The organism is Komagataeibacter medellinensis NBRC 3288 (assembly GCF_000182745.2).
In the GTDB taxonomy this organism is placed as follows: Bacteria; Pseudomonadota; Alphaproteobacteria; order Acetobacterales; family Acetobacteraceae; genus Komagataeibacter; species Komagataeibacter medellinensis.
This window is the reverse complement of the sequence record NC_016027.1, coordinates 2175212-2290554: the sequence shown is the minus strand read 5'-3', so window position 1 is coordinate 2290554 and position 115343 is coordinate 2175212. Positions and strand designations below refer to the sequence as shown.

Annotated in this window: 105 protein-coding genes, 1 tRNA gene, 1 other RNA gene and 1 riboswitch (2 of these 108 running past the window's edge); of the genes, 46 read left to right on the top strand and 61 right to left on the bottom strand. The window is 63.5% G+C overall.

The window, feature by feature from the left end; translation table 11 throughout:
- Window positions 1–1048: the 3' portion of an Mrp/NBP35 family ATP-binding protein gene (locus GLX_RS10695; protein WP_014105984.1), read on the top strand. 128 nt of this gene lie to the left of the window's left edge; 1048 of the gene's 1176 nt are visible here — the last part of the coding sequence; its start codon lies off the left edge, out of view; its stop codon occupies window positions 1046–1048.
- A gap of 92 nt (window positions 1049–1140) precedes the next feature.
- On the opposite strand, the gene GLX_RS10690 is transcribed toward GLX_RS10695, so the two are convergent.
- Genes GLX_RS10690 through queA form a run of 5 tightly spaced genes read right to left on the bottom strand, consistent with a single transcriptional unit; the run spans window position 1141 to window position 5564 of the window.
- Complete coding sequence (locus tag GLX_RS10690) at window positions 1141–1956, bottom strand: TerB family tellurite resistance protein (RefSeq protein WP_014105983.1); 816 nt, start codon at window positions 1954–1956, stop codon at window positions 1141–1143.
- 26 nt (window positions 1957–1982) lie between these two features.
- Window positions 1983–2282: a ribbon-helix-helix domain-containing protein gene (locus GLX_RS10685; RefSeq protein WP_014105982.1), complete on the bottom strand. Its 300-nt coding sequence runs from the start codon at window positions 2280–2282 to the stop codon at window positions 1983–1985.
- Window positions 2279–3349, bottom strand: a complete 1071-nt coding sequence (queG, locus tag GLX_RS10680) for a tRNA epoxyqueuosine(34) reductase QueG (RefSeq protein WP_014105981.1) — start codon at window positions 3347–3349, stop codon at window positions 2279–2281. The genes GLX_RS10685 and queG overlap by 4 nt, the downstream gene beginning before the upstream one ends.
- The gene (tgt, locus tag GLX_RS10675) at window positions 3349–4509 is read right to left on the bottom strand and encodes a tRNA guanosine(34) transglycosylase Tgt (protein WP_014105980.1); all 1161 of its coding nucleotides are present in this window, start codon (window positions 4507–4509) and stop codon (window positions 3349–3351) included. Before tgt ends, queG begins: the two co-directional genes overlap by 1 nt.
- Window positions 4506–5564, bottom strand: a complete 1059-nt coding sequence (gene queA, locus GLX_RS10670) for a tRNA preQ1(34) S-adenosylmethionine ribosyltransferase-isomerase QueA (protein ID WP_014105979.1) — start codon at window positions 5562–5564, stop codon at window positions 4506–4508. Before queA ends, tgt begins: the two co-directional genes overlap by 4 nt.
- Window positions 5565–5741: 177 nt before the next feature.
- Between queA and GLX_RS10665 the strand changes: the two genes are divergently transcribed.
- Together GLX_RS10665 and GLX_RS10660 are read left to right on the top strand one after the other, a co-directional pair.
- Window positions 5742–5969, top strand: a complete 228-nt coding sequence (locus GLX_RS10665; RefSeq protein WP_014105978.1) for a hypothetical protein — start codon at window positions 5742–5744, stop codon at window positions 5967–5969.
- Between the two features lie 71 nt (window positions 5970–6040).
- Complete coding sequence (locus GLX_RS10660; RefSeq protein WP_014105977.1) at window positions 6041–6535, top strand: kinase inhibitor; 495 nt, start codon at window positions 6041–6043, stop codon at window positions 6533–6535.
- 225 nt (window positions 6536–6760) lie between these two features.
- On the opposite strand, the gene GLX_RS10655 is transcribed toward GLX_RS10660, so the two are convergent.
- The 5 genes from GLX_RS10655 to ssrA form a co-directional block, all read right to left on the bottom strand.
- The gene (locus tag GLX_RS10655; protein ID WP_014105976.1) at window positions 6761–7243 is read right to left on the bottom strand and encodes a TM2 domain-containing protein; all 483 of its coding nucleotides are present in this window, start codon (window positions 7241–7243) and stop codon (window positions 6761–6763) included.
- A gap of 183 nt (window positions 7244–7426) precedes the next feature.
- Entirely contained in the window at window positions 7427–7819 is a 393-nt protein-coding gene (locus tag GLX_RS10650; RefSeq protein WP_014105975.1) for a VOC family protein, read from the bottom strand.
- Window positions 7820–7881: 62 nt separating this feature from the next.
- The gene (locus tag GLX_RS10645; RefSeq protein WP_014105974.1) at window positions 7882–9534 is read right to left on the bottom strand and encodes a fumarate hydratase; all 1653 of its coding nucleotides are present in this window, start codon (window positions 9532–9534) and stop codon (window positions 7882–7884) included.
- Window positions 9535–9634: 100 nt separating this feature from the next.
- Window positions 9635–10213, bottom strand: coding sequence for an SspB family protein (locus GLX_RS10640; protein ID WP_014105973.1), 579 nt, complete (start codon window positions 10211–10213; stop codon window positions 9635–9637).
- 195 nt (window positions 10214–10408) lie between these two features.
- Window positions 10409–10731: a transfer-messenger RNA gene (gene ssrA, locus GLX_RS16410) on the bottom strand.
- Window positions 10732–11097: 366 nt separating this feature from the next.
- Here ssrA and thyX point away from each other — a divergent pair.
- From thyX to GLX_RS10625, 3 genes are all read left to right on the top strand, one after another.
- Entirely contained in the window at window positions 11098–12048 is a 951-nt protein-coding gene (gene thyX / locus GLX_RS10635; RefSeq protein WP_041247810.1) for an FAD-dependent thymidylate synthase, read from the top strand.
- Window positions 12049–12467: 419 nt separating this feature from the next.
- Window positions 12468–13205 carry an MlaA family lipoprotein gene (locus GLX_RS10630; protein ID WP_041247360.1) on the top strand — a complete coding sequence of 246 codons (738 nt, stop codon included), beginning with the start codon at window positions 12468–12470 and terminating at the stop codon, window positions 13203–13205.
- A gap of 17 nt (window positions 13206–13222) precedes the next feature.
- Entirely contained in the window at window positions 13223–13840 is a 618-nt protein-coding gene (locus GLX_RS10625; protein ID WP_014105970.1) for an MlaC/ttg2D family ABC transporter substrate-binding protein, read from the top strand.
- Between the two features lie 179 nt (window positions 13841–14019).
- Here the strand turns inward: GLX_RS10625 and GLX_RS10620 are convergent, their stop codons facing one another.
- The 3 genes from GLX_RS10620 to GLX_RS10610 all read right to left on the bottom strand — a co-directional run bounded on the left by GLX_RS10620 (window position 14020) and on the right by GLX_RS10610 (window position 16464).
- Window positions 14020–14544: a GNAT family N-acetyltransferase gene (locus tag GLX_RS10620; RefSeq protein WP_231850329.1), complete on the bottom strand. Its 525-nt coding sequence runs from the start codon at window positions 14542–14544 to the stop codon at window positions 14020–14022.
- A 74-nt stretch (window positions 14545–14618) separates the two neighbouring features.
- Window positions 14619–16298: an energy-dependent translational throttle protein EttA gene (ettA, locus tag GLX_RS10615; RefSeq protein WP_014105968.1), complete on the bottom strand. Its 1680-nt coding sequence runs from the start codon at window positions 16296–16298 to the stop codon at window positions 14619–14621.
- A gap of 92 nt (window positions 16299–16390) precedes the next feature.
- A tRNA-Ile gene (locus GLX_RS10610) sits at window positions 16391–16464 on the bottom strand.
- A 262-nt stretch (window positions 16465–16726) separates the two neighbouring features.
- Between GLX_RS10610 and ppa the strand changes: the two genes are divergently transcribed.
- A complete protein-coding gene (gene ppa, locus GLX_RS10605; RefSeq protein WP_014105967.1) occupies window positions 16727–17254 on the top strand; it encodes an inorganic diphosphatase in 528 nt (175 codons plus the stop codon).
- A 43-nt stretch (window positions 17255–17297) separates the two neighbouring features.
- On the opposite strand, the gene GLX_RS10600 is transcribed toward ppa, so the two are convergent.
- The 7 genes from GLX_RS10600 to GLX_RS10570 all read right to left on the bottom strand — a co-directional run bounded on the left by GLX_RS10600 (window position 17298) and on the right by GLX_RS10570 (window position 28698).
- Entirely contained in the window at window positions 17298–18551 is a 1254-nt protein-coding gene (locus GLX_RS10600) for a glycosyltransferase family 4 protein (protein WP_014105966.1), read from the bottom strand.
- A 26-nt stretch (window positions 18552–18577) separates the two neighbouring features.
- Complete coding sequence (locus tag GLX_RS10595; protein WP_041247359.1) at window positions 18578–19726, bottom strand: hypothetical protein; 1149 nt, start codon at window positions 19724–19726, stop codon at window positions 18578–18580.
- Between the two features lie 88 nt (window positions 19727–19814).
- Window positions 19815–22751: a glycosyltransferase gene (locus GLX_RS10590; RefSeq protein WP_148268586.1), complete on the bottom strand. Its 2937-nt coding sequence runs from the start codon at window positions 22749–22751 to the stop codon at window positions 19815–19817.
- A complete protein-coding gene (locus tag GLX_RS10585; protein WP_014105963.1) occupies window positions 22738–24525 on the bottom strand; it encodes a tetratricopeptide repeat protein in 1788 nt (595 codons plus the stop codon). The genes GLX_RS10590 and GLX_RS10585 overlap by 14 nt, the downstream gene beginning before the upstream one ends.
- A gap of 5 nt (window positions 24526–24530) precedes the next feature.
- A complete protein-coding gene (locus tag GLX_RS10580; protein WP_014105962.1) occupies window positions 24531–25985 on the bottom strand; it encodes an HlyD family type I secretion periplasmic adaptor subunit in 1455 nt (484 codons plus the stop codon).
- A complete protein-coding gene (locus GLX_RS10575) occupies window positions 25982–28228 on the bottom strand; it encodes a peptidase domain-containing ABC transporter (protein ID WP_014105961.1) in 2247 nt (748 codons plus the stop codon). Before GLX_RS10575 ends, GLX_RS10580 begins: the two co-directional genes overlap by 4 nt.
- Window positions 28229–28311: 83 nt before the next feature.
- Window positions 28312–28698, bottom strand: a complete 387-nt coding sequence (locus tag GLX_RS10570; protein ID WP_041247358.1) for a hypothetical protein — start codon at window positions 28696–28698, stop codon at window positions 28312–28314.
- Window positions 28699–28894: 196 nt separating this feature from the next.
- Between GLX_RS10570 and metH the strand changes: the two genes are divergently transcribed.
- The 6 genes from metH to ybaK all read left to right on the top strand — a co-directional run bounded on the left by metH (window position 28895) and on the right by ybaK (window position 36358).
- Window positions 28895–32404, top strand: a complete 3510-nt coding sequence (metH, locus tag GLX_RS10565; RefSeq protein ID WP_041247357.1) for a methionine synthase — start codon at window positions 28895–28897, stop codon at window positions 32402–32404.
- Window positions 32405–32470: 66 nt separating this feature from the next.
- Window positions 32471–32875 carry a phosphoribosyl-ATP pyrophosphatase gene (locus tag GLX_RS10560; RefSeq protein WP_014105958.1) on the top strand — a complete coding sequence of 135 codons (405 nt, stop codon included), beginning with the start codon at window positions 32471–32473 and terminating at the stop codon, window positions 32873–32875.
- Between the two features lie 131 nt (window positions 32876–33006).
- Window positions 33007–33573: a CvpA family protein gene (locus GLX_RS10555; RefSeq protein WP_014105957.1), complete on the top strand. Its 567-nt coding sequence runs from the start codon at window positions 33007–33009 to the stop codon at window positions 33571–33573.
- Between the two features lie 51 nt (window positions 33574–33624).
- Window positions 33625–35139, top strand: coding sequence for an amidophosphoribosyltransferase (purF, locus tag GLX_RS10550; protein WP_014105956.1), 1515 nt, complete (start codon window positions 33625–33627; stop codon window positions 35137–35139).
- Entirely contained in the window at window positions 35136–35888 is a 753-nt protein-coding gene (locus GLX_RS10545) for an SDR family NAD(P)-dependent oxidoreductase (protein ID WP_014105955.1), read from the top strand. Before purF ends, GLX_RS10545 begins: the two co-directional genes overlap by 4 nt.
- Window positions 35885–36358 (top strand): Cys-tRNA(Pro) deacylase, encoded by a 474-nt coding sequence (ybaK, locus tag GLX_RS10540; protein WP_014105954.1) that lies wholly within the window; start codon window positions 35885–35887, stop codon window positions 36356–36358. The genes GLX_RS10545 and ybaK overlap by 4 nt, the downstream gene beginning before the upstream one ends.
- Before the next feature lie 189 nt (window positions 36359–36547).
- On the opposite strand, the gene GLX_RS10535 is transcribed toward ybaK, so the two are convergent.
- The 4 genes from GLX_RS10535 to xseA form a co-directional block, all read right to left on the bottom strand.
- Window positions 36548–37270: an OmpH/Skp family outer membrane protein gene (locus GLX_RS10535; RefSeq protein ID WP_041247809.1), complete on the bottom strand. Its 723-nt coding sequence runs from the start codon at window positions 37268–37270 to the stop codon at window positions 36548–36550.
- Between the two features lie 126 nt (window positions 37271–37396).
- Window positions 37397–37804 (bottom strand): MerR family transcriptional regulator, encoded by a 408-nt coding sequence (locus GLX_RS10530; RefSeq protein WP_041247808.1) that lies wholly within the window; start codon window positions 37802–37804, stop codon window positions 37397–37399.
- Between the two features lie 172 nt (window positions 37805–37976).
- Window positions 37977–38333 (bottom strand): BA14K family protein, encoded by a 357-nt coding sequence (locus GLX_RS10525; RefSeq protein ID WP_014105951.1) that lies wholly within the window; start codon window positions 38331–38333, stop codon window positions 37977–37979.
- A 20-nt stretch (window positions 38334–38353) separates the two neighbouring features.
- Entirely contained in the window at window positions 38354–39814 is a 1461-nt protein-coding gene (xseA, locus tag GLX_RS10520; RefSeq protein ID WP_014105950.1) for an exodeoxyribonuclease VII large subunit, read from the bottom strand.
- 67 nt (window positions 39815–39881) lie between these two features.
- Between xseA and purD the strand changes: the two genes are divergently transcribed.
- Window positions 39882–41162, top strand: coding sequence for a phosphoribosylamine--glycine ligase (gene purD / locus GLX_RS10515; RefSeq protein ID WP_014105949.1), 1281 nt, complete (start codon window positions 39882–39884; stop codon window positions 41160–41162).
- A 98-nt stretch (window positions 41163–41260) separates the two neighbouring features.
- Window positions 41261–42649: an MFS transporter gene (locus GLX_RS10510; RefSeq protein ID WP_014105948.1), complete on the top strand. Its 1389-nt coding sequence runs from the start codon at window positions 41261–41263 to the stop codon at window positions 42647–42649.
- Window positions 42650–42871: 222 nt separating this feature from the next.
- Here GLX_RS10510 and GLX_RS10505 read toward each other — a convergent pair whose 3' ends face one another.
- The 5 genes from GLX_RS10505 to GLX_RS10485 all read right to left on the bottom strand — a co-directional run bounded on the left by GLX_RS10505 (window position 42872) and on the right by GLX_RS10485 (window position 47213).
- On the bottom strand, window positions 42872–44224 hold the full coding sequence (locus tag GLX_RS10505) for a nucleobase:cation symporter-2 family protein (protein WP_014105947.1): 1353 nt from the start codon (window positions 44222–44224) through the stop codon (window positions 42872–42874).
- A gap of 305 nt (window positions 44225–44529) precedes the next feature.
- Window positions 44530–44967, bottom strand: a complete 438-nt coding sequence (locus tag GLX_RS10500) for an ExbD/TolR family protein (protein ID WP_014105946.1) — start codon at window positions 44965–44967, stop codon at window positions 44530–44532.
- A 54-nt stretch (window positions 44968–45021) separates the two neighbouring features.
- A complete protein-coding gene (locus GLX_RS10495) occupies window positions 45022–45444 on the bottom strand; it encodes an ExbD/TolR family protein (RefSeq protein ID WP_014105945.1) in 423 nt (140 codons plus the stop codon).
- A gap of 2 nt (window positions 45445–45446) precedes the next feature.
- Window positions 45447–46457 (bottom strand): MotA/TolQ/ExbB proton channel family protein, encoded by a 1011-nt coding sequence (locus GLX_RS10490; protein ID WP_014105944.1) that lies wholly within the window; start codon window positions 46455–46457, stop codon window positions 45447–45449.
- 87 nt (window positions 46458–46544) lie between these two features.
- Complete coding sequence (locus GLX_RS10485; protein ID WP_014105943.1) at window positions 46545–47213, bottom strand: energy transducer TonB; 669 nt, start codon at window positions 47211–47213, stop codon at window positions 46545–46547.
- A 363-nt stretch (window positions 47214–47576) separates the two neighbouring features.
- Between GLX_RS10485 and GLX_RS18155 the strand changes: the two genes are divergently transcribed.
- Window positions 47577–47804 carry a hypothetical protein gene (locus GLX_RS18155; protein ID WP_148268584.1) on the top strand — a complete coding sequence of 76 codons (228 nt, stop codon included), beginning with the start codon at window positions 47577–47579 and terminating at the stop codon, window positions 47802–47804.
- A gap of 7 nt (window positions 47805–47811) precedes the next feature.
- Here the strand turns inward: GLX_RS18155 and GLX_RS10475 are convergent, their stop codons facing one another.
- From GLX_RS10475 to ade, 4 genes are read right to left on the bottom strand one after another with little or no spacing between them, the layout of a single operon-like run.
- Window positions 47812–48660, bottom strand: coding sequence for a hypothetical protein (locus GLX_RS10475; RefSeq protein ID WP_014105942.1), 849 nt, complete (start codon window positions 48658–48660; stop codon window positions 47812–47814).
- A complete protein-coding gene (locus GLX_RS10470; RefSeq protein WP_014105941.1) occupies window positions 48657–49361 on the bottom strand; it encodes a hypothetical protein in 705 nt (234 codons plus the stop codon). Before GLX_RS10470 ends, GLX_RS10475 begins: the two co-directional genes overlap by 4 nt.
- The gene (locus tag GLX_RS10465; protein ID WP_014105940.1) at window positions 49354–50229 is read right to left on the bottom strand and encodes a tyrosine-type recombinase/integrase; all 876 of its coding nucleotides are present in this window, start codon (window positions 50227–50229) and stop codon (window positions 49354–49356) included. The genes GLX_RS10470 and GLX_RS10465 overlap by 8 nt, the downstream gene beginning before the upstream one ends.
- A 25-nt stretch (window positions 50230–50254) precedes the next feature.
- Window positions 50255–51955: an adenine deaminase gene (gene ade / locus GLX_RS10460; RefSeq protein ID WP_041247354.1), complete on the bottom strand. Its 1701-nt coding sequence runs from the start codon at window positions 51953–51955 to the stop codon at window positions 50255–50257.
- Window positions 51956–52348: 393 nt separating this feature from the next.
- Here ade and thiC point away from each other — a divergent pair, with 393 nt between their 5' ends.
- A complete protein-coding gene (thiC, locus tag GLX_RS10455) occupies window positions 52349–54190 on the top strand; it encodes a phosphomethylpyrimidine synthase ThiC (RefSeq protein ID WP_014105938.1) in 1842 nt (613 codons plus the stop codon).
- 150 nt (window positions 54191–54340) lie between these two features.
- On the opposite strand, the gene GLX_RS10450 is transcribed toward thiC, so the two are convergent.
- From GLX_RS10450 to GLX_RS10440, 3 genes are all read right to left on the bottom strand, one after another.
- Entirely contained in the window at window positions 54341–54739 is a 399-nt protein-coding gene (locus GLX_RS10450) for a hypothetical protein (protein ID WP_041247353.1), read from the bottom strand.
- Between the two features lie 211 nt (window positions 54740–54950).
- Window positions 54951–56042: a branched-chain amino acid aminotransferase gene (locus tag GLX_RS10445; RefSeq protein ID WP_014105936.1), complete on the bottom strand. Its 1092-nt coding sequence runs from the start codon at window positions 56040–56042 to the stop codon at window positions 54951–54953.
- Window positions 56043–56184: 142 nt separating this feature from the next.
- Window positions 56185–57045, bottom strand: coding sequence for a nitroreductase family protein (locus tag GLX_RS10440; protein ID WP_041247806.1), 861 nt, complete (start codon window positions 57043–57045; stop codon window positions 56185–56187).
- A gap of 329 nt (window positions 57046–57374) precedes the next feature.
- Here GLX_RS10440 and acuI point away from each other — a divergent pair, with 329 nt between their 5' ends.
- Entirely contained in the window at window positions 57375–58355 is a 981-nt protein-coding gene (acuI, locus tag GLX_RS10435) for an acrylyl-CoA reductase (NADPH) (protein ID WP_014105934.1), read from the top strand.
- A gap of 167 nt (window positions 58356–58522) precedes the next feature.
- Here the strand turns inward: acuI and GLX_RS10430 are convergent, their stop codons facing one another.
- The gene (locus tag GLX_RS10430) at window positions 58523–58747 is read right to left on the bottom strand and encodes a CbtB domain-containing protein (protein WP_041247804.1); all 225 of its coding nucleotides are present in this window, start codon (window positions 58745–58747) and stop codon (window positions 58523–58525) included.
- A 168-nt stretch (window positions 58748–58915) separates the two neighbouring features.
- Here GLX_RS10430 and GLX_RS10425 point away from each other — a divergent pair, with 168 nt between their 5' ends.
- From GLX_RS10425 to cobJ, 8 genes are all read left to right on the top strand, one after another.
- The gene (locus GLX_RS10425; RefSeq protein WP_014105932.1) at window positions 58916–59452 is read left to right on the top strand and encodes a histidine phosphatase family protein; all 537 of its coding nucleotides are present in this window, start codon (window positions 58916–58918) and stop codon (window positions 59450–59452) included.
- Between the two features lie 68 nt (window positions 59453–59520).
- A riboswitch (cobalamin riboswitch) is annotated at window positions 59521–59754 on the top strand.
- Window positions 59755–59917: 163 nt separating this feature from the next.
- Entirely contained in the window at window positions 59918–60322 is a 405-nt protein-coding gene (locus tag GLX_RS10420; RefSeq protein ID WP_014105931.1) for a DUF1636 family protein, read from the top strand.
- Window positions 60323–60327: 5 nt separating this feature from the next.
- Window positions 60328–61374 (top strand): cobalamin biosynthesis protein CobW, encoded by a 1047-nt coding sequence (gene cobW / locus GLX_RS10415; RefSeq protein WP_014105930.1) that lies wholly within the window; start codon window positions 60328–60330, stop codon window positions 61372–61374.
- Between the two features lie 130 nt (window positions 61375–61504).
- Entirely contained in the window at window positions 61505–64876 is a 3372-nt protein-coding gene (gene cobN / locus GLX_RS10410; RefSeq protein ID WP_014105929.1) for a cobaltochelatase subunit CobN, read from the top strand.
- Window positions 64873–66108, top strand: a complete 1236-nt coding sequence (gene cobG / locus GLX_RS10405; RefSeq protein ID WP_014105928.1) for a precorrin-3B synthase — start codon at window positions 64873–64875, stop codon at window positions 66106–66108. Before cobN ends, cobG begins: the two co-directional genes overlap by 4 nt.
- Window positions 66105–66746, top strand: coding sequence for a precorrin-8X methylmutase (locus tag GLX_RS10400; RefSeq protein WP_014105927.1), 642 nt, complete (start codon window positions 66105–66107; stop codon window positions 66744–66746). Before cobG ends, GLX_RS10400 begins: the two co-directional genes overlap by 4 nt.
- Window positions 66743–67480 carry a precorrin-2 C(20)-methyltransferase gene (locus tag GLX_RS10395; RefSeq protein WP_014105926.1) on the top strand — a complete coding sequence of 246 codons (738 nt, stop codon included), beginning with the start codon at window positions 66743–66745 and terminating at the stop codon, window positions 67478–67480. The genes GLX_RS10400 and GLX_RS10395 overlap by 4 nt, the downstream gene beginning before the upstream one ends.
- Window positions 67477–68250 carry a precorrin-3B C(17)-methyltransferase gene (gene cobJ, locus GLX_RS10390; protein ID WP_041247352.1) on the top strand — a complete coding sequence of 258 codons (774 nt, stop codon included), beginning with the start codon at window positions 67477–67479 and terminating at the stop codon, window positions 68248–68250. The genes GLX_RS10395 and cobJ overlap by 4 nt, the downstream gene beginning before the upstream one ends.
- On the opposite strand, the gene GLX_RS10385 is transcribed toward cobJ, so the two are convergent.
- Window positions 68214–68984 carry a cobalt-precorrin-6A reductase gene (locus tag GLX_RS10385; RefSeq protein ID WP_014105924.1) on the bottom strand — a complete coding sequence of 257 codons (771 nt, stop codon included), beginning with the start codon at window positions 68982–68984 and terminating at the stop codon, window positions 68214–68216. The genes cobJ and GLX_RS10385 overlap by 37 nt on opposite strands.
- A gap of 32 nt (window positions 68985–69016) precedes the next feature.
- Between GLX_RS10385 and GLX_RS10380 the strand changes: the two genes are divergently transcribed.
- The 3 genes from GLX_RS10380 to cobM are packed head-to-tail and all read left to right on the top strand — an operon-like array spanning window position 69017 to window position 71384.
- Window positions 69017–70264, top strand: coding sequence for a bifunctional cobalt-precorrin-7 (C(5))-methyltransferase/cobalt-precorrin-6B (C(15))-methyltransferase (locus tag GLX_RS10380; protein ID WP_014105923.1), 1248 nt, complete (start codon window positions 69017–69019; stop codon window positions 70262–70264).
- The gene (locus GLX_RS10375) at window positions 70261–70635 is read left to right on the top strand and encodes a cobalamin biosynthesis protein (protein WP_014105922.1); all 375 of its coding nucleotides are present in this window, start codon (window positions 70261–70263) and stop codon (window positions 70633–70635) included. The genes GLX_RS10380 and GLX_RS10375 overlap by 4 nt, the downstream gene beginning before the upstream one ends.
- Complete coding sequence (gene cobM, locus GLX_RS10370; protein ID WP_014105921.1) at window positions 70632–71384, top strand: precorrin-4 C(11)-methyltransferase; 753 nt, start codon at window positions 70632–70634, stop codon at window positions 71382–71384. Before GLX_RS10375 ends, cobM begins: the two co-directional genes overlap by 4 nt.
- A gap of 84 nt (window positions 71385–71468) precedes the next feature.
- Here cobM and GLX_RS10365 read toward each other — a convergent pair whose 3' ends face one another.
- Window positions 71469–72557, bottom strand: a complete 1089-nt coding sequence (locus GLX_RS10365; protein WP_014105920.1) for a cobalt-precorrin-5B (C(1))-methyltransferase — start codon at window positions 72555–72557, stop codon at window positions 71469–71471.
- Window positions 72558–72623: 66 nt separating this feature from the next.
- Here GLX_RS10365 and GLX_RS10360 point away from each other — a divergent pair, with 66 nt between their 5' ends.
- The 6 genes from GLX_RS10360 (at window position 72624) to GLX_RS10335 (ending at window position 80742) form a co-directional block, all read left to right on the top strand.
- Window positions 72624–73961 carry a cobyrinate a,c-diamide synthase gene (locus GLX_RS10360; protein ID WP_014105919.1) on the top strand — a complete coding sequence of 446 codons (1338 nt, stop codon included), beginning with the start codon at window positions 72624–72626 and terminating at the stop codon, window positions 73959–73961.
- A 129-nt stretch (window positions 73962–74090) separates the two neighbouring features.
- A complete protein-coding gene (locus tag GLX_RS10355) occupies window positions 74091–74339 on the top strand; it encodes a FeoA family protein (protein WP_014105918.1) in 249 nt (82 codons plus the stop codon).
- The gene (feoB, locus tag GLX_RS10350) at window positions 74336–76171 is read left to right on the top strand and encodes a ferrous iron transport protein B (RefSeq protein ID WP_014105917.1); all 1836 of its coding nucleotides are present in this window, start codon (window positions 74336–74338) and stop codon (window positions 76169–76171) included. Before GLX_RS10355 ends, feoB begins: the two co-directional genes overlap by 4 nt.
- The gene (locus tag GLX_RS10345; protein ID WP_014105916.1) at window positions 76171–76428 is read left to right on the top strand and encodes a DUF6587 family protein; all 258 of its coding nucleotides are present in this window, start codon (window positions 76171–76173) and stop codon (window positions 76426–76428) included. Before feoB ends, GLX_RS10345 begins: the two co-directional genes overlap by 1 nt.
- A gap of 313 nt (window positions 76429–76741) precedes the next feature.
- Window positions 76742–78964 (top strand): EAL domain-containing protein, encoded by a 2223-nt coding sequence (locus GLX_RS10340; protein WP_014105915.1) that lies wholly within the window; start codon window positions 76742–76744, stop codon window positions 78962–78964.
- Between the two features lie 50 nt (window positions 78965–79014).
- Entirely contained in the window at window positions 79015–80742 is a 1728-nt protein-coding gene (locus tag GLX_RS10335) for a putative bifunctional diguanylate cyclase/phosphodiesterase (protein WP_014105914.1), read from the top strand.
- Window positions 80743–81098: 356 nt separating this feature from the next.
- Here the strand turns inward: GLX_RS10335 and lpdA are convergent, their stop codons facing one another.
- From lpdA to zapE, 4 genes are all read right to left on the bottom strand, one after another.
- Window positions 81099–82838, bottom strand: coding sequence for a dihydrolipoyl dehydrogenase (gene lpdA / locus GLX_RS10330; RefSeq protein ID WP_014105913.1), 1740 nt, complete (start codon window positions 82836–82838; stop codon window positions 81099–81101).
- Between the two features lie 68 nt (window positions 82839–82906).
- Window positions 82907–84163 (bottom strand): 2-oxoglutarate dehydrogenase complex dihydrolipoyllysine-residue succinyltransferase, encoded by a 1257-nt coding sequence (gene odhB, locus GLX_RS10325; protein ID WP_014105912.1) that lies wholly within the window; start codon window positions 84161–84163, stop codon window positions 82907–82909.
- 122 nt (window positions 84164–84285) lie between these two features.
- Window positions 84286–87159: a 2-oxoglutarate dehydrogenase E1 component gene (locus GLX_RS10320; protein ID WP_014105911.1), complete on the bottom strand. Its 2874-nt coding sequence runs from the start codon at window positions 87157–87159 to the stop codon at window positions 84286–84288.
- Between the two features lie 345 nt (window positions 87160–87504).
- Entirely contained in the window at window positions 87505–88707 is a 1203-nt protein-coding gene (gene zapE / locus GLX_RS10315) for a cell division protein ZapE (RefSeq protein WP_014105910.1), read from the bottom strand.
- A gap of 120 nt (window positions 88708–88827) precedes the next feature.
- Between zapE and GLX_RS10310 the strand changes: the two genes are divergently transcribed.
- The 4 genes from GLX_RS10310 (at window position 88828) to GLX_RS10295 (ending at window position 90889) form a co-directional block, all read left to right on the top strand.
- Window positions 88828–89166 carry a carboxymuconolactone decarboxylase family protein gene (locus GLX_RS10310; RefSeq protein WP_014105909.1) on the top strand — a complete coding sequence of 113 codons (339 nt, stop codon included), beginning with the start codon at window positions 88828–88830 and terminating at the stop codon, window positions 89164–89166.
- 74 nt (window positions 89167–89240) lie between these two features.
- Window positions 89241–89888 carry a 2OG-Fe(II) oxygenase gene (locus GLX_RS10305; RefSeq protein WP_041247801.1) on the top strand — a complete coding sequence of 216 codons (648 nt, stop codon included), beginning with the start codon at window positions 89241–89243 and terminating at the stop codon, window positions 89886–89888.
- 92 nt (window positions 89889–89980) lie between these two features.
- Entirely contained in the window at window positions 89981–90337 is a 357-nt protein-coding gene (locus GLX_RS10300; protein ID WP_050856118.1) for a hypothetical protein, read from the top strand.
- 57 nt (window positions 90338–90394) lie between these two features.
- Window positions 90395–90889, top strand: a complete 495-nt coding sequence (locus GLX_RS10295; RefSeq protein ID WP_014105906.1) for a Spy/CpxP family protein refolding chaperone — start codon at window positions 90395–90397, stop codon at window positions 90887–90889.
- Between the two features lie 140 nt (window positions 90890–91029).
- On the opposite strand, the gene zwf is transcribed toward GLX_RS10295, so the two are convergent.
- Window positions 91030–92580 (bottom strand): glucose-6-phosphate dehydrogenase, encoded by a 1551-nt coding sequence (gene zwf / locus GLX_RS10290; protein WP_014105905.1) that lies wholly within the window; start codon window positions 92578–92580, stop codon window positions 91030–91032.
- A 283-nt stretch (window positions 92581–92863) separates the two neighbouring features.
- Here zwf and GLX_RS10285 point away from each other — a divergent pair, with 283 nt between their 5' ends.
- The 6 genes from GLX_RS10285 to GLX_RS10260 all read left to right on the top strand — a co-directional run bounded on the left by GLX_RS10285 (window position 92864) and on the right by GLX_RS10260 (window position 98441).
- Window positions 92864–93883 (top strand): aspartate-semialdehyde dehydrogenase, encoded by a 1020-nt coding sequence (locus tag GLX_RS10285; protein WP_014105904.1) that lies wholly within the window; start codon window positions 92864–92866, stop codon window positions 93881–93883.
- 253 nt (window positions 93884–94136) lie between these two features.
- Window positions 94137–94529 (top strand): succinate dehydrogenase, cytochrome b556 subunit, encoded by a 393-nt coding sequence (gene sdhC, locus GLX_RS10280; protein ID WP_081477932.1) that lies wholly within the window; start codon window positions 94137–94139, stop codon window positions 94527–94529.
- 2 nt (window positions 94530–94531) lie between these two features.
- Window positions 94532–94963: a succinate dehydrogenase, hydrophobic membrane anchor protein gene (gene sdhD, locus GLX_RS10275; RefSeq protein WP_014105902.1), complete on the top strand. Its 432-nt coding sequence runs from the start codon at window positions 94532–94534 to the stop codon at window positions 94961–94963.
- Between the two features lie 98 nt (window positions 94964–95061).
- Complete coding sequence (sdhA, locus tag GLX_RS10270) at window positions 95062–96873, top strand: succinate dehydrogenase flavoprotein subunit (RefSeq protein ID WP_014105901.1); 1812 nt, start codon at window positions 95062–95064, stop codon at window positions 96871–96873.
- Between the two features lie 26 nt (window positions 96874–96899).
- Window positions 96900–97682, top strand: coding sequence for a succinate dehydrogenase iron-sulfur subunit (locus tag GLX_RS10265; RefSeq protein ID WP_014105900.1), 783 nt, complete (start codon window positions 96900–96902; stop codon window positions 97680–97682).
- Window positions 97683–97778: 96 nt separating this feature from the next.
- Window positions 97779–98441 (top strand): tyrosine-protein phosphatase, encoded by a 663-nt coding sequence (locus GLX_RS10260; protein WP_014105899.1) that lies wholly within the window; start codon window positions 97779–97781, stop codon window positions 98439–98441.
- Window positions 98442–98451: 10 nt separating this feature from the next.
- Here GLX_RS10260 and GLX_RS10255 read toward each other — a convergent pair whose 3' ends face one another.
- From GLX_RS10255 to GLX_RS10235, 5 genes are all read right to left on the bottom strand, one after another.
- Window positions 98452–98913: a helix-turn-helix domain-containing protein gene (locus GLX_RS10255; protein ID WP_041247350.1), complete on the bottom strand. Its 462-nt coding sequence runs from the start codon at window positions 98911–98913 to the stop codon at window positions 98452–98454.
- A gap of 277 nt (window positions 98914–99190) precedes the next feature.
- Window positions 99191–100723 carry an apolipoprotein N-acyltransferase gene (lnt, locus tag GLX_RS10250; RefSeq protein WP_014105897.1) on the bottom strand — a complete coding sequence of 511 codons (1533 nt, stop codon included), beginning with the start codon at window positions 100721–100723 and terminating at the stop codon, window positions 99191–99193.
- A 42-nt stretch (window positions 100724–100765) separates the two neighbouring features.
- Window positions 100766–101611: a GNAT family N-acetyltransferase gene (locus GLX_RS10245; RefSeq protein WP_014105896.1), complete on the bottom strand. Its 846-nt coding sequence runs from the start codon at window positions 101609–101611 to the stop codon at window positions 100766–100768.
- Window positions 101608–102099, bottom strand: a complete 492-nt coding sequence (locus tag GLX_RS10240) for a Fur family transcriptional regulator (RefSeq protein ID WP_014105895.1) — start codon at window positions 102097–102099, stop codon at window positions 101608–101610. The genes GLX_RS10245 and GLX_RS10240 overlap by 4 nt, the downstream gene beginning before the upstream one ends.
- A 58-nt stretch (window positions 102100–102157) precedes the next feature.
- On the bottom strand, window positions 102158–102562 hold the full coding sequence (locus GLX_RS10235) for a Ros/MucR family transcriptional regulator (RefSeq protein WP_014105894.1): 405 nt from the start codon (window positions 102560–102562) through the stop codon (window positions 102158–102160).
- Between the two features lie 93 nt (window positions 102563–102655).
- Between GLX_RS10235 and GLX_RS10230 the strand changes: the two genes are divergently transcribed.
- Window positions 102656–102895 carry a sulfurtransferase TusA family protein gene (locus GLX_RS10230; RefSeq protein WP_014105893.1) on the top strand — a complete coding sequence of 80 codons (240 nt, stop codon included), beginning with the start codon at window positions 102656–102658 and terminating at the stop codon, window positions 102893–102895.
- Here the strand turns inward: GLX_RS10230 and rimI are convergent.
- From rimI to GLX_RS10170, 12 genes are all read right to left on the bottom strand, one after another.
- A complete protein-coding gene (gene rimI / locus GLX_RS10225) occupies window positions 102885–103331 on the bottom strand; it encodes a ribosomal protein S18-alanine N-acetyltransferase (protein WP_014105892.1) in 447 nt (148 codons plus the stop codon). The genes GLX_RS10230 and rimI overlap by 11 nt on opposite strands.
- On the bottom strand, window positions 103328–104038 hold the full coding sequence (gene tsaB, locus GLX_RS10220; RefSeq protein WP_014105891.1) for a tRNA (adenosine(37)-N6)-threonylcarbamoyltransferase complex dimerization subunit type 1 TsaB: 711 nt from the start codon (window positions 104036–104038) through the stop codon (window positions 103328–103330). The genes rimI and tsaB overlap by 4 nt, the downstream gene beginning before the upstream one ends.
- Before the next feature lie 3 nt (window positions 104039–104041).
- Entirely contained in the window at window positions 104042–104626 is a 585-nt protein-coding gene (locus tag GLX_RS10215) for a malonic semialdehyde reductase (protein ID WP_014105890.1), read from the bottom strand.
- Between the two features lie 33 nt (window positions 104627–104659).
- Window positions 104660–105223, bottom strand: coding sequence for a NifU family protein (locus tag GLX_RS10210; protein WP_014105889.1), 564 nt, complete (start codon window positions 105221–105223; stop codon window positions 104660–104662).
- Window positions 105224–105337: 114 nt separating this feature from the next.
- The gene (locus tag GLX_RS10205) at window positions 105338–106681 is read right to left on the bottom strand and encodes an ATP-binding protein (RefSeq protein ID WP_014105888.1); all 1344 of its coding nucleotides are present in this window, start codon (window positions 106679–106681) and stop codon (window positions 105338–105340) included.
- 50 nt (window positions 106682–106731) lie between these two features.
- The gene (locus GLX_RS10200; protein WP_014105887.1) at window positions 106732–107505 is read right to left on the bottom strand and encodes a response regulator transcription factor; all 774 of its coding nucleotides are present in this window, start codon (window positions 107503–107505) and stop codon (window positions 106732–106734) included.
- A 201-nt stretch (window positions 107506–107706) separates the two neighbouring features.
- Window positions 107707–109017, bottom strand: coding sequence for a tetratricopeptide repeat protein (locus GLX_RS10195; protein ID WP_014105886.1), 1311 nt, complete (start codon window positions 109015–109017; stop codon window positions 107707–107709).
- A 120-nt stretch (window positions 109018–109137) separates the two neighbouring features.
- A complete protein-coding gene (locus GLX_RS10190; RefSeq protein ID WP_014105885.1) occupies window positions 109138–109908 on the bottom strand; it encodes a MotA/TolQ/ExbB proton channel family protein in 771 nt (256 codons plus the stop codon).
- An 88-nt stretch (window positions 109909–109996) separates the two neighbouring features.
- Window positions 109997–110347: a hypothetical protein gene (locus tag GLX_RS10185; protein ID WP_014105884.1), complete on the bottom strand. Its 351-nt coding sequence runs from the start codon at window positions 110345–110347 to the stop codon at window positions 109997–109999.
- Window positions 110348–110568: 221 nt separating this feature from the next.
- A protein-coding gene (prfB, locus tag GLX_RS10180; protein WP_148268583.1) for a peptide chain release factor 2 occupies window positions 110569–111700 on the bottom strand; the annotation gives its coding sequence in 2 pieces (ribosomal slippage) (window positions 110569–111630 and window positions 111632–111700; 1131 coding nt in all).
- Window positions 111701–111762: 62 nt separating this feature from the next.
- Entirely contained in the window at window positions 111763–114330 is a 2568-nt protein-coding gene (locus tag GLX_RS10175; protein ID WP_014105882.1) for a penicillin-binding protein 1A, read from the bottom strand.
- A 260-nt stretch (window positions 114331–114590) separates the two neighbouring features.
- On the bottom strand, window positions 114591–115343 hold the 3' portion of the coding sequence (locus GLX_RS10170; protein ID WP_041247798.1) for an aldo/keto reductase. It continues 135 nt past the right edge of the window; only the last 753 of its 888 coding nucleotides appear in the window; its start codon lies beyond the right edge, outside the window; its stop codon occupies window positions 114591–114593.

Below are 115343 nucleotides of genomic sequence, written 5' to 3'. Positions count from 1 at the left end.
GCGCGATGGCGTGCTGCATGTGGCCATCGCGACCGAACGCAGCCACGCGCAGCGCTTGCAAGCACTCCTGCCCGAACTTGAACAGGCCCTTGCCCACGCAGTTCCCGGCAGCACGGGTGCCAGCGTGATCCTGACCGCGCACCGCGCCACCCCGGCGCCTGCACCAGCACCCGCCGCACCGGCTCCCGCGGGCGGCGGTCACCGCCCGCTCAACCTGGGTGGTGGCGCGCCCAAAACTGCCACTGGTCCGCTGCCTGCTGGCGTGGGTGTGGTCATTGCCGTGGCATCGGGCAAGGGGGGGGTGGGCAAGTCCACCACCGCCGTAAACCTTGCCGTGGGACTGGGGCTGGAAGGACTGAAGGTCGGCCTGATGGATGCGGACGTGCACGGCCCCTCCCTGCCGCGCATGATGGGCATGGGCGATCAGCCCGAAGTGCGGGACAGCCGCCTGATCCCACCGCATAAATGGGGCATCAGCGCCATGTCGATCGGCATGCTGGTGGATGAGGGCAAGGCCATGATCTGGCGCGGGCCAATGGTCATGGGGGCGATCAACCAGCTGCTGGGTGATGTGGACTGGGGTGCGCTGGACGTGCTGGTGGTGGACATGCCACCCGGCACGGGTGATGCGCAGCTGACTCTGGCGCAGAAGACCGCGCTGGCTGGTGCCGTGATCGTCTCCACCCCACAGGACATTGCCCTGCTGGATGCCCGGCGCGGCATTGCCATGTTCGAGAAGATGAACGTGCCGGTACTGGGCATGGTGGAGAACATGTCATATTTCTGCTGCCCCAACTGCAACCATCGTACCGAACTGTTCGGCCATGGTGGCGCACGGGCGGAAGCAGAAAAGATGGGCGTGCCCTTCCTGGGTGAGATCCCGCTGCTGGCCGATATCCGCGCCAGCGCCGATGCGGGTGCGCCCATTGTCATCGCCGCCCCCGACAGTGCGGCAGGCCAGGCCTATCGCGCGCTGGCGCATACCGTGGCGGGCGCTTTGCGCCGACTGCTGGATAAGAAGTCCAAAACCGCTACCGAAAAAAGATAAAAGTTTTTGGGTGCCGCCTTTTTTCAAAAAGGCGGTGTTCCTTGAAGCTTTTTAAAAAGGCTTCGTCAAAAACTTCTTTATGTTTTAGTGGCTTACAGCTTCCGGTCGCGCTTGATGCGGTCCCAAGCCGCATTAATCCGGGCAATGCGGGCAGCACCCTGCGCTTGCTGGGCAGGGGTGGCGCCCCGCGCGCTCAACACATCGGGGTGGTGTTCGCGCACAAGGCGGCGCCAGACCACGCGCACTTCTTCATCGCTGGTGTCACGGGCGACACCCAGCACGGCATAGGCATCCACCTCGCTCACACCGGGGCGGGCACCGCCATCGCGCGCGCGGTCCCATGCACCGGGGCTGAGATTGAAGGCCTTGTGCACCCCGCGCAGGAAAGATTCCTCCTGCGCGTTGATCTCACCATCGGCACGCGCAATCACAAACAGGGAGGCCAGCGCCTCCTCCAGCATGCCAGTCTTGTTGGCAAACGCACGACCCAGTTCGGTGGCAAACGCCCTGTAGTCGTCCGTGCGCTGGCGCGCGCTGTCAAACAGGCGGCCAACTTCCTTCATGTTCTCAGGTGGCAGGTTGAAGCGGCGCTTGAAGGCATCGATCTCGGCCCGGTTCACCGCGCCATCGCACTTGGCCACCTTGGCGGACAGGATGATGATGACAAGCCCATACAGCTGGTCACGCTTGCCCATGGCCGCCGCCATCTTGGCGGCCATGAAGGTGGCGGCCCCGTTGGGGTCGGCATTGAGCCGGGGGCCCCAGCGGTCGGTCCAGCCGCCTACCGGGGTTTCAAGCAGGGAACCCTTGTCCGCCGCATGCCCCAGCGCCGTGCCCACAACGGCGCCCATGGGGCCGCCAACCGCGAACCCCGCCACGCCACCAAAAAGTTTACCCCAGATTGCCATGCCCCACTGCTAGCACGGATGGGCATTCAACCCAACCAATCTTCCCTGTTGGTACCAGCCATTTCCGGCAGGTCAGGCATCCATTCGCGCAATGCCTCCACCCGCAGGGCCGAGGCCAGCGGGCGATCAGGCGGGCGGGCACCATCCACCTGCGCCACAAGCCCCACCAGCGTGAGGCCACGCGTTTGCGCAATCAGGTGCAGGGCACACCAGAACTCCGGCTCAAGAGCCACGCTGGTGCGGTGGCCCGACAGGTTTAGGCTGCGCTTGCGCAACAGGCGCGCGCCACGCTGGGTGGGCAGCGGCAGGGGACCGGGCGTGCTCATCGGGGCAGGCGCGCCACCGCCCATTGCGCCGCCTCCGCCACCACAGGGTCGGGATCGGCGCACAGGGCGGCAGCGGCGGGACGCAGGGCGGCCTGCCCGCTATTGCCAATGGCCACCGCCACGTTGCGCACGAAGCGGTCCCGCCCGATCCGCTTGACGGGCGAGCCGGAAAAGCGGCTGCGGAAGCCCCTGTCATCCAGCGCCGCCAGTTCATGTAGCGCAGGCGCGCGCAGATCCTCCCGCGCGGCCAGCTTCATGTGTCGGGTGGCCTGTGCAAAACGGTTCCACGGACAGGCGGCAAGGCAGTCATCACAGCCATAGATGCGGTTGCCCATGGCGGGACGGAACGCGTGAGGGATCGGCCCGCGGTTCTCGATGGTCAGGTAGGACAGACACCGCCGCGCATCCATCACGCCAGGTGCGGGAAACGCATCGGTCGGGCACGCCACGAGACAGCGCGTGCAGGTGCCACACCCCCCGCCCGAAGGCGCGGATTGCGGCAGGTCCAGCGTGGTATAGATCTCGCCCAGAAACAGCCAGCTGCCATGCTGGCGCGAAACCAGCGAGGTATGCTTGCCCTGCCAGCCCAGGCCCGCATTCTGCGCCAGCGGCTTTTCCATGACCGGGGCGGTATCGACAAACACCTTCACTTCCGCCCCATCATAGCCCTGCCTGCGTCCTGCATTGACCACAAACTGTGCCAGGTGCTTGAGCATGCCCTTGACCACATCATGATAATCGCGATTACGGGCATAGACGGAGATGTTGCCTGCATCGGGCACGCGGGTCGTGGCCAGCGGGTCGCCTTCAGGCGCGTAGTTCAGGCCAAGGGCAATCACACTACGCACCTCGGGCCACAGGCCACGCGGATCACCACGCTGTTCCATGCGCTGGGCCATCCAGCCCATGCTGCCGGCAAACCCGTTTTCCACAAATGCCGCAAGGCGGGCGCGGGCGCCATCATCCAGCCGGGCCGGGGCAAAGCCCACCGCGTCAAACCCCAGCGTGCGCGCGTGCTCCGCAATGCGCGCGGCAAGGGCTGCGGGACCAGCGGCCGCGCGCGCCATCAGGGCACCGGTGGAAAGTCGGGATAGGGCATTTCATCACCGCTCCAGTCATCCATCGCCCACTGCGTACGCAGGTGCTCGGCATGGGCTGCGAACGTGCCATCGACAATGGTCGCCCGCATCCCGCGCATCAGGCACTGGTAATAGGCAAGATTATGCCATGTCAGCAGCATGGGACCGAGGATTTCATTGGCACGGAACAGGTGGTGCAGGTAGGCGCGGCTATGGCGCGAGCAGGCCAGGCAGTCGCAATGTGGCGAAATGGGCCGCGAATCGGTGGCATGGCGGGCATTGCGCAAGTTGAGCGTACCACGCTCGGTATAGGCGCGTGCCGTACGCCCCGCCCGCGTGGGCATGACACAGTCGAACATGTCCACGCCACGTTCCACCGCACCCAGCAGGTCATCTGGCGTGCCGACACCCATCAGGTAGCGCGGGCTGGCATCGGGAATCAGTGGCACGGTGGAATCGAGGGTGGCGAACATGAGTTCCTGCCCTTCGCCCACCGCAAGGCCGCCGATGGCGTAACCCTCAAACCCGATTCCGGTCAGCGCCCTGACGCTCTCGGCCCGCAGTTCCGGCTCGGTCCCGCCCTGGATGATGCCATACTGCGCGTAGCCGGGGCGCTGGATGAACGCGGTGCGGCAACGCTCGGCCCAGCGCATGGACATGCGCATGGATCTTGCAATCACCTCGGGGGCGGCGGGCAGCGCGGGACATTCGTCAAAACACATGCTGATGGTGGCATCGAGCGCGTGCTGGATATCGGTCGAACGCTCGGGCGTCAGGCGGTGTTTTGATCCATCAATATGCGAGCGAAAGGTCACGCCATCGGGGTCCAGCTTGCGCAGCGGGCCGAGTGACATGACCTGGAACCCGCCCGAATCGGTCAGGATCGGGCCGGGCCAGTCCATGAAGCGGTGCAGGCCACCCAGCGCACGCACCCGCTCCGCCCCCGGACGCAGCATGAGGTGATAGGTATTGCCCAGCACGATTCCCGCCCCCGTGGCGCGCACGCTGTCCATCGTCATGGCCTTGACGGTGCCGACCGTGCCCACAGGCATGAAGGTGGGGGTCGCCACGCTACCATGCGCGGTATCGAGCCAGCCCGCGCGGGCATGGCCATTGCGGGCTTCGGGCCGCCAGCGGAATGCGGTCATGGCAGGTCTCCCTCACTGCGATGCAGCAGGCAGGCATCGCCATACGAATAGAAACGGTAGCCCTGCGCCATGGCATGGGCATAGGCCGCCTGCATGCGGTGGTAGCCGCCAAAAGCGCAGACCAGCATGAACAGCGTGGAGCGCGGCAGGTGGAAATTGGTCAGTAGCATGTCCACCGCACGGAAACGGTAGCCGGGCTTGATAAAAATGGCGGTCTCGCCATGGAAGGGATGCACGATGCCGTGCTCATCCGTCGCACTTTCCAGAAGACGCAGCGACGTGGTGCCCACGGCAACGATCCGCCCCCCCGCTGCGCGCGCCGCATTGATGCGCTGGGCAGCATGCGCGGTGATGGTGCCGCGTTCGGCATGCATGTGGTGGGCAGAGATCTGCTCGCTGCGCATGGGCAGGAAGGTGCCCGCCCCCACATGGAGCGTAAGCGTCTGGCGCAGCACACCAGCACGCTCCAGCCCGGCCAGCAGACCGGGTGTAAAGTGCAGTCCCGCCGTGGGGGCGGCTACCGCACCGCGATGTTGGGCGAAGATGGTGGCGTAGTCCTTGCGGTCCTGTTCGGTCGGACCTTCGGGGCGGGCAATGTAGGGTGGCAGCGCAAGCTGGCCCGCATCATGCAAGAACTGGTCGAACGCTGGCCCTTCCACGCTGAAGCGCAGGGTCACGTCACCCGCATCCCCGCGTGCGATGACTTCTGCCGTGACCGGGCTTGCGCCAAATGTCAGCGTATCACCGGGGTGCAGGCGGCGGGCGTTGCGGGCCAGCACATGCCACGTGCCATCGGGCAGGATACGGTCGAGCGTGATGCCGACCTTCGCCACCCCCCGCATGGCCGAGAGCTGGGCGGGAATGACCGCCGTATCATTGGCGACCAGAATGTCACCCGCGCGCAGGCAGCCCGGCAGGTCGCGCACATGGCGGTCCATGACCGGGCCATTCACCGGCACATCGAGCAGCCGCGCACTGTCACGCGGGCGGGCCGGGTGGTCGGCTATCCGGTCGGGAGGCAGGGTGAAGTCGAAATCAGAAACCAGGTCCGTCATGCGGCTCCCTTTACGGAATCCCCACCGCTCTTGCCAGCCCGAACTGCGCGGGTGGCCCGCATACCGCCCGAGGTTGGACAGAAGCCGCGCGGGAAGCCACAATGACAGAAGCGATTCCCGCACGGGAATTTTTCGCCCGCCCCATGCCGGGCGGACAAACCCTATGGAGAGACACCCATGTCCTATGCCGCACTTGATGCCGTCCGTATTGCCAAAGCCTGCAAGACCGCGCTGCACGTGCTGGAAACGGTCGAGGAAAAGGACCGCAATGAAACCCACCAGCGCAAGACGCTGATGATCCAGCGCATCGAGGCCCTGGCCCGCGCCGCAGCCGAAAGCAAGAGCGGTGAGCAGGCCATTACCCTGACATCGGAAGAATTCTGGCTGATCAGCCAAAACTGGTAACACTGACCAGTCAGACCCGTTCCGCCACCGTTGACCCCGATCCGCCCTGGCGCGGAAAGCAGGACACCGACATGACATTCACACTGACAAGCCGTTCCTTCAATAATGGGGACCGCCTGCCCGAAGCCCAGGTCTTTGAAGGCATGGGGTATTGCGGCGGCAACATCTCACCGCCACTGGCATGGCAGGACCCGCCTGCGGGAACCAAGAGCTTTGCCATAACCCTGTATGACCCCGATGCCCCCACGGGTTCGGGCTGGTGGCACTGGGTGGTGATCAACATTCCGGCCACCATATCATCCCTGCCCGCAGGGGCCGGATCAGGTGACAACAACCTGCCTGAACCCGCCGAAATGACGCGTACCGACTTTGGCGGCAACGTATATGGCGGTGCCGCCCCCCCGCCGGGGCCGGAGCACCATTACATCTTCACCATCCACGCGCTTGATATCGAACGCATCGAACTGCCCAACGATGCCTCGGGCGCCATGGTGGGTTTTGTCATCAACCAGCACCGCCTTGGCTCGGCCACGCTGACCGCCATGTATGGCAGGAAGCCGAAATAGTAGCGCAAGCCGGAAAATATCATGCACAGGCCGGAACATGACCCCAACCCGCGCCCATGACATTCTTCCTGTTCCGGCAGTCGCGCCCCACACCTGTGGCGCAGGCAGCGGCACCCCGGCCATACGGACCTGCCCGTAAAAAAACGGCCCGCGCCATGATATGGCCGGGCCGGTTGCCATGGTTGCCGGGCCTGCAGGGCAAGCCCGGCTGCACCCTTCAGGAAATCAGAACCACTCCTTCTTGTGTGCAACATAGGTATTATAGAATTCATCATCGGACTTCATGAGGTAGATAATACACTCGATAAAGGCAATGAAGCCTATGATCATCGTCGGGATGCCGAACATCAGCCAGCCACCCAGCGATATGACCAGCATGATCACGCCAGCCCTGTTGTACCCGAGATAGAATTTGTGGATACCCAGGGAACCCAGGAACAGCGCCAGAAGTGCGGCCACAATACGGGACTTGCCGCCCCTTGCCCCATCTCCAAGGTTGATGTTCAGGCTGGCCGACCGGGGTGGTTCAATAATGAAAATGGACTTTGCGATATTGTCTTCGGGCGTAAAATCAACAATGGCCCCGACTGACAGGGCATTGAAATCGGATTGCACATCCATGCCGGAAAATGTGTATCGCCGATCATCATTGCCACTGATCAGCCCTGTACCACTCTGCGGGTCATAATTAAGAACACTGCCCTTCATATTTTTCTTTCTCTCTAAAATTTTCTGTCAGGACCAGCCTATATTATCGCACAAAGAAGTATAAGATGTTGTAGACTGGCATATCCAAGAAAAATAAACCGATTTATTAAACAATAATTAAGGTTTTCTCTACCTACAACCAGCAGGCATTCCCTGCATCACCTGCCTGAAAAGAAATCGTTCCTATCCCTGATAGGAGGCAATCTCGATCAGGTTACCATCGGGGTCATGGCAGTAGACGGACGTGACCGGCCCCAGTGCGCCAAGACGGGCCACCGGCCCTTCGGTCACGCGCACGCCGCACTGTTCAAGGTGTTCAATTACATCGCCACTGTTGAGTGCGGTGGTAAAGCACAGGTCATTGGTACCCGGCAGCGCATCCTCTGCCGTGGTCCAGCCTTCCGCGCCATGCGGGCGCAGGTTGATCTTCTGGCCGCCGAATTTCAGGGCGGTACGGTTGTTACGCCCGTATTCCTCGCGCTCCATGCCCAGCACGCGCTGGAACCATGAGGCCGAGATTTCAAGATCACGGACACTCACCACAAGATGGTCAAGACGATCGACGGTAAAACGCATGGCGTTCTCCAACCTCCGGTTGTCCGGCCCGACAGGCAGGCCGGACGCACCGCAGGGGGCGTTCAGCCGGTCAGGCCATCATAAAAATCATTACCCTTGTCGTCGATCACGATAAAGGCCGGAAAATTCTCGACCTCGATCTTCCACACCGCTTCCATACCCAGTTCGGGGTATTCCAGCACCTCGACCTTACGGATGCAGTCCTGCGCCAGACGGGCGGCAGGTCCACCTACGGAACCAAGGTAGAAGCCGCCATATTCCTTGCATGCCTCGCGCACGGCCTTGGAGCGGTTGCCCTTGGCCAGCATGACATACGACCCGCCAGCCTTCTGCAACATGGACACATAGCTGTCCATGCGCCCTGCCGTGGTGGGGCCGAAGGAGCCTGTGGGCATGCCTTCGGGCGTCTTGGCGGGACCAGCGTAATAGACGGGATGATCCTTGAGGTACTGGGGCAGACCCTCGCCCTTTTCCAGCCGTTCGCGGAATTTGGCGTGCGCGATGTCACGCGCCACCACCATCGTGCCGGTCAGGGACAGGCGGGTGCGCACGGGATACTGCGACAGCTTACGGCGGATTTCATCCATTGGCTGGTTCAGGTCGATCTGCACCGCCTCCCCATCCAGGTCATCATCCGTGGTTTCGGGCAGGAAACGGGCAGGATCGGTCTCAAGCTGTTCAAGGAACACACCATCGGCCGTGATCCGGGCCTTCACCTGGCGGTCGGCCGAACAGGACACGCCAATCCCCACCGGCAGCGACGCGCCATGGCGCGGCAGGCGCACGACGCGTACATCGTGGCAGAAATACTTGCCGCCAAACTGCGCGCCAATCCCCAGGCGTTGGGTCAGCTTGTGGATTTCCGCTTCCATCTCAAGGTCACGGAAGGCATGGCCATGCGCGCTGCCTTCGGTCGGCAGGGTGTCGAGCCAGCGGGTGGAGGCCAGCTTCACGGTTTCAAGGTTCTGTTCGGCCGACATGCCGCCAATCACCACGGCAAGGTGGTAAGGCGGGCAGGCGGAGGTGCCCAGCGTGCGGATCTTGCCATCCAGCCATTTCAGTAGGTTTTCCTTGCCCGACAGCAGGGCACGGGTTTCCTGGAACAGGAAGGTCTTATTGGCCGACCCGCCGCCCTTGGCGATGAACATGAGGTCCATCTGTTCGGCATGGTAGTCACCCGGCGTGGCCGAGATATGGAACTGCACCGGCAGGTTGGTACCGGTGTTCACTTCCTCGAACATCGAAACCGGCGCCATCTGCGAATAGCGCAGCGAGGTGCCGGTATAGGTGTCGTACACCCCGCGTGAGAAGGCTTCCTCCTCATTCCCATCCACCCACACGCGCTGGCCCTTCTTGCCATACACGATGGCAGTGCCGGTATCCTGACACATGGGCAGCACGCCACCGGCCGCGATACAGGCGTTCTTGAGCAGGTCCAGCGCCACGAAACGGTCGTTTTCCGACGCCTCGGGATCTTTCAGGATCTTGGCAAGCTGCGCCAGATGGCCCGGGCGCAGCAGGTGGGCCACATCGTTAAAGGCGCGGGCGGCCAGTGCGGTCAGGGCCTCCGGGCGGACATGGACCACCGTGCGGCCACCGAGGACCGAGGTGGTAATCCCCTCGATCTCCAGTTTCTTCCACGGTGTGTCATCATCATGCAGCGGAAAGAGCGGGCCATAGACAAATGGCTTGCGCGCGGGTGCGGTTACATTCAACGGACGTCTCCTGCCTGTTCCCCCGGATTGTTTCCGGGTGGCGGCGTTCAGGTTCAGGGCGCGCCCGGCGCATCCGGCGCGCCCGGATGGAAGATGTGGCTCAGCCCGGTCCCCCCGGCCCCTTCTTGCGGAAGGCGGCAAGACTTACGACCTGCGGGCCGTCGTCCTTTTCGCCATCAGTGCTGTCGGTGCTGGTAGCCTTGGGGGTGGCCTCGGGCGCGGTGGCGAGTTGGACCGCCACCACATTGGGCGCGCCTTCGGGCACGGGCGGCTGCTCGGGCACGTTAAAGCGCAGGGCAAGGCGGATATGCGGATCGGCAAAAGCCGACACGGCGGCCATCGGAATGACCAGCGTGGACGCAATACCACCAAATGACAGCCCGACAGAGATGATCTGCCGGGTGCGATCCACCTTCAGGTCCCAGAACTGGTGCTGAAGAACGATGGTGATTTCATGCGGGTACTGGGCGCGCAGGCGATCGGGCATTTCAACACCCGGCCAGTCGGTCCTGAATGTCAGGTAGAAATGATGATCACCCGGCAGTCCCTGCGCCGCCGCGTGCTCGAGCGCGCGCAGCATGACCTGCCGGTAGGCATCCTCGATCCAGGAATCATAGGGCATGAGGCTGTCGTGGAGGGCGGTGTCAAAACCGTTTTCCTCGTCATGATCATCAGACATTTCGGACTTCTCCGTACATCCGCCCGGACGATAAACCGCCGGACCGGATTTTTGCAGACATGCGGGTTCGGACCACGCCGTGCCACAGCTTCAAGCTGTGCGTCAAACTTCGGGGCATGACAAGCCACTGGCATGCGTCACCCCTTCACGAAGCGGATACCACGCTCCTGACCTGACCGAAGAATAAAAATTGAAAGTGGGAGGGCTTCTGTTGCCCGGTGCCCTCCCGAACCGCGCTTATCGCTTATGCAGCGACAGCGAGCACCTCAGAGTTATCATTGGCACTTGTGATTTAGCCCGATAACGGTGGTACAATGCCGGGCAAAAGGCGGGTCTTTACCATGCGTGTCGAGCCTGTTTCGTCCCCATATTCCCCAACAGGGGGAAACTGGTGGAGACGCCGGGTACCGCCCCCGGGTCCACAACACTTATTCCACGCGCCGTTTATCACCATAGCCAAGGGGCAAGCCCCTCCGGCACTTCCGCATATAGGGACTGGCCGCGCATCTGACAAGGGCTACGCCACCGGCTTAGACGTAACGGCGCGACTCCCCCGGCGCAGGAAAGCCGGACAGATATTTTTCTGCCCATGCCAAACGGCCCGCCGTATTGACACGGATGATAGGACCCGCCCCATCCGCGGCACCCGTGACAGATCCCCAGCCAATGGCTGCAGGCCCTGCTTTTCTGCATGGAAACCAACTGGCTTTCCCCATCCGGCACGCGCCATGATACAGCCGCAAAAACGGACCATGGCAACATGACCGGAACAGGCCATGCAGGGGGCTGGTCCCGGTTCGCATCTTGGAGAGGACATGGCCCATATGGTAAGCCCCGCCTCCTTTGCTATTGCTATGATCGACACAGACGGGACGGGACGGCACATGTTTTCCACTGAGCAGAAATCAGCAATCGAGGCGGCCCGCGCCGGATGGGCCCAGACCCGCCGCCTGGTCGTGCCAGCGGTGGAAGATGTGCTGTATTCCCCCATTCCCGTGCTGGAAACGGGGTTCGTCCGCGCGGTGGATTATATGGGTGGCGACAGCGGCATCGTGCAGGGCGCGCGCGTCTCCTATGGCAAGGGCACGCGCAGCACGTCCGATGACCGGGGGCTGATCCGCTACCTCATGCGCCACCGCCACACCAGCCCGTTCGAGCTGGCGGTGCTCAAGCTGCATGTGCGCGCGCCCATTTTCGTCACCCGGCAGTGGTTCCGCCACCGCACCGCCAGCATCAACGAATACTCGGCCCGCTATTCCGTGCTGGAGAAGGAATTCTACTTTCCCCGCCCCGAGGATATCGCCGCCCAGTCCACCAACAACAAACAGGGCCGCGCCGACACGCTGCCGCCCGAGCAGGCGCAGCAGGTGCTCGACATCCTGCGCGATGATGCCGCGCGCTGCTACGACCACTACCTCGACCTGCTCAACGAGGATGAAAACGGCGAAAAGCGTGATCCGGACCGCCCCGCCATTGCGCGCGAGCTTGCGCGCATGAACCTGCCGGTCAACATCATGACCCAGTTCTACTGGCAGATTAACCTGTGGAACCTGCTGCACTTCCTGCGCCTGCGCGCGGACAGTCACGCGCAGTACGAAATCCGTGCCTATGCCGACGCTATTCTGCAGATTGTGGAAAAATGGGCCCCGCTGACGTTCGAGGCCTTTACGGACTACATGCGTGACGCCGTGCTGCTGTCCGGGCCGGCACTGCGCGTGCTGCGCGCCGCCATGGGGAGCGGGCCCGTCGATCCGGCGGGGGAAGGTCTGTCAAAGCGCGAAATACGCGAACTGGCAGACATGTTTCCCGAAATCGCGCCCCGACTGCGTGGCTGAAGACGCACCTAAACGTCAACAAACCGTGATTCCGCGCCACCCTTCCCGCGCCACGGCGTTTGGGAGGTGTGGATTTCACATCACACTCAACGCGGCAATTCTGCCAGCATTCCCACCTGCCGGGCAGCGTAGGGCTGGGTTCACGCCCATGTGCCCTGTGCAGGGCAGGTACAATCTTCCCCTGTAATCAGGCAAGCGGATTGCACAACAGCGATCCCATGGTAGAGAGTGACGCTGGAAAGGGGCGTCATCGCCCGGTTCAGGATTCTTGCAAACGCATTGGGCCACCCCGCCATGACAGGGCGGGAAAGCGAAGACAGAGGGAAGCGGAAACGAGTATGCGCGCAGAGACAGGATCGAATTCTTGGTCGTCCCGCCCGTTCCCGTCCCCCCGTCGTTCGGCGCTCCGCGTCGCGGGGGTGGCTCTTGGGCTGCTCGGGCTTGCCTCGTGCGCTGCCCCGCCGCCAAAGGACCCGGATGCGCTGGCTGAATACAAGGAAGCCAACGACAAGTACGAAAAGCTTAACCGCAAGGCCTTCGGCCTGACCATGTGGGCCAACAAATACACCCTGCGCCCGGTGGCCAAAGCCTATATATGGGCCGTGCCGCGCCCGCTGCGCAATTCGTTCGGCAGCCTGTACCAGACCATGAACGAACCCGTCGTGTTCTTCAACGACGTGGGTGCCGGTAAGCCCCGCCGCGCGGGTGACGCCTTCGTGCGCTGGTGCATTAACATGACGGCGGGCCTGGGCGGTCTGATCGATGTGGCCAATTACGCGGGCTACAAACATCATGACAATGATGGCGGCCTGACGTTGGCCACATGGGGCGTGCCTTCGGGCCCCTACCTGTTCCTGCCCGCCCTTGGTCCGTCTTCTTTCCGTGATGGGCTGGGCTACGGTCTGGATGTGGGCCTCTCGCCATGGAACTATGTGCCCCGTGGTTATGGGCTGTTAACCTTCAACTGGGCCTATAACATCATGGGTACCATTAACGGCATGGCGACCAATGTCGACGCGCTGGACCAGGTCATGAAGGATTCGCTTGATCCCTACGCCACCATCCGCAGTGCCTACCAGCAGCAGCGCAAGGCGATGGCGGAAGCCATAAAGAACGACCATCGGGCTACCGTGCCCGACTGGTATCACACCAGATAACAAGAAGGGACAAAGCGATGCAGTCATCCATCCCCCGTCGCCACGCACTGGCTCTGCTGGCAGCAACGTCCGCCGCCATGCCTGTTGCTTCAGCATGGGCGGTTGATGCCCGCACGCAGGCCCGCGCCTTTGTCACCATGTTTGGCAACAAACTTGTCGCCATCGTCAACAGCGACATCCCGCTGGAAAAGAAGAAGGCCGATATCCTGCCGCTTCTGGGCCAGTACGTGGATGTGGACGCCATTGGCCGCTACTGCCTTGGCCGTTACTGGCGCACCGCAACACCCGACCAGCAGGACCGCTACCTCAAGCTGTTCCATCAGGTTCTGGTCAACGCCATTACCGACAAGATCGGTGACTACCGTGGCGTAACCTTTGTGGTGGGTTCCAGCGCACCCGCTGGCGATGACACTGCGGTCTCGACCGTCATCAATCGTCCCGGCCAGCCCGGCGCCGATACGCAGTGGATCATCAGCACCACCAGCGGCAGCCCTAAAGTGGTAGATGTGGTGGGCGAAGGTGCCAGCCTGCGCCTGACCCAGAGGCAGGATTACAGCTCCTTCATTGCCCGCAACGGTGGCAATGTGGACGGCCTGCTGCATGCACTCGACAAGCAGATCGCCAACCACCACTAGGGCAGATCCTGTTTGAATGCATGCATTCAAACAGGTGAAGATGCGCGCAAAAACAATAAACCAGGGCATGTTCACTGAACCGGCTGTCAGCGGACATGCTCTCGACACGCCAGCCCTGCCAGCAAGGGCACATAGTACAAAAGCCGGTAGAAATTACCGGCTTTTTTCATAATAACCCCTTAATGTAAACGGTTATGCGCCCCGCACGGCCGGGTACTTTGGTAAAGCACGATATCGGGTCGCGCCACCTGCTGGGCTGAACAAACATGCATGCCCGCACCACCAAAGACTTGCCGGGCCACGATATCACCCGCCTTGGCATAGGCAATAACGCGCGCCACCCCCTCTGCATGCGCGAAAGCGAGCGCCATGCTTGCCGCCTCACGCGACAGGGTCGGATCGTGGGCCTGTTGCACGAAAGCAAACTGCATTTCATGGCAATCCATGGTGGTAGGAGGCTGCACGCCCACAAGGCCGATGAAGTGGCCCTGCTGACGGATCGCGAACATGCCGACGCCTTCCCGGCCCCATGTCATGAGGTCGGTCATCATATCCTGTTCACTCAGGGTACGGTTGCAGACACCCCCGGCCAGCCGCCCGGTTACACCGGTACTGGCCTTGAGCCGGACCACATCGTCCAGATCGGTCCACGATACGGGATCAAGCTGCAGGCGCGCTGTCCGTATGCTGTTCCGACACCCCATGGCTGCCTCCATAACGACAGGAGTAAAGACCTGAGCGTTATTGAGACAGATAATATTCCGGATGGCAAATGGAATCAGCGTTCGATGGGGCGGTACTTGATCCGGCTGGGTTCGGTCGCATCCGGCCCAAGGCGGCGGCGCTTGTCTTCCTCATAGGCCTGGAAGTTACCCTCGAACCATTCGACGTGGCTGTCGCCTTCAAAGGCAAGGATGTGAGTTGCCAGACGGTCCAGGAACCAGCGGTCATGGCTGATGATGACCGCACAGCCCGCGAATTCGGCCAGGGCCTCTTCCAGCGCGCGCAGGGTATCGACATCAAGGTCGTTAGTCGGCTCATCAAGCAGGATGACGTTGCTTTCCTGCCGCAGCATCTTGGCCAGATGCACGCGGTTGCGCTCACCACCCGAAAGCACTCCAACCTTCTTCTGCTGGTCCGGCCCCTTGAAGTTGAAGGCCCCGACATAGGCGCGTGACGGCACGGCCCGCTTGCCCAGATAGATAACATCCGTCCCGCCGGAGATTTCCTCCCACACGGTCTTGTCGTCATCCAGGCTGAAACGCGACTGGTCCACGTAACCCAGCTTCACCGTCTCACCGATGGTCAGCTTGCCGCTATCGGGCGTTTCCTGCCCCATGATCATCTTGAACAGGGTGGACTTACCCGCGCCATTTGGCCCGATCACGCCCACAATACCACCGGGCGGCAGCTTGAAGTTCAGGTCATCGATCAGCAGACGGTTGCCAAAGCCCTTGCGCAAATCCTCGGCCTCGATCACCGTACCGCCAAGGCGAGGACCGGGGGGAATGACAATATCGGCCACGCCACCCGACTTTTCGGCATTCTGGGCCAGCATTTCCTCATACCGCGCAATACGGGACTTGCTCTTGGCCTGTCGCGCCTTGGGGGAGGAACCGATCCATTCCTGCTCGGCGGCAAGGGCGCGCTGGCGGGCACTTTCTTCCTTCTCTTCCTGCGCCAGGCGCTTGCGCTTCTGGGTCAGCCAGGAGGAGTAGTTACCTTCAAACGGATAGCCACGGCCACGCTCGAGTTCGAGAATCCAGTTGGTGACGTTATCAAGGAAGTAACGGTCATGGGTAATGACCATCACGGTGCCTTCGTAATCCCGCAGCGTCTTTTCCAGCCATGACACACTTTCGGCATCAAGATGGTTGGTCGGTTCATCGAGCAGCAGCAGGTCGGGCTTTTCCAGCAGCAGACGGCACAGCGCCACGCGGCGGCGCTCACCCCCGGACAGCTTCTCGACCGGGCTGTCGGCGGGCGGGCAGCGCAGAGCTTCGAGTGCGATCTCGAGCTTGCGGTCCAGTTCCCAGCCATCGCCAGCGTCGATCACTTCCTGCAGTTCGGCCTGTTCGGCCAGCAGGGTGTTCATTTCATCATCGGACATGGGTTCGGCGAACTTCATCGAAATTTCGTTGAAGCGGTCCACGGCCTTTTTCAGTTCGCCAAAGCCCAGCGCCACGTTTTCGCCAACCGTCAGGCTTTCATCCAGCTTGGGCTCCTGCTCAAGGTAGCCCACGCGCGCGCCCTCGGCGGCCCATGCCTCGCCGCCAAATTCTTTTTCCACGCCCGCCATGATCTTGAGCAGCGTAGACTTACCGGCACCGTTGACACCCAGCACGCCAATCTTGACGCCGGGCAGGAAGGACAGGGTAATCCCCTTGAAGACTTCACGCCCACCCGGATACGCCTTGGTCAGGTCCTTCATCACATAGACATATTGCGTGGCGGCCATGATGGTCGGCTCCTGATAACTGAGGAAAATATGGCAAGGCACCCGCACGGCACGGTGGGGCGTGGATGCGCGACGGCGCATGCAATAAAGCCTGCGCCCGGCAGGACTTGAACCCGCAACCAAGCCGTTATGAGCGGCCCGCTCTAACCAATTGAGCTACGGGCGCGCAGGCAGCCCCTGATCTCGCGCATGTGGAGGGATTTGGCAAGATCCACATAGCCTTTTCCCGGTAATTTTTTCCACGCGGAAGGCAACCCCGCCATAAAAAAAACAGGTTCATGATCTGGCTCATGGTTACACACCCTGCCACGGAACATGACTTGCACAGGAAACGGAGGGAGATATACCGTCATCCCCCGTTAAATCACGCCGTCCCGCTCCGGGATGGCCCTTAACGCACACACAGGCAGCAGGAGGCCTGAACAGCAATGGACGTATCGAAGATTTCCCCCGGCAAGGACGTACCCAACGACATCAATGTCGTGATCGAGATTCCGCAGGGTTCAGGCGTCAAGTACGAAATCGACAAGGACAGCGGCGCATTGGTGGTGGACCGCATCCTGTTCACGCCCATGGTCTATCCAGCTGCCTATGGCTTCATTCCCAACACACTGGCCGCCGATGGCGACCCGACCGACGCGCTGGTGCTGATGCCCGCCGCCGTGGTGCCCGGTGTTGTCGTACGCGCTCGCCCCATCGGCGTACTGCGGATGGAAGACGAGAGCGGGCAGGATGAAAAGATCATCTGCGTCCCCCACGACAAGGTGCACCCGTACTACGCCAAGGTGGAAACCCTTGATGACCTGCCCGAGATCGTACTGAAGGAGATCGAGCACTTCTTCACCCGCTACAAGGATCTTGAAAAGGGCAAGTGGGTCAAGGTCGCAGGCTGGGCCGACAAGAAGGTCGCGGGCGAGATCATTGTCGAATCCATCAAGGCCGTGGCCGGCAAGTAAGCTGCGCCCATCTGGCTGCCCGGGTGCCGCAGGCACCGGGCGGTCACGCCGCACCCGGCAGGGCCATGCGGCCATCGCCAGTTACGATCTGGCCGATCAGGGCATGATAACCCGCCATGTAGCGGCCCATATCCAGCGTGCGTTCCGCCTGCCTGCGTACATTGGCGCGCAGCCTGCGGGCAAGCCTGCCGTCTTCCAGGATTTCCAGAACACCATCGGCAATCTGCCGCGGGTCCAGAAATGGAACCAGCCGCGCGGTGCGGCCATCTTGCAGGAATTCTTCCACCGGCGCGGTCCGGCTGCCCACAATGGCACAGCCACAGGCCATGGCCTCGCGCAGCGACCATGACACCACGAACGGGTATGTCAGGTACACATGCGCATCCGAGCGCTGGAGCAGGCGGCAGAAACTGCCATATTCCACCCTGCCCGCAAAATGAACCCGCGCGGGGTCGATACTATCCCCCAGTTCGGCCAGCATGTGCTGCCGCCATGTCCGCCCACCGGGCGCACGGCCGCCATAACTCACGCCATCGCCTCCCACCAGCACCACCCGCGCTTCGGGCCGCCGGGCCAGAATGCGGGGCAGCGCGCGCATGAACACATGAAAGCCGCGATAAGGCTCAAGATCACGCGCAACATAGGTGACCAGCTTTTCAGTGGGCAGAATTTCAATATCCCCCAGCGTAAAGACCTGCCTGCGCGCCTGCGGGTCGGGGGCGCACCGTGTCAGGTCCACCCCTTCGGGCAGGCAGGTCAGACGGCCGCGTGCCCAGTCGGGATAGGTATTGCGCTGGAAGCGGGTAGGCGTATGCCCCCAGCCCGGCCCGGCAAGGGCGAGCAAGTTAAGGGTATTGCGCGCCCGCACCAGAGGCGCCACATCGGACTGGGGCGCAAATTCGGGGTCAAAGCCCACATCCAGCCCGGTGGGATGATAGAAAAATTCATAATAACCCAGTATCGGCACACCGGGGTACACATCGGCCAGTTCCAGCATCTCACCCCAACCATGATGGCCGATGATGATATCGGGCACATAACCAAGACCACGCAGGGTGCGCGCTGCCCGTGCCACCTCGGCCGCGCGCTGCATGCCACGCGCCAGTTCCGCTACCGGGGCGGGACCATCCACACGCGCACGCGGCGGCATGCGGTAGGATACCCGCCGCACCCCCGCCATTTGCGCACGCCCAGATTCGCTTATGAAGACGATCTCGCTGTCACCCCGCGCGCACAGGTCGCGCAGCAGGTGCACGAACTGGGCGGGAAAGTTCTGGTGCACGAACAGGTATTTCATGCCCCGTACAACCGGCCCCATGGCATTCACGCATCCGCCCGCGCACGGGACCGGCGGGGGGCCTTGCCACGGCGGCCCGATGCCGGGTCCACCGCAACATTATCGGTGCCGGCCACGGGTCGCTCGGGTCGCCGGTTCCACCATGGTACAGGCCCAGTGGACCGGGGCGGGGAAGAAGCGGTGACGTCTTCCCCCTCCTGCACGGCCGCGACCTGCCTACCATCGGCATCAGGCACCGCCGGTTGTACCGGGCGTCTTGCCGGGCGCGCCCTCCTGCCACGCCGCAGTCGTCCACCTGCCGCGGGCTGGAGATCGGCACTGGCAGCCAGCAGGGTTTCCTCCGCCGCGTTATCGGGCGGGACGGGCAGTTCCCCGGCAATGCGGGGCGTAATTTCAATACGAAAGGATTCCAGCGGGGCCTGTGTCGCGGCCATCAGTGGTTCATCCTCTACCGGACCGATGCGGGTGCCATCGGTAAAGCTGGCCTCGACACGGCAGGCAAAGGTTCTGGCGGCATCTTCCTTCAGGCGCACGCGCAGCCCCAGCAGGGGAAGCGCCATGCCCCGGCTGCCGCAGTACTGGCCACCTTCGACCCACGGCGAATACCAGTCCTGTCCCAGTATGGCCTGATATTCGATGTCACCCACGGCAACGCCCATGGCGGGCGTGATTTCGAAGCCTTCCAGCCACTGACCGCTGCCATTCCTGCCCATCCATGCCCCCAGCGGCACACTGACATCGCCCTGGCGCTGGATATGGGCGACCATGCTACCCGCTTCGGCCTGTACCGGAGGTGCTGCGGGTGCCGCAGGGCCGCCCGCACGCACGGGCGCCGTACCTGACAGCCGAACCACCTGCAACCCCGGCAGGTCGGGCGCGCCCTCCGCATGGTACGTGGTGATCAGCACGGCCCCACCGGGCGGCGGCACACGCACCAGTGCCGCACCATCCCGTGCCCCGATCCAGCCATCAGCCTCGAACGTGCTGACCTGTACCGCGCTGCCGCCGGGCGGCGGGCTGACCCGCATGCCCGATAGCGGCCCAGCACCCCCCGATACGGGGCCTGATGCATGGAAAATACAGTATGTGCCAGCTTCCAGCCGCATAAGCCGGGCAGTCGCCTGCACCTTTCCAGCCTGTACGGGAGGCACAGGGGCGGGGCCGGTTTCCGTCATATTTCCCCCCACATTCCGGAGGGCGACGGGGCGCATGGGCCGACTGGGGCGACAGGGATCAAGACGGAAACCTCTTTGCTGTGGGTCATCAGGAACATGCTGGTGCGCTATCGGGCGCGCTTTGGGCATAAGACAGCAAAAACGTATTCAATTGGTGAACGGGCAGCCCCAACGGCACGCAGGCCCCGCGTCCGGTGGCCCGGATACGCGCGGCCACGGCACCAAGGTCGAAAGCCACGCTGCGCAGTCCCGCGCGCCACAGCAGGGTCAGGGTAAAACACCATGTCTCGGGGCACAGAGAGGGCACGAAGCCGATATGCCCGCCGCTACCGCGCAGCAGGCCGATCGCCTCTGTCGCCTCATACGGGCCGGTAATAAAAACCCGTCCGGTCTGCAGAAGGGACGCATCGTCCGACGTGTGGCCTACCACCACGAATTCCAGCGCAAGGTCGCGCGCGCGCGCATCACGCGCTGCGGCAAGCAGCACGCCATGTCCCTTTTCCAGCCCGATTCCACCCGCCACCACCACACGGCAACGCCCGGTCGGTGGCGGCAGGCCGAGAGCCGGTGGTGCAGGCAAAGCTGCGGCAAAGCGGTGCAGGGACTGAGCGGGGGCATCATCTTCCAGCGCTTCAACATGGCAGACAATGTGGGGGAAATAGCGCGCCAGCCGTGTTGCCACATCGGCCGAGGGCACGACCACACGCTGCGCGCCATCAAGTTCGCGCGCCGTATCACGCCGCAGGCGGACCACATCCGTCGCCCCCACCAGCGAGCCGAGCTTACCAACACACACCCGGCACGCCGCAAGGCCCGACTCGCCACAATAGCGCCCGGCAGGCCCCACCAGCGTCACGCGCGGGCAGATCCCGGCATAATCATGCACATGCACCGCATAGGGCACGCCCAGCATCCCACACAACGCACGCGCCCGCGCACCATGGCCCATGTGATGATGGATTTCGATACGTGCCACGCCCAGCGTGCGCAGGAACGTAACCAGCATGTCGGCCTGTGCCGGCCATGCAAAAGACAGCGGCGGACAGGGCGCATCCGGCCTGCCGTCACGCAGGCGGAACCCGTCGCCTTCCGGCTCCAGCACCACGGGCAGTTGCCCTGCCGCCTGACACTTCCCGGCCCGCTCCGCTACCACGCGCGCAACCCCGCCCGCCCCGCCATGGGTGACCAACAGCACCGCCCCAAGAAGGCGGGCCTGCCGCGCGGCGCGGTGCCAGACCAGCAACGACAGCCGCATCCTGCCCGCCGCCAGCGGGTCGGCGGCAATATGGGCCTGCACCAGCGCATCATAACCGGGGAACAGCCTATTCAGCACCCACAGATTGCGCTGCTGCAAGGCCGTGCGCGCCGCGCCAAAAGACACCCCACCCACATGCCCCACAAACACACCCAGCGCCGCCCGGTGCCGCCAACCGCCCAGGCGGGCACGCATGGAAAAATCATTTTCCTCCCCATAACCCCGCCCGTACAGTTCGGGCCGAAACGGGCCGGTCCGGGCCAGGCAGTCATGGCGAATCAGCATGCAGAACCCGTGCGCAGTCGGGATTTCCACATCCTGCCCCGCGCTGGCCCGCAGGCTGGCGGCCATCAGCGCCCGCACGTCCGCTGCCCCACCGGACAGGGGGACAGGATGGGCAGGGTCGGGCCATGTCAGGATCGAGGCATCGTTGGAAAGTGGCGAGACCGTACCGGTATCGGCGCGCGCATAGGCCACACGCAGCATTTCCGCCAGCCAGCCGGGGGCAACCAGCGTATCGCTGTTAAGCAGCACGACATCCATGCCCACCGCGTCATCCAGCGCGGTATTGATGGCAGCAGGATAACCCCGGTTGCTCCCGTGCCGCCGCAGGGTGATCCGCCCTTGTGCGGCCAGCGCGTCAAGGGCAGAGGCAAGACCGGCATCGGGCGTTGCATCATCCACCACCATGATTTCAACCGCAGGCCCGTCCCCTGATGGCGGGCAGGTCTCCATCACGCCGTGCAGGCAGGCCAGCGTGCGGGCACGGTCGGCATAGACGGGCACCACGATCCGGCAATGCCGGGCCGGGAGCGGCGCGCATGCCCCTGCCAGCACCTGCCCGCGCATGGCGGGAAAGACCGGCTGTGCACGCGGCAGGCGCACCGGTAGCGGTGAGCCGGTCAGGTCCCGCCCATCGGCAGATATCACGCGCACACTGCCCTGCGGTGCGATTTCACCCCATTCCAGGCGGAATGCCCATACCGGCGTGGCAGGCCCGGCGGGACTGTCATGCACGGCCCCCTCCGCACGATGCACGGCCAGCGCGCGCCTGCCCGTATTGTCGCACAGATACAGTTTGGGGGCCTGTTCGGGCCGTGCGGGCATGCTGGCCCAGCCCGCAAGCCCGTGGTCGTCCGGCCAAACGGCACCGCTCACGCGCGCAAGGGCCGCACGCTCCGGCCTGCCACCCAGCAGCAGTTGCCCCGCATGGCGCACTTCAACCGCGCCCGTGCCCCGGGGCAACGCCATGGAATCACACGCCAGACGGCGCGGGACAAAAAGGCGGCCATCAACCCACACATCAGGCACGCAGCCTTCAGGCAATCCCCCCCAATGCAGCGTGCCGTGCATGTCCAGCGCGCACCAGCCCGACCAGTCCGTGTGCCGGCACACCAGCCCCGCCGCAACGGACAGGGTCGGATCAGACCCATAACCGGTCAGGAAACGCGCCAGCGCCAGCGCCGCGCGGTCCCATGCGCGCGCCATGCAGCACGCCAGAACCAGCAGGCGCAGCCCCGCGCGGCAATCCTGCCCGGCCAGACTGGCCTCCACCGCATCGGCCGCTCCCGCGCCATCACCCGCACCCAGCCGGGCGGCGGCCAGCGCAAAAAGGACGCGCCGGTCATCAGGCGCTTGCCGGGCCGCGCGCTCCATCCATGCCAGCGCCAGTAGGGGCTCACCATGCTGGGTCAGATGGCGGGCATGGCGCAGGCAGATGGCAGGCACGGCCCCGTTACCCTCGGGCCGCCACAGGTCAGGGTGCGGCATGGCCATCCGCCAGCATCATGCCATCCAGTTCGGCACTGGCCGCCTTCACCCCCCCGGCCACGGCCTGCGCCAGCCAGTGACGGGCCTGCGCGCGGTCCACCGGGCCTGCCAGCCCTTGGGCCAGATAGCGCCCCAGCATGAACTGCGCGAGCGCGTTGCCCGCCTGTGCACCTCGCGTAAACCAGTGCAGCGCCTGCGTCCGATCAGGGGGAACATCATGGCCACCGCCATACATCGCACCGAGGGAGAACATGGCCTCCCCCCGTCCCGCTTCCGCCGCGCGATGGTAGAACGCCAGCGCGCCTGCATGGTCGCGCGGGCCACCGTACCCTTCCAGCCGGGCCTGCGCTGCGGCAATACAGGCTTCGGGCAGGCCGTGGCTGGCGGCACGTTCCAACCAGTGCCGGGCCAGCGACGGGCTGGCGGAAATGCCCTCGCCCGCCAGCAGCATGCGCCCGTACCAGTACTGCGCATTCACCACCCCTGCCTCCGCCGCGCGTTCCATCCACATTGCCGCCTGCGCGGGATCGGCCGCACAGCCCACGCCCCTATGCAGGCTGACAGCAAGGTTGAAGGCCGCGACCGGATCGCCCGCCTGCGCCATGGCCCGGAAGTCGGGAAGCGGGGCCGCCGCCTGCGCGGGTGTTGCGGGCGGGGTATCACGCCGGTCCAGCAGGGTTGCGGCAAGGTCGGTCATGGCCGCCACATCGCCCAGCACCGCCGCGCGTTGCAGCCAGTCGCGGGCCTGATCGGGATCGCTTGCAACGCCACGCCCCTGTATGTAGAGCAGCGCCAGCATGCGACAGGCCACCGCATGATCATGCTCTGCCGCCATACGGTACCATGTCACGGCTTCATGATCACCGGGCAGGGCGGCCTTGCCGCACGCATGCAAATCACCCAGCAGGGCCGCTGCCTCCCGGTCTCCCGCAAGGGCGGCGCGACGGAGCCATGTTTCCGCCGCCATGATGACGCGCGGGTTTCCCCTCCCGTTGCGCAGCAGCATGACACCATAGCGCGCCTGCGCGGGGCGCACGCCGCCTGCGGCGGCACGCGCATACCATTTTTCGGCCTCGGCTGCATCGGGTGGCAGGCCCCAGCCACGTTCATGCAGCAGGCCCAGCATGTACTGCGCGGTGGGCAGGCCACTTTCCGCTGCCCGCAGCAGGGCAGCCACCGCACCGGGGTCGCTGCCCGGTGGCTGGTCGGGGGCGGACAGGTGGTTGACCGCCAATGCCAGATCCCCCTGCGGGCAACCTGCCTGTGCCGCGCGCGCGCACCATATCCCGGCCGCTTCCGGGTCGCGCACGCTCTCCGGCCCCGTAGCCAGCAGGTAGCCATACAGGGCCTGTGCATCAGGCAGGCCCGCCCGTGCCGCCTGCCCGGCCCAGTGCGTGGCGGCGACCGGGTCGGGCCACGCATCGATCCCTTCAGGCCACGCGGTGGGCAGCAGGCTATCGGCTCCATCCTGCCCCGGTGGGTCAACCAGCAGCATAAGGGCAAGAGAAAAACACGCCTCCACATGGCCCGCACTGGCCGCGCGGTGCATCCAGCGCATGCCTTCCAGCGGGCTGCGCGGCACACCGGTGCCATCCAGATAGGCACAGGCCACCTGATACTGCGCGGCCACCATGCCCGAACCGGCCATCTGCCCAAGGCGGGCAAACCCCCGGGCCGAATGGTCTGCACGCTCCAGCAGGCGGCATGCATGGCGGAAGCGGCCTGCTGGCGTCATGCCACCGATCAGGCCAGAGAGGAGCTTGCGCACGGGCATGCCTGTCAGGGTTCGCGCATGCCGTTGGTCACGGCGGGGATCAGGCGGTTGAGCAGGTACTGCATCATCGTCCGCCGCCCGACATGAATGTCGGCTTCGACCGGCATGCCGGGCTGGGGGCGGAAGAAGGCGGGCACCCCGTGCAGGGTGTAGCGGTCGATGGACAGGCGCACACGGTAATAGGCATTCATCGAATCCCCCGCATCGCTGCCCTGCTGGGCGCTGTTGCCGGGCCTGCCGTCTGCCTGCGCAAATGAATCGGGGCTTATGAAACGCACCGAAGCCTCCGCCCCGCCATACTGCGTGTAAGGAAAGGCAGCGAATTTGAGCAGCGCATGGTCTCCTGCCCGCACATAGCCCGCATCCACCCCGCGCAACGTGGCTTCCATGTCCAGATGGCTGCCAGCGGGCACCAGTGTCAGCAGCGGGCTTGCAGCCTGGATGACCGAACCGGCCGACAGGTGGGCAATGCTGAGCACGGTGGCATCACGGTCGGCGCGCATGATGATGAGTTCATGTTGCAGCATGGCCTTGCTGTAGCTGCCATCGGCCTCGGCCAGACGGTGCTGGGCCAGGGCGAGGTCCTGGTACACGGTGGCATGCCAGTTACTGGCATAACCGTCGCGCTGGGCCTTCATGGCATCCAGCTTGGCGCGGGTGCTGTCGGCCTCGTGCCGGGCGGCCACCTGTGAGCGCGTGACCTCCATCAGCGTATCCTGTGCCGCAAGCGTGGACAGGCGGCTGCCCACCTGCTCGTGCTGCAGGCGCACGCGCATGTCCTGCACGTCATGCGCCACGCGTGCACGGGCGGCGTACATGGCGGCGCTGGCCTCATAACCCTGCAGTTCGCTTTGCAGTCCCGCCACCTGCCGGTCGTAGCTGGACATCTGGGCATTGTATTCCGCCTGCCGCCGCAGGAAGGCCGCCGCCTCCTGCACCGAAGCGGGATTGTTCACATCCGCCGTGTAAGGTCTGCCCTCGGCCTCCGCCATGCGGCGCGCGACCTCGGCACGGTAGGCCATGACCTGCCGGCGCAGGTTGGTTACGTCCGCATCCGTCATGGTGGGGTCCAGCCGCGCCAGGACCTGCCCCTTATGCACGGTATCCCCCTCATGCACCTCAATCGAGCGGATGATCGAGGTCTCCAGCGGCTGGAGGACCATCGTGTCATCAAACGGGGTCAGCCTGCCGTTTACGCTCACCACCCGATCCAGCGGGAAGAACGTCATGAGCGCAAGCCCCATGGCCGCCATGGCCGCGACCAGCCAAACCACATACCGCGCCGCATCCGATGGCGGCAGTTCCACCAGCGCGGCACTGGGGGAATAGAATGCCAGCAGCGCGGGCGGCAGGTCGGTGGGCGTATCCGCCTGTGGCGGAGGCAGCACGGACAGGATACCGCCCGTGCCTTCCCCGTCCGCATCATCAGGTGTGGGGGGGACAAGGTCGCGCCCGTTCATGCCACATCTCCCTGCATGCCGCCCGGTGGCGGGATGCCGTCATCTTCCTCCATATGGCGGTTCTGCTGGCGCCACAGCGTGCGGTAGATTGTGCAGCGCGCCAGCAGTTCGTCATGCGTGCCGATATCGGCCACCCGCCCCTGCTCCATCACGCAGATCCTGTGACACGAAACCAGCGAAGCCAGACGATGCGAGACAATGACCATTGTGCGCCCCTGTGCCAGATGGCGCAGGTTGGCGTTGACCACGGCCTCGCTTTCCGGGTCGAGGGCGGAGGTCGCTTCATCAAGGATCATGAGCTTGGGGTCGGAAATCACCGCGCGCGCGATGGCAAGGCGCTGGCGCTGACCGCCTGAAATGTTGGTGGAGCCTTCCTCGATCCAGGTATCGAAACCTGCGGGCATGCGTTCGATAAACTCTTCCGCCCCCGCCATGCGGGCCGCGCGTACCACGTCTTCCAGCGTCAGGCCGGGGCGACCGGCGATGATGTTGTCGCGGATGGTGCCACGAAAGAGGAAATTGTCCTGCAACACCACCCCGCAGGAGCGGCGCAGGTAGGTCAGGTTGATCTCACGCAGGTCAATCCCGTCCAGCCGCAACTGGCCGGTATAGCTGCGGCTGACCCCCTGTAGCAGCCGGGTGATGGTGGACTTGCCCGACCCGCTGCGCCCGACCAGCCCCAGCATGGTGCCCGCCGGCACGCTGAAGGTGACACCGGACAGCGCGGGCGTGGTCCCGCCAGGATAGGTAAAGCACACATCGGAGAACGACAGCGCGCCATGGATGGGCGGGCGCAGGCCGGTGGTCAGTGCCCGGGTCTCGGTCGGGCGGTTGAGCACGGAACCGGCTTCGGCCAGGGCGGTTCGTACCTCGTTCAGGTCATCGATCAGCCGGGCCATGCCCACAAGCGGGGCCGCAACCCGGCTGCCCAGCATCATGAACGCCATCAGCGCCCCCGCCTCCAGGCCCGAAGACGTGGAGGAAATGGCCAGATATGCCCCGATCAGGATGATGCCACGGTTGATGAACAGGTCCAGCGGCATGACGGCGGTGGCCACCCAGTTGCCCATACGCCCCGAATCGAGCGAGGCGCCGACCACATCGGCGGTTTTTTCATCCCATACCTCGCGGCGCACGGGTTCCAGCGCCAGTGTCTTGACCGTACGGATGCCCGCAACCGTTTCGTACAGTGCGGCACCGCGATCCATCTCGGCACGGACCTGCCGGGCCATCAGCCGCCCCATGGTGGGCATGGCCAACACGATCACCACCCCGATCAGGGCTGCCGCCACCACTGTCATCCACGCCAGCACGCCACTGAGCCAGAACAGGAAGGGCAGCACCACAAGCAGGGTAAACATATCAAGGAAGGTGCTGAGCAGCCGCCCGGTCATGAACTGGCGCACCCTGTAGATAGCGCTGACCCGCCCGATCACGTTGCCCGCCTGCTCGCGCTCGAAAAATTCCAGCGGCAGGGCCAGCAGGCGGTCGAAGATGGCAAGCGAAATGCGCGTATCCAGCCGCGTCGTCAGCACCAGCGTGATCTCGCGCCGGGCGTAGCCAAGCAGGATCTCGTAAAACGCCATGACCGTTACCAGCACACTCAGCGAGACGAGGGTGGACAGGGAATGGAAGTTCACCACCCGGTCAATCACCTGCATGACGATAAGCGGCGGGAAGATGGCCAGTACGCTCATGACCATCGACGCGATGACCACATCGCGCAGTAGCCCCCGCTCCCCCATGACCAGCCGCCGCAGCCACGCAAAGTCGATGCGCTCTTCCGCCGCCCCCTGGCCATGGCGGCCACGCACCAGCAGCACGTCCCCCGTCCACACGGCGTTGAGGCGCATCTCGTCCACCGCAACGGGCGGGATGTCTGGGCTGGCGAAGGGATCGACCAGCCAGATCACGCCATTGGTATCATCCGCCCCCACCATCAGCCCCGCTGAGCCATCGGCAAACATCAGGGCCACCGGCGGCACATCACGCAGGCGTACGAGTTCACGCCATTGCAGGTGCATGCCCTGTGTCGCCCCCCCGCTTTCCTCCACCCAGCGCGCAAGGGCGGGGATGGAGGGCGAGACTTCGCCCGGTTCAGCGGCAAAATCACGTATATCGAGGTCGATGCCATGAAAACGGGCCGCGCGCAGCACCGCCTGCAGGCGGATCAGTTCCGGCGCGGGGCGATCCGCGTGTGGTCCGCTGGCCGACGGGTCGGCTGATTGGTCTGGATGGCCCACTTCATCCCTTTGCTTTGCATGTGTTCCCTGACGCGATGGAACGTAGGGACAGAAAGCGAAGGGTTCCTTAACAGGCCCCGGTTTTACCCCACGTTGCCCGGTTGCAGCGCAAAGCGGGCGCAGACCAGCACGTCGCCTGCAAGTGCCGCGCGCCATGCCGCTTCCAGTCCGGGCGGGGGCAGCACGGCCACGCGGTCGAACCACGGTAGCGCCCCGATGGCCCGGCTGCGGAACGCATCGGCCAGCACGGTGGCCACACTGCCACGCGGCGTACAGCAGCCGCACCCCATACCATGCGCCATGGCGGCAAATGCTGTGGGGGATGCGGCGGGCACCACCACAACCCCTGCCCAGCCCGGCATGGTTGCGGGCACCGTACCTGCCCCCGCCACCAGCAAGGTACCCGCGCGTGACGGCACGGCGGCAGGGTCTGCCACAAATTCCAGTCCAATACGCCGGTCGTCACTCATGGCTTTCTCCCTGCCGCCGTGTCCCGCCACATGCCCCGCGCGGGATACTGATGCTGGACACAAGGCGGCAGTTAAGGGAATAAGGAAACCCCGGCATAGTCCCTTCATGCAAGGACAGGCCCGAACATGTCAGCCATGGATACATAAGTGGCCGCAGGGAATGCCGTATCCCCTGTCAGCAGATTTCAGGATAACAATGACCACTCGCCCCCACCTTCTCGATGCCCTACGCGACCAGGTCCTGCTTTGTGATGGCGGAATGGGCTCGCGCGTGCAGTTGCTGGATCTTGAGGTCGAGCGCGATTACTGGGGGCAGGAAAACTGCACCGAAATCCTGAACCTCTCACGCCCCGAACTGGTGCGCGAGATCCATCGCGGCTACTTCGAGGCCGGGGCCGACATGGTGGAAACCAACAGCTTTGGCGGCTCGCCCATTACGCTGGCGGAATTCGGGCTGGCGGACCGCGCGCGTGAAATCAACCGCACCGCAGGCCATCTGGCGCGAGAAGCCGCCGAAACCTTTTCCGATGGCCGCCACCGCTACGTTGTCGGCTCCATCGGGCCGGGGACCAAGCTGCCCTCGCTGGGCAATATCGATTACGACACACTTGAAGCGGGACTTGCGGAACAGTGCCGTGGCCTGATTGAAGGCGGTGTTGACTGCTTCCTGATCGAGACGTGCCAGGACACGCTACAGATCAAGGCCGCCGTGAATGGCGCCAAGATCGCGCGTGCCGAACTGGGCGTGGATACCCCGATTTTCGTGCAGGTCACGGTGGAAACCACCGGCACGCTGCTGGTCGGCCCCGACATTGCCGCCGCCGCTACGGTCATCAACGCGCTGGATGTGCCACTGATGGGCCTGAACTGCGCTACCGGCCCACAGGAAATGGCGGAACACGTCCGCTGGCTGTCTGAAAACTGGCCGGGCCTGATTTCGGTCCAGCCCAATGCGGGCCTGCCCGAACTGGTCAATGGCACCACGCATTACCCGCTGACCCCGGCCGAAATGGCAAGTTGGGTCGAGCGTTTCATTACCGAGGACGGGCTGAACCTGATTGGCGGATGCTGCGGCACCTCTACGCCGCATACGCAGGCGCTGGACCTGATGCTGCGCAAGCGCGCCGAGGGCACGGGCCGCATCCGCCCCGCCCCCGTGCCACGCAAGCCGGTATGGATCCCGTCTGTCGCCAGCCTGTACTCACAGGTGCCGCTGCGACAGGAAAACAGCTATTTCTCGATCGGCGAACGTTGCAACGCCAACGGATCGAAAAAATGGCGGCAGTTGCAGGAAGCAGGCGACTGGGATGGCTGCGTGGCACTGGGCCGCGAACAGGTGGCCGAAGGCTCCAACGCTCTTGATATCTGCACCGCCTTCGTCGGCCGTGATGAAATGAAGGAGATGAACGCGGTCGTCACCCGCTTCACCTCCTCGGTCAATGCGCCGCTGGTGATTGATTCCACCGAAACCCCGGTGATCGAGGCCGCCCTCAAGCTGCATGGCGGCAAGCCGATCATCAACTCCATCAACTTCGAGGATGGAGAAGCCATCGCCACCGATCGCATGCTGCTGGCGCGCAAGTTCGGTGCCTCCGTCATTGCGCTGACCATTGATGAAGTGGGCATGGCCAAGACAGCGGAAGACAAGCTGCGCATCGCCACCCGTCTTGTCGAATTTGCATGCGAAAAGCATGGCCTGCCGCAATCCGACCTGATGATCGACCCGCTGACATTCACCATCGGCACCGGCACGGAAGATGACCGCAAGCTGGGTGAATGGACGCTGGAGGGCATCCGCCAGATCCGCGAGCGTTTCCCCGATATCCAGATCGTGCTGGGGCTGTCCAACATCTCGTTCGGGCTGAATCCTGCGGCGCGCGCGGTGCTGAACTCGGTGTTCCTTGACCACGCGGTGCGCGCGGGCATGACGGCGGCGATCGTGCATGTCTCGAAAATCCGCCCGCTGCACCTGATACCAGCGGATGAGGTGAAGGTGGCCGAGGACCTGATCTTCGACCGCCGCGCGGAAGGCTACGACCCGCTGCAGCGCATCCTTGAGATCTTCGCCGACCGCAAGGCCGCCGACGCGGTGAAAAAGGCCCGGGCCGAAACCGCGCCCGAACGCCTGAAGGACCGCATTGTCGATGGGGACCGCAAGGGGCTGGAAGAAGACCTTGCGGAGGCCATGCGCGACATGGCGCCGCTGGACATCATCAACACCGTGCTGCTTGATGGCATGAAGGTGGTGGGCGAACTGTTTGGCGCGGGCAAGATGCAACTGCCCTTCGTGCTCCAGTCCGCCGAGACGATGAAGGCCGCCGTGGCCTGGCTGGAACCCCACATGGAACGCACCGAGGGTCAGGCCCGTGGCACCATGGTGCTGGCCACCGTAAAGGGTGACGTGCATGACATCGGCAAGAACCTGGTCGACATCATCCTGACCAATAACGGCTACCGGGTCATCAACCTTGGCATCAAGGTGCCGGTGGCGGACATGATCGCAGCCGCGCGCGAGCACAAGGCGGACGCCATCGGCATGTCCGGCCTGCTGGTCAAGTCCACCGTCATCATGCGTGAAAACCTTGAGGAAATGAACCGTCAGGGCGTTGACGTGCCGGTCATGCTGGGTGGTGCGGCGCTCACACGCAACTATGTGGAAGAAGACTGCACCGCAGCCTATGGCGAAGACGGGCGTGTGGCCTATGCGCGTGATGCGTTTGATGGCCTGTCGCTGATGGACAAGGTGGCGCAGGGGGAGTTTGACACCTACCTTGCCGCCATCGCGTCCCGTCGCGCGGGCAAGGCCACGCGCACCAGCCGCACGCAGGATATCGAAGCCGCCGAAACCCGTGGATTCGGTCCCGTGGACAAGGCTGCCGCCCGCACGCGCCGCGAAAAACTGACAGCCGACGAACCCGTGCTGGTCCCGCCCTTCTGGGGGCCGCGCGTGCTGGAGGCGACACCGGAGGCCGTGCTGCCGTTCCTCAATGAACGCTCGCTGTACCAGTTCCAGTGGGGCTTTCGCAAACAGGGCCGTTCGCTCGATGATTTCATGGTCTGGGCGCGCAAGGAACTGCGCCCCGTGCTGCGCCACATGCTGGCGCTGTGCACGGAGCACGACATCCTGCACCCCAAGGCAAGCTATGGCTACTGGAAGGCGGCAGGCGAAGGCAACGACCTCGTGCTGTTTGGCGAAGACGGCGTAAACGAGGTCGCCCGCTTCACCCTGCCCCGCCAGCCCCGCGCGGATGGGGCCTGCATTGCCGACTTCGTGCGCGACATTGACGATGCCCGGCGCGACGTGATCGGCCTGCAGGTCGTGACCGTGGGGCAGGATGCATCCGACCGCGCGCGTGAATGGTTCGAGGCGGACCGGTACAAGGATTACCTCTACCTGCATGGCCTGTCGGTAGAGATGGCGGAAGCCATGGCGGAATACACCCACAAACGCATCCGCGCCGAAATGGGCTTCGCCGCCGAGGATGACCGCGACATGGCGAAGCTGCTGCAGCAGGGCTACCGGGGGTCACGCTATTCCTTCGGCTACCCTGCCTGCCCCCGGCTGGAAGAGCAGGAGCCGATCCTGAAACTGCTCGATGCCGAAAAGATTGGCGTCTCCCTGACCGATGGTTTCCAGTTGCACCCCGAACAGTCCACATCCGCGCTGGTGATCCTCAACCCGCATGCCAAGTATTTCTCGATCTGAGGGCGGGAAGCTGCTGCCCGACCGGGCCAGTTGACCGGGAAGAGAAATAATGGCCATCATCATGACATGTCCCGCCCACTCTCCCCGCCGGCAGAAACCACCACCGCGCTGACCGCCACCACGGCACTCGGCCCGCTACAGGCACGGCTGGCGGCCCACAGTTCCCTGGTGGCGCGCAAGCCCGCACAGCACGCAGCCGGGCGGGCTTTTACATACGCTGCGGAAGAATGCGTGATGGACCTGATTGCACAGGACCATGCGGGTCTTGTGGCACACAGTGCCGACGTACTGGCCGAACTGCTGCGGATCTGGGCCGAACAGGGTGTTGATGCCGAAGATGTCTGGACCGAACTGGACCGCCGCACCCGCATGGGCAACCTGCTGCTGAGCCTGAACATGACCCAACGCCGTGGCGCCCCCGTCACCGCACGCAAGCGGTCATGGAAAATACGCACTACCAAGCTACCCTGAACCGGCATACCCGCGTACAGGCCCCAAATCGTAACGGACCCCGTTTTTGGCCTATGCGCTGGGCCGTACCGGTGGCATAAGCTGGCCGCAGGCGGAACAGCAGGAAATAATGCGATCAATGGACCGGGTCCATGCCTGTTACATGCCTGTCGGCACCCTGTGGTCTGGCACGCATGAACTGGATTGACATAGCAGCCATTGCCATTGCCGGGCTTTCAGCGCTGGTTGGCGCAGTCCGTGGCTTCTCGCGCGAAATACTGGGGCTGGCGGCGTGGATCATGGCCTTCGTGCTGGCGGTAGCCTGGTACGGTGCCCTTATACCTTATGCCACGCAATGGATCAGCAACCATACGCTGGCGGCACTTGTCTCTTTTGCCGTGCTGTTCCTGGCTCTTCTTGTCATCTTCACCACGACTGCCCACATCTCGGGACGAGCGGTACAGGGTTCCCTCCTGTCGGGGCTGGACCGCGTGCTGGGCCTGCTGTTCGGTCTGGTGCGCGGCTATATCTGCCTTGTCATCCTTTACGCGGGCATAACCGCCCTTATTCCCGCAGCACAATGGCCCGATGTCATGCGATCGAGCCGGATCGTGCCCCTTATCGGCAGCAGTGTAATTTACCTGAATGCCGTTGGGGCGGATAAGTTGCCCGCGCACCTTGCGCAACCCACCGGGACGCGGCATGACGCGCCCATCTGAGCCTTCTGGCGGTACCCGCCGTCTCCGTCCGTCAAGGAAAGATCGCTGACCATGTCCCGTCCCTGCTTCCATGCTGTTTCCGGCAACCCGGCCACACAGCACGAACGTGATGATATCGCCGCCCAGTGGCGGCATGATGATGACAAGCCACATGAGGAATGTGGGGTCTTTGGCGTCTGGAACGCCAATGATGCCTCGGCGCTCACGGCACTCGGCCTGCATGCGCTCCAGCATCGCGGGCAGGAGGCATCGGGCATTGTATCGTATGACGGCGCGCGCTTTCATACCCACAAGGGACTGGGGCTTGTGGGCGACGTGTTTGGCGACTCCCGCGTTATGGCCACCCTGCCCGGCCACTGTGCGGTGGGCCATAACCGCTACGCCACCACGGGGGCTACGCTAATCCGCAACGTGCAGCCACTTTTTGCCGATTTTGAGTTCGGTGGCCTGGCCGTGGCCCATAACGGCAACCTGACCAATGCCGACACCCTGCGCAAGGCGCTGGTGCGGCGCGGATGCATCTTCCAGTCCACCACCGACAGCGAGGTGTTCATCCACCTGATCGCCATCTCGCTGTATTCCAACGTGGTGGACCGGTTGATCGATGCACTCAAACAGGTGCTGGGTGCGTATTCGCTGATCGTGCTGTCGCGCAATGAACTGATCGGCGTGCGCGACCCGCTGGGCGTGCGCCCGCTCATCCTTGGCCGCCTGCGCGAGGAAGACGGTACGGAAGGCGCATGGGTACTCGCCAGTGAGACCTGCGCGCTCGATATTGTGGGTGCGGAGTTCGTGCGCGATGTCGAACCGGGCGAGATCGTGATCATCAATGATGAGGGCATCCGCTCACTCAAGCCGTTCGGCAGCACGCAGTCGCGCTTCTGCGTGTTTGAATACATCTATTTCGCCCGACCCGATTCCATCATGGATGGCAAGGCCGTGTATGACACCCGCAAGCAGATTGGCGTGGAACTGGCGCGCGAAAGTGGCGTGGAAGCCGACGTGATCGTGCCCGTGCCCGATTCGGGCGTGCCCTCGGCCATGGGCTTTGCCGCCGAGAGCGGGATCCCGTTCGAACTGGGCATCATCCGCAACCACTACGTGGGCCGCACCTTCATCGAGCCGACCGACCAGATCCGTAACCTGGGCGTCAAGATGAAACATTCCACCAACCGTCCCGTACTGGATGGCAAGCGCGTGGTGCTTGTCGATGATTCCATCGTGCGCGGCACCACATCGCGCAAGATCGTGGACATGGTGCGGGCTGCGGGAGCAAAGGAAGTGCACATGCGCATCTCCTCCCCCCCCACCACGCATTCCTGCTTTTATGGCATCGATACGCCCGAACGCAGCCAGTTGCTGGCCGCCCAGCACAATATTGAGGAAATGGCCAAGCTGATCGGCGTAGACAGCCTGGCCTTCATCTCGTTTGACGGGCTGTACCGCGCGCTGGGTTACAAGGACCGCAAGAACGCATGTAACCGCTACTGCGATGCCTGCTTTACCGGTGACTACCCGATCGAACTGGTTGATTACGAAGCCGAACACCACCCCGAACCCGCATGACCGAACTGCCACAGGCCACACCGCTTGCGGGGCGTGTGGCCCTTGTTACCGGTGCCAGCCGTGGCATTGGCCGCGCGGTGGCCGTGACCCTTGCCCGCGCGGGGGCACGGTGCATTGTCACCGCCCGCACGCAGGGCGCACTGGAACAGACCGATGACCTGATCCGCCAGCATACCGGGCAGGGTGCGACCCTGCTGCCGCTGGATCTGGCGGAAGGCGACCGGCTGGATACGCTCGGCCCCTCCATCGCCGCACAGGAAGGCAGGCTGGACTGCCTGGTACACTGTGCGGGGGAACTGGGCATTCTCTCCCCCCTACCCCACCTGCATCCACAGGACTGGGAGCGCGGCCTGCAGGGCGGCCCCATCACCACATGGCGGCTGATCCGCACGCTGGCCCCGCTCCTCGAACGCGCACCCGCAGGGCGGGCGGTCTTCCTGACCGACCGCCATGCCACCGCGCCAGAACCCTTCTGGGGGTTGATTGCCGCCACCCGCGCAGCGCAGGATGCCATTGTACGCACATGGGTGCGCGAACTGCCTGCACACAGTCCGCTGCGCATCAACCTGTTTGAACCCGGCATGGTGGCTACCCGCCTGCGCAGGCTGGCCATGCCCGCGCTGGACATGGCCAGCCTGCCCACGCCCGAAGCCATTGCCCCCCAGATCGTACGGCTATGCCTGCCCGGTCCCCAGCCACAGGGGGCATGCCGCCATGCCGATACCACACAGGAGGGAGCCGAGACATGAGCAGGGCAACACCCGGCACGGCCGCACTGGAAAAGGCGGGAATTGCCTTTGATGTCGTGGAATATGAATACGACCCGACCGCCGGACAGACCGGCAACCATGCCGCCGCCGCCATCGGGGAAGACCCGGCGCGCGTATTCAAGACGCTGATGGTGCTGGTCGATCGCAAGCCTGCCTGTGTGGTGGTGCCGGTAGCAGCTACAATCAGCATGAAGAAGGTCGCCGCAGCCTTTGGCGGCAAGTCAGCCGAGATGATGCCGCCGGCAGAGGCCGAACGCGCCACAGGCTTCCGCGTAGGCGGGATCAGCCCCTTTGGCCAGCGCAGGCGGGCACGGACCGCACTTTCGCAGGAGGCACTGGAACAGCCATACGTCATCATAAACGGGGGGAAGCGGGGTTATCTGGTACGCCTGTCGGCCACCGATGCGATCAGGGCCACCGGCGCGCTGACGGCAGACCTGCTGGCCTGATACACAACCCTGCCGGCCTGTCTTCAGACCGGCAATAGGACACGGTCTGGCAAACCGGTGCGTCAATCATAAGAAAATATCTAGTGAAGCGTTTTGCAGAGCACTTCAGGGAAAGCCGCCTTTTTGAAAAAAGGCGGCACCCGGAAACTTTTACGGCTTCTTATTGATCAGCCGTTTTCAGACAGCCGGTCACTCGCCGCCGTTATCAGTGGGCTGGAACGGCATGACCGGGTATTTGCCGCTCTTGGCAATGTCCTCGGGGTCTTCCGTGGGGCCGGGCAGATAGACGGTCGGTAGCACCTGGTTCAGGTAGGTTACGACCTGCTCGCTGATATCAAGGCTGTTGTCGTGCAGGGCGGCAGTACCGGCCTGCAGCACCAGTGTCATCCCGCGTGAAGCGGCAATGGCGCTGACAATCTGCTGCATTTCACGCTGGACCTGGTTCAGCGCGACCTGTGCGTCTTCTTCAAGGATACGGTTGCGGTTGCCGAACTTGGTGCGATCGGCCATCACGCGCTTCTGCAGTTCCTGCTGCTGCTCCGGCGTGGGGGCCTTGCCTGCCTTGATGATGGACTGGCGCAGCGCCTGAAGCTGGGCATCTTCCGCCCGCACGTCCTTCACCAGTGCTTCGCGCCGGGTGCCCAGCTCAGCCTGCAGCTTCTGCACGGCAGTGGACTGCGCCATGATCTGCTGCGTGTTGAAAATGCCGATAACGGGTGCGGCCGGGTGCGCGCCCGCAGGCAGCGGCTTGAATTCCGGCACGGGCGGCATGGGCAGGATGGGATTGGGCTGGGGCTGTCCGCCACCGGCATCCTGCGCCATGGCAAGGGCCGGGGTCAGGGCAAGAGCCAACCCGCAAAGTGCGCCCCGCAGGCCCACCTTACCTGTACGGGCCATGATGCTGCTGCGCATACCTGTCATCATACGATCCATTATTGTTCCGCTATCGTGGTTTCTGCGTAGCGGATCGTATGGCGAAAGAACATACCCGCACAGGCAAAAAAAGCGCATTTGCCGCGAAATGCGTCAACAGCCGCCCTACAGCCGCCAGATCAGCGGTGTATGGGAGAGGAAAATAAGGCACAGCCCCCCCAGAAACAGCACGCGAAAGCCCCGGTTCGCGCCTTTTTCCAGCAGTTCATCACGCGTTATGATCTGCATGAAGGAATCGGTCAGCCCTGGGCGGGCCTCCTCCGGCACGCCCGTAATCCGTCCGCGCCACTCATTGCGGTGGCGGCCCTGCTCGGCATGCGAGATGTTGGCGCGACGGTACAGACCGTCCACATAATCATCGAGATCCTCGATACGGAACATCACCGCGCCTTTGTTGCGCATGGCGGCATGCGGACCCGCACCGACAAGGCGCAGGGTGCGCAGCCGCCGCACCGTAATGCCCAGGTGTTCCGCCGCTTCGCGCAGTGAAAGCATGCGCTTGAGGGGGAACATGTGCACCGTCGCCTGCGGTTCACCTGCCGTGCCGGGTGGTGGGGGAAGGTTCATGATGGGCCAAGGGTCCACCATCGCCGCGCGGCAAGTCAATCGGAATATGGACCGTTCCTGCCCGTATCAGGCATATGACCCATGCGACCTGACCGGGGCCTGACCGCGACCGGGTGCCCTAGCGGCAGACCCGTCGGCTACCATCATCGGCAATATAGGTGCCGGTCTGCGCATCGAAACAGGCATTGGCAGCGCAGGGGCTGACAAGGGGCGTGATGTCAGGGTGCACGGTGGCGCCAAGGGCATTGGCCTCTCGCGCGGCATGGCCGCAGAGTGGGGTGTCGGCCGGGGCGGAAGGGTCGTTGGTCAGCACAATCCCTGTCGGCGTTGTTTCCTCGCCCGTCACGCCGGGGGCGAAATCCTGCGGCGGAATGCGGCCGGGCGTGGCGGTGCCGGCCCGTGGTGCCGGTTGGGCCGCACACCCCGCCAGCAGCAGGGCAGCAGCGGTGATGCAGAAGCGTGTGCGTATGGTCATATATCCTGCCTGTCTATGTATTACAGATCCAGATGCGCCTGGCTGCGCGATCCCGCTCCCAGCGGGCGGGCGGCAACCTGGCCATCGGCAAAGGTCATCACCACTTCCGCCGCCTGGCGGGCCTGCGCCGCATGCGCCAGCGGCCTGCCCGTGCTGTCCGTCACCAGCGCGTAGCCGCGTGCCAGTACCGCCTGGGGGGAGAGCGAATCCAGCCGTCCGCCAGCACCCGAAAGCCTGCTAGCGCTGGCGTGCAGTTGCGAGACCAGTACGGCGGGGGGCACACGCAGGCGGCCAAGGCGCGCCTCGCCGCGCCGCAGCAGCGCGCCCATCGCCTGCTGGCTGGCGGTGCCTACACGGGCAAGCTCCGCCCGGCGCAGCGCAAGGACCATGTGGGGGGCTGGCAGCCGGTCAGAAGCACTTTGCAGCCGCCCACGCAGGTGGCGCATATGCGTGGGCAGCGCAAGATCCAGCCGGTAGCCAAGGTCATCAAGACGCCTGCGGGCGTTTTCCATTACACCGGGCAGGTCAGGCAGGGCCGCCGCAGCCCGGTCAAGGCGCGCATGTGCCAGTTGCAGGCTGCGCGCAAGCCCGCCCCGCAGGCGGGCTGCGCGCTGGGCCAGACCTGCTTCCAGTTCTGCCCGCACCGGTACCGCCATTTCGGCGGCGGCGGTGGGGGTAGGTGCCCGGCAATCGGACACGAAATCGATCAGCGTAGTATCCGTCTCGTGCCCCACGGCGGAAATGACCGGAATACGGCAAGCAGCCACGGCGCGCAGCACGCCTTCGTCATTGAAGGCCATCAGGTCTTCCAGCGAACCGCCACCACGCGCCACGATCAGCACATCGGGGCGGGGCAGTGCGAGGCTTCCTTCAATCGCATCGAAGCCTGCAATGGCGTGGGCGATCTGTTCGGCTGCCCCCTCGCCCTGTACCGCCACGGGCCACACCAGCACAGGATGGGGAAAGCGGCGGGCAATGGTGGTGCGGATATCATGCAGCACCGCGCCCTGCGGCGATGTGACCACCCCGATCACGCGCGGCAGGAAGGGCAGCGCGCACTTGCGGGCCGGATCGAACAGCCCTTCTTCCGCCAGGCGCAGACGCAGGCGTTCGATCCGGGCCAGCAGCGCGCCCTCGCCCGCATAGTCCAGCCGGTCGATCACCATCTGGTACGAAGACCGCTCGCCATAGGAGGAGATCCGGCCCGTGGCAATGACCTCCACCCCGTTTTCCGGCTTCAGCCCCAACCGGGGCACCGTGCCCCGCCACACGACAGAGGACAGCTTGCCCCCTTCATCCTTGAGCGCGAAATACAGATGCCCGGAGCGGGCGCGCAGGAATTCCGTGATTTCACCACGTACGCGCACGCGGCCAAACGTGCCTTCAAGCGTGCGGCGGATCGCGCCCGAAATCTCGGCAACCGAGAATTCCGGCGTATTGCCGCCCATGATGCGGCCGGAGTCGGGAAACTGTTCATCCATTCACCCAAGGTATGATAGAGACGGCCACCCCGAAAGGGCAGATATGAAAAACGGGAGGAACAGAGTGATGCGGGTGCTGCTGGTCGGATCGGGCGGACGTGAACATGCCATGGCCGCTGCCATTGCGCGCTCCCCCCTGCTTGATGCTCTGTTCATTGCGCCGGGCAACCCCGGTACCGCTGCACTGGGCACCAACCGTGCCGTAAAGGCGGATGACGTAGCGGGACTGATCGCACTGGCACGGCGTGAGCGCATCGACTTGGTGATACCCGGCCCCGAGGCCCCGCTGGTGGCTGGCATTGCCGATGCCTGTGCACAGGCGGGCATTGCCTGTGCCGGCCCCACGCAGGCGGCGGCGGCACTGGAAGGCAGCAAGACCTTCACCAAGGAAGTCTGTGACGCAGCCGGCATTCCCACCGCACGGTGGGAACGCTTTGATGCCGCAGGCCCGGCACTGGATTACGTCCGTAGCCACGGCGCGCCGGTCGTGGTCAAGGCCGACGGGCTTGCGGCGGGCAAGGGCGTGGTCGTGGCCCAGAGCGTTGCCGAAGCCGAGCAGGCCATTACCGACATGATGACCGATGGCACGCTGGGCCAGGCGGGCCAGAGCGTGGTGATAGAAGACTGCCTGGTGGGTGATGAAGTCTCGCTTTTCGCCTTCTGTGCGGGGGAAACCGCCGTGCTGATCGGTGCGGCACAGGACCACAAGCGCATTGGCGATGGCGACACCGGCCCCAACACCGGCGGCATGGGCGCGGTCTCGCCGCCTGCCGGCTTTGACCATGCGGCGCAGGAAGCAGCGCTTGACCTGCTGGTGCGCCCTATGCTGCGCGAGATGGTGCGGCGAGGCACGCCGTTTACCGGCATTATCTTTGCCGGCCTCATGCTGACACAGGCAGGCCCGCAACTGATCGAATACAATGTCCGCCTTGGTGACCCGGAGGCACAGGCCCTGCTGATCCGCCTGGAAAGCGACCTGCTGGCGGCCCTCGCCGCCGTGGCCAAGGGAGACCTGACCCGGACCAACATCCGCTTTTCCAACCAGTTCTCCATAAGCGTGGTGATGGCGGCCCGCGGCTACCCCGGCAGGCCGGTGACCGGTGGGATCATACGCAACATTACACAGGCGGAGAGCGTGCCGGGCGTGCGCGTATTCCAGGCGGGGACGAAACTGGATGACGCGGGCAACCTTGTTGCCACAGGCGGCCGGGTGCTGGCCGTATGTGCCACGGCCGACACGCTGGCCAGCGCGCGGGTGCGTACCTATGAAGGTATAGCCAGAATTGACTGGCCTGATGGCATCTACCGCCACGATATCGGCCAGCGCGCACTGGACGCACTGGGCTGAGCAACCGGCTGGAAACTCCCGGTGGTCGCATGGACGCGCTCGGGTTATCGTTACGTGTACAAGCTACAGCTCCATAACAGCCCGAAAAGTGCCTGCCCATGCCCCCCCAGCCCAAACCTGTCCTGATTGAAGGCGAAGGTCTGCATGGTGCCGCACGCGTGCGCGCGGTAACCGCCGTGGCGCTGTCGGTTCTGCTGGCGCTGCTGGATTACGCCATTGCCAATGTCGCCCTGCCCACCATAGCGGGGGACCTGCATGTCTCCCCGGCCGCGGCGGTGTGGATTGTCAATGCCTACCAGCTGGCTAGCGTGGTCTCGCTGCTGCCCATGGCTGCCCTTGGCACGCGAATCGGGTTTGCGCGGCTGTGCCAGATCGGGCTGGCGCTGCTGACGGTGGCATCACTGTTCTGCGCGCTGTCACATACCCTGCTGGCGTTGGCGCTGGCACGCGCGGTGCAGGGCGTGGGCGGCGCGTGCATCATGAGTGTCAGCATCGCGCTGATCCGCTTCATCTACCCGCATGCCATACTGGGGCGCGGGATCGCGCTTAATGGCGTGATGGTAGCGCTGGGGGTGGGCGGTGGCCCGACCGTGGCATCCATCATCCTGTCCTTTGCCAACTGGCCGTGGCTGTTCCTGTTCAACATCCCGCTGGGGATCACGGCCCTGGTGCTGGCGCTGGGCTCGCTCCCGCGCACGCCGGTCAACCCCGGTTCGTTTGACGGTACCAGCGCGCTGCTCAACATATTCGCCTTTGGCGCGCTGATCATGGCAGGTGATTCAGTCGCCCATCACGCAGGGGCGCCACAGGTAATCGGGCTGGTCATGACGGGGGTTGCCGCCGGCTGGCTGCTGGTCCGCCGCCAGCATGGGCAGGCCCATCCCATGTTCCCCATCGACATGCTGCACATCCGCGCCTTCCGCAGCGGCACGGTGGTGGGGTTCGTGGCATTCGTGGCCTCGAACCTGTTCATGATCTCGTTTCCTTTCACGCTACAATCCCTGTTCCACTATCCACCCGCCATCGTTGGCCTGCTCATGACACCGTGGCCTGTCGGTATCATGGCGGTGGCCCCGCTCATCAGCAGGCTGTCAGACCGGGTGCCCGCCGCCATCCTGTCCTCGGTGGGGCTGGGCATGACCTCCATGGGGTTTCTGGCCCTGTACATGCTGCCTGCAAACCCCACCTGGTACGATATTGCCTGGCGCATCGCACTGGGGGGCATGGGGTTTGGGGTATTCCAGCCACCCAACAACCGCATCATGATGGTCACGGCCCCTCCGGGCCGCTCGGGTAGCGCATCGGGCATGGTCCAGATTGCCCGGCAGTGCGGGCAGGCCACGGGGGCGATGCTCGTGGCCATGGCGTTTGGCCTGATCACGCATGATGCGGAACGCAGTTGCCTTGGCTTTGGCGCCATCGTCGCCTTTATGGGCATGCTGTGCAGCGCGGCCCGCCTGCTTGGCGCGCGCGCGCCAGCCAGATAAACGACTGGCTGAAAACAACATATTGCCAGAACAGCAGACATTTCCGAGTGCCGCCTTTTTCAGGAAGACTTTACCGAAAACAGCCTTATGACTGCTCGATGTTTTCAGGCAGGCATATGCGGCGGGCCCCCGGTTCGGAAAACAGGTTCAGGCAACTGGCTCCCGCGCCGGCTGACCGGTCACGTGAAAGCCCGTGATCGGCTTCAACACTTTCCAGCTTTGTCAGGTACCCGGCGGTATGGGTATGGAGGGGGAGGCATTCGCCCCGTCTCCGTCCGGTGCACGCTCACCTATCAGCAGGTTGAGCGTAACACCTGACAGGATACACAAAAGCACCCCATTACACAGCAACAGCCGCCACAGCCCACCCAGATGGGCAAACAGGTCCGGGCAGGCCGTCGGTAGCATGCCCAGCGCCAGGGATACAGCCGCGATCAGGCCATTGCGCGTACCCTCGAATCGCACATGCAGCAGCTCCCGTACGCCTCCCACCGTTGTCATGCCGAACATGACCAGCCCACACCCGCCCAGCACCGGCGGTGGCAGGGCCGCGATGAGGGCGCCAAGTTTCGGAAACAGCCCGAGTCCGATCATGATCCCCCCTGCCGCCGCCACCACGAAACGGCTGCGGATATCGGTCATGGCGACCAGCCCGGTATTCTGGGTAAAGGCATTATAGGGAAAGCTGTTGAACGCCCCACCCAGCAGGGTGGACAGCCCATCGGCGCGCAGGGCACCCGCTATGGTGGTATCGGTTACGGGCACATCTACCAACCGGCCAATGGCAAGGCAGTTGCCTGCGGTTTCTGCCACGATGATGATCATGCTCAGCAGCATGATGGTTATGGGCATGACATGAAATTCCGGCATGCCGAAAGCAAAGGGCATACTGAGCGCAAACCATGGTGCCTGCGCCACCATGGCGTAATGCCCCATGCCACACAGCGCCGCCACGATACTGCCCGCCACAAGCCCCACCAGCACGCTGATATTGGCGATGAACCCTCGCCCCCAGGCCTGTACCGCCACGGTGATGAGTATGGTGACAAAAGCCAGGAACAGGTTGATGGGACTACCAAAATCTGGCGCACCCGGCGTCCCGCCGCCAACCCAGCGCCCCGCGACCGGAATGAGTGTCAGCCCGATGATGGTGATCAGGCAGCCAATGATGACCTGCGGAAAAAAACGCATGAGCCGCGCCATCAATGGCGCCAGCACCACCATGGCCAGACCCGCGCCCATGACGGCACCAAAAACCGAACGGATGCCATAGACCTGCCCGATCAGCAACATGGATGCCATCATGGCAAATGATGATCCCTGCACGATGGGCAGGCGCGAACCGAATTGACCAAATCCCACGCTCTGCATGATCGTGGCGATGCCTGAAGTCATCAGGCCACAGTTGATCAGCAGTACCGTCTGGGCCGCGGACATATGCATGGCCACCGCAAAAACGAGCGGTACGGCCACGGTTCCAGAATACATGACCAGGGCATGCTGCACCCCGAAGGCAAATAGCCTGACTACCGGCAGCATTTCATCTACCGGGTGGGATGGTCTCGTTCCTGTCATACGCCATTTCTTCTTGCTGGTGAGCCTGCATCCCCTCGCAATGCAGTTGCGTCATACAGACAATCCTGCTTCCTGCAAAAAAAGGGAAACCCGTCATATCCATGGATGAGCGCAGGCAGGAAAAAGTAGGCCGCAACCACCGCAGCAGGTTTCCCCGGCACAACAGCCAGGTCGCGCCCCCTGTGCACGGCAGCCGGGAAAGATGCCAGACCCCATGGGGCATGCCATGAAAAACGGCCCTCCCCACAGGGAAGGGCCGTTATGCCGTGCTGTCTGTGCCCACGAATCAGGGCCGGATGGCCATGTTACTGCGCATCCATGAACTGGTCGCTGCCCATGATCCCAAGCTTGCTTACGCCTAGACGCTGCGCATCCGCCAGAACCTTGGCCACAACCTTGTAGCTAGCCAGGCGGTCAGGGTGGATGTGCATTTCCGGCTGTACGGGCTGGGCCGCCGCATCCTTGAAGCGGGCCTGCAGGTCCGCATCACTGGCAACGGGCTCACCATTCCAGGTGATGGTATTGTCAAAATCGATCGCCACCGTATCCACCACCGGGTCGGGCGCGGTGGACGGCGGCGGGTTACCCTGCGGCAGGTCGATCGAAACTGAATGCGTCTGGAGCGGAATGGTGATGATCAGCATGATCAACAGCACCAGCATGACGTCAATCAGGGGCGTGGTATTGATATCGACAATACCTTCGTCCTCTGTGGTGCTGTCTGAGCCGACATTCATGCCCATGGCGTCTACTCTCCCAAAAGTGGCCGGGGCATGCGCCCCAGCCGGGAATGGATATCAGCCGTGCGGCTGCTCGGTAATGAAATCAATGTGGACGATACCCGCCTGCTGACAGGCCGCGATCACCTTGCCCACCCCTTCGTACTTGGCCGTCTGGTCACCGCGAATCTGGATCTGGGGCTGCGGGGTTTGCGCGGCTACATGCTCCAGGTGGGATTCCAGGTCGGCATAGCTGGTCAAGGGGGTCTCGTTCCAGTAGGCCTGCCCGGTTGGCGTCACCGCAATGACGATGTTGTTTATCATCGTGCGGGTCGGCTGGTTGGCATCCATCGGAAGTTTGACCTTGATGGTATGTGTCGCGACGGGGATGGTGATCAGGAAGATGATCAGCAGCACCAGCATGACGTCGACAAGCGGTGTGGTGTTGATGGCCGACACCACCTCGTCTTCATCGCCGCCACCTCCAACTTGCATACCCATGATCAGCCCACCCGGTTGTCGATAGTCGTTGTGGTCGGGGAGTTGTCAGCATGCACCACAATATCGGCGCCGTGACGATAACCACCCATGAGGATTGACTGCACGTCAGCCGCGAAGTTGCGCACCTTGTCGATCGCGCCCTTGTTGCGGCGGACCAGCAGGTTGTAGCCCAGAACCGCCGGCACCGCAGTGCCAAGGCCGATGGCCGTCATGATCAGCGATTCACCAACCGGGCCTGCAACCTTGTCGATCGAAGCCTGGCCGGCAATGCCGATGGCGGTCAGCGCGTGATAGATACCCCACACCGTGCCGAACAGACCGACGAACGGGGAAGTGGAACCCACGGTGCCGAGGAAGGCAAGGCCGCCCTGCAACTTGGTCTGGATCACGTCAACCGAACGCTGGATGGACATGGTGGTCCAGGAATGCAGGTCGATGGATTCCTGCATCGTGCCTTCATGGTGCTCAGCCGCCTTCACGCCGGTCTCGGCAATGTAGCGGAAGGGCGAGTTCGCGGGCAGCGCCGCGGCACCTTCCTTGATGGAACCCTTGGTCCAGAAATCGCTCATCACCTGCTTGGCTGCGTTCATCACGCGGGCCTGCTCGAAGAACTTGGTGATCATGATGTACCATGTGCCAAGCGACATGAAGACCATGATCAGCAGGACGCCACGGGCAATAAAGTCACCATTGGCCCACAGCGCACCCAGGCCATAGGGGTTGCCTTCGGGTGCCTTGGGGGCATCGGCCGGGGGGGCGGCATCCGCTGCGGGAGCAGGTGTGGCGTCGCCAGCGGCGGGAGCCTGCACGGCCGGGGCGTCTGCACCCGGCGCCGGGGTAGCGGGGGCGCCGCTGCCATCGGTCTGGGGTGCGGAAACCGCAGGTGCCGGGGCCGCATCGCTAGCGGCCGGGGCGGCATCCTGTGCCAGCGCGGCAAGCGGAGAAGCCGCGCACAGCATGGCAGCGAAAGCAGCCGAGGCAACAAAAGTGTGTTTACGATGCAGTCTGATCATTTAACCAAAATCCTCTGGAGCAGGATGTTTTTTCCGAGGCGACGGGGTGCTGCCGACCCCCGCCGTGCCTGACCTTGATACTCAGGCTCAGTCATTCAGACTGAACGTGATCGTATAGAGATGGTGGAACTCCTTGACGGGCACACCATTCTTGACAGCCGGCGCATAACGCGAACGACGTACCGCCTTCAGCGCGGCGTCAGCAAAAGCCTGGCCGCCCTTTACATTCACCACCTGGCAGTTGCTGGTGACACCGGTCGGTTCCACGTCACATGCCACAGATACCACGCCTTCACGGCCTTCTTCCGACATCTCTTCGGGGTATTCCGGCACCACGTGGTTCAGCGGCGACGTTCCGGCCATGTGGTCAGGCACGGGCGGCGCGTTGGACACGGGCGCATCGGCAGGCGGGGTGGCCCGTGCCGGCGGCATGGCCTTTGGCGGCTTCGTGTGCGTCACCTTCATCGGCGGCGGCGGTGTCGGCACCTGAATTTTCGGCGGCGGAATGTACGGCGGCGGCGGCTGCGTAATTTCCGGCGGTGGCGGCGGCGGCGGTGGTGGCGGCGGTGGCGGCGGTGGCTCCTTGATCATGTGCACTTCCACAGGCGGCTTGGACGGCTCCTGCGGGGCATCAGGCGCGGAGCCAAGCCCGTACAGGAGCGCCAGAACCAGCAACCCTTCAAATGCCAGGACAAGGGCGAAAACAATTACCTTTTGTAGTGTATTATCACTCTGTTCCGCATACGTCATACCCATACCTCACTCAGAACGGCATAGTTTTTAGGAAGGAATTATTGGAAAATTTATTCTGGATGTTCTGATTTCACCAAATTTACTACGGGAGTATGACCAAATTTCTACGAAACGACTGATGCGATCCGCCTTGTTCTCCCCGGTTCAGCCGCGAAACACGCCAATCCGTTTTTCCGGCGGAACGGAAAAACACAATGGCCGCCGTTCCAGGCAATGCATATGCCAATGTACAGACACCGCATGCACCCTGCCCCAACTGGCCAAACCACTCATTCATCACGATTTATCCATAAACATTATTACCAACTCGAAATCAACCCTGATCTTATATGAAATGATCTGTCTTGATACCCTGCCTGCCGGATCATGATCTGGCGGGAAAACCAACGCGTTCAAACTGTCCTTAATTTCCTGTCGGGCAGAGCTGTGAAAAACCGTTATCGCCAGCTTGATCAAAAAAAAATCCCAGTCAAGCAAACTGTTAAAAAAATAAGGAAAAAATCGGATTTTGGCCCTTCGACAACCTGTTTTCCGGGCCATATTATCATGGCGCATGCAGGCTCCGGACAAAAAGAACACAACTCGAAACGATAGACAGATTTCACCTTAATTTCTTGATGAAAACAGATTCGTCCCCGTCACGTCCCGCCGTTGCCCCGCTGAAGCGTGGCAGCCCATCCCCTTCCGGCTGGAAGGCCACGGCTTCACCCTGCTTGACCATTTCCAGGCAGGCGGCAAAGGTGCTGCTCCAGGCAGATCGGCGCTGCCCTACCGAAAGCCCGTCCACCTGGCCCACGCGCATGCATTCGGGCAGCATCCAGTCCAGTGGCACCGGCGTATGTCGTGCGTTTTCAAGACATGCGCGTACGCGCATGCGGGCATCCTCTACCGAAAACAGATCCAGTTGCATCGGGGCATAGAACGGGGTCTCGACCGGCATGACCCCCCAATTGCCATCAAACACCGCAAGGCAGCCCCACAGGAACTCGATCCGGTCTACTTCCCACTGCGCCGATTCGTCACTTTCGGGTGGCCGCGCGCCGCCAAAGCCATGGACATCGCGCCCCAGTTGCGGTCTTGCCGCCAGCCACCCTGCCAGGGCCGCCGCGCCTTCGGCAGCAAGCAGACGCGTGCGCAGGTCGGCCGCTTCCTGTGTTGCCTGCTGCTGGCGCGGGTCATCTTCCGGCAGCATAAGACGTGAGCGCAGCAAAAGCAGGCCGGACGCCATGACCGCCCACTGTGCCTTCAGCCCCAGCGGCAGTGCGGCATGCGCACGCGCGGCTTCAGCCAGCTGGTCTATCAGGGTGACGATATCAAGCCTGACCAGGTCGATCTCACGCGCATGGGCCAACTGGAGCAGGTGGGACAGGCCACCGTGGTAGATATCAAGCCGGATAACGGGCTCACTACCCGCCACCGTGCCATCGAACAGCGTGAACTGGCCTGTCATCCCAGCGACCGTTCCGACAGACGAAAGGTCAGGGGGGGATAATGCTCCTCTGCCCGGCGCACAACCGGCATGGGTTCTCCACCACGGGTAAAGAAACCATAAACCACGGCCCGGTGCCCACGTGGCAGCCTGCGCCCTGCCTTGCGGCCCGGCAGGTAAGTGACCTGGCGCGGGGCTTCGGCAATACCCCAGTGGCGGTGCAGCCACGCCCGTGCATCGGGGTGGGTGGCACCAAGCGCCAGAATATGTGCGGGTACGGGCACAAGCTGATGGAAATCCAGCGGGCAGTCGCCATCTGTCCGCAAGGTCAGGCGGGCATGGCGCGCCTCGGCCGCGGCACGGAACTGGCGCGCCAGGATGCGACAGCCTTCAACCGACAGGCCAGCACGCCCGCGTGCCGGACCATCGTGGCCGATGGCCAGCGCAAACATGTCTTCTTCCACCCGTTCAGCATCGAAGGACCACGGGATCAGGCCAGGACCCGCCATCTCTGCCCCGAACGCGTCCATCACCGCATCCGGCCCATATACCAGCAGGTGCCAGTACTGCCACGGCGCAGGCCCGGCAGGTTTTGGCCAGGCGGAGAGCGGTCGCCGCCCACGTCGACCCGCAGCGCGGCGATTACCCGGAACCGGTGCATCCGCATCACGCGCGGTTGCGGGGGGCAGTTCAGCCCAGGGCAGGCGCAGGTTTTCAGTCATGGGCAAGCTGGCGTTCATACGGACGCAGGGCACGCGGGTCACGGTAGCGGGTATGCTGGCACAGAACAGTGGGGTCCATGCCCTGACGCAGGGCTTCCACAATATAGCCCGAACGCAGCGCATGGGCACTCAACCGGGCTGCAACGTCTGGTGCGACCTCGGCCATCAGCGCCCGGCGTTGCAGGATGCGCGTCACGGCATAGGGCGTAAGGGCCCGCCCACCCACGCGCTCCCCCTTGGAAATGGCACGGAAAAGCGGACCGGTCTGACGGTGCGCAACCTGCTGCCACGCGGCAAAGGCGGCAGCGGGACACAACGGACTATCCGCAGGCAGGGGCAGGCTGACCGGCTGCAGGGTTTCGCCCTCGCGGATGTTGAGCACCAACGCCGCACGGCCCACACTGACATCCTCCACCTGTAACCCCACCAGTTCCGAGCGGCGCAGGGCACCGGCAAAACCGAACAGCAGCAGGCAGCGGTCCCGTAGGCCCCGCACCCCGTCGTCACACCGCTCCACCATGGCGCGCAGCATGTCTGGTGTCACCACTTCTGGCAGCAACGCGGGGAGGCGGGACCGGTCGAGCATATGGGCAAGGGCTGCACGGATACGTTCATCCGTCACATTCCACGCCATGTTGTTGAAGCGGTGCATCTTGCCAATCGCGGCCAGGCGGCGGCGAATGGTGGCAGGTGCAAATTCCGCAAGGCTACGCAGATAGGCTGCCACCACGTCTGGCGTAGCGGGAATGGGGGCTACGGCGTGCGTCGCGCACCACTGCGTAAAATGCACCCAGTCGGCACGGTAGGCGCGCAACGTGGCCACCGCTTCCCGCGCGGGCGGGGGGGACAGATCAGCGGTTGCGGTCATGGTCGGGCATCCGGCATCACGGGTGTCAGACCAGCGTCATCCGGTTGACATCCACCATGCCGAAATCCGTGATCTTGAGGTGCGGGATGACCGGCAGCGGCAGGAAGGCCAGTTGCAGGAACGGTTCATCAAGCTGGCAGCCCAGCGCGCGTGCGGCGGCGCGCAGCACTTCAAGCTGGTCGCGCACGGTCTCGAACGGGGCATCGCTCATCAGCCCTGCCACCGGTAGCGGCATATCAGCCACCACCTGTCCATCGCGCACCACAACAAAGCCGCCACCGGTCTTTTCCAGATGGTTGACCGCAAGCGCCATGTCCGCATCATTCATGCCAACCACACATATATTGTGGCTGTCATGCCCGACCGAGGACGCCAGCGCCCCGCCCGAGAGGCCAAACCCCTTAACAAACCCGCGCCCGATATTGTCGTTATGCCCATGCCGCGCCACCACGCAGATACGCGCGATGTCCTGCGCCGGGTCGGGCTGGACAATGCCACCCGCCACCGGCAGGTCGGCATGCAGGAACGGCGTGATGATCTGGCCGGGCAGCAGGCCGATCACGGGGCGCTGCGTGCCGCTGCCCGCAACCTGCATATCCTTTGCCGTGACGGGACCGGGCAGGCTGATGCTGTCGGTGCCCACGGGGGGAATGATCTCACGCGCGGCAAACAGTGCATCATTGACCAGACGCCCCGCACTGATCACATCCGACACCCGGCATTCGCGCAGGTCATCAAGCAGCACGATATCCGCCCGCCGGCCCGGCGCGATCATGCCCCGGTCGCGCAGGCCAAAGGCATTGGCTGCGCTGAGCGAGGCGCTGCGATAGGCGGCCAGCGGCTCCACCCCCAGCGAGATGGCAAGGCGGATCAGATAATCCAGATGCCCTTCATGCGCGATTTCCAGCGGGTTGCGGTCATCGGTGCAGAAGGCGAAGAACGGTGACGTCGCGGGGTTAAGCAACGGCACCAGCGCACGCAGGTCCTTACACACCGACCCCTGGCGGATCAGCACCATCATGCCCTTGCGCACCTTTTCCAGCGCTTCTTCCGCCGTCGTGGCTTCATGATCGGTGGTGATGCCGGCACTCAGATAACCATTGAGCCTGCGCCCGCGCAGCAGCGGCGCATGGCCATCAATATGACCGCCAGCAAAGGCTTCCAGCTTTTCCATGCAGACCGGGTCGCCATTCAGCACGCCGGGAATATTCATGAACTCGGCCAGGCCAATGACCTTGGGATGGTCCCGGTAGGCCACCAGGTCTGCTGCCGCCAGGGTTGCGCCCGATGTTTCAAGATGGGTCGCAGGCACGCAGCTTGACAGGTTGACCCGCAGGTCCATGACCGTGCGCATTGCCGCTTGGGTAAAGTAGTCCAGCGCTGGGCGGCCCAGCACGTTGGCCATCTCGTGCGGGTCGCATATGGCGGTGGTCACGCCATGGGGAAGGACGCAGCGGTCGAATTCAAACGGGGTGATGAGCGAGGATTCGATATGCAGGTGCGTATCGATGAAGCCCGGCACGGCAATGCGGCCATGCCCCTCGATCACGTTCGTGCCCTCATACTGCTCCAGCGTGCCGACAATGGTGTCACCACATATGGCAATATCGGTTGGCAGCAGCTCCCCGGTTACCAGATCGAACAGGCGCACGTTGCGGATGACGGTATCGGCCACCATGCGCCCGCTACCCTGTGCGATCCGCCCGGAAATCACGCTGCCTGCCATATGTCCCGCTTTCGTACCGTTAATGATGGTCCGTAGCACTCTATCACAACCCGGCCACACGCAAGTCGGCACACGAATTCTTTTTCGCACTCACGCTGGCCCCCTTCATATGCGCATTGACAAGGACCATGCGTTTCCTGATCCTGAACGGACCAAGGGGAGTCCCGACAAGGGGCTGAGAGACCGCTGGCATGGACAACCATGCGCGCGGAGACCCTTCCGGGCGCATCGTGCGTTCCGGGGAACCTGATCCGGCTCATACCGGCGGAGGGACTGGTGCAGACAATCGGCTCAAGGCTGCGGCACAGCGCCCGCAGGTGAACACGTAAGCACGACGTGGCGCCCGGTTTTCTCCCCACACCCCCTGTCGGAGTGGACGCGAGGAGCATTGCCATGACCACCGTTGCTTCGCCTTCATCTCCCGACCATGTCACAACCGGCCCCATCATGGGGTCTGCCAAGGTCTGGTCCGCGCCCGAAGGGCATGCGCATATCCGCGTGCCGTTCCGCGAAATAGTACTTGAACCCAGCGCGAACGAACCGCCCGTGCGGGTGTACGACACCTCCGGCCCGTATACCGACCCGGCCGCGCGGATCGACGTGCGCGCGGGACTGGAACCGATCCGCGCCCCGTGGATCGCGGCACGCAACCTGCCCACCGTCACGCCACGCGCCGTACGACCCGAGGACAATGGCTTTGCCAGGGGCGAAAACCTTGTCCCCGCCTGTCCTGCCCCCCACCGCGTGCATGAAGGCCAGCCGGGGCAGATGGTTACGCAGTATGAGTTCGCGCGTGCGGGCATCATTACCGAAGAAATGATCTACGCCGCCCACCGCGAAAACCTTGGCCGCACCACGATGGTCGAGGGCGCCGCCACCCGTCGCGCCGATGGCGAGGATTTTGGCGCTGACATACCCGAATTCGTGACCCCCGAATTCGTACGCGCCGAAATTGCGGCGGGCCGCGCCATCCTGCCCGCCAACATCAACCACCCCGAACTTGAGCCCATGGTGATCGGGCGCAACTTCCTTGTGAAGGTGAATGCCAATATCGGCAATTCGGCCGTGACCTCATCGGTGGCGGAAGAGGTGGAAAAGATGGTGTGGTCCATCCGCTGGGGTGCCGACACGGTCATGGACCTGTCCACCGGGCGCAACATCCACAACATCCGCGACTGGATCCTGCGCAACGCGCCAGTGCCCATCGGCACGGTGCCGCTGTACCAGGCGCTGGAAAAAGTGGGCGGCGTGCCCGAGGACCTGACATGGGAGATCTTCCGCGACACGCTGATCGAGCAGGCGGAACAGGGCGTGGACTATTTCACCATCCACGCTGGCGTGCGGCTGCGGCATGTGCCGCTTACGGTCAACCGGGTAACGGGCATCGTCTCGCGCGGCGGGTCGATCATGGCGGGATGGTGCCTGCACCACCACCGCGAGAGCTTCCTGTATGAGCATTTCGGGGAGATATGCGACATCATGCGCCGTTATGATGTTTCGTTCTCGCTTGGTGACGGCCTGCGTCCCGGTTCCATCGCCGATGCGAATGACGCCGCCCAGTTCGCCGAACTGGAAACGCTGGGTGAACTGACAAAAATTGCGTGGGCCAAGGGCTGTCAGGTCATGATCGAAGGGCCGGGCCATGTGCCCATGCACAAGATCAAGGTCAATGTGGAAAAGCAGCTGCGTGAATGTGGCGAAGCGCCGTTCTACACACTTGGTCCGCTTACGACGGACATTGCACCGGGCTATGACCACATTACATCCGGCATCGGTGCCGCCATGATCGGGTGGTTCGGCACGGCCATGCTGTGTTACGTCACGCCGAAGGAGCATCTCGGCCTGCCCGACCGCAACGACGTAAAAGTGGGTGTGGTGACCTACCGCATTGCCGCCCATGCGGCCGACCTGGCCAAGGGGCACCCGGCGGCACGCATCCGTGACGATGCGATCAGCCGCGCGCGCTTCGACTTCCGCTGGAATGACCAGTTCAAGCTGTCGCTCGACCCGGATACGGCATGTTCGTACCATGATGAGACGCTGCCGCGCGAAGCACACAAGAACGCACATTTCTGTTCCATGTGCGGCCCCAAATTCTGTTCCATGCGCATAAGCCATGACCTGAAGGCCGATGCGCAGCGCCTTGCAGGGCTGGAGCAGAAAAAGGAAGAGTTCCGCAGCAACGGCAACCGGATCTATGTGCCAGTGGATGAGGCCGTGACATCGGCAGAATAAAGGACAATCCCGAAATAATGCCCTGATAAAATGGCAGAGGTTCTTAGGTGCCGCCTTTTTTCAAAGAGGCGGCATTCTTCCGAAGCTTTTTGCAAAAAGCTTCACCAGAAACTTTTCCAGGATTGGCCTTCCCCAATTATGAGTAACGGATCAGTCCGTCAGGGCTGCTTCTGCCTGCCGCACGGTTGCGGCATTGCCACCACTGCGGCGCAACATGAGGAACCGGCCCGACCAAGAACCGGCGATACGCCATTCCCCCTCGATCTCGGTGCCATCAGCATTCAGTGCACCCGTGTACAGCACGGCATGCTGTCGGCCACTGCCTTCATATGTTTTTGTAAACCGCACGCTGGCACCATGGCGCATGCCCCGTACGGTCGAGATAAAGCACGTATCGCCCTGCCCGCCAGCCACGCGCTCGGTCACGGTGCCACCCAACCGACCGCCCGCTTCAAACAGCGATGCGGAGAAAAACTCCGGCGGTAACGCATGGGGGTAGCTGAACTGCCCATCCCACTGTCCCGTTACATCCAGGGTCTTTTCAGTCATCGGGCGTGTTCTTTCCCTGTGCGGACTATTAAACCAGCCTGCTGATAAAAACTTCCGGGCGCCACCTTGTTTCACCCAAGCTGCACCAGAAACGTCCTCATGATGTTCAGCAGGTTTCATGAACGGCCCATGTTACACCGGCATGATTCGCCCAATGCACAATCACCAGGTCAGGGCCGGATATGCAAAATACCCGGCCCTGACCACACGATCAGATAACCTTTTCCACCCAGTTATGGGGATCAGGGGCCGTACCGCGCTGGATGGCGATCAGGGCGCTACGCAGCTTCGCTGTCACGGGGCCAATGCCCTGACCCTTGCCAACGACCGCATCGCCCTTTGGCCCACGGAAACGGCCGATGGGTGAGACCACTGCCGCCGTGCCGCAGGCGAACACTTCCTTGAGGCGACCCGACGCGGCATCGGCATAAAGCTGGTCGATGGCATAGGGTTCTTCGCGCACGGTCAGGCCCTGCGCGCGGGCCAGCGTAAGAAGCGAATCGCGGGTGATGCCACGCAGGATGGTGCCGGTCAGCGGCGGGGTGGCAAGGGAGCCGTCATCGAACACGAAGAACACATTCATGCCGCCCATTTCCTCGATCCAGCGGCGCTCCACCGCATCAAGGAACAGTACCTGCGCGCAGCCATGGCCTTTAGCTTCCTGCTGGGCCAGCAGGCTTGCAGCATAGTTGCCACCGCATTTGGCCTCACCGGTGCCACCGGGGGCGGCGCGGCAGAAATCGGATACCCACACGCTCACCGCCTCTTCGCCAAAATAGGCACCCACGGGAGACGCGATGACCATGAACAGATATTCCGATGCAGGCTTCACACCAAGAAAAGTCTCGTTCGCAATCATGAAGGGGCGGATGTACAAGCTTTCATCGGGCTTGTCCGGCACCCATGCATGATCCACGCGCACCAACTGGCGCACGGCCTCGACAAACACCTCTTCGGGCACTTCCGGCATGGCCAGGCGGGCGGCCGATTTGGCAAAACGCGCGGCGTTGGCATAAGGGCGAAATAGGGTAATGCCACTTTCCGCCGTGCGGTAGGCCTTCATCCCTTCGAAAATTTCCTGCGCGTAGTGCAGCACGGCACAGGCCGGGTTGAGCGCAAGCGGCGCAAAGGGCTGTACGCGGGCATCGTGCCACCCCCTGCCTTCCTGATAGCGGATAACGACCATATTATCTGTAAAGACACGCCCGAAACCGGGATTGGCCAGAATCTGCGCCCGCTGCTGTGCCGTGACAGGCGACGCATTGGGGGAAAGCGTGAAGGGAAGGGAAGTGGCGCTGTCCATAGCCTTTATTTCTCTTTCATCATGGCGCGGGCACGCTCCTCAAAGCGCACTCCTGCCCGCATTCAGCCGCGGGCAGTACAAGCATGAAGTTCACCAGAACATTCCGCCGGTCAACCCCGCACAGGCGGGGCAGAGCTGTATTTCATGCCTGATCCAGCCTGAAACCCATGGCCCGCAGGGCCTGGGGCAGGTGTTCGCGGCCATGCAGGGCGGCAGCATTACCCAGCCGCGCCAGCACGCTTTCGCTCCAACTGCGCGCCGGCTGGTCCTGACTGGCGCGGGCTGCGCGCACACGCTCGTCATAGGCCGCGATATCGGCGGGGACCGACGGTTGTGCGTCATACCGCTCCCGGTGCAACACGACATGCTGCGGCAGGCGCGGCCTGATGCTTGTGGGATGGTTGCGGTCTGGATAGCCAACACTCATGCCACACACCGCAAGCGCGCGCGGCGGCAGGCCCAGTTCGGTCGCAATGGCTTCGGGCTGGTTGCGCACCGCCCCCACATACACGATTCCCAACCCGTAGGATTCAAGGGCGGCGGCCGCGTTCTGGGCGGCCAGAGCCGTATCGATCACGCTGGTCACGAACGTATCGAGCATGTCCAGTCCCGGCAGGGCGCAATCCTGGGCGCGCCCCACCTGCTCCAGCCGCGACAGGTCAGCCACCCATGCCAGAAAAAGCGGTGCCTGCGCGATGAACGCCTGTTCGCCCGCCAGTTCGGCAATCCGCGCGCGCTTTTGCTCATCCTGCACGGCAACCACGCTCCATGCCTGCATGTTGCACGCGGTGGAGGCCGACTGCGCGGCCGCCACGGCAGCTTCCAGCACACCTTCGGGCAATGCGGTGGGGCTGAAGGCACGCACCGAGCGATGCGCCATCAGACTCCGCGCCACCGGGCTTTCGGGCAGGGGCGGCGTGGGCGGCCGGGTGCCGTAACGGGCCTGCCACAGGGCATTCATGGATGACAGGGCGGGAAAGGAAGAAACGGTAACATCGGACATTGGCATGCCTCCTGCCTGCACAACGGTGGCGGACAGGGAAGCAGACCACACCACCCCGCACCCGAAAAGCAGGCGAAACATCACACCTGCCCTGCACATTCCGCCACGCGACCACACAGGGACCGACAAGCAGGCGCCCACACAAAAAAAGACCAACAGGTCTTTTTAAAGTTCCTTCCATAACAATAATCTTTCCTATTCCCTCCCTTCACGTTCATGCGAAGTCACCCCGCCAGCTATAGGAAAACAGACCTAAATCATGCATGAAATCACCACGCAGAAGGCCGATACGAGCCATTCTTTCCCCCTGACCGAAGGAGCCTGCCAGCATGTTCGAGGCCCTCATGATCCGCCGCGCCGAAGGCGTGGTCACCACCCGGCTGGAACAGATCGCACCTGATACCCTGCCCGAAGGCGACGTAAGCGTGCAGGTCAGCCATTCCAGCCTGAACTATAAGGATGCCATGGCCATAACCCGTGGCACACCGGTGGTACGGCGCTTCCCCATGGTGCCGGGCATCGACCTTGCGGGGCAGGTGGTGCATTCGGATGATCCCGTCTACCAACCCGGCGATCAGGTCATCGCCACCGGATGGGGATTAGGGGAAAGCCATTGGGGCGGCCTTGCGGGCATGGCGCGGCTGCCGGGGCGGTGGCTGCTGCCCCGGCCCGGCAACCTGTCCGCACGGCAGGCGATGGGAATCGGCACGGCAGGCTTTACTGCCATGCTGTGCGTGATGGCGCTGGAAGATGGCGGGGTAACGCCTGCCTCAGGCCCCATCATCGTCAATGGTGCGGGTGGGGGCGTGGGCGGCATGGCCATCATGCTGCTGGCCCAGCTTGGCTATGAAGTGGTGGTCGTAACCGGCAGGCCACAGTTGCATGCCTACCTGACCAGCCTGGGGGCTACCGAAATCCTGCCGCGCGATACGCTAAGCCCAACCGGCAAGGCACTGGAGACGGCGCGCTGGGCGGGGGGAATCGATGTGGTGGGGGGTGAGGCACTGGCCACCATGTGCGCCTCCATCCGGCACGGGGGTACGGTTGCGGCCTGCGGGCTGGCAGGCGGCATGAACCTGCCGCTGACCGTGGCCCCCTTCATCCTGCGCAATGTGCGACTACAGGGAATCGACAGTGTCATGTGCCCGCGCCCGCGCCGCATGGCGGCATGGGCCCGGCTGGCGCGTGATGTGGACCCGACCCGGCTGGACAGCATGCTGCACGACGCGCCACTGAATGATGCCATTGTAACCGCCCCGCGCATCCTGGCCGGTCACATCCGGGGGCGCACGGTCATCACCATCGCCTGAACGTAAAAAGCGGCACGCCCGCAGGGGAATGCCGCTTTCTGCAATCTGGCAGGCAATGGAGCGCCGAGGCATTTCCAGCGAAAACCGCTTCGGTGAAAATGCTCCGGTTTATTATTCTTACGAATATCTTCACCTGTTTGAATGCACGCATTCAAACAGGACGCGCTCTAGTGGCAGGGGAAGCCCAGCAGGTGACGGCCGTCATGCACGAATTCATGCACGTAATGGCCGGAGATGAGCGAGGTCGCGCCCTGCTCCGCACCAACGAAATAGATCAGCAGCGAGGCCAGTACCAGGCCGAACACACCCCACGGCAACAGGTCTCGCACCGGGATGGAAACCTGCGGCGCTGCAATGCCCGTGCTGGACAGGACGGATGTATCTTGGCTCATACCGGAAAACTCCATGGATCACGCACAACCCGGAGCAGTATGCATGGAACCTGGCGCGCACACCTGTCCCCGTATCCCGGATCTGGCGCCATGTTTCCAAAATTGGCATGAAAGGTCAATCACTCCCTTGCGGGGTCCACCCCTTCGCGCCACGCAGGTCCGCATATCATGAACCAGATCCTGACCTGTCTTGCCCTGCCGGTACCCGACAGCCTGCGCCGAGGCCATTTTCCCAGCCCATATGATGGCCCGCCGCCCCTGCCCCCCGCAATCAGGCGCGCCATGTCAGAGGCACAACTGGTCTTCGTACCACCTGCCCTCGTCCTGACCTGCCCATCCCCCGTCGTGCGGCCCGATACGGGCGTGAACGGCATGGACATGGGAACATGGGGGGGTATGGCACTGAAAGACCTGCCCCCTGCCGAGCTTGCCCGCTGGGTGGCTGACCCTGACTTCGCTCCGCCGGGCGGACAGAACAGGGCAGCCCATCTGGCGCATATGCAGGCCTGGCTTGCCGCCCTGCCCGTCTCCCCCACCCGGCTGTGCGTTCTGGCCGATACGACAGTGATCCGCGCCATTGTGGTAGCGGCACTGGGCGGGAACGGGACCATGCTGTCGCGGCTGGATATCGCCCCGCTCAGCCACACCAGACTGACCCGGCACGCACGCTGGCGCGTGGCGGTGGTGGGCGCGCCCCTGCACTGAGGACTAGCATGATGGCAGGACATGTCACGCCATGCTGCCTTGTCTTTGACAGCGCGGGGGCCAATCGTCTAATCCAGCCAGACGATGGTTCCCCATTGGGGAGAATAGGGAAGACGGTGCGCCCGACAGGCAAATCCGTCGCTGCCCCCGCAACTGTAAGTGGCTGTTTTCCGGCCCGGCCCGCCATGGGGCTGGCAGTGTCACTGGTGCGCGCCGCAAGGTGGCGCCGGGAAGGCCGCCGGAAAGTCGAGACTCCACCCTCCGCCACAAGCCAGGAGACCTGCCATCCTTCCCGGTTCCCGCTACGGGTCGCCGGAAACAGGACCGATATCTGGATCGCATGGCTGGCGGGGTGCCCGGCACGCGACGGGCCACCGCCACGCGGCTTCGCGGGCGGGGCCGCAACCGTGCACCCCGCCACCAGGCCAGCCCACGCGGCAGGCCGCACAGAGGGCACGTCGCCATATGATCACGCTTCCACAGACGATATCCACACCGGGTAACCCGCCACCCGTCCATCTGCATGTCTGTGTTACGTGCCGCCGGGGGCTGCCCGCATCCGACAACCCGCAGGGGCGGCAGTTGCATGATGCGCTGGTGGCGCTGGCCCATGACAGCCCGCAGGTCGTCATCCATGAGGTCTCCTGCCTTGCCGCGTGCGATGCAGGCTGCACCGCCGTGGTCGCCAGCCCCGGCAAGTGGGGCTGGCTGCTGGCCAATCTTGGCCCTGAAAAAGCAGAAGACCTGCTGACCTACATCACCGCCTATGCTGCCGCGCGCAGCGGCACCGTCATGCCATCGCGCAGGCCCGCCAGCCTGTCGGACATGGTACGCGGCCGCTTTCCCGCATCGCTTTTTTCTGGAGCCTGATCGCCATGACCTCTTCCTCCACCGCCCGTGCACGGGTACCCGTTACCGTCATCACCGGCTTTCTGGGTGCCGGCAAGACCACGCTACTGCGCCATGTGCTGGCCAACGCCAAAGGCCAGCGCATTGCCATTGTGGTCAATGAATTCGGCACGCTTGGCATTGATGGCGACACGCTGCGCGCCTGCGGCGTGGAAGGCTGCCGGGACGAGGACATTGTGGAACTGACCAATGGCTGCCTATGCTGCACGGTGGCGGACGATTTCCTGCCTACCATGGAAGCGCTGCTGGACCGTGATGCACCGCCCGACCATATCGTGATCGAGACTTCGGGTCTTGCCCTGCCCAAGCCGCTGCTCAAGGCGTTCGGCTGGCCCACCATCCGCACGCGCATGACGGTGGATGGCGTGGTGACCGTGGTGGACGGCCCCGCCGTTGCCGCCGGGCGCTTTGCCGATGACCCCGAGGAAGTGGCCCGCCAGCAGGCCGCCGACCCCTCGCTCGACCACGATAACCCGTTGGCCGAGGTGTACGAGGACCAGCTGCTGTGCGCCGATCTGGTAGTGTTGAACAAGACCGACCTCATGACCGCCACGCAGGCCGATGCGGTGGAAGCCGCGATCCGTGCCGAGATCCCGCGCGCGGTCAAGGTGGTGCGTGCGACCGACGGGCAGGTTGATCCCGCCATCCTGCTCGGCCTGGATGCGGCGGCGGAGGATGACCTTGATGCCCGCCCTTCCCACCACGATGCGGAAGGGGGCGAGCACGAGCATGATGATTTCGAGAGCTTCGTGCTGCCCATTACCGAACAGGCCAGCGTAGAGGAATTCATCAACCGGCTGAAAACCGTAGCCGAACAGCACGACATCCTGCGCATGAAGGGCTACGCCACGGTTGCGGGCAAGCCCATGCGACTGGCGGTGCAGGGCGTGGGCGGCCGCTTCCGCCACCAGTTTGACCAGCCCGTACCCAAGGCTGGTCCGCGCGGCGGCAACCTTGTGGTCATTGGTCAGAAGGGGCTGGACCAAGCTGCGATTGCGCGCATGCTGGCGTAGTATCCAAGGCAAACTGATAAAAGTTCTTGGGCGCCGCCTTTTCTTTAAAAGGCGGCGTTCTTCGAAGCTTTTTGGGAAAAAATCTTCACCAAAAACTTTTTTATGATTTCACGGGAACGGAGCGGGCACCATGCATCTGCTGGCACGCGAAATCCGCACGCTGGATGACGGCGATCAGGCGCAGGACCTGGGGCATGCCCCGGCCGATATCGTGTTCCTGTCTTTCTCCGACAGTGACCTGCTGTGCCTGGACGCCGCACATACGGCAGAGGATGCGCCCGCCGCCAGCCTGCGCAGCGCCAACCTCTCATGCCTGCTGCACCCCATGTCCATCGACCTGTATGTGGCCGATACCATCATGGAGTCGCGTTGCGTGGTGGTGCGGCTGCTGGGGGGCCTGGAATACTGGCGCTACGGGGCGGAAGAACTGGCACGCGCCTGCCAGCAGGCCCGCATTCCACTGGCCTTTGTGGCGGGTGACGGGCGCGATGACCCACGCCTTGCCCGGCTTTCTACCGTGACGGAACCCATCCGCGCACGCCTTGACGCGCTGCTGCGCGCGGGCGGGACAACCAATACCGCCACCGCCCTGCGCCTGATGGCACATCTGGCCGGGTGTGGGCCGGATGAGAACACGCCGCCCGAACCCCTGCCGCCTGCGGGCCTGCTACAGGTGGCGGATGCAGCCCTGCCGCTGCGCGCGCTGGTGGTGTTCTACCGCGCGCACCTGCTGGCGGCGGATATCGACCCCATCATGGCGCTGGCTGATACTCTGGCCCGCTACGGCATGGGGGCGGATCTTTTATACGTGACCTCGCTCAAGGATGCGGCATCCGTGCGTATCCTGACTGCCCGCCTTGCGGCGGCACCGCCAGATGTCATCATCAACGCCACCTTTTTTTCCGCCCGCGCGGGGGTGGATAACGCCTCCCCGCTCGACCTTGCGGGCGTGCCGGTACTGCAGGTGCAGCAGCCCGGCATTGCCCATAACCTGTGGCGTGACAGCCTGCGCGGCCTGTCGCAGGCCGACCTTGCCATGCAGGTCGTGCTACCCGAACTGGACGGGCGGATTCCCGCCTTCCCCATTTCCTTCAAGGAAGAAACCACACCCGGCCTGCCCGCGCGCCATGTACCCCATGCGCCGGGCATCGACATGACCTGTGCGCGCGCGGCAGGCTGGGCACGGCTGGGCCATAAACCGGCTCCCGCGCGGCGGGTAGGCATCGTGCTGTCCGATTATCCCGGCGCGCAGGGTGCGCCCACCGGGCAGGCAGCCCATGCGGTGGGGCTGGACAGTTTTGCAAGCCTTGAGCACATCATGCGCCTGCTGGATAGTGCGGGCTACGATACGGGCCACGCCCCTCTGCCCACGGCGGACGGACTGGCCCACGCACTGGCCCGTGCGCCAGCGCGGCCCTTTATATCGGTTTCCACCTATCGGGGCTGGCTGGCCGCCCTGCCTGCCGCACTCCAGGTCACGCTTGAAGCGTGCTGGGGTGCACCGGAGAATGATCCGGCCTGCGCCGATGGCCGGTTTCACCTGCGTCATGTGCAACTGGGCCAGATCGTACTGGCGCTGCAACCCGACCGTGGCACGACCACCGACCGCCATGGCGGCTACCATGATCCCGACACACCGCCACGCCATGCCTATGTCGCCTTCTACCTGTGGTTGCAGCATGGGCTGGGACTGGATGCCATGGTGCATCTGGGCACGCATGGCACACTGGAATGGCTGCCCGGCAAGGCGGCGGCCCCGTCAGTCACCTGCTGGCCTTCGGTTCTGGTGGGCGGGATGCCGGTCATCTACCCCTTCATCGTCAATAACCCCGGCGAGGCAGCCGCCGCGCGCCGCAGGTTGGGGGCTGTAACCATCGGGCACCTGACCCCCCCCATCATGGCGGCGGGCCATGCAGGCCATGACACGGGCGAACTGGAGCGCCTGATTGATGAATATGCCGCAGCCGACGGGCTGGACCGTAGGCGGGGCGCCATCCTGCGTGGTGAAATCCTGCAACGCGCCGACAGCCTTGGCCTGCTGGGCGAAAGCGGCGTGGACCGCGGGACGGACGAGGACGAGGCCCTTGCCCGCCTTGATGCCTACCTGTGTGACGTGAAGGACCTGCAGATCCGCGACGGGCTGCATATATTCGGCTGTCCCGCGCCACGCATGGCGGAACTGGCCCATGCCATTGCCCGCTCGTGCGGCGCGCAGGCCCCGGAAGGTATCGCAACCCGGCTGGCGGCCTGCGGGCAGGCGGAAAGCCATGCCCTGCTGGCGGCACTGGACGGGCGCTTTGTGCCGGCAGGCCCCGCAGGTGCCCCCACGCGCGGGCGGGCGGACGTGCTGCCCACGGGGCGCAACCTGTACGCCATGGACCCGCGCGCCATTCCAACCCGGTCGGCACTGGTGCTGGCGCAGCGCAGCGCGGAACTACTGCTGGAGGAACATCTGCAAGAACAGGGCGAGCCACTGCGCAGCCTTGTGATCGACCTATGGGGCTCGGCCAGCCTGCGCACCGGCGGCGAGGACCTGGCCCTGGCCCTGCTGCTGATGGGCGTAAAACCGGTATGGGATCATGCCTCGGGCCGGGTCACGGGCATCGAGATCATTCCCATGGCGGAACTCGACCGTCCGCGCGTGGATGTGACGCTGCGCCTGTCGGGGCTGTTCCGCGATGCCTTTCCCGGCCAGATCGCCCTGTTTGAACAGGCGGTGCAGGCCATTGCGGCGCGTACCTCCGAATCCCCCGACCTCAACCCGCTGGCCGCCAGCACGGCGGGACTGGAGGGAGATGCCCTGCACGCCGCCACGGCGCGCATGTTTGGCGCGGCGCCCGGCACGTATGGCACGGGGATGGAGGACATGCTCGCCCACGGTACATGGCAGGCGCGTGATGAACTGGGCCAGGCATGGCTGGACGGTTCCGCCTGGACCTATGGCGGCAGGCGCGAAGGCACGCAGGCGCCCGACATGCTGGCAGCCCGCATGGCACAGGCCGCCATCGTGCTTCACATGCAGGACAATGCGGAAACCGACATACTGGAAAGTGTGGAGGCCGCCACCCATGAGGGCGGCATGGCCGCCGCCGCCGCCATGCTGGGCAACGCGCCACGCCTTGTGCATGGCGACACATCCTGCTCCGACACCCCTCGCCTGCGTGCCACGGCGCAGGAAGTGGCGCGCGTAGTGCGCGGGCGGCTGGCCAACCCGGTCTGGCTTACGGGCATGCGCCGCCATGGCTACCGGGGTGCGGCCGAGATTGCCCGCACCACGCAGGCTCTGCACGGCTTTGCCGCAACCCTGCCCACGCGCCTTGACCGGCAGTTTGACCTGACCTTCGCCGCCGTGCTGGATGACCCGGAAATGGATGCCTTCCTGCGCGATGCCAACCCCGATGCCCATGCGGCCATCCGCCGCCTGCTGGCCGATGCCCTGAAGCGCGACCTGTGGCGCCCGCGCGCCAACAGCGCCAGCCTGCTGCTCGATCCCGCGCCATGACCACCGCTCCCAGCGTGCGGGGCTGGTGCCCCGGTCTGCATACCCCCATGCAGGCCGCCGATGGCTGGCTGGTGCGCGTGCGCCCACCACTTGGCCGCCTGTCGGGACAGCAGGCACACGCCATTGCCCGGGCGGCGCGCACCCATGGCAACGCGCTGATCGAGCTGACCAGCCGGGGCAACCTGCAACTGCGTGGCCTGACACCCGACAGTGCGCGCGCCTTTGCCCGTGACATGCATGAAGCCGACCTTGCCAGCGCGGACGCCGCGACCGAAGCCCGGCGCAGCCTGCTGCTCTCGCCACTGGCCGGAATCGACCCGCATGCCGCACCCGATGCCTCAGATGTCATCCGCACGCTTGATGCCGCCCTTGCCGATGCCACCACCCTGTGCGGCCTGCCCGCCAAATTCGCGGTTGCGGTGGAATGCGGGGGCTACGTGCCCACCGGCACGCTGCGGGGGGATATCGTGCTACGCGCCAGTGGAGAAAGCTGGCTGGTCGTATGTGGCGCGCGGGCATGGCCCTGCACCGGGACAGCGGGCGTGGAGATGGTCGTGGCACTTGCCCATGCACTAGCAGCACTGGATGCACCTGCCCGCCCATTGCACGACCCCGCACAGGCCGATACGGCCTTTGCAGCCCTTGGCGTGCTGGACGCCACACGGCCCGCACCGCAGGGACGCCACGAACCACCCCCGCTGGCAGGCATCCTGCCCGGCCACGCCATGGGTGCGGTCCTGCCACCCGGACCGATCCATGCGGATATGCTGGATGACGTGGCCCTGTGGTGCGCGCACAACGGCAACGGTCACATGCGCATTGCCCCATGGCGTGCGCTTGTCATGGAACACTGTGCCACGCCACCACCCCAGCCTGGTCTGATAACCGATCCGGCCGACCCGCGCCTGCGGGTATGGGCGTGCATCGGCGCACGCGGTTGCGCCTGCGCACCGCGTGACGTGATTGCCGATGCCCTTAGCCTTGCCCCGGACCTGCCACCGCACCTGCGCCTGCATGTATCTGGTTGCCCGAAGGGATGCGCCCATCCCGCCCCTGCGGACCTGACGCTGGTGGCCCGGACAGATGGCTACAGCCTGTGCCCGCATGGCCGGGCGGACGAGACACCTGTAGACAGCGGGCTTTCGCTGGCACAGATACAGCGGATCATGCGGGGCTGGCCCCGCACCCTACAGGACGCCACCCAACCCAACGGGAGAACACGACCGGCATGACCCCGCAGACGGAACCGTACGACTATATTCATGATGGCGCGGCCATCTATGCCCGGTCCTTCGCCATTATCCGCGCCGAGGCCGACCTGGGCGGCCTGAGCGAGGCCGAGGCCCGCGTGGTCGTACGCATCATCCACGCCTGCGGCATGGTGGATGTGGCAAAATCCATCCACATGTCGCCCGATTTCGTTACCCGCGCCCGCGCGGCCCTGCTGGCGGGGCGGCCCGTGCTGTGTGATGCGAATATGGTAGCTCATGGCGTGACCCGTGCGCGCCTGCCAGCCGACAACCCGGTCATCTGTACCCTGCGCGACCCGCGCACGCCCGCCATCGCGCGGGAAATCGGCAATACCCGCTCGGCCGCCGCGATGGACCTGTGGGGCAATGACCTGAAGGATGCCGTGGTGGCCATTGGCAATGCCCCCACCGCGCTGTTCCACCTGCTGGAAATGATCCGTGCGGGCGCACCACGTCCCGCCGCCGTAATCGGCATGCCGGTCGGCTTTGTGGGCGCTGCCGAATCCAAGGAAGCACTGGCGGAGTTTGGCGACCTACCCTTCATCATCGTACGCGGGCGGCTGGGTGGCAGCGCCATGGCGGCGGCCACCGTCAATGCGCTGGCGAGTGAAGCGGAATGACGCAGGGCACACAGGCGGGCCGCCTGTCCATACTTGGCATGGGGCCGGGCGACCCGGAACTCATGACCATAAAAGCCGCGCGCCTGTTGCGTGAAAGCCCGGTCATCGCGTGGTTCTGCCGCCATGACCGCCCCGGCCATGCGCGCGAGATTGCGGGCGACCAGTTGCCCAGAACGGCCACAACCCTGCGCTTTGCCTACCCCTTCACCACCGAGATCGCGGTCAGCGACCCCGCCTACCTGGTGCGCATGGCAACCTTTTATGATGACTGCGCCCGGCAGGTGGCCGATCACCTGGAGACCGGAACGGACGTAGCGCTGCTATGCGAGGGCGATCCCTTCCTGTTCGGCTCGGCCATGTATGTATTCGACCGGCTGCATGAACGCTTTGAATGCGCCATCGTGCCCGGCATTACCGCCATGAGCGGCTGCTGGTCGGCAGCGCAGCGCCCCATGGTGCACGGCGATGACGTACTGTGCGTCATACCCGGCACACTGGATGAAGCGGCCCTAATACAGTGGCTGGAACACGCCAATGCCGCCGTGATCATGAAGCTGGGCCGCAACCTGGAAAAAGTGCGCCGCGCGCTGCGCGCCACGGGGCGGGAAGCGCGTGCGATCTACGTCGAGCGCGCAACCCAGCCGCAGCAGCGCAGCATGAAACTTGCCGACATGACCGGGCCCGCCCCCTATTTCTCCATCATCCTCGTCCCCGGTCGGGAGGGCGCGCGATGACGGAGATGACGGGGCGGATTTTTGTGGTGGGGCTTGGTCCGGGCAATACAGCCCAGCGCACGCCAGAGGCCGATGCCGCCCTGGCGCAGGCCACCGACCTGATCGGCTATGCGCCCTATGTGGCCCGCGTTGCCGCAGGCCGGGATGTGGTGCGCCACGCCAGCGACAACCGTGTAGAACTGGACCGCGCGCGCCATGCGGTGGAACTGGCGCTGGCTGGCAGGACCGTGGCCGTCGTATCTGGTGGGGATGCCGGAGTCTTTGGCATGGCCAGCGCGGTATTCGAGGCGATTGACCATGGTCCCGCCGCATGGCGGGGGGTGGACGTTACGGTCATACCCGGCCTGTCTGCCGTGCTCGCCGCCGCCGCCCGGCTGGGGGCACCGCTGGGGGGGGATTTCTGCGTCATTTCGCTGTCCGACAACCTCAAACCGCGTGAGGTTGTTCACCGCAGGCTGTCGGCGGCAGCGGAGGCGGGGCTGGTCATTGCACTCTACAATCCGCGCTCAAAGGCACGGCCGGACCAGCTGGGCGAGGCCCTTGACCTGCTGCGCACCATTTTGCCGGGCACCGTGCCGGTCGCCTTCGCGCGCGCCATAGGCCGTGCGGATGAGCGCGTGATCCTGACCGACATTGCCCATGCCGACCCCGAACAGGTGGACATGAGTACACTGGTACTGATCGGCTGCCCGCTGACCCATGTCATTACCCGCGCGAACGGGGAAAAATGGCTCTATACCTCCCGCAGCGTGGCGGCCCCGTGCGCGTGAAGCCCGTCCAGCCACGCCATGGCGGCGAGGGTATCGGCCACGGTATGGGCACACGCCACGGGAGGGCGGGCCACCATGATCACTGCCACCCCCAGCCTGCGTGCCGCCGCCAGCTTGGCACGTGTGGCGCTGCCGCCGGAATTCTTGGTCACGATCACATCAATCCGCTCCCGGCGCAGCAGGACTTCTTCTTCCGCCTCGGCAAAGGGACCCCGGGCCAGCAGCACCCGGCAGCCCGGTGGCAGCAGGCTGGCATCGGGGTGATCCACGCTGCGCAACAGCCAGTCATGCGCGCCCGCACCGGCAAAGGGCAGCAGGTCCTTGCGGCCAACCGTCAGCAGTACGCGCCGGGGTTTGGCGCCCAGCGCACGGGCGGCGGCCTGCATGTCAGGCACGAGGGTCCAGCGGTCATCTGGCGTAGGCGCCCAGCCCGGCCGCTCCACGCGCAGCAGCGGCACATGGGCTGCCGCACAGGCCCGCACCGCATTGCCGCTGATCTGTGTAGCGAATGGGTGGGTGGCGTCCACCACTGCGTCGATACGGTGCGCCAGCAGCCAGTCACGCAGCCCATCGGCCCCGCCAAAGCCGCCAATGCGTACAGCCAGCGCAGGCAGGACAGGCGCGCGGGTGACACCGGCAAGCGAGACGGTAGTGTCAAACCGTGCGGCGTGACGTTCCAGCAGCGTGTAAAGCTGCCGTGCCTCCGTCGTGCCGCCCAGAACCAGAACCCGCATCGCTTTCCCCTACCATCCAGCCGGGGCATCGCATGACCTCCCCCTGGCTACATGTTATCGGCATTGGGGAAGACGGTGTCGAGGCCCTGCCCGCAACCCATCGCGCGCTGATCGCGGAGGCGGAACTGGTGGTCGGTGGCGCGCGCCACCTTGCCCTTGCCGCCCCGCTGGTCACGGGCCGTACGCTGGCATGGCCACACCCGCTGGCGGATGGCATTGCCGAAGTGCTGGGCGGGCGTGGCAGGCCAGTTTGCGTGCTGGCATCGGGTGATCCGTTCCTGTTCGGCATTGCCAGCACACTGCACCGCCATGTGCCGATGGGGGAGATGGTGTGCCTGCCCAGCCCCTCCTCCATAGCGCTTGCGTGCAACCTGCTGGGCTGGGCGGAGCAGGACATCACACTGCTCTCCCTGTGTGGCCGCCCGATGGAGGCTACCGCCCCTGCCCTGCAACCCGGCGGCAGGCTGGTCGTGCTCTCGGCTGACGAGCACACGCCCCGCGCTTTCGCGCGCTGGCTGGACGGGCGGGGCTTTGGCAGCTCCACCGTGCACATACTGGGCAGGCTGGGCGGCGATGCGCAGACACACCACAGTGCACGGGTGTCGGACGTGGCGCAGGCAGACAGTCTGGACGTGCCAAGGCTCAACCTGATGGCCATCGAGGTGGTCGCGGCGCGCAATGCGCTGGTCATCCCGCTGGCCTGCGGCCTGTCGGATGATCTGTTCGACCATGACGGGCAGATCACCAAGCGCGAAATCAGGGCCGCCACCCTCTCCGCCCTTGCCCCACGACAGGGGGAAATATTGTGGGATATCGGCGCGGGGTCCGGTTCCATCGGCATTGAATGGATGCTGCGCCACCCGGCCAACCGGGCCATTGCCGTCGAGAAATCGGCCACACGCCGGGCCCGCATTGTCCATAATGCGCTCAACCTTGGCGTGCCCGCACTTGAGGTTGTAGCGGGAGAGGCCCCGGTCTGCATTGCGCAGATGCAGGCTGATGGCCTGCCCGTACCCGATGCCATCTTTGTGGGCGGCGGCATCAGCAATCCCGGCATGCTGGAAGCGGCATGGCAGGCCCTGCGCCCCGGCGGGCGGCTGGTGGCCAATGCCGTAACGCTGGAGAGTGAGGCAAGCGTAATGGCCGCGCACGCAAGATGGGGCGGCATGCTGACACGGATGCAGGTGGAACGACTGGAGCCGATCGGACGCTTCAACGCCTTCCGTCCCGGCATGACCGTAACCAGCTATGCCGTGACCCGCACGGAAAACACGCCATGATCGTAGCCGGACTTGGGCTGCGCAGCGGGTGCGAGGCAGGCGACATCATTGATCTCATCAACACCACACAGGCGCGCTGTGGCAGGCGGCCGGACCTTGTGGCCGTGCCCGCCTTCCGCTACCGCGAGGCGGGACTACAGGCCGCAATGGCCCGGCTGGGGCTGGAACTGCGCGCCATAACGCCCGATGAACTGCTGGCCGCACAACCACGCTGCGTCACCCGCTCGGCCCGCGCGCAGGCGGCACTTGGCGTGGCCTCGGTGGCGGAAGGCTGTGCGCTGGCGGCGGCGGGGAAAAGCGCACGGCTGATCGTGCCACGCCTGACCGGCCCGCACGCAACATGTGCCATGGCACAGGGAGAAGATGCATGACCGTACACTTCATTGGCGCAGGCCCCGGTGCCGCCGACCTGCTGACCCTGCGCGGGCGCGACCTGCTGGCAAAATGCCCGGTCTGCCTGTACGCGGGCTCCATCGTACCCACCGAAATGCTGGAGCACTGCCCGCCGGGCGCACGGCTGGTCGATACCGCGCCACTCACGCTGGACCTGATCGAGGCGGAATACATCCGTGCCCATGCGGCGGGGCAGGATGTAGCACGCCTGCATTCGGGCGATCTTTCGGTCTACAGCGCCGTGGCCGAGCAGGTCCGCAGGTTGGACCGCAACGGCATTGCGTGGACCATGACACCGGGCGTGCCCGCCTTTGCCGCCGCCGCCTCTGTTCTGGGGCGGGAACTGACCGTGCCGGAAGTAGCCCAGAGCGTGGTGCTAACGCGCGTGAGCGGCCGGGCTTCGGCCATGCCGGAGCGCGAGAAACTGGCCGCCTTTGGCGCCACGGGGGCGACGCTGGCCATCCATCTGGCCATCCATGTGCTCGACCGGATCGTGGCTGACCTGACGCCATTCTATGGCGCGGACTGCCCCGTCGCCATCGTGGCGCGGGCGACATGGCCGGACCAGATGGTGTTGCGGGGCACACTGAGTGACATTTGTGAAAAACTGGCTGCCAACCCGATCGAACGCACCGCACTGGTGCTGGTCGGACGCGCGCTCGGTGCCCATGATTTTCGTGAAAGCGCGCTATATAACGCTGATTACCACCGCCGCTTCCGGTCCTGAACCGGACATCACCGCCTTTTTTCAGAAAAGACGACGCGCTCTGAAGCTTTTTGAAAAAAGCTTCACCAAAAACTTCTTTACGGTTTACGACACAGGGTGCGGACCGTACCGGGCGACCAGCGCGCCCGCGCGGTCGAACAGCAGCACATCCAGCATGCACGGCGTTCCCGCCATTACAGCAGCTACCGTCCGCCACGCCCCCTGCGCCACGACCGGACCAAGAGGATAGCCCGCATCCGCCGCCAGAGCGAAAGCACTGGCAACGGAATGAACCTGTGCAATGGCCGCCACCAGCATATCCGGTGCGCCATTACTATGTGCAAGTTCCCCCAAGCGGGTCATGTCCGCCTGCCCGCGGCGGGAATGTAGATCAAGGAACCCCTGCGCCAGCTTGGTCATCTTGGCCACGCCGCCGCCAATACTTACGCGGTCCACGGGATGGCGGCGCAGATATTTCAGCAGCCCACCGGCAAAGTCACCCATTTCCAGCATGGCTTCCTCCGGCAGGTCATACAGTGCTTTTGTCGCGCGTTCCGATACATCGCCGGTGCAGCCCGCCACATGGGGCAGGCCCAGTGCGCGTGCCACGTCCACGCCACGATGGATGCTGTCGATCCACGCCGCACAGGAAAACGGCACCACGATGCCCGTGGTGCCCAGAATAGACAGCCCCCCCACAATGCCCAGCCGGGCATTGAGCGTACGGCGCGCCAGTTCCTGCCCGCCTGCGATGGATATGATGACCTCCACATCCGGTTCATGACCGCCCGCATCGCTCAGTGCCGTCCGGATCATGTGTCGGGGCACGGGATTGATGGCGGGCTGGCCTGGCGGGATGGGCAGACCCGGCAGCGTGACCGTGCCCACGCCGCTGCCAGCATGAAACACCACGCCACAGCCCGGCGGCCCGTGGCGCACGTCCACGCGCACATGCGCGCCGTGGGTTACATCCGGGTCATCACCTGCATCCTTGACCACCTCCGCCCACGCGCCCTCGCCCGTATATCCGTGGCCTGCCAGCGCAAACGCCACATCCTGCCCACCGGGCAGGGTAATGATGACCGGATCGGGAAATTCTCCCCCGCACAACCCGCCCCACGCGGCGCGGGCGGCAGCGGTGGCGCAACTGCCTGTGGTCCATCCCCGGCGCAGGCTGTTATGGGTACGCTCCATCTGGGTGATCTTCTTTCCCGACAGGGGTAAAAGGTGGTTCCTCACCACGGTCTAGCAGGAACGGACATGATGACACGAGGGCTGATGATTGCCGCCCCCCGCTCTGGCAGCGGCAAGACCACGCTTACACTGGCCATCCTTGCAGCCCTGCGCCGCCGCGGTGTGGCCGTGCGCGGGGCCAAGACCGGGCCGGATTATATCGACCCCGCCTTCCATGAAGCCCTGACCGGGCTATCCAGCCTCAATCTGGATAGCTGGGCCATGCCTGCTCCCCTACTCGATGGCGTGATGGCACAGGCATATTCCGGCTGCGACGTAGTGGTGACGGAAGCCTCCATGGGCCTGTTCGACGGGTTGATGGAGCCACAGGGCGCACGCGGAGCACCTGCCGACATTGCCGCGCGCTATGCCCTGCCGGTGCTGCTGGTACTCGACATTTCCGGGCAGGGCCAGTCAGCCGCGGCAACCGCGCTGGGATTTGCCCGCCTGAACCCCGATGTACGCGTTGCGGGCGTGATCCTCAACCGTGTCGGCTCACCCCGCCATGCCGCCATGGCCACGCAGGCCATCAACGCCGTGGGCCTGCCCGTACTGGGCGCGTTCGGACGCGATGCCGGGCTGCAACTACCCGAACGCCATCTGGGACTGGTGCAGGCACGCGAGCATGACGGACTGGACGCACTGGCCACACGCCTTGCCGCACAGGCCGAACGTGACCTGGACCTGGACGCCATACTGGCCTGCGCCACCGCGGCGAACCTGCCTGCGACGGCGGGGCAGCAGGCCTGCGCCCTGCCACCGCCGGGGCAGCGCATTGCAGTGGCGAATGATGCCGCGTTTTCGTTCCTGTATGCCCATATGGTGGCCGGATGGCGGGCGGCGGGGGCAGAACTGCTGCCTTTCTCGCCGCTGGCCGATGAAGGCCCGGCACCGGACTGCGATGCTTGCTGGCTGCCCGGCGGCTACCCGGAACTGCATGCCGGACAACTGGCGCAGGCAGCACGTTTCCGCACGGAACTGGCCCATTTTGCCCATACCCGTCCGGTGCATGGGGAATGCGGTGGCTTCATGGTGCTGGGCGAAAGCCTGACGGACAAGGCGGGCGAAACCCACCGCATGACCGGGCTGTTAGGTCATGCCACATCCTTTGCCACCCGCCGCATGAATCTCGGCTACCGTGCCGCCACCCTACGCCATGACTGTGCGGTGGGGGCGGCGGGCACACGGCTGCGCGGGCATGAATTCCATTACGCCACCCTGACCGATCCCGGCACGGATGAACCGCTGGCCGACATGCAGGACGGGTATGGCACCCCCCGCCCCCCCGGCGGCCTGCGGCGCGGGCTGGTATCGGGCACGTTCTTCCATGTGCTGGCCACCGATCAGGTCGCGGCAGCACCCTGATATACATGCACAAGGAACATGGCCGCACCGGGCACAGCGCAGGTATCGAGACAAACATGATGGACAATTTTCCGGCGTATATTTAATAATAATTATTACTTACTTTTATTATCTGGATATAATCGCCTGATGCGACTGAGTGACCTGCCACGCGGGGCGGATGCCATCATTGACAGCGTGGACGACCACACCAGCAACGACCCGGTCGCGGGGCGGCTACGTGAACTCGGCTTTGTGCCGGGCGAGCCGGTGCGAATTGTCGCCACGGCCCCGCTTGGGGGCGACCCGCTGGCCGTACGCATCGGTTTCACACGCTTTGCCCTGCGCCGCACCGAGGCAGACCGCGTAAACGTGCATATGGCGGATAACCCCGCATGACGACGCTCAACATCGCCCTGGTCGGCAACCCGAACTGCGGCAAGACCGCCCTGTTCAACCTGCTGACCGGCAGCCGGCAGAAAGTGGCCAACTACGCGGGCGCCACGGTGGAGCGCAAGGAAGGTTGGTTCACCACCCCGGGGGGCCGCAGCGTGCGGCTGCTGGACCTGCCCGGCGCCTACAGCCTGAACGCCACCAGCCCCGATGAGGCCGTGACCCGCGATGTCTGCGCGGGTACCTATCACGGCGAGACGGCACCCGACCTGCTGGTATGTGTGGCAGATGCCACGAACCTGCGGCTGCACCTGCGCTTCGTGCTGGAAATGCGCGCGCTGGGTCGCCCCGTGGTGCTGGCGCTGAACATGATTGACGCCGCAACCCGCAACGGCATGGAAATCGACCTGCCGCGCCTGCAGGCGGAAACCGGCATGCCCGTCATTCCCACCATCGGCATCAAACGCGATGGCGCGCGCGCCCTGCTGGCGCAACTCGATGGAACGCCGCCACCCGTACCCATGCCCCTGCCGCCGGGTACGGACCTGCACGCCATGGTGCGCCAGATCCTGACGGATTGCGTAACCCACGCCACGCCCATGGCAGACCGGGTGGAGGAACGGCTCGACCGCTGGGTGCTACACCCAGTATGGGGGCCGATCATCCTGGTCGTGCTGCTGTTCGTGATGTTCCAGGCCGTCTTTGCCTGGGCGCAGCCGCTTATGGACGGAATTGACGCGGGCATGGGCCTGCTGGGCGAGAAAGTGGGCCAGTTCCTGCCCGATGGCGCGCTACGCAGCCTGATCGTAGATGGCGTGATTGCCGGTGCGGGCAGTGTAGTGACCTTCCTGCCGCAGATCCTGATCCTGTTTGCATGGATACTGGTTCTGGAAGAATCGGGCTACCTGCCGCGCGCCGCCTTCCTGCTAGACCGGCTCATGTCATTTGCCGGGCTGAGCGGGCGCTCCTTCATCCCGCTGCTGTCCAGCTTTGCCTGTGCCGTGCCTGGCATCATGGCCACGCGCACCATCCAGAACCCGCGTGACCGGCTGATCACCATCCTGATCGCGCCGCTCATGACCTGCTCGGCCCGGCTGCCGGTCTATACACTGCTGATCGGGGCCTTCGTGCCGCACCACAGCGTACTGGGATTCATGAACCTGCAGGGGCTTGTACTGTTCGGGCTATATGCAGTGGGCATCCTCTCCGCCGTGCTGGTGGCCCTTGTGCTGCGCTGGCGCAACGCTGACCGGCGGGAAGCTACCCTGCTGATGGAACTGCCCGCCTACCGCCTGCCCAACCCGCGTGACATCGCGCTAGGGCTGTGGGAACGGGCGCGTATCTTCCTGATGCGCGTGGGCACGACCATCATCTCGCTTACCGTGCTGCTGTGGGGACTGTCCAGTTTTCCTCCGCCCCCCGCTGGCGCCACGGGGCCTGCCATTGACTGGAGTCTGGCCGGGCGGATCGGGCACCTGATGCTGCCCATATTCGCGCCGCTGGGCTTCAACTGGCAGATCTGCGTGGCCCTCATCCCCGGCCTTGCCGCGCGTGAGGTGGCGGTGGGCGCGCTTGCCACGGTCTACTCCCTTGGCTCCGGTACCGATACCGACCAGGCGGCGGCACAGCTGGGGCAGATGCTGCCCGCCCACTGGAGCCTGCCCACCGCCCTGTCGCTGCTGGCCTGGTATGTCTATGCCCCCCAGTGCGTAGCAACGCTTGCGGTCATCCGTCGCGAGACCACATCGTGGCGCGTGGTCGCGGTGACGGCGGGATACCTGTTCGGTCTGGCCTACCTTGCGGCCTTCCTGACCTACCATATTGCGCGGGCGCTATAATGCACGCGGTCTCCTGGTTTCAGGTCGTGGTGGCGGTTACGGTTGTCCTGGCCTGTGCCATATACTGGCTGGGGCGGCTGTTTCCGGCCCTCGGTTACAGCGGCTGGCAGGTAACCGGCACAGTGCTGCGCCGATTGCATGCACCCGCCCGCATGGTCCATTATACCACGCGCCGCGCGGAGGGTGGCAGGCGCGGGGGGTGTGGCAGTTGTTCAGGCTGCGGTGACCGTAATACCAGACCCCGCCAGCATGACTGAATGCAGGGCGCGTTTTAGGTAATGGTAGATTGTGCCGTCAATGGTATATAGACCGCGCAGTCAGAAACCAGCATTGCATACAGAGCTTTCTATTTATACAAATAAGGTATAATTGTTATTTCCCTTTATATATAATATGTTCCGCCCGGTCGTATGATATGCCTGCGCCCGTGATAACAAGCTGGTATGCCTGTTCAAGCCGCCCGTACGGGCAGTGACACGGGCAACCAATTATTCAAGAGTGCATGAGCACTGATCACCACCACGCCAGGTGGCGGCAGTCCGGCCTTGTCCCTTTTGCGAGGTAACCCCGATGTCACAGCCCAACCTGAGTGCTGAAGTCCTGCTTTCGGCACTGGAACAGGCCATAGACGCAACCATTATTATCAATGATACGAATGATGTCATTTTTTTCAATAATGCTGCGTCCAACCTATGGGGCTTGGACAAGGCGGACGTATTAGGCAAGAATGTAAACATCCTGGTGCCGGCACTGCACCGTACCGGTCATGATGCCTTTATCGACCGTAATCGGGAAAGCGGTCTCAACCGCATTGTCGGCACATCACGCGAGGTCGAATTCACCCGCGCGGATGGCGAATATGTGTGTGGTGAACTATCCCTTTCCAAGGTGATCACCGATACCGGGCGCATCTTCTACATGGGGGTGATGAAGAACGTCACCGATGAAAGCCAGCAGCGCAAGATCCTGATCCTACAGAACGACGTACTGCAGGCGCTGGCCAGTGACATGCTGATACAGGACGTGGCCGACCTGTTGTGCCGCCGGGTGGAAAGCTTTGTGCCCGGCACGGTGGCTGTACTCATGCTCATCGCACCCAACGGGCAGTTGCGCGTGCTGGCCAGCCCCACCCTGCCCAAGCGGTATCGCGCCTCGCTCGAGAGCCTGTACATTTCTTCATCCGAGCAGGAAAAGCTACGGCTCGACCCCAAATACACCACCCGCCTAATCTGGGACAGCTACCGCTCGCTGGGCGTATCGCTGGGGTTGCAGCAGTGTTTCTGCACGCCGGTCAAGACCCGCTCAGGGCAGGTGCAGGGCATTTTTGCCCTCTATGCGCGTGAGGATCAGGGCCGCAATACCTGGCCGCAGCGCATTGTCGATTCATGCATACCCTTCTGCGCGCTGGCCTTCGAGCAGAATGCAACGAAGGAGCATATCTCCCACCTTGCCAATTTTGACAGCCTGACCGGCCTGCTCAACCGCTCTTCGGTGCACAAGGTCATTGAAAGCATGATCAGCAAGCAAGATGGCAACCGGCAGTTCGCCATCTTCATGCTCGATATCGACCGCTTCCGCGATATCAACGATGCGCTTGGCCATGTCTATGCCGACCAGTTCCTGATCGAAATCGCAGCCCGCATCCGCGCCATTTCCCTGGATGGCTATGTGGTCAGCCGCTCGGGCGGGGACGAGTTCGTGGTCGTGGTGCCCAACTGCCCCAACAAGGACGCCACCACCTTTGCCGAGCGCCTGCTTGCCACCATCGCCAAGCCACTACAGATAGGCGAGAATACGCTTACCATCTCGTGCAGCATCGGCATCAGCACTTATCCTGATAACGGGCCGGACAGTGAATCCCTGCTCAGCACCGCCGACGTGGCGCTGCGCCAGGCCAAGGAAGACGGACGCGGCACTTTCCGTTTCGCCAACCTGGAGAAAAACCAGATCGCGCAGGACCGGCTTGTGCTTGGCTCGGCGCTACGCGATTCACTGGCCAAGGGCATGCTGAACCTGCACTACCAGCCGCAGGTACGCACCCACACGCTGGAACTGAGCGGGGTGGAAGCGCTTTCACGCTGGCACCACCCCACTTTGGGCAACATCTACCCCTCCCGCTTCATTGCCGTGGCGGAAGAAACCGGCCAGATCGAGGCGATCGGCCGGTGGTCCCTGCTTGAAGCATGCCGCCAGATCGTGAAATGGGATGCCGACGGGGTGTTCGTACCCACTGTTGCCGTCAACCTGTCTGCCGTGCATTTCCGCAACCGCGCGCTGCCCGAGCATATCGCAGCCCTGCTCAGGGACCATAACCTCAAGCCTGCGCGCCTGACGGTGGAAATTACCGAAAGCGTGATGATGGACAGCAGCAGCGATACCGAGGAAGTGCTCCAGTCCATCCGTAACCTGGGCTGCGGGCTGTCGATGGATGATTTCGGCACCGGCTATTCCTCTCTCTCACGGCTTACGCGCCTGCCGCTGACCGAAATCAAGATCGACCGCAGCTTCATCAACGATTTTGAATACGACACCAATGCCCAGGCCGTGACCATGGCCGTGATCGGCATTGGCAACAGACTGGGCATGACGGTCGTGACCGAAGGGGTCGAGACCGAGCAGCAGCGCGCCCTGCTGGAGGAACTGAACTGCGACGTGATGCAGGGCTACCTGTTCGCCAAACCGCTGGCCCCCGATGACCTGGAAAAATGGGTGAAACACCACAAGACGATCCGCGCCATCCTGCCTGATGCCGGGACGGCCAAAAATGTTCCAACAAAAAAGAAATCGTCCTAGTTTACACTGATACAAGTCCCGGTTTTCCGCTCCGTTTTCGAGGTAACAGAATGTCCGCTCAACATGACAACAGGCTGCGCGCCCTTACGCATGAAGACGCCGATTTCTGGGCGGATGTAGTCGATAACGTACTGATCGTGGCCGTGACCGACCGCAGGGGGGTCATTACCTACGTCAATGATAAATTCTGCAAGATCAGCCAGTATTCGCGCGAGGAACTGCTGGGCCACACCCACCGAATCCTGAATTCGGGGGAGCACGGCAAGGCTTTCTTTCGTGACATGTACCGCACGCTCTACGCAGGCGAGACGTGGCACGGCAGCCTGTGCAACCGGGCGAAGGATGGTAGCCATTACTGGGTGGCCACCACCATCATCCCGCACCGCGACGCCCATGGCGAGATCAGTGGGTTTGTCGCAACCCGTTTCGAGATTACCGAGCTTATGAACACCAAGGTCCGGCTGAAAAAACAGGCCGCGACCGACATGCTGACCGGGCTGCTCAACCGTGGTGGCTTCAACGCCAGCCTTGTCGCGGCGGTAGAAGCCAGCAAGCGCCGCAATCCCGACCCGCAGGTACTGGTCATGTTTGACCTGGACGGGTTCAAGCCGGTCAATGACATCCATGGCCACCATGCGGGTGACGAGGTACTCAAGACCATTGCGACCCGCCTGATCGAACTGGTCAACACACAGGATGCCATAAGCCGACTGGGTGGGGACGAATTCGCCCTGATCCTGAATAAAAGCCTGAAGGTCATGCCGCTTGAGACCATCCTGAGCAAGCTGCAGAACTTACTGGAAGAACCGATCATGCTGGAAAGTGCGACCGTGCGCATTTCCGGCAGTATCGGTGCCACCCTCATTACCAGCGAAGATACGATGGAGGGGCTGCAGAAGAACGCCGACGTGGCGGTCTATGCCGCCAAGCAGGCAGGCGGCAAGCAGGCGCGCATGTTCACGCCCAGCCTGCACAAGACCACGATGGAGCGCGCCAAGATACTGAAGGAAGCGCGCAAGGGCGTGATGCAGAAACAGTTCGAGGTGTATTACCAGCCCATCCTCAACGCCCGCACCGGCCGCATCGAGCAGGCGGAAGCCCTGATGCGCTGGCACCACCCCGAGCGTGGGCTGCTTTCAGCCGGGGCGTTTACCGATGTCTTTGCTGATTCTGCCCTGGCCCAGATCATGGAGACGCATCTGGTGCAGTCCTTTCATGATGATATCCAGAAATGGAAGGAAGCAGGCCTGCCCAGCCTACGGCTGGCGGTCAACCTGTCGCATCTGGACCTGCTTAACCTTGAACAGCAGATCGACCTGTTCAGCGAGATCCGGCAACTCAACCTTGATCCCAGCACCTTCATGCTGGAAGTGACCGAACAGATGCTGCAGGGACGGCGTGCGGAAAAAAGCCGCCTGCGCCTGCGCGGTCTGGCGGAGGACGGGTTCGGGCTTGCCATGGACAATTTCGGCTACGGCACGGTACGCCTTTCCACACTGTGTGAACTGCCGCTGCAATCACTCAAGCTCGACCGTTGCCTGGTGCGCAATATCGATACCGATGACAAGGCACGCAGCCTTATCGCCTCACTCATCAAGCTTGGCCATGGCTACAATCTGGCCGTAACGGTGGAAGGAGTGGAAACACAGGAAGAGTTCGATACCGTGCGCAAGCTTGGGGTGGATTACGTGCAGGGCTTCTTCATCTCGCGCGCGGTCTCAGCCACCGAACTGATCCGCATCACGCGCGAAGAAGCCTGGAACCCGGTGCTGAGCTAGAGCCGGTCCTGTTTGAATGCGTACATTCAAACAGGTGAAGATGCTTATAAAAACAATAAACTGGAACATTTTCCACTGAACCGGTTTTTGGTGGAAATGCTCTAGTCTTACCTCCTGTTAAACAATAAAGAAGTTTTTGGTGAAGCTTTTTTCAAAAAGCTTCAGGAGCTATCGCCTTTCTGAAAAAAGACGGCCCCGGAAACCTTTATTACCTTGCAATACCAGCGTTGATCACCAACCTGCCACCCGTCATCGCATAAGACATGCCGATACTGGTGCGAGGCAGAAATCCCCATAAAAAAACCACCCGACAGACATCCTGCCGAGTGGTTCCATTACATATGTCGTAGCGGCAATCAGATATGGATGGCGCGCTTGTCTACATCCAGTGCCGCTTCCTTTACTGCCTCGCTCAGCGTGGGGTGGGCGTGACAGGTGCGGGCAATATCTTCCGACGAGGCACCGAACTCGATCGCCATGGTGCATTCGGCAATCAGTTCGCCCGCCATCGGGCCGATAATGTGGACGCCCAGCACCTGATCGGTGGTGGAGTCGGCCAGAACCTTCACAAACCCGTCCGTCATGCCGATGGCGCGCGCACGACCATTGGCGGTGAAGGGGAATTTGCCAACCTTGTAGGAAACACCTTCTTCCTTCAGGTTTTCTTCGGTCTTGCCAACGGTTGCAACTTCCGGCCAGGTATAGACCACGGCGGGAATGGCACCGTAATTCACATGGCCTGCCTGCCCTGCCAGCAGTTCGGCAATGGCAACGCCTTCTTCCTCAGCCTTGTGGGCCAGCATCGGGCCTGCAATCACGTCACCAATGGCATAGATACCCGGCACGCTGGTGGCGTAATGCGCATCGGTCACGATCCGACCACGCTTGTCCAGTTCAATGCCCGCTTCTTCCAGCCCGAAGCCCTTGCTGGCCGCCGTACGGCCAATGGCCAGCAGCACCACGTCGGCTTCCAGAGTCTCGGCCGTACCGCCCTTGGCGGGTTCCACGGTCAGGGTCACGCCCTTGGCGCTCTTTTCAGCCTTGGTTACCTTGTGACCCAGCTTCATCTTCAGGCCCTGCTTGGTCAGGATGCGCTGGAAGGTCTTGGCCACTTCGTTATCCGTACCCGGAACCAGACGGTCGAGATATTCGATCACCGTCACATCCGCGCCAAGGCGATGCCAGACACTGCCCAGTTCCAGCCCGATCACGCCGCCACCGATCACCACCATCTTCTTGGGAACAGCGGAGAGCTCAAGCGCGCCAGTGGATGTGACGATCTGCTTTTCATCCACCTCGACACCCGGCAGGCCCGCGCTGTCGCTGCCACTGGCGATCACGATGTGCTTGGCCGTGACCGGCTTGCCATCAACCGTGATGCGGCCCGTGCCCTCGACCTTGCCAGTGCCCTTGAGCCAGGTGACCTTGTTCTTCTTGAACAGGAACTCCACGCCCTTCACATTGGCTTCAACCACGGACTGCTTGCGCGCCATCATCTTCGCCAGATCCAGCTTCACGCTGTCGATGATGATGCCCATGTCGCCATATTCATCCTTGGCGGCATGAAAGTTCTCGGACTGTTGCAGCAATGCCTTGGAGGGGATACAGCCCACATTGAGGCAGGTGCCACCCAGTGTCGCGCGCTTTTCCACGCATGCCACCTTAAAGCCAAGCTGGGCCGCACGGATGGCGCATACATAACCACCGGGGCCGGCACCGATCACGATCACATCGTAATCCGTCTCGGCCGGGGGCTGGGCGGCGGCCTTGGGCGCGGGGGCGGCAGCAGCAGCAGCCGGGGCAGGCTGGGCGGGTTTGGCAGCAGCCGGAGCGGGGGAAACGGCGGGCTTGCCACCGGCACCGGGCGTAAGCGTGGTCAGCACGGTGCCAACCTCGACCTCATCGCCTTCCTTCACGGCATGCGCACCCAGTACGCCCGCCTGCGGGGCGGGAACTTCCACGCTGACCTTGTCGGTTTCCAGTTCGGCGATCGGGTCATCGGCATTGACCGCATCCCCCGGCTGCCGGAGCCATTTGGCAACCGTGGCCGTGGTCACACTCTCGCCCAGCGTGGGCACCTTGATGTCGATTGTCATAATCTCTTGTCCAGCTTGCGTTGCGGTTGCGCTTGGGGGCCACGCACAGGCGTGGCCCCGGCAGGCAATCAGACCTGCAGCAGCAGACGGCGCGGATCTTCCACGTTCTGCTTGACCCGCACAAGGAAGCTCACTGCCTCCTTGCCGTCCACGATCCGGTGGTCATAGGTCAGCGCGATATACATCATCGGACGGATCACCACCTGCCCGTTCACGGCAACCGGTCGGTCCTGAATGGCGTGCATGCCAAGGATGGCCGACTGCGGCGCGTTGATGATGGGTGTGGACATGAGCGAGCCATAAATGCCGCCATTGGTGATCGAGAACGTACCACCGGACAGTTCATCGATCTTCAGCGTGCCTTCGCGCGCCTTCTTGCCAAAGCCTGCAATCGCGCTTTCGATCTGGGCGAAGCCCATCTTGTCGGCATCGCGGATCACGGGCACGACCAGACCGTTGGGACCACCCACGGCAATGCCGAGGTTGACGAACTCACGATAAATCACGTCATCGCCGTCGATCTCGGCATTGATGGCCGGGAACTCCTGCAGTGCCGCAATGACCGCACGGCTGAAGATGGACATGAAGCCCAGCTTCACGCCGTTATGCTTCTTGATGAACAGGTCCTTGTACTCGGCGCGCATCTGCATCACGCCGGACATGTCCACTTCATTGAACGTCGTCAGCAGGGCTGCGGTGTTCTGAGCGTCTTTCAGGCGGCGCGCAATGGTGCGGCGCAGGCGCGTCATCTTCACGCGTTCCTCACGCGGGTCATCCTGACGCGGCGGGCGCGGGGCAGCAGCGGGCTGGGCCGCGCGCGGCTGGGCAAGAAAGCTCTGCACGTCACCCTTGGTGATACGACCATCCTTGCCGGTGCCGGTACCGACCTGGGCGGGGGAGACACCCTGCTCGGCCATGATCTTGCGCGCGGCTGGGAAGGCTACGGCAGCCGCACCCTGTGCCGCAATGTCAGATGCCGGGGTGGCCGGACGGGCGACCGGACCGCTGGCCGTGGGCTGGGCCTGCACGCCGGTGGGGGTCTCCTTCTTGGGGGCGGGGGCGGCTGCCGGTTTGGGGGCGGCGCCGCTACCAACTTCAATGGTGGACAGCACGGTACCGACTTCCACTTCCTCGCCCTCGGGCACCAGCAGCGGGCCAAGCACACCGGCCTGCGGAGCGGGGACTTCCACGCTGACCTTGTCGGTTTCCAGTTCCACCAACGGCTCATCTTCGTTCACCGCATCACCCGGATGCTTCAGCCACTTGGCAACGGTTGCTGTGGTAACACTTTCACCCAGTGTCGGTACCTTGATCTCGGCAGACATGTCTTGTTTCCCAATCCCTTGCCGCCCGGACACACCCCAGGCATGCCCGAACGGCCTTATCATTATTCTGGGGTGCGGCCGCAGTGCCGCCCCCTTAACCCTTTACGCGTAACCGGTAGCGGTCAGGCGCTTACACCCAGCGCCTTGTTCACCAGCGCCGCCTGTTCGGCCAGGTGCACCTTGGCAAGACCCGTGGCCGGGCTTGCCGCTGCCACGCGACCGGCATAGACGGGCCGTGTGCTTTTGTGGCCAACCGATGTCAGCACGCCTTCGATCCGGCGATCGACAAAGTTCCAGCCCCCCATGTTCGCTGGCTCTTCTTGGCACCAGATCACCTTCGCCTGCTTGTAGCGGGCCAGTTCCTCGGCCAGCATCTTCTCGGGGAAGGGATAGAACTGCTCCAGGCGCACGATGGCGACATTGTCCAGCTTGCGCTCACGGCGTTCGGTGAGCAGGTCGTAATAGACCTTGCCCGAACAGATCACCACGCGGTCCACTTTGGCCGGGTCTGCAATCTGGTCGATCTCGCCAATGACAGGCAGGAAGCGCGTACCCGGCCCGAAATCCTTCAGCTCCGACACCGCCAGCTTGTTACGCAGCAGTGACTTCGGCGTCATGATGATCAGCGGCTTGCGGTAATCCAGGAACAGCTGGCGACGCAGTGCGTGGTAGTAGTTGGCGGGCGTGGTCAGGTTGCACACGCGCATGTTGTTCTCGGCGCACAACTCGAGGTAGCGCTCCAGACGGGCGGAGGAATGCTCCGGCCCCTGCCCTTCGTAACCATGCGGCAGCAGCATGACCAGACCGGACATACGCAGCCACTTGGTCTCACCCGATGCGATGAACTGGTCGATGATGACCTGCGCGCCATTAGCGAAGTCACCGAACTGGGCTTCCCACAGCACCAGCGCGTTGGGATCGGCCAGCGAATAACCGTATTCAAAGCCCAGCACGCCAAACTCGGACAGGAGCGAGTTGTAGATCTCGATCCCCGCCTGCTCCTTGGCAATGTTGTTAAGCGGCACATAGGTATTCTGGTTGACCTGATCGATCAGCACCGCATGGCGCTGGCTGAAGGTGCCGCGCTGGCAGTCCTCGCCCGACAGGCGGACCTTATGCCTGTCCAGCAGCAGGGTGCCAAAACCAAGCGCCTCACCCGTTGCCCAGTCGATTCCCGTGCCCGTCTCGAACATCTTCGCCTTGGCCTTGAGCTGGCGAACGATCTTGGGGTTGGCGTTGAAATCATCGGGCACACGGGCCAGGGCCGCACCCACTTCCTTGAGCGTGTCGATGGCCACACCCGTTTCCGGTGCAGGCAGGGTCGTATCAACCGGCGGCGGCTTCAGCCCCTTCCATGCACCTTCCAGCCAGTCAGCCTTGTTGGGCTTGTAGCCCTGTGCGGCCTGATAGGCTTCTTCCAGCTTGTTGTGGAAGCCATCCCACTCGGCAGTAACCTCGGCTTCGGTCAGCACGCCTTCGCGCACAAGGCGGTCGGAATACAGCGTGCGGATGGTCGGGCGCGCGGCAATGGCCTTGTACATGATGGGCTGGGTAAATGACGGCTCATCGGACTCGTTATGGCCGTGGCGGCGATAGCCCACGATGTCCAGCACCACGTCGGATGCGAACTTCTGGCGGAACTCGGCTGCAAGGCGCGAACAGTAGATCACCGCTTCCGGCTCATCGCCATTCACATGCAGGATCGGGGCCTGCACCGCCTTGGCCACGTCCGTGCAGTAAAGGCCAGAGAAGGAATGGACCGATACGGTGGTGAAGCCGATCTGGTTGTTGACCACGACGTGGATCGTGCCGCCGGTGCGGTAGCCGATCAACTGCGACATGGCCAGCGTCTCGTACACGATGCCCTGACCGGCGAATGCCGCGTCACCATGCAGTAGCACACCCATGTGGCGGCCACGCTGGGTGTGGTCATCGTCATCCTGTGTTGCACGGACCTTGCCGATCACGACCGGGTCCACCGCCTCAAGGTGCGAGGGGTTGGGCTGCAGCGAGATATGGACCGGGGTGCCCGCGATCTCGACATCGGTGGAGGTGCCGAGATGGTATTTCACATCGCCCGAACCCTGCACGTCGTCGGGCTTGAAGGATGCCCCGGCGAATTCGCTGAAGATGGCGGTGTAGGGCTTGCGCACGATGTTGACCAGCGTGTTCAGTCGCCCACGATGCGGCATGCCGATGGCCACCGAACGTACGCCGCCCTTGGCCGCCTGGTCGATGATCGCGTGCAGCGCGGGGATGGTCACGTCCTCGCCTTCAAGGCCGAAGCGCTTGGTGCCGACATAGCGCTTCTGACAGAAGGACTCGAAGCCTTCCGCTTCGGTCAACTGCTGCAAGATGACCTTCTTCTGGTCCGGGGTTGCGCCCTTGCGCCAGTTGTCACCTTCCAGCCGCGCCTGCACCCACATGCGCTGCTCGGGGTCCTGGATGTGCATGAACTCGGCACCGATCGGCCCGCAATATACCGCGCGCAGGGCATCGAGCACCTGGTTGATGGTGGCGGTGTCCGACCCGATCAGGCTGGCCACGATGTGACCGAGATAGATCGGGCGGTCCAGGTCCTTGGGGCCGAAGCCGTAGGTGGCCGGGTCCAGGTCGGCATGGGGCTTGGGCACCTGCAGGCCCAGCGGGTCCAGCCGGGCTTCAAGGTGGCCGCGCACGCGGAAAGCACGGATCAACTGCGTTGCGCGCAGGCTGTCATCGGCTGCCGCCTTCAGCCCTTCCGTGGTGACGCCCGCCGCGTTGCCATTTGGCAGGGGGGCTGGCTCATCACCGGTAATGATATGCGGGCGCGGCGCCCAGGAGGCCCCTTCCGCATCATGAACGATTTCCGCCCCTTCCTCATGCAACTCCTGGAACAGGGAGGCAAAGGAAGGATCGACGCTATTGGGATCGGCCACCCAGCGTGCATACAATTCAGCCAGATAGGCCGTATTGGCGCCGCTGAACGCGGTCGAAAGAATATCTACGCCCGCCATATTGAAGACATCTCCTCGCTGGCGGCCTTTGTGGCCGCGCTATTTTCGGGTCCGGCGACACTCTCACCAGCCCGATTTGTATCGCTACCCTAGCCGCACCCTAACCCGGATGCCGCCGTCATTCATCAGGAGCAGGTCTGCTTGCCGCGCATACTGACATTTTCGTGCCTGCCCCGAAGCGGGTGGGGCAAGGCGCTGCAAAACATCATTATCCGCAGCCATGCGCCCGGCTGATGCGAACTCGCCCATACTCAAACAAAGACAGTGCCGCTTGCCTACCGCCCCGGCAGTCACACCACCGCCATAACCGTCACGATGGCGTGACCCCTTCGTCATTTCAGCCGTTTATGCGTTCAGGTGCGGCAGTTGCATGTAGGCGGCGCTCTGCATCTCCTCCAGCCGCGAGGCCGTGCGCTCGAACGCGGTCGCTCCCTGTCCCTTCGCATAGATGGCATCGGGCCTGTCTTCGGCGGAAGCGAACAGCTTGACGTTCTGCTCGTACAGCGTATCGATCAGGACGATGAAGCGCCGGGCCTCGTCAAAATTATCCGGCCCCATGCGGGGCACGCCATCAAGCACGAGATTGGGAAAGCGCGTGGCCAGCGCCAGATAGTCCCCCGCGCCGAGCGGCCTGCCGCACAGGTCGGAAAAGCTGAAGCGCGCGACCGGACCTGCGGCCTGCGCCACCTTCAGGCTACGACCCATGACATCGAGTGTGACCGGCACGACCGGGGCATCCGCCGCAAGGCGGGTGAAAATGGAGTCGAGTGCGCGGCGCGCCGCGTCATTGGCGGGGATGATCCATGTCTGCATGCCGGGTGCGTTGCCGCGCCGGTAATCACGCGGGGAATCGAGGATGACGGTATCCACTTCCTTCAGGATTGCGGCGATGAACGGCTTGAAGGCATCCGCACCGGGGCGGTCCTGGAACAGATCCTCGGGCTTGGTGTTGGAAGTGGCGACCACAACCACGCCATCGGCGAACAGGTAATCGAACAGGCGACCAAGGATCATGGCATCGGCAATGTCATTGACCTGAAATTCATCAAAGCACAGCAGCCACGCTTCCTGCGCAATCTGGCGGGCCAGTGGCGGGATGGGATCGGCAAGGTCGGGATCGGCATCCTTCATGTCATGCAGGCGCTGGTGCACATCCTGCATGAAGCGGTGGAAATGCACCCGGCGTTTGTGCTCCACCGGTGCAAGGCTGAAGAACAGGTCCATGAGCATGGTCTTGCCCCGCCCCACCTGCCCCACCATGTAGACCCCGCGCGGGCGGGGGGGTTCGGTGGCGGGGCGTGCCGCCAGACCCAGCCGTGCCTTCAAACCGCCCAGCCAGCCTGTGGCCTGTGGCGCGGCCTGCTGGACCACGGGGTGATAATCACGCAGTTCCCGCCACAGGCGGTCCAGCCTGCGGGCAGCCTTTTCCTGCTCGGGATCACGATCAAGACGGCCTGAAGCCACGCGGGCCTCATAGGCGGCGAAGGGGCCGGTACCTGCGGGCAACGCCGCAGAGGACGGGCGGGCGGGGGCTATGTCCATGTTCATAATAATCTGGCGATAGTCCGTTCAAAAAACCCCTTCAAGGGCACAAACTCGCTAAACTGTGTCATGACAGGGGTTCTCTCCATCTGGTGAACTAAAAGCATTCGAAATGGAGAGTTTGTGATGACTGACTGGAACGCCTACCGCGCCCATCTGGGCGAGTCCGTCCGCGCCTTTGCCACCCTTTCGCCCGATACGCTGAAGGGACTCCAGACACTCGACGGCGCGGCCGCGAAAACCGGCAAGCTGGATGCCAAGACCCGTGAACTGATTGCGCTGGCAGTTGCCGTGACCACCCGGTGCGATGGGTGCATCTCCGTCCATTCCACCGCCGCCGTGAAAGCCGGCGCCACCAAGGAGGAAATAGCCGAGGCACTGGGCGTTGCCGTAGCCCTGAACGCAGGGGCCGCCATTGTCTATTCCAGCCGTGTGCTGGATGCGGTGGATACCGTTAAGGACTGAAAGGCGCACCATCTTGCGAGGGGGCGGTTATGGCCCTAATCTTGCCCCCTCAACCGATGCGCTTGCAGGATGGCATGATCCAACCCGTCACCCCCGACTATGCGGCATTTGAGGGCGCGCCCGTTTCCACCGCGCCTTTCCCCCACATGGTCGTGCCGCATTTCATCAGGCAGGCGGACCTGCAGGCCCTGACTGCCAGCCTGCCCATCATCCGCTCGGGCGGGTCCTTCCCGCCACAGGCGCTCGGCCTCTCCCCGCTCATGACACAACTGGTGGCGGAACTGGAGGGGCCACGCCTGCGCGGGCTGATCGCGGGCAGGTTCGGGCTGGACCTTGAGGGCGCGCCCACCATGCTGACACTTCGCGGCCGCACGCGGGCACGGGACGGGCGTATCCACCGCGACTCCGACAGCAAGCGCGTAACCGTGCTGCTGTACCTGAACGCCGCGTCCGAGGGCGATGCCTGGTCGCGCCATGAAGGCTGCCTGCGCCTGCTGCGCGGCCCCGATGACCTGGAGGATTTCGCCGCCGAGATCCCCCCCGTAAACGGCACGCTTCTGGTCTTTCCCAACGGGCCGGAGACCTGGCATGGCCATCGGCCCTATGTCGGGCCGCGCTACACCATCCAGCTTAATTACATGACAAACGATACCCGGGCACGAAACGAACTGCGCCGCCACCGGTTATCCGCCCTGACCAAACGCCTGCCATGGGTGGCATAGGGCGACAGCCGCACGACCATCGTTTAGGCACGAGCAGGGACCAGAATGGTCCTGTTATCCGGTTTTACGACATGTCGAGGTTTCCAAGCGCCATGCATCTGCACAAACTGACCGCATCCCTCCTGTCCGCCAGTCTGGCGCTGGGCATTATGGCGGCAGCCGTACCAGCAGCACACGCCCAGCCTTTCCGCGGGGGGCCTGGGTGGCATGGTGGCCCGCCGCCGGGTCGTGGCTATGGTAGAGGCTGGCATGATCACCGCCGGGGCGGCGGCGCGGGGCTGGCCATAGGCAGCGGGATCGCGGGGCTGGCTGTTGGCGCCATGCTCGGCAGCGCGATGGCCGAACGCGGTGCGGTTGCCCCGCCGCCCGCCTATTACCCGGCCCCGCCGCCCCCGCCTCCACCGCCAGCCTACTACCCGTATTACTACCCGTATGGCGGCGGTTACTGAACCGCTGTGGCATGCCACACCGCACATTGATCATCCCAGCCAAGGAAAATAAATACCATGATGCTCCGCCGTTTCGTGCCTGCCGCCGCCCTAATCCTGCTTCCCGCCATGGCCATGGCGCAGGTGCCTGCCACCCCGCAGCCGACAGCCTCCAACCCGACCGCATCACTGGCGCATACACCGCGTGACCTGGCGCCGGAGCAGGTCGAGGCCCATATCAAGGCCCTGCATGACCAGTTGCGCATTACCAAGAAGCAGGAAGCCCTGTGGACGCCCTTTGCTGAGGACATGCGCGCCAACGGCCAGCGCCTGCATGATGCCATCGAGGCCCGCCGTGAAAAGCTGCCGCAGATGAACGCGGTGGAGAACATGCAGTCCTATGCCGATCTGGTGGAAGAGCGCGCACGGGACATGCAGACCCTGAACTCCGCCTTCGCCAGCCTGTATGACAGCTTCAGCAAGAAGCAGCGCAAGAATGCCGATACCCTGTTCGCGCAGGGCGATACCGAGCATGCCGAACAGCAGCAGGCCCGCGCCGCGGCAGCGCAGTAATCTGTCTGCAGCCACAAAAAAGCCCGCTCCCATGAAAGGAGCGGGCTTTTTTAATACAAGTTTCCGGGTACGGCCTTTTTCAAAAAAGCGATATTCTGGTGAAGATTTTTGAAAAAATCTTCACCAGAAACTTCTGTCTTTTATGCCCCGTCAAGCGGGTACCATGTCCGCCCGTCGCGCTGGAGCAGTTCATCGGCCCTCTTCGGGCCGGTTGTGCCCGCAGCATAGGGTTCCGGCCCTGCACCATCCTGCGCCCAGGCCTGCAGTACGGGATCGACCGCCTTCCATGCCGCCTCGATATTATCGGCGCGCTGAAACAGGGTTTCATCGCCAATCAGGCAGTCATACAGCAGGGTCTCATATCCCACATTGGGGCTTGCGGCGAAGCTGTCCTCGTAACGGAAGCGAGCCTGCACATCGGTCAGGTCCATTTCTGGCCCCGGCTTCTTGGCCCCCAGTTCCACCGTCAGCCCCTGAGCGGGCTGGATGTTGAGGATGATGCGGTTAGGGGGGAGTTCGTCCGTCTCGGTATTATGGAACATCAACATGGGCGGCTTGCGGAACTGGACCACCACCTCCGTGCGGCGGCCACCCAGCCCCTTGCCGGTGCGCAGGTAGAACGGCACTCCCGCCCAGCGCCAGTTCTCCACATGCAGCTTGAGCGCCACATAGGTCTCGGTATTGCTGTGGGGGGCGACGCCGGGGCTTTCGCGGTAGCCGACCATCGGTTTGCCCTCCACCGTGCCCGCCACGTACTGCCCGCGCACCGCATCCGCCGGGTCGATCGGGGTCACGGCCTCGAACAGCTGTTCCTTGGCATTGCGCACGCTTTCGGCATCGAATGTGTTGGGCGGTTCCATCGCCACCATGGCAAACAGTTGGAATAGGTGGTTGGGCACCATGTCGCGCAGCGCGCCGGTGGGTTCGTAAAACGCGCCGCGCTGTTCCACGCCAATGGTCTCGGCGGCGGTGATCTCGATATGATCCACGTATTCATTGCGCCACAGTGGCTCGAATATCAGGTTGCCAAACCGCATGGCGAGGATGTTCTGCACCGTCTCCTTGCCCAGGAAGTGGTCGATTCGGAAAACCTGCGACTCGTCCAGCACGGACAGCACGCGGCGGTTGAGTTCCTTCGCACTGGCCAGGTCTGATCCGAACGGCTTTTCAATCACCACGCGGCGGAAAGCACCTTCCTTCTGCGTAACGACAGCGGCCTTGCCCAGCGTTTCCACCACGGGAGCAAAAAAGCGCGAGGGGATGGCAAGGTAGAAAATGGCGTTGCCGGGCAGCTTTTCCCCCAGCGCGCGAATGGCGTCCACATCCGTGAAATCCGCCTGCACGTATTCCAGCCGCTCCGCCAGCCAGTCCCATTGCGCGGCATCGATGCTGGGGGGATGGAACTCCGCATTGGGATCAGTGGTGAAGGACTGCATCATCGCAGTCAGCCCGTCGCGCCACTGCTTGGTGGTGCTGTCCACGCGATCCACGCCAATGATGCGGAAATCCGCGTCCAGCAGCCGGTTGCCCGCCAGATTGTAAAGCGCCGGCATGAGCAGCCGCTTGGTCAGGTCACCATGCGCGCCAAATATGACCAGGGTGCATGCGGGGGCCGGGCGCACGCCCGCGGGCATGACAGGATGCGGGGCCGCGGAAGCAGGTGTTGTGGAAATGTCAGATGATAGGGGCATGATCTCTCTAACCGTCCTTGCCTGTGCGCCACATGTTGAACAGGCGGAATAAACCGCCTGCGCGCTGGCGCAATGGATCAAGCGTGCACCGGGCACGCACCGATGGGCAATGCCTAGCACCGCATGGCACGGGCAACCTTGACCTTACCCCCGATTCGATTCCCGGTTTTGGGCCAGTCGTGCTGCTTGCACCTTCGCAGCACAGGCTCTAGGTGTCGCTACAGTTATCCGGCCCCGGCCTTTTGCCTGAATGGCCGGGCATGACAGGACAGGAAAGAACATCATGGGTTACCGCGTTGCGGTGGTGGGTGCCACCGGCGCTGTGGGGCGCGAAATCCTCAAGACTCTGGCCGAGCGCCAGTTCCCTGTGGATGAGATCGTGGCCCTCGCCTCCGCCCGCTCGGCGGGCAAGGAAGTCTCGTTTGGCGACAAGAAAGTGCTCAAGGTCCAGAACCTCGAGACCTTCGACTTCACCGGCTGGGATGTCGCCCTCTTCTCGCCCGGCGGCGCGGTTTCGGCCAAGCATGCGCCGCGCGCGGCCAAGGCTGGCTGCATCGTGATCGACAACACATCCCACTTCCGCATGGAACCGGATGTGCCGCTGGTGGTGCCCGAGGTCAATCCCAACGATGTGAAGAAGGCAAAGCGCGGCATCATTGCCAACCCCAACTGCTCGACCATCCAGATGGTGGTTGCACTCAAGCCTCTGCATGACCTGTTCACAATCAAGCGCGTTGTGGTGGCGACCTATCAGGCCGTGGCCGGTGCGGGCAAGAGCGGCATGGACGAACTGTTCAACCAGTCCCGTGGCAGCCTGGTGGGCGACCCGCTCAAGGCCGAGCAGTTCACCAAGCAGATCGCCTTCAACTGCATTCCCCACATCGACCGTTTCATGGATGACGGCGCGACCAAGGAAGAATGGAAGATGACGGTCGAAACCCGCAAGATCCTTGATCCCGACATTGCGGTTTTCGCCACCTGCGTGCGGGTTCCCGTGTTCATTGGCCATGCCGAGGCGGTGACGGTGGAATTCGAGGAACCCGTTGATATTGAACGCGCCCGCGCCGCATTGCGCGAAGCGCCGGGCGTGGTGCTGCACGACAAGCGCGAGGATGGCGGCTACGCCACTCCGCTTGAGGTGGCAGGCGAAGATGCGACCTATGTCTCGCGCCTGCGCATTGACCCGACCGTGCCCAACGGACTCGGCTTCTGGTGTGTAGCCGACAACCTGCGCAAGGGCGCGGCACTGAACGCGGTCCAGATTGCCGAGACGATGGTCGCCCTCGACCTGCTCGGGCACTGACATACACCCCGCCAGACTGCCCTGAACGGCGGTCTGGCGAGGTTGTACCGCCGTGGCGATGGCCGGGCGTCTCTCAACCTCGTGTTCCGGGCGTGCGTTGACCCGGACTTCTGCCGGGCGTAGGACCGAATTCAGACAAGGCGACGGAACAAACCGAAGCCATAACAGGGAAATTGACGAGACGACCATGCAGGATGTCCGTGATGCGCTCTATGTAGGGCAGCGAAGCGACGGAACTCTGACCAGGCGGCCTATGTCCCCACACCTCCAGGTCTACCGCTTCCGTCTTTCCATGTTTCTTTCCATCGCAAACCGCGCCGCCGGTGTTGCAGCCGCGGGCGGCTCGGCACTTGGGCTGTGCTGGATCAACGCGGCGGCGAAGGGACCCAAATCTTTCAGCAAGGTGCAGAAGGTCACCGGCAACCCGCTGGGGCAGCTGCTGCTGGCCGGGTGGGCGCTGGCGCTGGTCTACCACTTCGTGGCGGGGCTGCGCCACCTTGCGTGGGACAGCGGCTACCGCTTCTCCAAAAAGGAAATCAACGATGATGGCCCGGTGGCCGTGGGCGTGACCGTGGGCACGACGCTGGCGCTGGTGACCACCATCCTTGGTGTCGCGATCTGTCGTTCCCGCAAGAAGGCATCCTGACCATGAGCAATATGAAGAAGCCACATATCACGGTCATGCGTTCCCAGCTTTCGCGGGCACGCGGCCTGGGCTCGGGTCAGGCCGGTGTTGGCCACTGGTGGGCGGAACGTGCATCGGCGGTGGCCCTTGTGCCGCTGTCGGGCTGGTTCGTGATCCAGGTGTTCCGTCTGGCGGGCGCATCCCAGCCGGAAGTGGCGAAGTGGGGCGCGCATCCATTCAACACGACCATGATGCTGTCGCTGGTGATCCTGACCTTCTACCACACCCAGCTTGGGCTGCAGGTCATCATTGATGACTACGTGCACGGCAAGGCGCACCTGCCCGCAGGGCTGCTGATGAAGGGGATCGTCTTCCTTCTGGGGCTGTTCGGCACGGTTTCCGTACTGAAGCTGGCCCTTGCCGGCAGCACGAAGGGGCAGGTTGCCGCGGGCTGAGCCCCCGGTACCCCTTTCGCGCTGAACATGACATTCGCGGGCAGGCGGGCGGTTCATGCCGCCGGCCGTCCGAACGAGCATCGGGACACGTCCAAGAAATGAACGCGACCACTTCACCACTCACCGGCTCCTACAGGGTTGTTGACCACGCATATGACGTGGTTGTCGTAGGCGCTGGTGGCTCCGGCCTCCGGGCCACGCTGGGCATGGGGGCCGCTGGCCTCAAGACCGCCTGCGTGACCAAGGTTTTCCCCACACGCAGCCATACCGTGGCCGCCCAGGGCGGCATTGGCGCATCGCTTGGCAACATGGCCGAGGATAACTGGCGCTGGCACATGTACGATACCGTCAAGGGATCGGACTGGCTGGGTGACCAGGACGCCATCGAATACATGTGCCGCGAGGCAGTGCCTGCCGTGCAGGAACTCGAGCACATGGGTGTGCCCTTCTCCCGCACGGAAGATGGCAAGATCTACCAGCGCCCCTTCGGTGGCCACATGCGCAATTATGGCGAGGCGCCGGTGCCCCGCGCCTGCGCCGCCGCCGACCGTACGGGCCATGCCATCCTGCATACGCTGTACCAGCAGTGCCTCAAGCATAACGTCGAATTCTTTGTCGAATACTTCGCCATTGATCTGATCATGGATGAAGAAGGCGCGTGCCGTGGCGTCATGGCATGGTGTCTGGAAGATGGTACGCTGCACCGCTTCCGTGCGCAGAAGGTTGTTCTGGCCACTGGCGGCTATGGCCGCGCCTACCATTCATGCACCTCCGCCCACACCTGTACCGGTGATGGCGGCGGCATGGCGATCCGTGCCGGCCTGCCCATGCAGGACATGGAGTTCGTGCAGTTCCACCCCACCGGCATCTTCCCCGCAGGCTGCCTGCTGACGGAAGGCTGCCGTGGCGAAGGTGGCTACCTGACCAACTCCAAGGGCGAGCGCTTCATGGAACGCTATGCCCCCACGGCCAAGGACCTGGCATCGCGTGACGTGGTCTCGCGCGCCATGACCATCGAGATCAACGAAGGTCGCGGCTGTGGCCCGGAAAAGAACTACATCATGCTCCACCTTGAGCATCTTGGCCCCGAAATCCTGCACGAACGCCTGCCCGGCATTTCGGAAACGGCGCGCATCTTCGCGGGTATCGACGTGACCAAGGAGCCCGTGCCGGTGCTGCCGACGGTGCATTACAACATGGGCGGCATTCCCACCAACTATCATGGCGAGGTCATCCGCCCCACGGCTGATGATGTCGATGCGGTGGTGCCCGGCCTGATGGCGGTGGGTGAAGCAGCCTGCGTGTCGGTGCATGGCGCCAACCGCCTTGGCACCAACTCCCTGCTCGACCTTGTGGTGTTTGGCCGTGCCGCTGCCCAGCGCGCCGCAGCCACCATCAAGAGCGAGGAGACGATCCGGCCGCTGCCCGAAGGCGCAGGGGATGCCGCGATCGCGCGTTTCGACCGCCTGCGCTACGCCAAGGGTAAAACCCATGTTGCCGATATGCGCAGCAAACTGCAGCGTACCATGCAAAAGCATGCCGCCGTGTTCCGCAATACCGAAAGCCTTGCGCAGGGTGTGGAAAAGATCAAGGAAATCTGGTCGGAAATCCCCGATATCTCGATCAATGACCGCTCGCTGATCTGGAACAGCGACCTGATGGAAGCGCTGGAATTCGAGAACCTGCTGGCCAACGCCACCGTTACCATGGCCGGTGCCGATGCCCGCCACGAAAGCCGGGGTGCCCAGGCACATGATGACTACCCCGACCGTGACGACAAGAACTGGATGAAGCACACCGTCGCCCACATGACCGACGCGGGCGATGTCACGCTTAGCTACCGCCCCGTGCACATGAAAACGCTGACCGACGATGTGCAGGTCTTCCCCCCCAAGAAGCGCGTCTACTGACGTAACGGCGGAAAAGGAACGAGACGATGGTCGAATTCAGACTGCCAAAGAACAGCACGGTGGGCAAAGGCCGCATTTTCACGGCCACGCCCGGTGCCAGCAATGTCAAGAACTTCCGGATCTATCGCTGGAGCCCGGATGACGACAAGAACCCCGTGGTCGATACCTACGAGATTGATCTGGACAAGATCGGGCCGATGGTGCTCGACGCGCTGATCCACATCAAGAACGATGTCGACTCCACACTAACCTTCCGGCGCTCCTGCCGTGAGGGGATCTGCGGATCGTGCGCGATGAACATCGCGGGCGAGAACACGCTGGCCTGCCTCAAGCCCATCCGGGACATTGAGGGAGACATCGCGATCTACCCGCTGCCGCACATGCCGGTCATCAAGGATCTGGTGCCGGATCTGGACGGGGCCTATGCCCAGCTGCGCTCGATCGAGCCGTGGCTCAAGTCCGACACGCTGCCGCCGCCGGATTCGGAACGCCGCCAGAGCATCGAGGAACGCGCCGAACTGGATGGCATGTGGGAATGCATCCTGTGCTTCTGCTGCTCCACCTCGTGCCCGTCCTACTGGTGGAATGGCGACCGCTACCTTGGTCCGGCAACGCTGCTGGCGGCCTATCGCTGGATTGCCGACAGCCGCGACGAGCATACGGGCGACCGGCTGGATGCACTGGAAGATCCGCTCAAGCTCTATGCCTGTCGCACGATCATGAACTGCACCCAGACCTGCCCCAAGGGCCTGAACCCCGCCAAGGCGATCGGGCGGATCAAGGAACTGCAGCTTGAACGCAAGGCCTGATACCGGGCTGATGCATTCCTGATTGACGTAAAGGGCGCTGGATGTGAAAAATCCGGCGCCTTTTTCGTATCCGCCCCAGCTGAAAGGACAGGATCAGTGTTTGAGGGAAACCTGTCCACCCCCACCGGCCGCAGCCGCGCCTGGATCGACAGCCTGTTCGTGGACCATGCGATCCTGCGCCAGACCTGGACCAATTTCCGCACGGTCATTCCCGGCCGGGTCTATCGCTGCAACCACCCGACACCATGGCGGCTACGGCTGGCCACGCGGCGCTACGGGCTGAAAACACTGGTCAACCTGCGCGGGCACCGTAAATGCGGGTCCGATGCCCTGTCACGCGAAGCGGCCCATAATATCGGCCTGACCCATATCGACATGGCATTTGAAAGCCGCAATGCCCCGCACCGTGACCGCATAGAACGCTTTGAGCGGATTTACCACGACATCCGCTTTCCCATGCTCATGCACTGCAAATCCGGTGCAGACCGCACGGGGCTGGCGGCAGGGCTTGTCATCTTGTTCGAAGGGGGCACGGCACAACAGGCGCTACGCCAGCTTTCATGGAAGAACGGCCACTTCAACACTTCACGCACAGGAGTGCTTGATGCCTTCTTCCTGCGCTACCAGGCAGAAGCCGAAGGGCGCATTGCGTTCATGGACTGGGTCCGCACCGAATATGATGAAGACCGCCTGCGCGCGGACTTCCGCGCGGGTCGGATCGCGGCCTTCATGAATGACAAAGTCCTGCGGCGAGAATGATCCCGCTGTTTCAGTACGCCCCCATTGAACGGACAAGGTCAAGCACGCGGCGGCGTGTGCTGCTATCCTCGATTCCATAATAGGCCCGCACCAGTTCGATGGTCTCACGGCGCGAGAAGAGACCCAGATCCTCGGTAGCAGCGGACGAAGGCGTCTCGGCTACCACCATAGTCTCGGCAAGCTGCACGCCCGGCTCGGACACACCTTCCGGCCCGGCCGTGCCCGCATCCATGCTGTCAACCGCGTCGGGCAGCCCCACAAAGAAAAAAGCCACCGGGACATCCAGGACACAGGCCAGATCATACAGCCGTGACGCCCCCACCCGGTTACGACCGCGCTCGTATTTCTGGACCTGCTGGAATGTAAGGCCCAGGGCATTGCCCAGACGCTCCTGTGACATGCCCAGCAATGTGCGCCGCAAGCGGATACGGTTACCAACATGCACATCAACAGGATTGGATGTTGCTGGCATTTTCCCGGTCACAATAATGGCCTTACCTTCCGTGTCTGATATTCTAGAGCCCACCGAAAAAGAGAATAATTTTGATGTCTGTCCCGGATGTTAAGGCTTTCTAAATCAAATCACGCTATAATATATCCTATTTTTATATGGAATCATTCCAAGACAAGGCTGGAATGCATAAAATTTTCCAATGCTGCGAAAGAGAGAAAAAATTAGGAAAATATTCATGCATTTTAAATGCATGAATATCGGCCCCTCAGTTACTGCTTAGGTCGGCCAACCGGGATCAACCCGCACGTTTACTGCGCCAGAAACCAGCCAGACCGACAGCCAGCACAAGCACCAGCGGAATCCAGCGCCCGAACCGGCCAAAAACCGTACAGGGCAGGGCATCAGGCACGGCATGGACCAGCACCCCTTGCAGCCCCCAACCCAGACGCGCAAGTTCATGGCCACGACCGTCATAAACGGCCGAGATTCCGGTATTGGCAGCACGCGCCACCGGCAGGCCTTCTTCTACCGCACGCATCCGCACCGCTGCCAGATGCTGGCGGGGGCCTGCGCTATTGCCATACCAGGCATCGTTCGTGCTGTTCAGCAGCCATGTCGGCCGGTCATGGGGATCAACGACCTGCCCTGAGAAAATCACCTCGTAACAGATCAGCGGCCCCACCGGGGCAATGCCGGGCAGGTGCCATGTCTGTACTGCAGGGCCGGGGGTCATTCCCTCCCCCGGCACAACATGAAAGGGCAGAAGTGCGGGCTGGTACTCACCAAAGGGAACCAGATGCGCCTTGTCATAAACGGCGGCGGCCACACCATCAGGCGGCAGCAGAGCCGCCATGCTGTTACGCCAGTGATGGTCATCCTGCAGCCATCGCACGGTACCGATCACACCAGCATCAGCCCCCTGGCCTGCCTGCGCGATCATGGGGCGCGCAATGTCATCTTCCAGCAACAGGCCGGGAAAGGCCGATTCAGGCCAGGCGAATACGACCGGCCGCCCCTGTGCCTGCGCAACACCCTGTGCCACCCCCTCACGGGTCAGGCCAAGATAGCGGCGAAAGATCGCAACATCTGCATTCCCGGAAATCTTGTCGGATTCCGGCACATTGCCCTGCACCAGTACCACTTCGGGGTTATGACCATAGGTATCGTGCAGGCTGCCCAGACGCAGCGCACCGGCCCCGACCCACACCACCACAAGACCCAGACAGGCCAAGCGCCCCACACGCTGGTATAACGGCGCAAGCGAGAGCAGGCAGGTCAGCAGGGTCAGTCCATCCACCCCGATCCAGGCAGCGGGCTGGATCAGGACATCGCCCGCAAAGCCTGGAAATTCCCAGACACTGCCCGGCGGATTCCATGGGAAACCGCTGAATACATAGACCCGCGCCATATCCGTCAGGGTCCATAGCGCGGCCAGAACCACCAGCCGCCCCGTGCCGCGCGGCACAAGCCGGGACACACCGGCCGACAGAGCGCTCAGCGGCGCCAGGATCAGCGCACAACCGGGGGAAGCGAGTGGCACCAGCCACCAGAAATCGTCCGCCCGCAGCAAGATGGCATACATGAGCCAGTACAGCCCGACACTGTACAGTCCCATGGCAAACAGGAAACCGCGCCTTGCCGCCTCCCGCCAACCCATGGCGTTATCAATAGCCAGAGCCAGCAGGCAGAAGGCAACCGGCAGCATGATGACCGCATGGACCGGCGGAAAAGCAAGGGCATAGAGGCCGCCCGCCAGAACCATAACCAGATCGGCCCGCCAGCCGTGCAGGCGGGCAAGTGCCACATATTTGCGCAACAGAAATGTCATGAAGAGCTACGGTCCACCTGCCGGTTGCGAACCACTCCAGCATTAGTCCAGCGCGTCACGCAGGCGGCGCTCGTAATGGCGGTAATACTTGTCGGCCAGCAGTTCACTCTTGACCAGAACTGCCACATCAATGGTGTTGAACTGCTCATCAATCACCGCGCCATCACCAATATACCCGCCCAGTCGCAGGTACCCCTTTATCAGCGGGGGCAAGCGGGCAAGCGTGCGCCGGTGGTCAAGCAGTTGCGGGTCGGAACGCAGCATTTCCACCCGCCGTTCCGGCACGGCGCGCACGCGCAGCGCAGGTGGGGCAAGATGGTTCTGGTAGAGATAGGTCAGTTCATCGGACAGTGCATCGGGGTCGGTCCCCGGCAGACTGGCGCAACCGAACAGCACATCGATCCGGTGAAGGAAAATGTAGGAGGCAATGCCCCGCCATAACAGTTGCATGGCAGCGCGGCCACGATAGTTCTGATCCACGCAGGAGCGCCCGACTTCGAGCAAGCGGCCGGGAAAATCGGTCAGAGGGGAGATGTCGTATTCGTTGGATGTATAGAACCTGCCCAGCTTTCTGGCCGCATCGCCCTGCATGAGGCGATACGTACCCACAACGCCGCGCGCGCCCGAGGAAATGGCATGGTCGATCACAAGAAGGTGATCGGCATATTCATCGAATTCGTCCACATCGCGACGCAGGCGGGCCGTACGGGAATCGGGGCGGGCCCCCATTTCCTCATAGAACACCCGGTAACGCAGTGCCTGCGCGGCATCGCGTTCCTCTTCGGTCGCGGCAATCCTGACGCCAAGATTACCCCCTCGCAGTTCAGGGAAACCGTTGCGTTCAAGGTCCAATGTAGAAAGGGAGTGAATGGTCTTCTCGATACTCAAGGCCGTGATCTGCCTTTCCGCTGCGTTTGCGCCACCTGTGTCGTCTGTTCTTCTGGCACGTCAGGCAACCTGCGCGCAAACAGTTCCAGCCGATGAGATACCAGATCAAACCCCAGTTCGGCTGTGATCCGGCGCAGCAGTTCGGCATGGTCGGCGTGCGTAAACTCCACCACCTGCCCGCTTTCCACGTCGATGAGGTGGTAGTGGTCGCCTTCCCCGGTCGTCTCGTAACGCGCGCGGCTGCCACCGAAATCACGCCGCTCAAGGATGCCATTTTCTTCCAGCAGGCGAACGGTACGGTACACCGTGGCAACCGATATCCGCCCATCCAGAAGGGAGGCACGACGGTAGAGTTCCTCCACATCGGGGTGATCATGAGCTTCGGACAGCACACGCGCGATGACCCGGCGCTGGCCTGTCATCTTCAGTCCACGCTCGATGCACATGCGCTCGATGCGCGTCTGTAATCCGTTACTGTCCATCACCATATTTATGGGTGTCACCGATCATGCAGGGATCTGTCCATATTACCACACACCGTGTGGTTCAGTCCTCACGTTTCGTGCCAAGGCCGATCTTGCGGGCAAGCGAGGAGCGGTGGCTGGCATAGTTCGGGGCAACCATGGGGTAGTCATGCGGCAGACCCCAGCGCTCGCGGTATTCATCAGGGGTCATGTTGTAGGCGGTCTTGAGGTGACGCTTGAGCATTTTCAGCTTCTTGCCGTCCTCAAGGCAGACGATGTAATCGGGGAAGATCGACTTCTTTAGCGGAACGGCGGGCACTGGCTTTGCAGGCGCGGGTTCCGTGCGCCCGAGCGATGCCACGGCCTCATAGACCCGGTGAATCAGACCGGGCAGCATCTCTGCCTCAAGTTCGTTACGGGATACGTATGCCGAAACGATTTCGGCAGCCAGTTCACGCACTTCCACTTCTGCCGTTTCATCAGCCATCAATCTGATCCTGTCACTCTGGAATAATGATGCATCTTATATAAATAATTCCAGAAAGATCGCAACCGCCAGCAACAGAGGTTTTGTGGTAATATGTCTGATATTGAAATGACGGTACTGGATATCACCCATGAAGTATGTCCCATGACTTTCGTTCGTACCCGTCTGGCCCTTGACAGTCTTTCTACCGGAGAAAAACTGCTTGTACGCCTGCGTGGCGCAACCCCGCTGGACAATGTATCGCGCAGTCTGGGACTGCTGGGGCATGTTGTGGAAGAAATACAGACAGAAGCAGATGGCATGACACACCAGCTGGTCGTGCTCAAATCGTGAGCTGCATCACACAGGCATCCGTCCCGTCAGGGTAATAGTCACGCCGTAGGCCCACCTGCGCGAATCCGGCGCCACGATACAGGGCAAGGGCAGGCGCATTGTCCTGCGCCACTTCCAAAAACAGGCTCGTCGCCCCACCCTGTGCCACCGAACGCACGCAACGCGCCAGCAGGTCGCGCCCGATACCCTGCCGCCGCCATGCGGGGTCAACGGCGAAGGTCAGGATCTCGGCTTCATCAAACACCGTGCGCGCCATGATGAAACCAGCCGAATCTCCCCTGCCCTGCGGGGCCAGCAGGGTAAAGACCCCCGGCATGTCCACCAACGCCTGCATGGCGGGCGCATCCCAGCGGTGCAGCGGCGCGAAGGCTGTGGCATGGACCCGCGCCAGCATGGCGGCATGCGGGGTTATGGCGGCTACGGGGGGCGGGTTCATGCAGGAGGCGGAACCGGGGCGGGCCGCAGGCCTGCGGCAGGCAGCTTTGCCTCCGGTGCATCCACATAAAGCGGCTGTGCGGCCAGTGGCGGCAGGTCGCCCTGCCAACGGCGCAGGGCAGTGGCGGCAATGGCCAGCGGGTCGGGCTGCATCAGGGGCAGGATATGCACGTCATCCCTGCCCGCTACGGCATCGTGCACCCATTGGGCACCATTACCGGCCAGTAACAGCGGGCCTGCGGGCAGGGCAAGCGTATCGAGCATATGGGCTTCAACCTGCGTTGCGGCCCCCTCGCCCGGCATTTCAATGAAGACACGCCCCCGCCGCGCAATGGTGCAACACAGGGACAGGGCGGAAAACGGCAGGGCGGCTGCCTGCATGGCATCGCGCATGGCTTCGCCTGCCGTAACTCCCACCACCGCGCAGCCCGAACCCACCGAAAGCCCATGGGCAAAGGCAAGCGAGGCCCGTAATCCGGTAAATGAACCCGGCCCCACTACCACGCCCACCAGTTCCGGCATGGCATGGGTCCAGCCGCACTGGGCGAACAGGTCGGTAGCAAGCTGGGGGAACTGCTCGGCCGCCCCCCGCCCCGTGGCCACGCGACTGGCCAGTAGGGTCGGGACACCATCCTGCACTACCAGGCAGGCGATAACGGCCTGCGCGTCCGCCCCTGCGGGGGCGCCATCCATCACCAGTATCCGCATGGACTAGACAACCACGCAGGCGTCATCAAAATCCAGGCGCGACGCGCGAGGCGTAGGTGGCGGCCCATCGGTATAACCGAGGCTGACAAGGAAATTGGCCTGCCAGCCCCTGTTTGACAGGAAACAGTCTTCCACCATGGCCGCATCAAACCCTGACAGCGGCAGCACGGACAGCCCCAACGCGCGCGCGGCCATGATCAGATAGCCACCTTGCAGCGTGCCGTTCCGAAACGCCGTCTCCTCCGCCAGCCCCACGTCGGCTGCAAACCACTGCCGGATGCCGGGTGCGGTGTTCAGCGTGTCCATGCGGTCAAAGAACAGCGGGTCATGCGCGACGATAACCGTGACCGGAGCGGTCATCACCCGCTGCACGTTACCACCCGACAGGGCAGGGCGCAGGCGCTCACGGCAACTCTCGGTCGTGATGAACACGAAGCGGGCCGGGCAGCAGTTGCCCGAAGTCGGCCCAAGGCGGACCAGATCGTATAGCTGCCGCAGCGTGTCCTGACCCACGGGCCGGTCATTCCATGCAACCGGCGTGCGTGCATCACGAAACAGAAGATCAAGCCCAGCGTCGTCAAGCGCCATGAAACATTCCCAGATTACGCGCAGGCCTGCCGATCAGGCCTCTACCTGCTCCACCGATACCACTTCGGGCACATAATGGCGCAGCATGTTCTCCACGCCGTGCTTAAGTGTTGCACGCGAAGACGGGCAGCCCGAGCATGCACCCTGCATGGTCAGCCTGACTATGCCATCACGGTAGCCGCGGAACACGATGTCACCCCCATCGCCCGCCACGGCGGGGCGCACGCGGGTATCGAGCAGTTCCTTGATCTGCTGGACGATTTCTTCATCGCCCGGCGCAATCAGGTCTTCCACCACCTGCGCGTCGCTTTCCACCACGGCCTGACCGGTTGCCAGATAGTCGGCCAGAACCGCGAGTACCTGCGGGCGCAAGCCTTCCCACTCCGTGCTGTCGGCACGGGTCACGGCCACGAAGTCGTTGCCGAAAAAGACGCGCGCCACGCCATCAAGGTCAAACAGCACTTCGGCCAGCTTTGAACGGCCCGCCACGGAATCGGGGCTGATAAAATCCGCCGTGGCCCCGTTGGCCATGATCTCGCGCCCCGGCAGGAATTTCAGCGTGGCAGGATTGGGGGTGTCTTCCGTTTCGATGAACATAGCTCGGTCTTCCAGACATGACGGGACAGGGGAAAGGCAAAAGTACTGCCCGGGTCCTGTTATATGATCGACCCGGTCGCGAATCCAACCCCACCGGGGCGCTAAGCCCTGCTTTTAGCTGGCCGGACGTATCACGGCATTGCGGGGCAGGACAATTTCGGCGCACAGGCCGCCCTGCGGGCGATTGTATAGCCGGAAGCGGCCGCCATCGCGCGCGACCTCGCGGCTGACGATGGCCAGCCCCAGCCCCAGCCCGCCTGTACTGCGCGAGCGCGAACCCTCCACCCGGTAGAAGGGCGTCGTGACACGCCCGATCTCGGCATCGGACAGGCCGGGGCCGTCATCCTCCACCCGGATCAGCAGGCTGTCCGCCATCACGGTCAGGCTGACATGGGCGTTTCCGCCATAATTCACGGCATTGTCAATCAGGTTGCCCAGAACGCGCTTGAGCGCCAGCGGGCGGACCACGGCCTGCGCCTGATCGGGACCGGCATAGGTCACGTCGCGGCCCTGATCGGCATCATCATCCACGCGGGTGGCAAGGATGGAGGCGACATTGGTCGGGCGCGCCGGTTCGGGGTCCTTCTCGCCTGAAAGATAGGCCAGCACGCCGGTGATCATGGCCTCCATTTCCGTCACGTCCGCCTCGATCTCCTTCTGGGCGTTCGCATCATCCAGAAAGCCCGCGCGCAGCCGCAGGCGGGCCAGCGGTGTGCGCAGGTCGTGCGAGACGGCGGCCAGTGCCTCGGTCCGGTCAGCGATCAGGCGGTTTATGCGGTCCTGCATCGCGTTGATGGCACGGGCCAGATAGCGTACCTCACGCGGGCCCTTGTCCGCCAGCGGTACCCAGCGGCCAGAACCTACGGTATCGGCCACATCGGCCAGCGCACGTAGCGGCATGCTGAGCGCGCGCACCAGCATGCCCGCCGCCAGCAGCACCGCACCGGCAAGAATCGCGGCCGACACGATCCCGCGGCGCATGTGGTGGGGCTGGAGAATATCGGGCGCCATGAAGCCCATGTAACTGCCATCGGGCAGGCGTAGTGTGCCGCGCACATCGGTCGTGCCCGCAATGGTGCCCGACAGGTTCAGCGCATCCCCCTGCAGGGCGGGCAGCGTGCCCGCCATACGGTCATGAAGCATATGCAGGGAAGTGGGCTGCACCTTCAGCATGCCCTGTTGTGCGGGCGTGCGCCAGTCTACCGCCAGGTCCCCGGTGGAAAGCATGGCGGCCAGCACCATGCGTTGCGACGTGGGCGTTGCCGCCAGCACGCGCGCGTCAATCACCAGACGCTCGCCCACCTGTTCAAGCTGGGCGTCATCAATGGTGTAGGTCTCGGCTTCCTCATAAAAGACGGAACTGCCAACAAAGACGAGGGCCACGGCCACGAGCAGCACGAACATGACGCGCCCCACCAGTCCGCGCGGCCACAGCGTGATGCGCCGCGCCGCTGGCATAGGCGCGCGGCTGCCCGGCACTGTCCCCTGCTCCGGCACCACAGGCGTGCTCAGACCCGCTCCACTTCCGATGTGAAGATGTAGCCCATGCCACGTACGGTACGGATCAGGCCATCCGAATCCGGTCCCAGCTTGCGCCGGAGGCGGCTGACCAGCACATCCACGCTACGATCGGACACATCGCCCAGCCGGGTGCGCGAGAGCTCAAGCAGCCGGTCGCGGCCAATGACACGCTGCGGGTTGTCAAGGAAACTGGTCAGCAGATCATGTTCCGCACCGGAAATCTCGACCGCCACCCCTGAAGGGTCGGTCAACTCCCGCCGCCGCAGGTCCAGTGTCCAACCGCCAAAGCGCACGGTCTCCCGGCGCTCCCGCCCGGCACTGGGGGTGGTGACCCCACCGCCACGGCGGCGCAGCACCGCCCGCACACGCGCCAGCAGTTCCTTCTGGCCAAAGGGCTTGGGCACGTAGTCGTCCGCACCCAGTTCCAGCCCCTGCACACGGTCCAGTTCCTCGCCCCGGGCGGAGACGATGATAACCGGAACCTCCGTCAGTGGTGCTTCGCCCGGTGCGCTCGGGCTGCCCTGCGCGCGCAGGGCACGGCACAGGTCCAGCCCGTTGATGCCCGGCAGCATTACATCCAGAATGATCAGGTCAGCCCCCTGCGCGCGCAGGGCATCCCACATTTCGGGGCCATCCTGCACGCCGCGCACGCGGTAGCCATCGCCCTGCAGTGCCCGGACGATCAGGGTGCGCATGCCAGGGTCATCTTCCACCACAAGGATGCGGGCGGGCAGATCATCAGTGGCAGGTGTCTGTGTCATTCTCTCGGCCATGGTTCTGGTTCAGGACAGGCATGATGCCATTCATGCTATTGCCTTGCAGCATATCCAACGCACCGGGCCGGGATAAGACCATCGTTCATGTCATAAAATGTCTTTTCCGCACGGATACCGCATAGCAGAACGGGGCGCCGAACCCAACCGGCACCCCGTTCCACTCACACCATATGTGGTGCGTGGTACCTAATGGGCGGCAGCGGATGCCGCGTTGAGCTTGAGCACCCAGAACTGCGCGATGTCGCGCGCGCCGTTGGTCCCCTCAACACTGTTGAAGGTCGCGATGGCAGCAGCCTTCTGCCCGGCGGCGGCCTGCGCCAGACCCAGGTGCAGACGGCCGATGTTCACATCCGACGGACCCCTGGCAAGACCCTGCTGCATGAGGGCAAGCCCCTTGTCCGCCTGACCGGCCAGCACATAGTTGTAACCAGCCGTGAGCATGGCGTTGCCCGTGGTGGCCTGTGCCGCTGCTGCGTCAAGACCCGCCTTGCGGTCGGTCACACCCTGGGTCACCAGCGCCTTGAGCTTTTCCTCACGCGGGGCACTGGCGTCATGCCCCAGCACGCCGGTGCTATAGCCCTGGTTGATGATGTCCAGCGCCAGCTGCGGCAGGCCCGCCTGCATGGCAAGCTCGGTAATGTCCATGTATTCGGCCGGGGTCTTGACCAGACCCGCTTCCAGTCGCACGCGGTCGATGTCAAGACGTAGCCCCGGTGCCATATTGGGCACGCTCAGCACGGAATGGACCACCTGCGCCCAGTAGTCGGGCTTGGGGTAATAGGTGGCAAGCAGGACATAGGTCTTGGTCAGCGCGCTGTTGTCCTTCAGCTGCGCCTGACAGGTCGCGAGCAGGAGGAGCTGGTTCTCGACCGGCTTCGCACCCGCTTTGATCGCATCATCCACCTGCGCTTTCTGTACGCGGGCGGCATTGGCGTAATCATGCTGCAGGTAATAGGCCTGGATCAGGATGGTCAGCATCTGCGGGTTCTTGCCACCCGCCTTGATGTATTTTTCCGTCACCTTGACAGCGGTGGGATAATCCTTGGCGGTAAACGCCATGCTGCCTTCGGCCAGCGCCATCTGCTCCTTGGTAGCGGCAGGCGTGCGGGGCGATGCGATCAGCGTGTCATAGGCCGAGATCGCAGCCGGCACGTTGCCCGACTGGGCCGCCACGGCGGCGCGCATCTGGGCAATGGTATAGGTCTCGAAATCGGTCTTACCGGTCACGGCATCGGCCTCATTCACATCGGCCATGGCCTGCGGATATTTCTTGGCGGCAAGGTCGGTCTGGGCCTTCTGCAGCGCCGTGCCGACCTTCTGCCCCAACTGGTCTGCCGCATACGCGCCATGGGCTGTGAACACGCCCACCGCCGGCAGCGCCATCATGACCCCCGCCAGCAGGCGCCCACGCAACTGGAACAACGATTTGGATGTGATGTTTTTCAACTGGATGTCCTTCCATGAACGGGTCATGGCCCGAATGATCGGCCAGGGCATCACGATGGACCCGCGCGGCCCATCATTCAATGCGCCCCTGACCAGAGGCAGCGGCGGACCGTTACAGGACAGGACCGTCGCGCCGGAATACGAGATCAGGTTACGCGTGCAGGCGGATCGTCATTTCGGCACGTCATGCGTTTCATGGCGGTAGCCGCCAATCAGGATGGACTGCAGGTCGGCCGCGAAGTTGCGCACCTCATCCAGCGCGCCCTTGTTGCGGCGAACCAGCATGTTGTAGCCCAGAACCGCCGGCACTGCGGTGCCCAGGCCGATGGCGGTCATGATCAGCGATTCACCAACCGGGCCGGCCACCTTGTCGATGGATGCCTGACCAGCAATGCCGATGGCCGTCAGCGCGTGGTAGATGCCCCACACCGTGCCGAACAGGCCCACGAACGGGGAGGTGGACCCCACCGTGCCAAGGAAGGCCAGGCCACCCTGCAGGCGGTTCTGGACAAAGTCCACTGAACGCTGGAGAGAGAGCGCGGTCCACGAAGGCAGATCGATGGTTTCCTGCATCGTGCCTTCATGGTGCTCGGCAGCCTTGATGCCGGTATCGGCAATGTAGCGGAACGGCGATGCCGTATCGAGCTGGCTCGCTCCCTGGCGGATATTGGCGGCAGGCCAGAACTTGGTCTTCACTTCCTTCACATCCCTGAAGATGCGGGCCTGCTCCAGAAACTTGATGATCATGATGTACCATGTACCCACCGACATCACGACCATGATGAGCAGGACGGTACGGGCAATGAAATCACCATTCGACCACAGTGCACCCAGCCCGTACGGGTTGGCTTCAGCCGCGGCGGCAGGGGTTGCGTACACAAGGGCTGGCAGGGCGGTAAGCAGCACGGCCGCGATAACTGAGTTACGATGGTGTCGGGTCATTTCCCTAAAATCCTCTGACGAATAAAGCCATGGCTCTGGCCTGCAACACTTTTCATGGCTGCCATCTGACCAGTCCGGACATTGAAAATCAATCCACCTGTATCGTTTTCAGAACGATTTCTGGCTGACGGACCCGCCTGTCCGCCCCGATGACAGGTGCGGGAAGGACAGGCGTCACCGGCTGGACCATAACCGGACGCGGCAGGGCAGGTGCGGCAGGCACGATGGGCGGCGGCTCGGGTATGATCCTGAGCGTGACGGGCGGCAGCGGCCGATAGGGCGCGGGAAACATGGGCTTGGCCTTGGGCCGCAGCCCGTAGGCCAGCGCGGACAGCACAACTACATGGACAAGCACGATAACCCCGGTCACGCGCAGATAAGGCGTACGCCTGCGCTGCCGGGCAACGTAATCCAGTCCCATCGCTTCGTTAGACCACATGCCGCCCCTGTTCACCCACCACCGCACAGGCCCGCCATTAGCGTGCGGGCGCGCGATCAATTACCAGACCATGAATTGGGGGTTGTCAGAGGGGGCGTGTCAAGCAGGTTATGCAACAGGTATGCAACAAAATTCCCCATATGGAACAATGTCTCATCACGCCTGGACAAAAAAACCCCGCGGCCGGGGCCGCGGGGTCTGCCTGTCGGGAACGCACGGGGTCACTGCGCCTGCGCACTTGCCTCCGAACGGGTTGCCCCCACGCGCGCGGCCAGGGCCGCGGCCATGAAGTCATCAATGTCGCCATCCAGGATGGCGTCAGGGTTGGTTTTCTCCACGTTGGTCCGCAGGTCCTTGACCAACTGGTAGGGCGCCAGCACGTAGGAGCGGATCTGGTGCCCCCAGCCAATGTCGGTCTTGCTGGCCTCGGTCTGGGCGGCGGCAGCTTCGCGCTTCTGCAGTTCCTGCTCGTACATCCGCGCCTTCAGCATGGTCATGGCCGTGGCGCGGTTGCGGTGCTGGGAACGGTCGGTCTGGCATGCCACCACGATCCCGGTAGGGATATGGGTAATGCGAATGGCCGATTCCGTCTTGTTGACGTGCTGCCCGCCCGCACCCGATGCCCGGAATGTATCCACGCGCAGGTCGGCTTCATTGATCTCGATCTCGATCGAGTCATCAACCACCGGATAGACCCACACGGATGCAAACGAGGTCTGCCGCCGTGCTGCCGCATCAAACGGCGAGATACGGACAAGCCGATGCACGCCCGCTTCGGTCTTGAGCCAGCCATAGGCGTTCGGACCGCTGACCTGAATGGTGGCGGACTTGATGCCAGCCTGCTCCCCCTCCGAGCTTTCCATCATAGTCACCTTGTAGCCATGCTGCTCGGCCCAGCGGGTGTACATGCGTAGCAGCATCTCGGCCCAGTCCTGTGCCTCCGTGCCGCCCGCGCCCGCATTGACTTCAAGGTAGCAGTCATTGCTATCCGCTTCGCCCGAAAGCAGGCTTTCCGTCTCGCGCCGCTTGGCTTCCTCTGCCAGTGCACGCAGGGCGGCCAGCGCCTCGGCCACGACAGCCGAATCGCCTTCCATTTCCGCAAGCTCGACCAGTTCGAGCGTATCGTTCACATCGGCTTCAAGCCGCTGCACGCCCTCGATCTGGTTGGCCAGCAGCGTACGCTCGCGCATCAGCTTCTGGGCGACTTCGGAATCGTTCCACAATTCGGGGTCTTCGGCCCGGTTGTTCAGTTCCGCCAGGCGGTCGATTGCGACATCCCAGTCAAAGATGCCTCCTCAGCAGTGCCACCGACTGCTTGATCTGGTCGTTCAGGGCCTCTGTCTCGGCAGACATGGGCTTGCTCCTTGGTCAACGGTCATAAGTGCCGGGCGCGCAGGGTGCCCGGCAATGGGGCGTCAATACAGGCCGCCCATGCCAATGTCACCCCCGGAAGGCTGGGATGCGGGCGGTACGCCCGGTGCTGCCGCCGTATGCCCGGCCGAGGTCGTGCTATCGGGGGCAGCCACCGGGCTGCCCGGCGTGGTCGCCATGTCGGTCTCGGAATCGGGCATGTTCTCCGCACCGGTATCCGCCGCCGTCAGCGTCATGCCGGAGCCTGCACCCAGATCAACGCTCACGCCGGGTACCTGACCGGGCTTGAAGGCGTCGATCGCCATGCCCATCCCGGTATCATAACGGGCCAGTTGCACACCTTCGGGCACCCGGAAATCAAGGCGCGGGCGGGTGGACAGCGCCGCCTTCATCACCTGGTTCCAAATCGGACCGGCAATTACGCCACCGGTCTCGTTCTTGCCCAGTGACTGCGGGGTATCGAATCCGACCCATACCACCGTGACCAGATCGGGCGAGAATCCGGCGAACCACGCATCATTAAAGTCCTGGCTGGTACCGGTCTTGCCCGCGATGGGCCGGTCAATACCGGCACCCGCGCGCACGCCGGTGCCGCGCCGGATCACGTCCTGCATCATCGCCACGATCTGGCTGGCCGATGCGGCGGAGACAACCTGCGGGCGCGTATCGACCATCTGCGGGCCATCGGCGGGCGTGCCGCCCGCCTGCCAGGCAAGGCTGTCGGCCCGCCACATCACGTTGCCGTTGCGATCCTTGATGTCATCGATCAGGGTGGGTGTGACCAGCCTGCCGCCATTGGCGATGGTGGCATAGGCGGCGGCTTCATGCATCACGGTGGTTTCGACAGCACCCAACGCCGCGGGCAGCACCAGCGGCATGGAATGCGTCAGGCCCAGCGTCTGCGCCAGTGCCGCCACCGGCTTCATGCCAATCTGGGCGGCCAGGCGGATGGTGACGAGGTTGCGCGATTCGCGCAGTGCATCATGCAGGGTGGTGGGGCCCCAGAAATCCTTCTCGTAGTTGTTCGGGTGCCATTCACCGTAACTGACGGGCGAGTCATCGAATTTCTGCGAGGGCGAGATCCCCTGCTCCATCGCCGCAAGGTAGACGAATGGCTTGAAGGAGGAACCGGGCTGACGCGCGGCCTGTGTGGCGCGGTTGAACTGCGATTCCTTGAATGACCACCCGCCCACCATCGCCATAACGCGGCCGGTATGGACATCGATGGTGGCGAGCGCGCCTTCCACCCGTGGCACCTGGCGGATGGCGACCCCGCTGCCATCGGCCTGCGGTTCGACCAGCAGCACGTCACCGGTCTGCACGCCCTTGCCGCCGCGTATCCATGCCCGGTCACGCGCCAGCAGTTCACCCGTATGAGGCACCACCGGGTCGCGCCCTTCAAGCCAGCCGACGCGGCCGGTGGCAGCCGACAGCACCACCGCAACCCGCCACTGTTCGAGCATGGCGGCAGGCGGCGTGACATGGGCCAGCGCGTTGGCCCAGTCCCCTGTTGCCTCGCTTTCATCCACATGGCCAAAGGCGCCACGCCAGCCGCCATGGGCGCGGTCATAGCGCAGCAACCCGTCACGCAACGCGGTGGTGGCCACCTGCTGGAGATGCGAATCAAGCGAGGTATGAACCGAAAGCCCGCCTTCCATCGTGGTGCCGATACCATAGCGTTCGATCAGTTCACGCCGCACTTCCTCGGCAAACCATTCCGAGGACGGAACCGGGCCGGGACGGGTGAAGTTTGCGGGCACCAGCGGCTCGGACTGAGCCGCGCGGGCATCTTCGGGCGTGATGACCTTGAGGTCCGCCATGCGGTCCAGCACCCAGTTGCGGCGTGCGGTCGCAGCCTGCACGAAGCGGTGCGGGTTGTAGTTGGTGGGGGATTTGGGCAGGGCACCAAGGAAAGCGGCCTCGGCATTATCCAACTGGTCAAGCGGCTTGTTGAAATAGGTCTGGGCGGCGGCGGCAATACCGTAAGCACCTTCACCCAAATAGATCTCGTTGAGATAGATCTCGAGGATCTGCTCCTTGCCCAGCGTCTGCTCCAGGCGCATGGCCAGCAGCGCTTCCTTGATCTTGCGGTCAATCGACACCGCATTGGACCCCAGCAGCATGATGCGCGCGACCTGCTGGGTAATAGTGGAGGCACCGATAGGGCGATGCTTGGTGCCATGCATCATCATGTCAGTCAGGCCGGCACGCAGGATGGCCATCGGGTCCACGCCGCCATGGCTGAAGAACTTCTGGTCCTCGGCGGCTAGAAAGGCGCTGCGCACGCGCTCGGGTATGGCGCTGTAGGGCACGAATATGCGCCGCTCTGCCGCCAGTTCCGCCATGACCTGGTCATCACCGGAATACAGGCGGCTCATGACCGGGGGCTGGTAGGTGCGCAAGCCATCCACAGTAGGCAGGCCCTCGCTCAGGCGCTCATATTCCCACCACGCCACCAGTCCCGCCGTGCTGCCCCCCAGCAGCACCACGGCCAGTGTTGTGCCGGCAAGCCAGCGCACCATCCGGTAGCGGGGCCGACGTGGGCCACCCGTACCTGGGCGGGAGGGTCCATCAGTCCGGCCATCGCGGCCTGATCCGTCAGCAAGCGTCATCCGGTATCCAGTAGGCAAAGAAAAGGGCCGTTATGTGTTGGTGGCCTCTGTCTAGCATTGTCCGCCGCCGCCGTCGCCCCTGATCCAGCGGCTCATGCCAGCCTGTGCGCGTGGAAATTGTGGTCAGAATGATCCGTCAATCAAAAGGAATCAAAGTTTTCGGATGCTGCCTTTTTTCAAAAAGACAGCGTTCTTCGACGCTTTTTGAAAAAATCTTCACCAAAAACGTCTTCGCGTTTTACAGGCTCCGGGCCTGTCGCTCAGGCATCATTCCGGTTGGCCCATTCGGCCCGGCCTTCATTATCAAGCTGACGGAATTCCTCATCGCTCAGTTCAATCGCGGCAGCGCCCGCGTTATCGGCCAGATGGTCGGGGCTGCTGGTGCCCGGAATGGGCAGCATGACCGGTGCACGGCGCAGCAGCCATGCCAGCGCGATCTGGCCGGGTTGTACGCCCTTCTCGCTGGCAAGGCGGGCCAGCAGGGTATCGCCCTTCGTCAGGCCGCCTGCCGCCAGCGGCGCCCAGGGGATGAAGCCGATATTCTCCTTCGTGCAGTAGTCCAGCACGTCTTCGGAATACCGATTGACCAGATTGAAGCGGTTCTGGACGGTCGCAACCGGAAAATACAGCCGCGCGCGCTCGATCATCTCCACCGTTACTTCAGACAGCCCGACATGGCGGATCAACCCCTGCGCGCGCATGGCGGCAATGGCCTCGAACTGCTGCTCGGGCGTACAGTCCGCCCCCACCCGGTGCAACTGCCACAGGTCGATGCGCTCCACCCCCAGCCTGCGCATGCTCATCAGCACGCACTGGCGCAGGTAATCGGGGTTGCCCACCGGCTTCCATATATTCGGACCGTGGCGGGTATGGCCACCCTTGGTGGCAATGATGGTGTCCGTGTAGGGATGCAGCGCCTCGCGGATCAGGTCCTCGCTGACAAACGGACCGTAGGCATCCGCCGTATCGACAAAGTTGATACCCAGTTCGGACAGGCGACGCAGGGTGGCCAG

What these genes read in the sequence shown, in the direction of transcription:
- GLX_RS10690 (WP_014105983.1), bottom strand. Translation starts at nt 1,956, where the DNA reads ATGGCAATCTGGGGTAAACTTTTTGGTGGCGTGGCGGGGTTCGCGGTT.
- GLX_RS10685 (WP_014105982.1), bottom strand. Translation starts at nt 2,282, where the DNA reads ATGAGCACGCCCGGTCCCCTGCCGCTGCCCACCCAGCGTGGCGCGCGC.
- queG (WP_014105981.1), bottom strand. Translation starts at nt 3,349, where the DNA reads ATGGCGCGCGCGGCCGCTGGTCCCGCAGCCCTTGCCGCGCGCATTGCG.
- tgt (WP_014105980.1), bottom strand. Translation starts at nt 4,509, where the DNA reads ATGACCGCATTCCGCTGGCGGCCCGAAGCCCGCAATGGCCATGCCCGC.
- queA (WP_014105979.1), bottom strand. Translation starts at nt 5,564, where the DNA reads ATGACGGACCTGGTTTCTGATTTCGACTTCACCCTGCCTCCCGACCGG.
- GLX_RS10665 (WP_014105978.1), top strand. Translation starts at nt 5,742, where the DNA reads ATGTCCTATGCCGCACTTGATGCCGTCCGTATTGCCAAAGCCTGCAAG.
- GLX_RS10660 (WP_014105977.1), top strand. Translation starts at nt 6,041, where the DNA reads ATGACATTCACACTGACAAGCCGTTCCTTCAATAATGGGGACCGCCTG.
- GLX_RS10655 (WP_014105976.1), bottom strand. Translation starts at nt 7,243, where the DNA reads ATGAAGGGCAGTGTTCTTAATTATGACCCGCAGAGTGGTACAGGGCTG.
- GLX_RS10650 (WP_014105975.1), bottom strand. Translation starts at nt 7,819, where the DNA reads ATGCGTTTTACCGTCGATCGTCTTGACCATCTTGTGGTGAGTGTCCGT.
- GLX_RS10640 (WP_014105973.1), bottom strand. Translation starts at nt 10,213, where the DNA reads ATGTCTGATGATCATGACGAGGAAAACGGTTTTGACACCGCCCTCCAC.
- thyX (WP_041247810.1), top strand. Translation starts at nt 11,098, where the DNA reads ATGTTTTCCACTGAGCAGAAATCAGCAATCGAGGCGGCCCGCGCCGGA.
- GLX_RS10625 (WP_014105970.1), top strand. Translation starts at nt 13,223, where the DNA reads ATGCAGTCATCCATCCCCCGTCGCCACGCACTGGCTCTGCTGGCAGCA.
- GLX_RS10620 (WP_231850329.1), bottom strand. Translation starts at nt 14,544, where the DNA reads ATGGGGTGTCGGAACAGCATACGGACAGCGCGCCTGCAGCTTGATCCC.
- ettA (WP_014105968.1), bottom strand. Translation starts at nt 16,298, where the DNA reads ATGGCCGCCACGCAATATGTCTATGTGATGAAGGACCTGACCAAGGCG.
- ppa (WP_014105967.1), top strand. Translation starts at nt 16,727, where the DNA reads ATGGACGTATCGAAGATTTCCCCCGGCAAGGACGTACCCAACGACATC.
- GLX_RS10600 (WP_014105966.1), bottom strand. Translation starts at nt 18,551, where the DNA reads ATGAAATACCTGTTCGTGCACCAGAACTTTCCCGCCCAGTTCGTGCAC.
- GLX_RS10595 (WP_041247359.1), bottom strand. Translation starts at nt 19,726, where the DNA reads ATGACGGAAACCGGCCCCGCCCCTGTGCCTCCCGTACAGGCTGGAAAG.
- GLX_RS10590 (WP_148268586.1), bottom strand. Translation starts at nt 22,751, where the DNA reads ATGCCGCACCCTGACCTGTGGCGGCCCGAGGGTAACGGGGCCGTGCCT.
- GLX_RS10585 (WP_014105963.1), bottom strand. Translation starts at nt 24,525, where the DNA reads ATGCCCGTGCGCAAGCTCCTCTCTGGCCTGATCGGTGGCATGACGCCA.
- GLX_RS10580 (WP_014105962.1), bottom strand. Translation starts at nt 25,985, where the DNA reads ATGAACGGGCGCGACCTTGTCCCCCCCACACCTGATGATGCGGACGGG.
- GLX_RS10570 (WP_041247358.1), bottom strand. Translation starts at nt 28,698, where the DNA reads ATGAGTGACGACCGGCGTATTGGACTGGAATTTGTGGCAGACCCTGCC.
- metH (WP_041247357.1), top strand. Translation starts at nt 28,895, where the DNA reads ATGACCACTCGCCCCCACCTTCTCGATGCCCTACGCGACCAGGTCCTG.
- GLX_RS10560 (WP_014105958.1), top strand. Translation starts at nt 32,471, where the DNA reads ATGTCCCGCCCACTCTCCCCGCCGGCAGAAACCACCACCGCGCTGACC.
- GLX_RS10555 (WP_014105957.1), top strand. Translation starts at nt 33,007, where the DNA reads ATGCCTGTTACATGCCTGTCGGCACCCTGTGGTCTGGCACGCATGAAC.
- purF (WP_014105956.1), top strand. Translation starts at nt 33,625, where the DNA reads ATGTCCCGTCCCTGCTTCCATGCTGTTTCCGGCAACCCGGCCACACAG.
- GLX_RS10545 (WP_014105955.1), top strand. Translation starts at nt 35,136, where the DNA reads ATGACCGAACTGCCACAGGCCACACCGCTTGCGGGGCGTGTGGCCCTT.
- ybaK (WP_014105954.1), top strand. Translation starts at nt 35,885, where the DNA reads ATGAGCAGGGCAACACCCGGCACGGCCGCACTGGAAAAGGCGGGAATT.
- GLX_RS10535 (WP_041247809.1), bottom strand. Translation starts at nt 37,270, where the DNA reads ATGCGCAGCAGCATCATGGCCCGTACAGGTAAGGTGGGCCTGCGGGGC.
- GLX_RS10530 (WP_041247808.1), bottom strand. Translation starts at nt 37,804, where the DNA reads ATGTTCCCCCTCAAGCGCATGCTTTCACTGCGCGAAGCGGCGGAACAC.
- GLX_RS10525 (WP_014105951.1), bottom strand. Translation starts at nt 38,333, where the DNA reads ATGACCATACGCACACGCTTCTGCATCACCGCTGCTGCCCTGCTGCTG.
- xseA (WP_014105950.1), bottom strand. Translation starts at nt 39,814, where the DNA reads ATGGATGAACAGTTTCCCGACTCCGGCCGCATCATGGGCGGCAATACG.
- purD (WP_014105949.1), top strand. Translation starts at nt 39,882, where the DNA reads ATGCGGGTGCTGCTGGTCGGATCGGGCGGACGTGAACATGCCATGGCC.
- GLX_RS10510 (WP_014105948.1), top strand. Translation starts at nt 41,261, where the DNA reads ATGCCCCCCCAGCCCAAACCTGTCCTGATTGAAGGCGAAGGTCTGCAT.
- GLX_RS10505 (WP_014105947.1), bottom strand. Translation starts at nt 44,224, where the DNA reads ATGACAGGAACGAGACCATCCCACCCGGTAGATGAAATGCTGCCGGTA.
- GLX_RS10500 (WP_014105946.1), bottom strand. Translation starts at nt 44,967, where the DNA reads ATGGGCATGAATGTCGGCTCAGACAGCACCACAGAGGACGAAGGTATT.
- GLX_RS10495 (WP_014105945.1), bottom strand. Translation starts at nt 45,444, where the DNA reads ATGGGTATGCAAGTTGGAGGTGGCGGCGATGAAGACGAGGTGGTGTCG.
- GLX_RS10490 (WP_014105944.1), bottom strand. Translation starts at nt 46,457, where the DNA reads ATGATCAGACTGCATCGTAAACACACTTTTGTTGCCTCGGCTGCTTTC.
- GLX_RS10485 (WP_014105943.1), bottom strand. Translation starts at nt 47,213, where the DNA reads ATGGGTATGACGTATGCGGAACAGAGTGATAATACACTACAAAAGGTA.
- GLX_RS18155 (WP_148268584.1), top strand. Translation starts at nt 47,577, where the DNA reads ATGATCTGGCGGGAAAACCAACGCGTTCAAACTGTCCTTAATTTCCTG.
- GLX_RS10475 (WP_014105942.1), bottom strand. Translation starts at nt 48,660, where the DNA reads ATGACAGGCCAGTTCACGCTGTTCGATGGCACGGTGGCGGGTAGTGAG.
- GLX_RS10470 (WP_014105941.1), bottom strand. Translation starts at nt 49,361, where the DNA reads ATGACTGAAAACCTGCGCCTGCCCTGGGCTGAACTGCCCCCCGCAACC.
- GLX_RS10465 (WP_014105940.1), bottom strand. Translation starts at nt 50,229, where the DNA reads ATGACCGCAACCGCTGATCTGTCCCCCCCGCCCGCGCGGGAAGCGGTG.
- ade (WP_041247354.1), bottom strand. Translation starts at nt 51,955, where the DNA reads ATGGCAGGCAGCGTGATTTCCGGGCGGATCGCACAGGGTAGCGGGCGC.
- thiC (WP_014105938.1), top strand. Translation starts at nt 52,349, where the DNA reads ATGACCACCGTTGCTTCGCCTTCATCTCCCGACCATGTCACAACCGGC.
- GLX_RS10450 (WP_041247353.1), bottom strand. Translation starts at nt 54,739, where the DNA reads ATGACTGAAAAGACCCTGGATGTAACGGGACAGTGGGATGGGCAGTTC.
- GLX_RS10445 (WP_014105936.1), bottom strand. Translation starts at nt 56,042, where the DNA reads ATGGACAGCGCCACTTCCCTTCCCTTCACGCTTTCCCCCAATGCGTCG.
- GLX_RS10440 (WP_041247806.1), bottom strand. Translation starts at nt 57,045, where the DNA reads ATGTCCGATGTTACCGTTTCTTCCTTTCCCGCCCTGTCATCCATGAAT.
- acuI (WP_014105934.1), top strand. Translation starts at nt 57,375, where the DNA reads ATGTTCGAGGCCCTCATGATCCGCCGCGCCGAAGGCGTGGTCACCACC.
- GLX_RS10430 (WP_041247804.1), bottom strand. Translation starts at nt 58,747, where the DNA reads ATGAGCCAAGATACATCCGTCCTGTCCAGCACGGGCATTGCAGCGCCG.
- GLX_RS10425 (WP_014105932.1), top strand. Translation starts at nt 58,916, where the DNA reads ATGAACCAGATCCTGACCTGTCTTGCCCTGCCGGTACCCGACAGCCTG.
- GLX_RS10420 (WP_014105931.1), top strand. Translation starts at nt 59,918, where the DNA reads ATGATCACGCTTCCACAGACGATATCCACACCGGGTAACCCGCCACCC.
- cobW (WP_014105930.1), top strand. Translation starts at nt 60,328, where the DNA reads ATGACCTCTTCCTCCACCGCCCGTGCACGGGTACCCGTTACCGTCATC.
- cobN (WP_014105929.1), top strand. Translation starts at nt 61,505, where the DNA reads ATGCATCTGCTGGCACGCGAAATCCGCACGCTGGATGACGGCGATCAG.
- cobG (WP_014105928.1), top strand. Translation starts at nt 64,873, where the DNA reads ATGACCACCGCTCCCAGCGTGCGGGGCTGGTGCCCCGGTCTGCATACC.
- GLX_RS10400 (WP_014105927.1), top strand. Translation starts at nt 66,105, where the DNA reads ATGACCCCGCAGACGGAACCGTACGACTATATTCATGATGGCGCGGCC.
- GLX_RS10395 (WP_014105926.1), top strand. Translation starts at nt 66,743, where the DNA reads ATGACGCAGGGCACACAGGCGGGCCGCCTGTCCATACTTGGCATGGGG.
- cobJ (WP_041247352.1), top strand. Translation starts at nt 67,477, where the DNA reads ATGACGGAGATGACGGGGCGGATTTTTGTGGTGGGGCTTGGTCCGGGC.
- GLX_RS10385 (WP_014105924.1), bottom strand. Translation starts at nt 68,984, where the DNA reads ATGCGGGTTCTGGTTCTGGGCGGCACGACGGAGGCACGGCAGCTTTAC.
- GLX_RS10380 (WP_014105923.1), top strand. Translation starts at nt 69,017, where the DNA reads ATGACCTCCCCCTGGCTACATGTTATCGGCATTGGGGAAGACGGTGTC.
- GLX_RS10375 (WP_014105922.1), top strand. Translation starts at nt 70,261, where the DNA reads ATGATCGTAGCCGGACTTGGGCTGCGCAGCGGGTGCGAGGCAGGCGAC.
- cobM (WP_014105921.1), top strand. Translation starts at nt 70,632, where the DNA reads ATGACCGTACACTTCATTGGCGCAGGCCCCGGTGCCGCCGACCTGCTG.
- GLX_RS10365 (WP_014105920.1), bottom strand. Translation starts at nt 72,557, where the DNA reads ATGGAGCGTACCCATAACAGCCTGCGCCGGGGATGGACCACAGGCAGT.
- GLX_RS10360 (WP_014105919.1), top strand. Translation starts at nt 72,624, where the DNA reads ATGATGACACGAGGGCTGATGATTGCCGCCCCCCGCTCTGGCAGCGGC.
- GLX_RS10355 (WP_014105918.1), top strand. Translation starts at nt 74,091, where the DNA reads ATGCGACTGAGTGACCTGCCACGCGGGGCGGATGCCATCATTGACAGC.
- feoB (WP_014105917.1), top strand. Translation starts at nt 74,336, where the DNA reads ATGACGACGCTCAACATCGCCCTGGTCGGCAACCCGAACTGCGGCAAG.
- GLX_RS10345 (WP_014105916.1), top strand. Translation starts at nt 76,171, where the DNA reads ATGCACGCGGTCTCCTGGTTTCAGGTCGTGGTGGCGGTTACGGTTGTC.
- GLX_RS10340 (WP_014105915.1), top strand. Translation starts at nt 76,742, where the DNA reads ATGTCACAGCCCAACCTGAGTGCTGAAGTCCTGCTTTCGGCACTGGAA.
- GLX_RS10335 (WP_014105914.1), top strand. Translation starts at nt 79,015, where the DNA reads ATGTCCGCTCAACATGACAACAGGCTGCGCGCCCTTACGCATGAAGAC.
- lpdA (WP_014105913.1), bottom strand. Translation starts at nt 82,838, where the DNA reads ATGACAATCGACATCAAGGTGCCCACGCTGGGCGAGAGTGTGACCACG.
- odhB (WP_014105912.1), bottom strand. Translation starts at nt 84,163, where the DNA reads ATGTCTGCCGAGATCAAGGTACCGACACTGGGTGAAAGTGTTACCACA.
- GLX_RS10320 (WP_014105911.1), bottom strand. Translation starts at nt 87,159, where the DNA reads ATGGCGGGCGTAGATATTCTTTCGACCGCGTTCAGCGGCGCCAATACG.
- zapE (WP_014105910.1), bottom strand. Translation starts at nt 88,707, where the DNA reads ATGAACATGGACATAGCCCCCGCCCGCCCGTCCTCTGCGGCGTTGCCC.
- GLX_RS10310 (WP_014105909.1), top strand. Translation starts at nt 88,828, where the DNA reads ATGACTGACTGGAACGCCTACCGCGCCCATCTGGGCGAGTCCGTCCGC.
- GLX_RS10305 (WP_041247801.1), top strand. Translation starts at nt 89,241, where the DNA reads ATGATCCAACCCGTCACCCCCGACTATGCGGCATTTGAGGGCGCGCCC.
- GLX_RS10300 (WP_050856118.1), top strand. Translation starts at nt 89,981, where the DNA reads ATGCATCTGCACAAACTGACCGCATCCCTCCTGTCCGCCAGTCTGGCG.
- GLX_RS10295 (WP_014105906.1), top strand. Translation starts at nt 90,395, where the DNA reads ATGATGCTCCGCCGTTTCGTGCCTGCCGCCGCCCTAATCCTGCTTCCC.
- zwf (WP_014105905.1), bottom strand. Translation starts at nt 92,580, where the DNA reads ATGCCCCTATCATCTGACATTTCCACAACACCTGCTTCCGCGGCCCCG.
- GLX_RS10285 (WP_014105904.1), top strand. Translation starts at nt 92,864, where the DNA reads ATGGGTTACCGCGTTGCGGTGGTGGGTGCCACCGGCGCTGTGGGGCGC.
- sdhC (WP_081477932.1), top strand. Translation starts at nt 94,137, where the DNA reads ATGTCCCCACACCTCCAGGTCTACCGCTTCCGTCTTTCCATGTTTCTT.
- sdhD (WP_014105902.1), top strand. Translation starts at nt 94,532, where the DNA reads ATGAGCAATATGAAGAAGCCACATATCACGGTCATGCGTTCCCAGCTT.
- sdhA (WP_014105901.1), top strand. Translation starts at nt 95,062, where the DNA reads ATGAACGCGACCACTTCACCACTCACCGGCTCCTACAGGGTTGTTGAC.
- GLX_RS10265 (WP_014105900.1), top strand. Translation starts at nt 96,900, where the DNA reads ATGGTCGAATTCAGACTGCCAAAGAACAGCACGGTGGGCAAAGGCCGC.
- GLX_RS10255 (WP_041247350.1), bottom strand. Translation starts at nt 98,913, where the DNA reads ATGCCAGCAACATCCAATCCTGTTGATGTGCATGTTGGTAACCGTATC.
- lnt (WP_014105897.1), bottom strand. Translation starts at nt 100,723, where the DNA reads ATGACATTTCTGTTGCGCAAATATGTGGCACTTGCCCGCCTGCACGGC.
- GLX_RS10240 (WP_014105895.1), bottom strand. Translation starts at nt 102,099, where the DNA reads ATGGTGATGGACAGTAACGGATTACAGACGCGCATCGAGCGCATGTGC.
- GLX_RS10235 (WP_014105894.1), bottom strand. Translation starts at nt 102,562, where the DNA reads ATGGCTGATGAAACGGCAGAAGTGGAAGTGCGTGAACTGGCTGCCGAA.
- GLX_RS10230 (WP_014105893.1), top strand. Translation starts at nt 102,656, where the DNA reads ATGTCTGATATTGAAATGACGGTACTGGATATCACCCATGAAGTATGT.
- rimI (WP_014105892.1), bottom strand. Translation starts at nt 103,331, where the DNA reads ATGAACCCGCCCCCCGTAGCCGCCATAACCCCGCATGCCGCCATGCTG.
- tsaB (WP_014105891.1), bottom strand. Translation starts at nt 104,038, where the DNA reads ATGCGGATACTGGTGATGGATGGCGCCCCCGCAGGGGCGGACGCGCAG.
- GLX_RS10215 (WP_014105890.1), bottom strand. Translation starts at nt 104,626, where the DNA reads ATGGCGCTTGACGACGCTGGGCTTGATCTTCTGTTTCGTGATGCACGC.
- GLX_RS10210 (WP_014105889.1), bottom strand. Translation starts at nt 105,223, where the DNA reads ATGTTCATCGAAACGGAAGACACCCCCAATCCTGCCACGCTGAAATTC.
- GLX_RS10205 (WP_014105888.1), bottom strand. Translation starts at nt 106,681, where the DNA reads ATGCCAGCGGCGCGGCGCATCACGCTGTGGCCGCGCGGACTGGTGGGG.
- GLX_RS10200 (WP_014105887.1), bottom strand. Translation starts at nt 107,505, where the DNA reads ATGACACAGACACCTGCCACTGATGATCTGCCCGCCCGCATCCTTGTG.
- GLX_RS10195 (WP_014105886.1), bottom strand. Translation starts at nt 109,017, where the DNA reads ATGCCCTGGCCGATCATTCGGGCCATGACCCGTTCATGGAAGGACATC.
- GLX_RS10190 (WP_014105885.1), bottom strand. Translation starts at nt 109,908, where the DNA reads ATGACCCGACACCATCGTAACTCAGTTATCGCGGCCGTGCTGCTTACC.
- GLX_RS10185 (WP_014105884.1), bottom strand. Translation starts at nt 110,347, where the DNA reads ATGTGGTCTAACGAAGCGATGGGACTGGATTACGTTGCCCGGCAGCGC.
- GLX_RS10175 (WP_014105882.1), bottom strand. Translation starts at nt 114,330, where the DNA reads ATGACGCTTGCTGACGGATCAGGCCGCGATGGCCGGACTGATGGACCC.